Source organism: Aquipseudomonas alcaligenes (assembly GCF_003205495.1).
GTDB lineage: Bacteria > Pseudomonadota > Gammaproteobacteria > Pseudomonadales > Pseudomonadaceae > Aquipseudomonas > Aquipseudomonas alcaligenes_B.
In genome coordinates this window covers 1-115343 of sequence record NZ_QJRX01000007.1, presented here as the reverse complement: position 1 = coordinate 115343, position 115343 = coordinate 1, and the positions used below count along the sequence as shown (strand labels likewise).

Annotated in this window: 91 protein-coding genes, 1 other RNA gene and 1 pseudogene (1 of these 93 running past the window's edge); 43 read left to right on the top strand and 50 right to left on the bottom strand. The window is 66.4% G+C overall.

The window, feature by feature from the left end; all coding sequences use genetic code 11:
* The 5 genes from DMO17_RS14140 to DMO17_RS14120 all read right to left on the bottom strand — a co-directional run.
* Positions 1-506, bottom strand: the 5' portion of a protein-coding gene (locus DMO17_RS14140) for a gamma-carboxygeranoyl-CoA hydratase (protein WP_110683134.1). 295 nt of this gene lie to the left of the window's left edge; 506 of the gene's 801 nt are visible here — the first part of the coding sequence; it begins with the start codon at positions 504-506; its stop codon lies off the left edge, out of view.
* A 145-nt stretch (positions 507-651) separates the two neighbouring features.
* Complete coding sequence (locus DMO17_RS14135) at positions 652-2259, bottom strand: carboxyl transferase domain-containing protein (RefSeq protein WP_110683133.1); 1608 nt, start codon at positions 2257-2259, stop codon at positions 652-654.
* Positions 2260-2394: 135 nt separating this feature from the next.
* Positions 2395-3558, bottom strand: a complete 1164-nt coding sequence (locus DMO17_RS14130; RefSeq protein WP_110683132.1) for an isovaleryl-CoA dehydrogenase — start codon at positions 3556-3558, stop codon at positions 2395-2397.
* Positions 3559-3605: 47 nt separating this feature from the next.
* Positions 3606-3986 carry a MerR family transcriptional regulator gene (locus tag DMO17_RS14125; protein WP_110683131.1) on the bottom strand — a complete coding sequence of 127 codons (381 nt, stop codon included), beginning with the start codon at positions 3984-3986 and terminating at the stop codon, positions 3606-3608.
* A 145-nt stretch (positions 3987-4131) separates the two neighbouring features.
* On the bottom strand, positions 4132-5073 hold the full coding sequence (locus DMO17_RS14120; RefSeq protein WP_110683130.1) for a LysR family transcriptional regulator: 942 nt from the start codon (positions 5071-5073) through the stop codon (positions 4132-4134).
* Between the two features lie 131 nt (positions 5074-5204).
* On the opposite strand from DMO17_RS14120, the gene DMO17_RS14115 reads away from it, so the two are divergent.
* Positions 5205-6434, top strand: a complete 1230-nt coding sequence (locus DMO17_RS14115; RefSeq protein ID WP_110683129.1) for an acyl-CoA dehydrogenase — start codon at positions 5205-5207, stop codon at positions 6432-6434.
* A 186-nt stretch (positions 6435-6620) separates the two neighbouring features.
* Here the strand turns inward: DMO17_RS14115 and DMO17_RS14110 are convergent, their stop codons facing one another.
* The 4 genes from DMO17_RS14110 to xthA form a co-directional block, all read right to left on the bottom strand.
* The gene (locus tag DMO17_RS14110) at positions 6621-6800 is read right to left on the bottom strand and encodes a hypothetical protein (protein WP_309146487.1); all 180 of its coding nucleotides are present in this window, start codon (positions 6798-6800) and stop codon (positions 6621-6623) included.
* Positions 6800-7789, bottom strand: a complete 990-nt coding sequence (locus tag DMO17_RS14105; RefSeq protein ID WP_110683127.1) for a TerC family protein — start codon at positions 7787-7789, stop codon at positions 6800-6802. The genes DMO17_RS14110 and DMO17_RS14105 overlap by 1 nt, the downstream gene beginning before the upstream one ends.
* A gap of 158 nt (positions 7790-7947) precedes the next feature.
* Positions 7948-9315 (bottom strand): substrate-binding domain-containing protein, encoded by a 1368-nt coding sequence (locus tag DMO17_RS14100; protein ID WP_110683126.1) that lies wholly within the window; start codon positions 9313-9315, stop codon positions 7948-7950.
* An 87-nt stretch (positions 9316-9402) separates the two neighbouring features.
* Positions 9403-10215 (bottom strand): exodeoxyribonuclease III, encoded by an 813-nt coding sequence (xthA, locus tag DMO17_RS14095; RefSeq protein WP_110683125.1) that lies wholly within the window; start codon positions 10213-10215, stop codon positions 9403-9405.
* 133 nt (positions 10216-10348) lie between these two features.
* On the opposite strand from xthA, the gene DMO17_RS14090 reads away from it, so the two are divergent.
* The 6 genes from DMO17_RS14090 (at position 10349) to DMO17_RS14065 (ending at position 20594) form a co-directional block, all read left to right on the top strand.
* Positions 10349-10990 (top strand): GNAT family N-acetyltransferase, encoded by a 642-nt coding sequence (locus DMO17_RS14090; protein ID WP_110683124.1) that lies wholly within the window; start codon positions 10349-10351, stop codon positions 10988-10990.
* Between the two features lie 82 nt (positions 10991-11072).
* Positions 11073-11573, top strand: coding sequence for a thiol peroxidase (tpx, locus tag DMO17_RS14085; protein ID WP_110683123.1), 501 nt, complete (start codon positions 11073-11075; stop codon positions 11571-11573).
* Between the two features lie 171 nt (positions 11574-11744).
* Positions 11745-12947, top strand: coding sequence for an MdtA/MuxA family multidrug efflux RND transporter periplasmic adaptor subunit (locus DMO17_RS14080; protein WP_110683122.1), 1203 nt, complete (start codon positions 11745-11747; stop codon positions 12945-12947).
* Positions 12944-16042, top strand: a complete 3099-nt coding sequence (locus DMO17_RS14075) for an MdtB/MuxB family multidrug efflux RND transporter permease subunit (protein ID WP_110683121.1) — start codon at positions 12944-12946, stop codon at positions 16040-16042. Before DMO17_RS14080 ends, DMO17_RS14075 begins: the two co-directional genes overlap by 4 nt.
* Positions 16039-19146 carry an efflux RND transporter permease subunit gene (locus DMO17_RS14070; protein WP_110683120.1) on the top strand — a complete coding sequence of 1036 codons (3108 nt, stop codon included), beginning with the start codon at positions 16039-16041 and terminating at the stop codon, positions 19144-19146. The genes DMO17_RS14075 and DMO17_RS14070 overlap by 4 nt, the downstream gene beginning before the upstream one ends.
* Positions 19143-20594: an efflux transporter outer membrane subunit gene (locus DMO17_RS14065; protein ID WP_110683119.1), complete on the top strand. Its 1452-nt coding sequence runs from the start codon at positions 19143-19145 to the stop codon at positions 20592-20594. The genes DMO17_RS14070 and DMO17_RS14065 overlap by 4 nt, the downstream gene beginning before the upstream one ends.
* Position 20595: 1 nt before the next feature.
* Here the strand turns inward: DMO17_RS14065 and DMO17_RS14060 are convergent, their stop codons facing one another.
* The 5 genes from DMO17_RS14060 to DMO17_RS14040 all read right to left on the bottom strand — a co-directional run bounded on the left by DMO17_RS14060 (position 20596) and on the right by DMO17_RS14040 (position 28088).
* Complete coding sequence (locus tag DMO17_RS14060; protein ID WP_110683118.1) at positions 20596-21045, bottom strand: YybH family protein; 450 nt, start codon at positions 21043-21045, stop codon at positions 20596-20598.
* 149 nt (positions 21046-21194) lie between these two features.
* Complete coding sequence (locus DMO17_RS14055; protein WP_110683117.1) at positions 21195-22583, bottom strand: efflux transporter outer membrane subunit; 1389 nt, start codon at positions 22581-22583, stop codon at positions 21195-21197.
* The gene (locus tag DMO17_RS14050) at positions 22580-25759 is read right to left on the bottom strand and encodes an efflux RND transporter permease subunit (RefSeq protein WP_110683116.1); all 3180 of its coding nucleotides are present in this window, start codon (positions 25757-25759) and stop codon (positions 22580-22582) included. Before DMO17_RS14050 ends, DMO17_RS14055 begins: the two co-directional genes overlap by 4 nt.
* An 11-nt stretch (positions 25760-25770) precedes the next feature.
* Positions 25771-27012: a multidrug efflux RND transporter periplasmic adaptor subunit MexE gene (mexE, locus tag DMO17_RS14045; RefSeq protein ID WP_110683115.1), complete on the bottom strand. Its 1242-nt coding sequence runs from the start codon at positions 27010-27012 to the stop codon at positions 25771-25773.
* Positions 27013-27170: 158 nt separating this feature from the next.
* Positions 27171-28088: a LysR family transcriptional regulator gene (locus DMO17_RS14040; RefSeq protein ID WP_110683114.1), complete on the bottom strand. Its 918-nt coding sequence runs from the start codon at positions 28086-28088 to the stop codon at positions 27171-27173.
* Between the two features lie 185 nt (positions 28089-28273).
* Between DMO17_RS14040 and DMO17_RS14035 the strand changes: the two genes are divergently transcribed.
* From DMO17_RS14035 to fhuF, 11 genes are all read left to right on the top strand, one after another.
* Positions 28274-29296, top strand: coding sequence for a zinc-dependent alcohol dehydrogenase family protein (locus DMO17_RS14035; protein WP_110683113.1), 1023 nt, complete (start codon positions 28274-28276; stop codon positions 29294-29296).
* A gap of 174 nt (positions 29297-29470) precedes the next feature.
* Positions 29471-29995, top strand: coding sequence for a sigma-70 family RNA polymerase sigma factor (locus tag DMO17_RS14030; protein ID WP_258371551.1), 525 nt, complete (start codon positions 29471-29473; stop codon positions 29993-29995).
* Between the two features lie 22 nt (positions 29996-30017).
* Positions 30018-31688 carry a multidrug ABC transporter permease/ATP-binding protein gene (locus DMO17_RS14025; protein WP_110683111.1) on the top strand — a complete coding sequence of 557 codons (1671 nt, stop codon included), beginning with the start codon at positions 30018-30020 and terminating at the stop codon, positions 31686-31688.
* 124 nt (positions 31689-31812) lie between these two features.
* Positions 31813-32016 (top strand): MbtH family protein, encoded by a 204-nt coding sequence (locus DMO17_RS14020; protein ID WP_061904411.1) that lies wholly within the window; start codon positions 31813-31815, stop codon positions 32014-32016.
* The gene (locus tag DMO17_RS14015) at positions 32016-32741 is read left to right on the top strand and encodes a thioesterase II family protein (protein WP_110683110.1); all 726 of its coding nucleotides are present in this window, start codon (positions 32016-32018) and stop codon (positions 32739-32741) included. Before DMO17_RS14020 ends, DMO17_RS14015 begins: the two co-directional genes overlap by 1 nt.
* A 23-nt stretch (positions 32742-32764) precedes the next feature.
* Positions 32765-43552, top strand: coding sequence for a non-ribosomal peptide synthetase (locus DMO17_RS14010; RefSeq protein ID WP_110683109.1), 10788 nt, complete (start codon positions 32765-32767; stop codon positions 43550-43552).
* On the top strand, positions 43549-48933 hold the full coding sequence (locus DMO17_RS14005) for a non-ribosomal peptide synthetase (RefSeq protein ID WP_220034078.1): 5385 nt from the start codon (positions 43549-43551) through the stop codon (positions 48931-48933). The genes DMO17_RS14010 and DMO17_RS14005 overlap by 4 nt, the downstream gene beginning before the upstream one ends.
* Before the next feature lie 113 nt (positions 48934-49046).
* Complete coding sequence (locus DMO17_RS14000) at positions 49047-51230, top strand: TonB-dependent siderophore receptor (RefSeq protein ID WP_110683108.1); 2184 nt, start codon at positions 49047-49049, stop codon at positions 51228-51230.
* Positions 51220-52218 carry a GNAT family N-acetyltransferase gene (locus tag DMO17_RS13995; RefSeq protein ID WP_110683107.1) on the top strand — a complete coding sequence of 333 codons (999 nt, stop codon included), beginning with the start codon at positions 51220-51222 and terminating at the stop codon, positions 52216-52218. The genes DMO17_RS14000 and DMO17_RS13995 overlap by 11 nt, the downstream gene beginning before the upstream one ends.
* A gap of 116 nt (positions 52219-52334) precedes the next feature.
* Entirely contained in the window at positions 52335-53630 is a 1296-nt protein-coding gene (locus DMO17_RS13990; protein WP_110683106.1) for a lysine N(6)-hydroxylase/L-ornithine N(5)-oxygenase family protein, read from the top strand.
* A 16-nt stretch (positions 53631-53646) separates the two neighbouring features.
* Complete coding sequence (gene fhuF / locus DMO17_RS13985) at positions 53647-54396, top strand: siderophore-iron reductase FhuF (protein ID WP_110683105.1); 750 nt, start codon at positions 53647-53649, stop codon at positions 54394-54396.
* Between the two features lie 109 nt (positions 54397-54505).
* Here the strand turns inward: fhuF and fhuB are convergent, their stop codons facing one another.
* The 3 genes from fhuB to DMO17_RS13970 are packed head-to-tail and all read right to left on the bottom strand — an operon-like array spanning position 54506 to position 58142.
* Positions 54506-56521, bottom strand: coding sequence for a Fe(3+)-hydroxamate ABC transporter permease FhuB (gene fhuB, locus DMO17_RS13980; protein ID WP_110683104.1), 2016 nt, complete (start codon positions 56519-56521; stop codon positions 54506-54508).
* Entirely contained in the window at positions 56518-57375 is an 858-nt protein-coding gene (locus tag DMO17_RS13975; RefSeq protein ID WP_110683103.1) for an ABC transporter substrate-binding protein, read from the bottom strand. Before DMO17_RS13975 ends, fhuB begins: the two co-directional genes overlap by 4 nt.
* Entirely contained in the window at positions 57375-58142 is a 768-nt protein-coding gene (locus tag DMO17_RS13970; protein ID WP_110683102.1) for an ATP-binding cassette domain-containing protein, read from the bottom strand. The genes DMO17_RS13975 and DMO17_RS13970 overlap by 1 nt, the downstream gene beginning before the upstream one ends.
* Before the next feature lie 732 nt (positions 58143-58874).
* On the opposite strand from DMO17_RS13970, the gene DMO17_RS13960 reads away from it, so the two are divergent.
* A complete protein-coding gene (locus tag DMO17_RS13960) occupies positions 58875-61127 on the top strand; it encodes a heavy metal translocating P-type ATPase (RefSeq protein ID WP_110683100.1) in 2253 nt (750 codons plus the stop codon).
* 25 nt (positions 61128-61152) lie between these two features.
* Here the strand turns inward: DMO17_RS13960 and DMO17_RS13955 are convergent, their stop codons facing one another.
* Positions 61153-62355, bottom strand: a complete 1203-nt coding sequence (locus DMO17_RS13955; RefSeq protein ID WP_181418789.1) for a PilT/PilU family type 4a pilus ATPase — start codon at positions 62353-62355, stop codon at positions 61153-61155.
* 145 nt (positions 62356-62500) lie between these two features.
* Between DMO17_RS13955 and DMO17_RS13950 the strand changes: the two genes are divergently transcribed.
* Both DMO17_RS13950 and DMO17_RS13945 read left to right on the top strand, forming a co-directional pair.
* Entirely contained in the window at positions 62501-62779 is a 279-nt protein-coding gene (locus DMO17_RS13950) for a peptidylprolyl isomerase (RefSeq protein ID WP_110683099.1), read from the top strand.
* 103 nt (positions 62780-62882) lie between these two features.
* Complete coding sequence (locus DMO17_RS13945; RefSeq protein ID WP_110683098.1) at positions 62883-64469, top strand: ABC-F family ATPase; 1587 nt, start codon at positions 62883-62885, stop codon at positions 64467-64469.
* Between the two features lie 54 nt (positions 64470-64523).
* Here DMO17_RS13945 and DMO17_RS13940 read toward each other — a convergent pair whose 3' ends face one another.
* A complete protein-coding gene (locus tag DMO17_RS13940) occupies positions 64524-65030 on the bottom strand; it encodes a DUF1993 domain-containing protein (protein WP_110683097.1) in 507 nt (168 codons plus the stop codon).
* 76 nt (positions 65031-65106) lie between these two features.
* Between DMO17_RS13940 and DMO17_RS13935 the strand changes: the two genes are divergently transcribed.
* On the top strand, positions 65107-65445 hold the full coding sequence (locus DMO17_RS13935) for an MmcQ/YjbR family DNA-binding protein (protein WP_110683096.1): 339 nt from the start codon (positions 65107-65109) through the stop codon (positions 65443-65445).
* Here DMO17_RS13935 and DMO17_RS13930 read toward each other — a convergent pair.
* Together DMO17_RS13930 and DMO17_RS13925 are read right to left on the bottom strand one after the other, a co-directional pair.
* Positions 65442-66113, bottom strand: a complete 672-nt coding sequence (locus DMO17_RS13930) for a DUF1294 domain-containing protein (RefSeq protein ID WP_181418788.1) — start codon at positions 66111-66113, stop codon at positions 65442-65444. The two genes, DMO17_RS13935 and DMO17_RS13930, sit on opposite strands and share 4 nt — an antisense overlap.
* An 8-nt stretch (positions 66114-66121) precedes the next feature.
* A complete protein-coding gene (locus tag DMO17_RS13925; protein WP_110683094.1) occupies positions 66122-66955 on the bottom strand; it encodes an undecaprenyl-diphosphate phosphatase in 834 nt (277 codons plus the stop codon).
* Positions 66956-67153: 198 nt separating this feature from the next.
* On the opposite strand from DMO17_RS13925, the gene DMO17_RS13920 reads away from it, so the two are divergent.
* From DMO17_RS13920 to DMO17_RS13885, 8 genes are all read left to right on the top strand, one after another.
* On the top strand, positions 67154-68785 hold the full coding sequence (locus tag DMO17_RS13920; protein WP_110683093.1) for a methyl-accepting chemotaxis protein: 1632 nt from the start codon (positions 67154-67156) through the stop codon (positions 68783-68785).
* A gap of 7 nt (positions 68786-68792) precedes the next feature.
* Positions 68793-69407, top strand: coding sequence for a hypothetical protein (locus tag DMO17_RS13915; RefSeq protein WP_110683092.1), 615 nt, complete (start codon positions 68793-68795; stop codon positions 69405-69407).
* A 336-nt stretch (positions 69408-69743) separates the two neighbouring features.
* Positions 69744-70193, top strand: coding sequence for a hypothetical protein (locus DMO17_RS19575; RefSeq protein WP_146224921.1), 450 nt, complete (start codon positions 69744-69746; stop codon positions 70191-70193).
* Positions 70193-70768 carry an adhesin gene (locus DMO17_RS13905; protein ID WP_110683090.1) on the top strand — a complete coding sequence of 192 codons (576 nt, stop codon included), beginning with the start codon at positions 70193-70195 and terminating at the stop codon, positions 70766-70768. Before DMO17_RS19575 ends, DMO17_RS13905 begins: the two co-directional genes overlap by 1 nt.
* Before the next feature lie 50 nt (positions 70769-70818).
* Positions 70819-71724 (top strand): hypothetical protein, encoded by a 906-nt coding sequence (locus DMO17_RS13900; RefSeq protein ID WP_110683089.1) that lies wholly within the window; start codon positions 70819-70821, stop codon positions 71722-71724.
* 49 nt (positions 71725-71773) lie between these two features.
* The gene (locus tag DMO17_RS13895) at positions 71774-72460 is read left to right on the top strand and encodes a C39 family peptidase (RefSeq protein WP_110683088.1); all 687 of its coding nucleotides are present in this window, start codon (positions 71774-71776) and stop codon (positions 72458-72460) included.
* Positions 72461-72504: 44 nt separating this feature from the next.
* A complete protein-coding gene (locus tag DMO17_RS13890; protein WP_110683087.1) occupies positions 72505-73218 on the top strand; it encodes a hypothetical protein in 714 nt (237 codons plus the stop codon).
* 35 nt (positions 73219-73253) lie between these two features.
* Entirely contained in the window at positions 73254-74489 is a 1236-nt protein-coding gene (locus DMO17_RS13885) for a coiled-coil domain-containing protein (protein ID WP_110683086.1), read from the top strand.
* An 11-nt stretch (positions 74490-74500) separates the two neighbouring features.
* On the opposite strand, the gene DMO17_RS13880 is transcribed toward DMO17_RS13885, so the two are convergent.
* Positions 74501-75832 carry a sigma-54 dependent transcriptional regulator gene (locus DMO17_RS13880; protein WP_110683085.1) on the bottom strand — a complete coding sequence of 444 codons (1332 nt, stop codon included), beginning with the start codon at positions 75830-75832 and terminating at the stop codon, positions 74501-74503.
* Positions 75833-76064: 232 nt separating this feature from the next.
* Here DMO17_RS13880 and DMO17_RS13875 point away from each other — a divergent pair, with 232 nt between their 5' ends.
* Both DMO17_RS13875 and DMO17_RS13870 read left to right on the top strand, forming a co-directional pair.
* Positions 76065-77945, top strand: coding sequence for a di-heme-cytochrome C peroxidase (locus tag DMO17_RS13875; RefSeq protein WP_110683084.1), 1881 nt, complete (start codon positions 76065-76067; stop codon positions 77943-77945).
* 12 nt (positions 77946-77957) lie between these two features.
* Positions 77958-79103, top strand: a complete 1146-nt coding sequence (locus tag DMO17_RS13870; protein WP_110683083.1) for a catalase family protein — start codon at positions 77958-77960, stop codon at positions 79101-79103.
* A 33-nt stretch (positions 79104-79136) separates the two neighbouring features.
* Here DMO17_RS13870 and DMO17_RS13865 read toward each other — a convergent pair whose 3' ends face one another.
* The 6 genes from DMO17_RS13865 to aroC form a co-directional block, all read right to left on the bottom strand.
* Positions 79137-79457 (bottom strand): hypothetical protein, encoded by a 321-nt coding sequence (locus DMO17_RS13865; protein ID WP_258371550.1) that lies wholly within the window; start codon positions 79455-79457, stop codon positions 79137-79139.
* A gap of 79 nt (positions 79458-79536) precedes the next feature.
* Entirely contained in the window at positions 79537-80220 is a 684-nt protein-coding gene (mtnC, locus tag DMO17_RS13860) for an acireductone synthase (protein ID WP_110683081.1), read from the bottom strand.
* A 61-nt stretch (positions 80221-80281) separates the two neighbouring features.
* Positions 80282-80827, bottom strand: a complete 546-nt coding sequence (locus DMO17_RS13855; RefSeq protein WP_110683080.1) for a 1,2-dihydroxy-3-keto-5-methylthiopentene dioxygenase — start codon at positions 80825-80827, stop codon at positions 80282-80284.
* Between the two features lie 10 nt (positions 80828-80837).
* Entirely contained in the window at positions 80838-81449 is a 612-nt protein-coding gene (locus DMO17_RS13850) for a methylthioribulose 1-phosphate dehydratase (protein ID WP_110683079.1), read from the bottom strand.
* Complete coding sequence (locus DMO17_RS13845; RefSeq protein ID WP_110683078.1) at positions 81446-82600, bottom strand: MFS transporter; 1155 nt, start codon at positions 82598-82600, stop codon at positions 81446-81448. The genes DMO17_RS13850 and DMO17_RS13845 overlap by 4 nt, the downstream gene beginning before the upstream one ends.
* A complete protein-coding gene (gene aroC / locus DMO17_RS13840; protein WP_110683077.1) occupies positions 82597-83688 on the bottom strand; it encodes a chorismate synthase in 1092 nt (363 codons plus the stop codon). The genes DMO17_RS13845 and aroC overlap by 4 nt, the downstream gene beginning before the upstream one ends.
* Positions 83689-83857: 169 nt before the next feature.
* Between aroC and DMO17_RS13835 the strand changes: the two genes are divergently transcribed.
* Entirely contained in the window at positions 83858-84640 is a 783-nt protein-coding gene (locus DMO17_RS13835; protein WP_110683076.1) for a hypothetical protein, read from the top strand.
* Positions 84641-84727: 87 nt separating this feature from the next.
* On the opposite strand, the gene prmB is transcribed toward DMO17_RS13835, so the two are convergent.
* Positions 84728-85693, bottom strand: a complete 966-nt coding sequence (gene prmB / locus DMO17_RS13830) for a 50S ribosomal protein L3 N(5)-glutamine methyltransferase (RefSeq protein WP_375538019.1) — start codon at positions 85691-85693, stop codon at positions 84728-84730.
* 95 nt (positions 85694-85788) lie between these two features.
* Here prmB and DMO17_RS13825 point away from each other — a divergent pair, with 95 nt between their 5' ends.
* The 3 genes from DMO17_RS13825 to DMO17_RS13815 all read left to right on the top strand — a co-directional run bounded on the left by DMO17_RS13825 (position 85789) and on the right by DMO17_RS13815 (position 87382).
* Entirely contained in the window at positions 85789-86382 is a 594-nt protein-coding gene (locus DMO17_RS13825; RefSeq protein WP_110683074.1) for a cysteine hydrolase family protein, read from the top strand.
* Between the two features lie 75 nt (positions 86383-86457).
* Complete coding sequence (locus tag DMO17_RS13820) at positions 86458-86787, top strand: hypothetical protein (RefSeq protein ID WP_110683073.1); 330 nt, start codon at positions 86458-86460, stop codon at positions 86785-86787.
* A gap of 34 nt (positions 86788-86821) precedes the next feature.
* Positions 86822-87382 carry a Smr/MutS family protein gene (locus DMO17_RS13815; protein ID WP_110683072.1) on the top strand — a complete coding sequence of 187 codons (561 nt, stop codon included), beginning with the start codon at positions 86822-86824 and terminating at the stop codon, positions 87380-87382.
* On the opposite strand, the gene DMO17_RS13810 is transcribed toward DMO17_RS13815, so the two are convergent.
* Positions 87383-87931 carry a carboxymuconolactone decarboxylase family protein gene (locus tag DMO17_RS13810; protein ID WP_110683071.1) on the bottom strand — a complete coding sequence of 183 codons (549 nt, stop codon included), beginning with the start codon at positions 87929-87931 and terminating at the stop codon, positions 87383-87385.
* Between the two features lie 79 nt (positions 87932-88010).
* Here DMO17_RS13810 and DMO17_RS13805 point away from each other — a divergent pair, with 79 nt between their 5' ends.
* Both DMO17_RS13805 and folE read left to right on the top strand, forming a co-directional pair.
* A complete protein-coding gene (locus DMO17_RS13805; RefSeq protein ID WP_110683070.1) occupies positions 88011-88352 on the top strand; it encodes a winged helix-turn-helix transcriptional regulator in 342 nt (113 codons plus the stop codon).
* Positions 88353-88439: 87 nt separating this feature from the next.
* Positions 88440-88985, top strand: a complete 546-nt coding sequence (gene folE / locus DMO17_RS13800; protein ID WP_110683069.1) for a GTP cyclohydrolase I FolE — start codon at positions 88440-88442, stop codon at positions 88983-88985.
* A 54-nt stretch (positions 88986-89039) separates the two neighbouring features.
* Here the strand turns inward: folE and DMO17_RS13795 are convergent, their stop codons facing one another.
* On the bottom strand, positions 89040-89381 hold the full coding sequence (locus DMO17_RS13795) for a YggL 50S ribosome-binding family protein (protein ID WP_110683068.1): 342 nt from the start codon (positions 89379-89381) through the stop codon (positions 89040-89042).
* A gap of 175 nt (positions 89382-89556) precedes the next feature.
* Between DMO17_RS13795 and dacB the strand changes: the two genes are divergently transcribed.
* Positions 89557-90990: a D-alanyl-D-alanine carboxypeptidase/D-alanyl-D-alanine endopeptidase gene (dacB, locus tag DMO17_RS13790; protein WP_110683067.1), complete on the top strand. Its 1434-nt coding sequence runs from the start codon at positions 89557-89559 to the stop codon at positions 90988-90990.
* A 6-nt stretch (positions 90991-90996) separates the two neighbouring features.
* Here dacB and DMO17_RS13785 read toward each other — a convergent pair whose 3' ends face one another.
* Entirely contained in the window at positions 90997-93414 is a 2418-nt protein-coding gene (locus DMO17_RS13785; protein WP_110683066.1) for a diguanylate cyclase, read from the bottom strand.
* Between the two features lie 76 nt (positions 93415-93490).
* Positions 93491-95674, bottom strand: a complete 2184-nt coding sequence (gene rlmKL, locus DMO17_RS13780) for a bifunctional 23S rRNA (guanine(2069)-N(7))-methyltransferase RlmK/23S rRNA (guanine(2445)-N(2))-methyltransferase RlmL (protein ID WP_110683065.1) — start codon at positions 95672-95674, stop codon at positions 93491-93493.
* 405 nt (positions 95675-96079) lie between these two features.
* Between rlmKL and rmf the strand changes: the two genes are divergently transcribed.
* Positions 96080-96295: a ribosome modulation factor gene (gene rmf, locus DMO17_RS13775; protein ID WP_110683064.1), complete on the top strand. Its 216-nt coding sequence runs from the start codon at positions 96080-96082 to the stop codon at positions 96293-96295.
* A gap of 99 nt (positions 96296-96394) precedes the next feature.
* On the opposite strand, the gene DMO17_RS13770 is transcribed toward rmf, so the two are convergent.
* Complete coding sequence (locus DMO17_RS13770; RefSeq protein ID WP_110683063.1) at positions 96395-97420, bottom strand: quinone-dependent dihydroorotate dehydrogenase; 1026 nt, start codon at positions 97418-97420, stop codon at positions 96395-96397.
* Between the two features lie 110 nt (positions 97421-97530).
* On the bottom strand, positions 97531-97752 hold the full coding sequence (locus DMO17_RS13765; RefSeq protein WP_110683314.1) for a DUF2835 domain-containing protein: 222 nt from the start codon (positions 97750-97752) through the stop codon (positions 97531-97533).
* A 134-nt stretch (positions 97753-97886) separates the two neighbouring features.
* Between DMO17_RS13765 and DMO17_RS13760 the strand changes: the two genes are divergently transcribed.
* A complete protein-coding gene (locus DMO17_RS13760; RefSeq protein WP_110683062.1) occupies positions 97887-98777 on the top strand; it encodes a DUF6685 family protein in 891 nt (296 codons plus the stop codon).
* 51 nt (positions 98778-98828) lie between these two features.
* On the opposite strand, the gene DMO17_RS13755 is transcribed toward DMO17_RS13760, so the two are convergent.
* The 4 genes from DMO17_RS13755 to DMO17_RS13740 all read right to left on the bottom strand — a co-directional run bounded on the left by DMO17_RS13755 (position 98829) and on the right by DMO17_RS13740 (position 102569).
* Positions 98829-99185 carry a ribonuclease E inhibitor RraB gene (locus DMO17_RS13755; RefSeq protein ID WP_110683061.1) on the bottom strand — a complete coding sequence of 119 codons (357 nt, stop codon included), beginning with the start codon at positions 99183-99185 and terminating at the stop codon, positions 98829-98831.
* A 243-nt stretch (positions 99186-99428) separates the two neighbouring features.
* Complete coding sequence (locus DMO17_RS13750) at positions 99429-100190, bottom strand: SDR family oxidoreductase (protein ID WP_110683060.1); 762 nt, start codon at positions 100188-100190, stop codon at positions 99429-99431.
* Positions 100187-101113, bottom strand: a complete 927-nt coding sequence (locus DMO17_RS13745; RefSeq protein WP_110683059.1) for an alpha/beta hydrolase — start codon at positions 101111-101113, stop codon at positions 100187-100189. Before DMO17_RS13745 ends, DMO17_RS13750 begins: the two co-directional genes overlap by 4 nt.
* Positions 101097-102569 carry a flavin-containing monooxygenase gene (locus tag DMO17_RS13740; protein ID WP_110683058.1) on the bottom strand — a complete coding sequence of 491 codons (1473 nt, stop codon included), beginning with the start codon at positions 102567-102569 and terminating at the stop codon, positions 101097-101099. The genes DMO17_RS13745 and DMO17_RS13740 overlap by 17 nt, the downstream gene beginning before the upstream one ends.
* Positions 102570-102672: 103 nt before the next feature.
* Between DMO17_RS13740 and DMO17_RS13735 the strand changes: the two genes are divergently transcribed.
* Complete coding sequence (locus DMO17_RS13735) at positions 102673-103680, top strand: AraC family transcriptional regulator (RefSeq protein WP_110683057.1); 1008 nt, start codon at positions 102673-102675, stop codon at positions 103678-103680.
* Between the two features lie 5 nt (positions 103681-103685).
* On the opposite strand, the gene DMO17_RS13730 is transcribed toward DMO17_RS13735, so the two are convergent.
* From DMO17_RS13730 to DMO17_RS20215, 3 genes are all read right to left on the bottom strand, one after another.
* Positions 103686-105752 (bottom strand): LTA synthase family protein, encoded by a 2067-nt coding sequence (locus DMO17_RS13730; RefSeq protein ID WP_110683056.1) that lies wholly within the window; start codon positions 105750-105752, stop codon positions 103686-103688.
* Positions 105753-105915: 163 nt separating this feature from the next.
* An RNA gene (gene ffs / locus DMO17_RS13725) (signal recognition particle sRNA small type) lies at positions 105916-106012 on the bottom strand.
* Between the two features lie 129 nt (positions 106013-106141).
* On the bottom strand, positions 106142-107776 hold the full coding sequence (locus tag DMO17_RS20215) for a methyl-accepting chemotaxis protein (protein WP_110683055.1): 1635 nt from the start codon (positions 107774-107776) through the stop codon (positions 106142-106144).
* Positions 107777-107976: 200 nt separating this feature from the next.
* Here DMO17_RS20215 and DMO17_RS13715 point away from each other — a divergent pair, with 200 nt between their 5' ends.
* Positions 107977-108264 (top strand): HU family DNA-binding protein, encoded by a 288-nt coding sequence (locus tag DMO17_RS13715; RefSeq protein ID WP_110683054.1) that lies wholly within the window; start codon positions 107977-107979, stop codon positions 108262-108264.
* A 12-nt stretch (positions 108265-108276) separates the two neighbouring features.
* Here the strand turns inward: DMO17_RS13715 and DMO17_RS13710 are convergent, their stop codons facing one another.
* The 8 genes and pseudogenes from DMO17_RS13710 to DMO17_RS13675 all read right to left on the bottom strand — a co-directional run.
* Positions 108277-109311, bottom strand: a complete 1035-nt coding sequence (locus tag DMO17_RS13710) for a tetratricopeptide repeat protein (RefSeq protein ID WP_110683053.1) — start codon at positions 109309-109311, stop codon at positions 108277-108279.
* Position 109312: 1 nt separating this feature from the next.
* On the bottom strand, positions 109313-110284 hold the full coding sequence (locus DMO17_RS13705) for a type II secretion system F family protein (RefSeq protein ID WP_110683052.1): 972 nt from the start codon (positions 110282-110284) through the stop codon (positions 109313-109315).
* Between the two features lie 8 nt (positions 110285-110292).
* Positions 110293-111279 (bottom strand): type II secretion system F family protein, encoded by a 987-nt coding sequence (locus tag DMO17_RS13700; protein WP_110683051.1) that lies wholly within the window; start codon positions 111277-111279, stop codon positions 110293-110295.
* Complete coding sequence (locus tag DMO17_RS13695) at positions 111276-112703, bottom strand: CpaF family protein (protein WP_110683050.1); 1428 nt, start codon at positions 112701-112703, stop codon at positions 111276-111278. Before DMO17_RS13695 ends, DMO17_RS13700 begins: the two co-directional genes overlap by 4 nt.
* Positions 112704-112706: 3 nt before the next feature.
* A complete protein-coding gene (locus tag DMO17_RS13690) occupies positions 112707-113906 on the bottom strand; it encodes an AAA family ATPase (protein ID WP_110683049.1) in 1200 nt (399 codons plus the stop codon).
* Positions 113900-114400: a TadE/TadG family type IV pilus assembly protein gene (locus DMO17_RS13685; RefSeq protein WP_375538018.1), complete on the bottom strand. Its 501-nt coding sequence runs from the start codon at positions 114398-114400 to the stop codon at positions 113900-113902. Before DMO17_RS13685 ends, DMO17_RS13690 begins: the two co-directional genes overlap by 7 nt.
* On the bottom strand, positions 114400-114870 hold the full coding sequence (locus DMO17_RS13680; RefSeq protein ID WP_258371549.1) for a TadE family protein: 471 nt from the start codon (positions 114868-114870) through the stop codon (positions 114400-114402). The genes DMO17_RS13685 and DMO17_RS13680 overlap by 1 nt, the downstream gene beginning before the upstream one ends.
* Positions 114871-114879: 9 nt before the next feature.
* Positions 114880-115343 (bottom strand): annotated as a pseudogene (locus DMO17_RS13675) (pilus assembly protein); the annotation flags it as partial.

Sequence of the window (115343 nt, the reverse complement as noted above, 5' to 3'; positions counted from 1 at the left end):
TCGGCGGTCAGCGCGTAGCGGCGTGCGGCACGCTCGCCGAGGGCCTGGACCACGAAGGGGCTGATCACCGCTGGGGCCAGGCCGATGCGCACTTCGGACAGGCTGAACAGCGCGTCGTCCGTGCCGATGGCCATATCGCAACAGCTGACCAGGCCCACCGCACCGCCGAAGGCCGCGCCCTGGACCACGGCCAGGGTCGGGATCTTCAGGGCGTTGAGGTTGTACATCAGCTCGGCCAGCTCGCGGGCGTCATTGAGGTTGGCGTTGTAGTCGAGCTTGGCCGAGGCCTGCATCCAGGCCAGGTCGGCGCCGGCGGAGAAGTGCCTGCCACGGCCGCGCAGCAGCAGGAAGCGCAGGGTCTTGTCAGCGGCGATCAAGTCGAGGGCGAGGATCAGCTCGCGGATCATTTCGGCGTTGAACGCGTTGTTCTTGTCCGGACGGTTAAGCCACAGGGTGGCGAAGCCGCGCGGGTCTTTTTCCAGCTGTACGGTGGTGAAGTCGGTCATAGCGGCTCCAGGTATTCTGCTGTTGCTCCCTCGCCCCCTGCTGCATAAACAGGTGCAGGGAGAGGGTTTGGGAGAGGGTGGCTGTGGCAGCGCTTCTTCTCTCTCCCCCGGCCCCTCTCCCGCAAGCGGGAGAGGGGAGTTGATGTCACATCCGGAACACGCCGAACTGGGTCGGCTCGATGGGCGCATTGAGGCTGGCGGACAGGGCCAGGCCGAGCACGTCGCGGGTCTGCGCCGGGTCGATCACGCCGTCGTCCCACAGGCGGGCGCTGGAGTAGTAGGCGTGGGCCTGCTGTTCGTACTGGGCGACGATGGGCTGCTTGATGCGCGCTTCCTCCTCGTCGCTGAACGGGTGGCCGGCGCGGGCGGCCTGCTCGCGCTTGACCTGCACCAGCACGCCGGCGGCCTGCTCGGCACCCATCACGCCGATCCGCGCGTTGGGCCACATCCACAGGAAGCGCGGATCGTAGGCGCGGCCGCACATGCCGTAGTTACCGGCGCCGAAGCTGCCACCGATGATCACGGTGAATTTCGGCACCCTGGCGCAGGCCACGGCGGTGACCAGCTTGGCGCCGTGCTTGGCGATGCCGCCTTCCTCGTACTTCTTGCCGACCATGAAGCCGGTGATGTTCTGCAGGAACAGCAGCGGGATGCCGCGCTGGCAGGCCAGTTCGATGAAGTGCGCGCCTTTCTGCGCAGCCTCGGCGAACAGGATGCCGTTATTCGCCAGGATCGCCACCGGGTAGCCATGGATATGGGCAAAGCCGCAGACCAGGGTGGTGCCGAACAACGCCTTGAACTCATCGAATTCACTGCCGTCGACCACCCGCGCGATCACTTCGCGCACATCGAAGGGCTGTTTGGCGTCGGCTGGGATCACTCCGTACAGCTCCTCGCTGCTGTACAGCGGGGCGAGCGGGGCGCGGGTCTGTAGCTGGCCGAGCTTGCGCCAGTTGAGGTTGGCGATGCAGCGCCGGGCGATGGCCAGGGCGTGCTCGTCGTCATCGGCGTAATGGTCGGCCACGCCGCTGGTCTTGCAGTGCACATCGGCACCGCCCAGTTCTTCGGCCGTCACGACCTCACCGGTGGCGGCCTTCACCAGCGGCGGGCCGGCCAGGAAGATGGTGGCCTGGTTGCGCACCATGATGGTCTCGTCGCTCATCGCCGGCACATAGGCGCCGCCGGCGGTGCAGGAGCCCATCACGACTGCAATTTGGGGAATCCCAATCGCGCTCATATTGGCCTGGTTGAAGAAGATGCGGCCGAAGTGCTCGCGGTCGGGGAACACTTCTTCCTGGCGTGGAAGGTTGGCGCCGCCGGAGTCCACCAGGTAGATGCACGGCAGGCGGTTCTGCTGGGCGATGGTCTGCGCGCGCAGGTGCTTCTTCACGGTCAGCGGGTAGTAGCTGCCGCCTTTCACCGTGGCGTCGTTGGCGATGATCATGCACTCGACGCCTTCCACCCGGCCGATGCCGGCGACCACGCCGGCGGCCGGCACGTCCTCGCCGTACACCTCATGGGCAGCCAGCTGGCCGACTTCGAGGAAGGGCGAACCGAGGTCCAGCAGGCGGTTGATGCGCTCGCGCGGCAGCAGCTTGCCGCGCGAGGTGTGGCGCTCCTGGGCCTTGGCGCCGCCGCCCTCGTGGACGCGGGCGAGCAGGGCACGCAGGTCGTTGACCTGGGCGAGCATGGCCGCCTGGTTGGCGGCGAACTCCGGCGAACGGGTGTTGATCTGGGTATGCAGGATGGCCATCTGGCGCGCTCCGATTTTGCTTTTATCTCCCCTCTGCCCGCTTGCGGGAGAGGGGCCGGGGGAGAGGGTGGTGCAGGCCGCTCCGGCCCTCTCCCTAACCCTCTCCCACAAGTGGGAGAGGGGACTGTCCGTGCCTTACTTGGTCTCGTTGAACAGCTCGCGGCCGATCAGCATGCGGCGGATCTCGCTGGTGCCGGCGCCGATCTCGTAGAGCTTGGCGTCACGCAGCAGGCGGCCGGCCGGGTACTCGTTGGTGTAGCCGTTGCCGCCGAGCAGCTGGATGGTGTCCAGGGCCATCTTGGTGGCCATCTCGGCGGTGTAGAGGATCACCGCGGCGGCGTCCTTGCGCGATTCCTCGCCGCGGTCGCAGGCCTTGGCCACGTTGTACAGGTAGGACTTGGAGGCGTTCATGCCGGCGTACATGTCGGCCAGCTTGCCCTGCACCAGCTGGAACTCGCCGATCGACTGCTTGAACTGCTGGCGCTCGTGCACGTAGGGCAGCACCACGTCCATGCAGGCGCTCATGATCCCGGTCGGGCCGCCGGAGAGCACGGTGCGCTCGTAGTCCAGGCCGCTCATCAGCACGCGCACGCCGGCACCCTCGGCGCCGAGGATGTTCTCCTCCGGCACTTCGCAGTCCTCGAACACCAGCTCGCAGGTGTTGGAGCCGCGCATGCCCAGCTTGTCCAGCTTCTGGTGGCGGGAGAAGCCCTTGTAGTCGCGTTCGACGATGAAGGCGGTCATGCCGCGCGAGCCGGCGTTGATGTCGGTCTTGGCGTAGATCACGTAGGTGTGGGCGTCCGGGCCGTTGGTGATCCACATCTTGTTGCCGTTGAGCACGTAGCGGTCGCCGCGCTTCTCGGCGCGCAGCTTCATCGACACCACGTCGGAGCCGGCGTTGGGCTCGCTCATGGCCAGGGCGCCGATATGTTCGCCGGAGCACAGCTTGGGCAGGTATTTCTGCTTTTGCGCCTCGGTGCCGTTCTTGCGGATCTGGTTCACGCACAGGTTGGAGTGGGCGCCGTAGGACAGGCCGACCGAGGCGCTGGCGCGGCTGATCTCTTCCATTGCCACCACGTGGGCCAGGTAGCCCATGTTGGTGCCGCCGTACTCCTCTTCGACTGTCATGCCGAGCAGGCCCATGTCACCGAACTTGCGCCACATGTCCATGGGGAACTCGTTGTCGCGGTCGATCTGCGCCGCACGCGGGGCCAGCTCGGCCTGGGCGAACTGGTAGACCGCGTCGCGGAGCATGTCGATGGTCTCGCCGAGACCGAAGTTGAGGGTCGGGTAGCTCATGGTTCCACCTGTGATTGTCTTTGTTAGGTTTGGTAGATAAGTGCCTGTCAGGCTTGAGTTTGTTCGAGCGCTGCGAGGCAGCGCTCCTCGGCCGTGTCGAGCTCCAGTTGCATCTGCCGGATGTCCAGCAACTGCTGTTCGAGCTGGGCGCGGCGCTCGGCGATCTTGCTCATGAAGGTCTCCAGCTGCAGGCGGTTGCCGCCGGCCGGGTCGTACAGTTCGATCAGTTCCTTGCATTCGGCCAGGGAGAAGCCGATGCGCTTGCCGCGCAGGATCAGCTTGAGGGTGACCTTGTCCTTGGCGCTGTAGACCCGCTCCTGGCCGCGCCGTTCGGGGGCCAGCATGCCCTGTTCCTCGTAGAAGCGGATGGCGCGGGTGGTGATGTCCAGCTCGCGGGCCAGGTCGGAGATGCTGTAGTTGGCGGCCATGGGCAACCCTGGGAAGTCTGCTTTACGTTAACGTAAGGCAGGTTGACGTTAACGTCAACGTCAGGTGCAAGGCCGGCGACACTGGGACTGGCAGGCATAAAAAAGCCCCGCAGGTGCGAGGCTTATGATTCAGTAGCTTAGCGCATCAAGCTGAAGTCTTTGCTTCACTCTCGGCACGTTTTTCCTGGACGCCGATCTGCTGCGCCAGCTCGATCAGTTGTTCGCGCATCCAGCGGTTGGCCGGGTCCTGGTCGGTGCTTTCGTGCCAGTACAGGTGGGTTTCCAGGGCCGGCACGTCGCTGACCGGCAGCGCCGCGAAGTGCAGGCCGTGGCGGCGGGCGAAGCGTTCCGGCACGGTCATCAGCATGTCGGTGGCCTGCAGCACGCTGGAGGCCATCAGGTAGTGCTGCGAACGCAGGGCGACCTTGCGCTGCAGGCCCATCTTGCCCAGCGACAGGTCGATGTAGCCGAGGCCGCTGCGGCGGCTGGAGATCTGGATATGCGCCTGCGACAGGTACTCGTCCAGGCTCAGCTTGTCCTTGGCCAGCGGGTGGCCGGGGCGCATGGCGCACACGTAGCGGTCTTCCATCAGCTTGACGTGGCGCACCTGCGGGTCGGTGTTGAGCGGGGCATCGACGGCGAAGTCCAGGCGGCCGGCGGCCAGCTCCTTGGTGGTTTCGCGGCGCTTGGCCTGGAAGCTCTCGATCTGCACCGCCGGGGCCAGCCGGCGCAGGCGCTGGAACAGCGGCGGCAGGAGGATCTGCTCGGAGAGGTCGGTCATGCTGATGCGGTAGGTCTTGCTCGCCTGCTTGGCATCGAAGGTGCGGCTCTCCTGCACCGACACGCGCAGCAGCTGCAGGGCGTTGCGCACCGGGCCGATGATGTTCTGCGCCATCGGCGTGGGCACCATGCCCTGGGCGGTGCGCACGAACAGCGGGTCGTTGAAGGTCTCGCGCAGGCGGGCCAGGGCGTTGGACACGGCCGGCTGGGTGATGCCGACGATCTGCCCGGCGCGGGTCAGGTTGGCCTCGGTGTAGATGGCATCGAAGACGATGAAGAGGTTGAGGTCTACCTTGTTCAGATTCATGGTCTTCTCCGTGCTTCAAGCCTTATCTCATATTGCTTATGAATGTTGATAAGGCAGGAAAATAGCTTAGATAAATCGTGGGTGCTGTTCTAGCATCATTCCACATCGAAGCCAACCACCAAGGTGTCCCCATGGATTTCGCCTATTCCCCCAAGGTTCAGGAACTGCGTGAGCGCGTCACCGCGTTCATGGAAGCCTATGTCTACCCGGCCGAAGCCGTGTTCGAAGAGCAGGTCAACCAGGGCGACCGCTGGCAGCCGACCGCGATCATGGAGGAGCTGAAAGCCAAGGCCAAGGCTGAGGGGCTGTGGAACCTGTTCCTGCCGGAATCCGAGTACGGCGCCGGCCTGACCAACATGGAATACGCGCCGCTGGCCGAGATCATGGGCCGTTCGCTGATCGGCGCCGAGCCGTTCAACTGCTCCGCGCCGGACACCGGCAACATGGAGACCCTGGTGCGCTACGCCAGCGAGGCGCAGAAGAAGCAGTGGCTGGAGCCGCTGCTGTCCGGCGAGATCCGCTCCGCCTTCGCCATGACCGAGCCGGGCGTGGCCTCCTCGGACGCCACCAACATGCAGGCCAACGCCGTGCGCGACGGCGACGAGTGGGTGATCAACGGCCGCAAGTGGTGGACTTCCGGCGCCTGCGATCCGCGCTGCAAGATCATGATCTTCATGGGCCTGACCAACCCGGACGCGCCGCGCCACCAGCAGCACTCGATGATCCTGGTGCCGAGCGACACCCCCGGGGTGAAGATCGTCCGCCCGCTGCCGGTGTTCGGCTACGACGACGCTCCGCACGGCCACGCCGAGGTGGTGTTCGAGAACGTCCGCGTGCCTTATGAGAACGTGCTGCTCGGTGAGGGTCGCGGCTTCGAGATCGCCCAGGGCCGCCTCGGCCCAGGCCGCATCCACCACTGCATGCGCTCCATCGGCATGGCCGAGCGCGCGCTGGAGCTGATGTGCAAGCGTGCCGTCAGCCGCACCGCCTTCGGCAAGCCGCTGGCGCGCCTGGGCGGCAACATCGACCACATCGCCAACTCGCGCATCGAGATCAACCAGGCCCGCCTGCTGACCCTGAATGCCGCCTACATGATGGACACCGTGGGCAACAAGGTGGCCGCCAGCGAGATCGCCCAGATCAAGGTGGTGGCGCCCAACGTCGCGCTCAACGTGATCGACCGCGCCATCCAGATCCACGGCGGCGCCGGCGTCTCCAATGACTTCCCGCTGGCCTACTGGTACGCCATGCAGCGCACCCTGCGCCTGGCCGACGGCCCGGACGAGGTGCACCGTGCCGCCATCGGCAAGTACGAAGTGGGCAAGTACGTGCCGCGTGACATGATGAAAGCCAGCCGCTGACCGCGATGGCAATGCACGAGGCCCGCATCTGCGGGCCTCGTCGTTTCTGGCTAATCGGATGCAGACTGCCCCCTCTCCCCTCGGGGAGAGGGCCGGGGAGAGGGGGCTTGGTCGGATTGCGGATTCTTACCCTCTCCCCCAGCCCCTCTCCCGTAAACGGGAGAGGGGAGCCGCGCTGCGTTCGTTTCAGCCTTCCTTGCCGTCCTCGGCCAGGCTCTTCTGGTTCAGCCAGCCCAGGCGCAAATGCAGCTGGGCGGCGAAGGTGCGCGCCGCCAGTTCCTCATGAAAGGTCAGGCTGCGCCGGCCCATCTGCACCTGCCAGAGTATCCGGCCCTTGCGTTCCAGCCTGTCGATCCGCACTTCCATCAGGACTCCTGCTCGTGGCGATTGCGAGTTCTCAGTAGCGACAGCAGCACGCCGCCGGCCAGCAGGCCGAAGGTTACGCCAAGGGAGAGCAGGGCGGGAATCTTGCCGATGAAACCGTGCAGGAAAATCTTGCCGCCGATGAACACCAGTACCAGCGCCAGGGCGTACTTCAGGTAGACGAAGCGGTGCATCAGCGCGGCCAGGGCGAAGTACAGCGAGCGCAGGCCGAGGATGGCGAAGATGTTCGAGGTGTAGACGATGAACGGGTCCTGGGTGATGGCGAACACCGCCGGCACGCTGTCCACGGCGAACACCAGGTCGGCCAGCTCGATCAGCACCAGGGCGAGGAACAGCGGTGTCGCGTAGAGCAGATGATGCGTGGCGCCTTCCGGGCGCTTGCGCACGAAGAAGCGCCCCTCGTGCAGTTCATCGGTCACCCGGATATGCCGGCGCAGGAAACGCAGCAGGGGATTCTGCGCCAGGTCCGGGTGCTGCTCCTCGCGGCTGAACAGCATCTTCACCCCGGTGAACAGCAGGAAGGCGCCAAACACGTAGAGAATCCAGTCGAACCGCTGCACCAGCGCCGTGCCCAGGCCAATCATGATGGCGCGCAGCACGATGACCCCGATGATGCCCCAGAACAGCACCCGGTGCTGGTAGCGCCGGGGTATGCCGAAGAAGCCGAAGATCATCGCCATGACGAACACGTTGTCCATCGACAGCGACTGCTCCACCAGCAGGCCGGTGTAGAACTCCAGGGCACTCTGCGCGCCCAGCTCGTGCCAGACCCACAGGCCGAACAGCACGCCGACGCTGAAGTAGCCGCTGTACAGCAGCAGGCTCTCGCGCATCTCGATCTCGTGCTGGTCGCGATGGAGGATGCCGAGATCGAGTACCAGCAGGGCGATGACGATGCCGAGGAAGCTCAGCCACAGCCAGGTGGCCGTGCCGAGCATGGGGGTGTTGAGGAAGTCGAGTAGCTGATCCATGGGCCCCTCCGTCGCCGCCTGATCGACAGTGACTCCGACATCGCGGCGTGGGCGCGCCGCCAGAGGGGCCCGGCGTCACTGATGGCCGCATGCCGGCTCTGGCGAGCGGTGGCCATCAGGGTCAAGGCTAGTGCCAGTCGCCGCAGGCGGCAAATGGCTCAGTACACCCAGACTTCCACCCGGCGGTTCTTCATGCGGCCCTCGTCGCCGCTGTTGGCCGCCACCGGCATCTGCTCGCCGAGGCCGGTGATCTCGCGGAAGATCACGCCGCCCTTGGACAGGTCGCGGCGCACGGCCATGGCCCGCAGCTTGGACAGCAGGGCGGCGCGCGCCGGGTCGTTCTTCGGGTCGCCGAAGCCGACCAGCACGGCCTTCTGGCGCAGCTTGTCGTTGGCCTTGAGGTACTCCAGCACCCGCGCCACGTCGCGCCGGGCCTTGTTGTCCAGCTCGGCGCTGCCTTCCTGGAAGCGGAAGTTGACCGACAGGCGCTTGGCCTCGCTGGCCAGCCTGCGGTAGTCGGCCGGCATGCCGGCGCTGGGCTCGACCTCGACCGCCTGCACGGTCTGCGGGATGAAGCCGCTCTGCTCGACGATGGCCTGGCCGGCGGGGCTGTGGGCGAACTGCACCAGGGCATTGACCCACTCGTTGGCCGTGCCCGGCGGGTTGTACAGGAACAGGCGTCGCGACAGCGGGTAGTCCTCGGTGGCGATCAGCGTGGTGCTGGGCAGCATCGGCTGTGACTGGCCGTCGGCGATGGCCAGCGGCTTGCTCTGGCGCACGTAGGGCAGGCCGATGAAGCCGATGCCGTCCGGGTCCTGGCTGACCTGGTCGGACAGCTGAGTGCTCGATTCGAAACGCTGGGCGCCGGCTGCCAGGCTCTTGCCATGGGCGGCCAGGACCAGCTCCTTGAAGGTGTCGAAGGTGCCGGACTTGTCGTCGCGGGCATACAGGCGAATGGCGCTGGGCTGGCCGCCCAGGGCGCTCCAGTCCCTGATCTCGCCGGCGAACACGGCGGCCAGCTGCTCGGTGGTCAGCGCCTGCACCGGGTTGCGCGGGTGGACGATGATGGCCAGGCCGTCGATGGCGATCACCTGTTCGGCGTCCATGCCGCGCATGTCGCCGAGTGGCTGCAGGCTGGCGGCCTCGGCATCCTTGATCGGGCGCGAGGAAGCGGCCAGGTCGGCGCTGCCGTCCTGCAGGGCGACGAAGCCGGTGCCCGAGCCGTGCGCGGCCACCAGGCTCTGCAGGGGGCGGCCCAGCTTGTCCTCGGCGAGCACCAGCTGCTCGTTCTCCGCCGCCCCGGGGGCGATGCGCACATTGCTCAGGCCCTGGCTCTGGTAGAGGCCGCCGATCAGCGCCGGGCCCAGCTTGGCGCCTATGGTGTTGGAGCCCTGCAGGCGCAGCAGGGTGGTGGCTTCGGCGGCGAATACCGACCAGGGCAGGGCATAGCAGATGAAACCGAGCAGGAGCCAGCCATAGGCATGGCTCCAGGAGTGCCGTTCGGAGACGGGCAGGTCGCGCGACATGTGGCAGACACCTTGTGCTAGAGGGCTTTGCGGGTGCCGCGCAGATTAAGTCGGAATGATTTCAGGCAGGTTACAGCGGGCCCGGCTTCAGTTCAGCTCCAGCCAGATCGGCGCATGGTCGGAGGGTTTCTCCATGCCGCGCAGCTCGTAGTCGATGCCGCCGTCCTTGAAGCGCGCCTGCAGCGGCGTGCTGGCGAGGATCACGTCGATGCGCAGGCCGCGCTTGGGGTCGTCCTCGAAACCGCGGCTGCGGTAGTCGAACCAGCTGAAGCGATCATTCACCTGCGGATGCAGCTGGCGGAAGCTGTCCACCAGCCCCCAGCCCTTGAGCCGGGCCAGCCATTCGCGCTCCTCGGGCAGGAAGCTGCACTTGCCGGTCTTCAGCCAGCGCTTGCGGTTTTCCTCGCCGATGCCGATGTCGCAGTCCTCGGGGCTGATATTGATGTCGCCCATCACCACCAGGGCCTGCTGCGGCGTGAAGCGGGTTTCCAGCAGGCTCTGCAGGTCCTCGTAGAAGCGCTGCTTGCCGGGGAACTTGGTCGGGTGGTCGCGGCTCTCGCCCTGCGGGAAGTAGCCGTTCATTACCGTCACCGGGTTGCCCTGCTTGTCGATGAAGGTGCCGTAGATGAAGCGCCGCTGGGCATCTTCCACGTCGCCGGGGAAGCCCTTGTGCAGCTCCAGCGGAGCCTCGCGCGAAAGCAGGGCGACACCGTAGTGGCCCTTCTGGCCGTGGTAGTGCACGTGGTAGCCGAGCTGGCGGATCTCGTCTTCCGGGAACTGCTCGTCGGCCACCTTGGTTTCCTGCAGGCCGATCACGTCTGGCTGGTGCTTGTCGATCAGCGCCTGCAGCTGGTGGGGACGGGCGCGCAGGCCGTTGATATTGAAGGAAACGATCTTCATGGAAAGCTACCGGCGGAAGAAAAGGCCGATGCTAGCCCAGCACCGGGGCGGCGGCCAGCGCCTGGCAGGTCCGCAGTGCCGGTGCTAACGTGGCAGCTGGCCCGCAAAACCTACAACAACCGAGGTCAGCCCGATGCCCCATCGTACCGCCGAAGTTCGCTTGCTCGACCATGGCTACGTCCGCGAGGCACGCTCGCTGCTGTACCACGCCTATCGCCACGACCCGACCTTCGCCTACCTGTTCGAGAGCGAGCGGCCCGGCTTCGACCAGCGCGTGCGCGCCACCGTGCGCGAGCTGGTGCAGCAGCATTTCACCGAAGAACTGCCGGCCATCGGCCTGCTGATCGAGGAGCGCCTGGTCGGCATCGCTCTGATCGCCCCGCCGGTGCGCCGGCTGGACATCACCGAGAGCTGGGGCTGGCGCCTGCGCATGCTGATGACCACCGGCTTCCGCTGCACCAAACGCTACCTGGAATACCACGACGCGGTCCTCGCCTGCCTGCCGCCTGGGCCCTACCACGTGCTGCCGCTGCTCGGCGTGCACCCGCAGTTCCAGGGCCAGCACCTCGGTGAGCAACTGCTCGGTGCCCTGCACGACTGGTGCGCCGAGGATGCCGGCTCGCAGGGCGTGGTGCTCGATACCGGCAACCCGCACTACCTGGAGTTCTACAAGCGCCAGGGCTACCAGGAGATCGGCGAAGTGGCCGTTGGGCCGATCCGCGAGCACGTGTTCTTCCACCCCAATCCACAGCCTTTGCAGCAGGCCAGCGCCTAGCCGGGTTGCCGGCGGCCTTGCGCCTGTTCAGACTGCAGGTGTTTCGCCGGACAACCCGGCTTCACCACAAGGAAAACATCCCATGGCTCAAGTAACCCTCAAGGGCAACCCGGTTCAGGTCGACGGCCAGCTGCCGCAGGTCGGCCAGCAGGCCCCGGCGTTCAGCCTGGTCGGCAAGGACCTGTCCGATGTAACCCTGGCCAGCCTGGCCGGCAAGCGCAAGGTGCTGAACATCTTCCCGAGCATCGACACCCCGACCTGCGCCACCTCGGTGCGCAAGTTCAACGCCGAGGCCAGCGCGCTGCCCAACACCGTGGTGCTGTGCATCTCCGCCGACCTGCCGTTCGCCCAGGCGCGCTTCTGCGGGGCCGAGGGCCTGGACAAGGTGATCAACCTGTCGACCATGCGTGGCGCCAGCTTCCTCAAGGACTACGGCGTGGCCATCGCCAGTGGCCCGCTGGTCGGCGTCGCCGCCCGCGCCGTGGTGGTGCTGGACGAGCAGGGCAAGGTGCTGCACAGCGAGCTGGTCGGCGAGATCGCCGACGAGCCGAACTACGCCGCCGCCCTGGCCGCGCTGAAGTAAGGCGCGCCTGCGCTGCCGACGGCCTGCCTTGTGCAGGCCGTTTTTATTGGCGAGCGGCTAAATTCCTAACGTCTTGTTACGTCAAACTAGGGTAAATAGGCGGTAAAGACCCTTTGCCTGGTTGCTGGGAGTACTTATCGTTCATCCTCCCCAGGCAAGTGATTCCGCACCATGTCCGATTTTCCCTCCGCTTCGCGCTTCTCACGTCCCTGGCTGGTCGGCTCCGCCGTGCTGCTCGGCGGCCTGCTGCTCTGGTGGCTGCTGCCCGCTGGCGACAGCCCGGAACAAGAGAAGCCAGAGGGGCCCTGGGATGGCCCGACGCCGGTGCGCCTGACCGAGGTCGGCCAGGGCGACTTCCACGTCGAGCTCAAGGCCCTGGGTACCGTCACTGCCCTGAATACCGTCAACGTGCGCCCGCGCGTGGATGGCCAGCTGGTCAAGGTGCTGTTCGAGGAGGGCCAGCTGGTCAAGGCCGGCGACCTGCTGGCGCAGATCGATCCGCGCCCCTACCGGGTGGCGCTGCAGCAGGCCGAGGGCGCGCTGGCGCAGAGCCAGGCGCAGCTCAGGAACGCCGAAGTCGACCTGGCCCGCTACCAGGGCCTGTACGCCGAAGACAGCATCGCCAAGCAGACCCTGGACACCCAGGCAGCACTGGTCGGCCAGTACCGCGGCACGGTCAAGAGCAACCAGGCGGCGGTGGCCGAGGCGCGCCTGAACCTGGACTTCACCGAGGTCCGCGCGCCCATCTCCGGGCGCCTGGGCCTGCGCCAGGTGGATGTCGGTAACCTGGTCGGCAGCGGCGACACCACACCGCTGGTGGTGATCACCCAGGTCGAGCCGATCGCGGTCAATTTCACCCTGCCGGAAAAGGACCTGCCGCCAGTGCTGGCCAGGGTGCGCCAGGAGCAGCGCCTGGCGGTGCAGGCCTGGGACCGTGGCGAGCAGCAGCTGCTCGCCGAAGGCGTGCTGCACAGCCTGGACAACCAGATCGACGTGGCCACCGGCACGGTCAAGCTCAAGGCGCGCTTCGCCAATGCCGGCGAAGGCCTGTTTCCCAACCAGTTCGTCAACGTGCGCCTGCGCGTGGAGACCCGCCGGCAGGCCACCCTGATCCCCTCGGCCGCCGTGCAGTACGGCGCGCGTGGCACCTTCGTGTTCGTCGTCGGCCAGGATGACAAGGTGCAGCTGCGCGATGTGCGCATCGCCGCCAGCGACGGCGCTACCAGCCTGGTGGAAGAGGGCGTCAAGGTCGGCGAGCGCCTGGTGCTGGAAGGCACCGACAGGCTCAAGGACGGCAGCGAGGTGGAAGTGATCGGCGAGCCCGGCGCCCTCGCCCAGCCGCAGGGCCAGGCCGCGCAGAAGCAGGGCGCATGAACGTCTCGCGCCTGTTCATCCTGCGCCCGGTCGCCACCACGCTGCTGATGGTGGCGATCTTCCTCACCGGCCTGATCGCCTACCGCCTGCTGCCGGTCTCGGCGCTGCCGGAGGTGGACTACCCGACCATCCGCGTGCTCACCCTGTATCCGGGCGCCAGCCCGCAGGTGATGACCAGTTCGGTGACCGCGCCGCTGGAGCGCCAGTTCGGTCAGATGCCGGGCTTGAAGCAGATGTCGTCGGCCAGCTCCGGCGGCGCCTCGGTGATCACCCTGCGCTTCTCCCTCGAGGTGGACCTGGAAGTGGCCGAGCAGGAGGTGCAGGCGGCCATCAACGCGGCCAGCAACCTGTTGCCGGACGACCTGCCGGCGCCGCCGGTGTACAACAAGGTCAACCCGGCCGACACCCCGGTGCTGACCCTGGCGATCAGTTCGCCGACCCTGCCGCTGACCGAGGTGCACGACCTGGTCGACACGCGCATGGCGCAGAAGATCGCGCAGATCGCCGGCGTCGGCCTGGTCAGCCTGGCCGGCGGCCAGCGCCCGGCGGTGCGCATCAAGGTCGATCCCGAGGCCCTGGCCAGCCATGGCCTGAGCTTCGCCGACGTGCGCCAGCTGATCGCCGCGCAGAACGTCAACCAGCCCAAGGGCAACTTCGACGGCCCGACCCGTGTCTCCCAGCTGGATGCCAACGACCAGCTCAAGTCGGCCGTGGAATACCTCGACCTGATCCTCAAGTACGAGAACGGCGCGGCGCTGCGCCTGCGCGATGTGGCCACGGTGGTCGACGGCGCCGAGAACGAGCGCCTGGCGGCCTGGGCCGACCGCAACGAGACGGTGCTGCTGACCATTCAGCGCCAGCCCGGTGCCAACGTCATCGAGGTGGTCGACCGCGTGCAGGCGCTGCTGCCGCAGATCACCGCAGCGCTGCCGGCCAGCCTGGAGGTCAAGGTGCTCACCGATCGCACCCAGACGATCCGCGCGGCGGTGCGCGACGTGCAGTTCGAGCTGGTGCTGGCCATCGCCCTGGTGGTGCTGGTGACCTTCCTGTTCCTGCGCAAGGTCTCGGCCACCGTGATTCCCTCAATCGCCGTGCCGCTGTCGCTGATCGGCACCTTCGCGGTGATGTACCTAGCCGGTTTCTCCATCAACAACCTGACGCTGATGGCCCTGACCATAGCCACCGGCTTCGTGGTGGACGACGCCATCGTCATGCTGGAGAACATCGCCCGCCACCTGGAGGAGGGCGAGACGCCGCTGAATGCCGCGCTCAAGGGCGCCCGGCAGATCGGCTTCACCCTGATCTCGCTGACCTTCTCGCTGATCGCGGTGCTGATCCCGCTGCTGTTCATGGCCGATGTCGTCGGGCGCCTGTTCCGCGAGTTCGCCATCACCCTGGCGGTGGCCATCCTGATTTCCCTGGTGGTGTCGCTGACCCTGACGCCGATGATGTGCGCGCGCCTGCTCAAGGCCGAGAAGGACCAGCAGCAGGGGCGTTTCTACCGCTCGGCGGGCGCCCTGATCGACGGCCTGATCGCGCGCTACGCCGTGGGCCTGACCTGGACCCTGCGCCACCAGGGCCTGACCCTGCTGGTAGCCATCGGCACCCTGGCGCTCACCGTGCTGCTCTACCTGGCCGTGCCCAAGGGCTTCTTCCCGGTGCAGGACACCGGGGTGATCCAGGGCATCTCCGAGGCGCCGCAGTCGATTTCCTTCAGGGCCATGAGCGAGCGCCAGCAGCGCCTGGCCGAAGTGATCCTGCGCGACCCGGACGTGGTCAGCCTGTCGTCCTACATCGGCGTGGACGGCGACAACCCGACGCTGAACAGCGGGCGCCTGCTGATCAACCTCAGGCCGCATGCCGAGCGTGACGTCAGCGCCAGCGAAGTGATCGAGCGCCTGCGCCCCGAGCTGGCCAGGGTGCCGGGTATCACCCTGTACCTGCAGCCGGTGCAGGACCTGTCGATCGAGGACCGGGTCAGCCGTACCCAGTTCCAGTTCAGCCTGGAGTCGCCGGACGGCGCGCTGCTGGAGGAGTGGACGCCCAGGCTGCTCGCCGCGCTGGGCGAGCAGGCGGAGCTGCGTGACGTCGCCAGCGATCTGCAGAACCGCGGCCTGCAGGTTTTCCTCGAGATCGACCGCGACGCCGCCTCGCGCCTGGGCGTGAGCGTGTCCAGCATCGACGATGCACTGTACGACGCCTTCGGCCAGCGGCAGATCTCCACCATCTTCACCCAGGCCAGCCAGTACCGCGTGGTGCTGGAGAGCGAAGGCGCAGGTGAGCTGGGCCCGCAGGCCTTGCAGCGCATCCATGTGGCCACCGCCAGTGGCGGCCAGGTGCCGCTGGCCGCGCTGGCCCGCGTCACGCAGCGCCCGGCCAGCCTGCTGGTCAACCATATCGGCCAGTTCCCGGCGGTCACCGTGTCGTTCAACCTGGCGCCGGGCGTGGCCCTGGGCGAGGCGGTGGCGGCGATCGAACAGGTCAAGCAGGAGATCGGCCTGCCGGCCGGCATCCAGACCCAGTTCCAGGGCGCCGCCGAGGCCTTCCGCGCCTCGCTGAGTTCGACCCTGCTGCTGATCCTGGCGGCCATCGTCACCATGTACATCGTGCTGGGCGTGCTCTACGAGAGCTATATCCACCCGATCACCATTCTCTCCACGCTTCCCTCGGCCGGGGTCGGCGCATTGTTGGCGCTGCTGCTGACCGGCAACGACCTGGGCCTGATCGCGGTGATCGGCATCATCCTGCTGATCGGCATCGTCAAGAAGAACGCCATCATGATGATCGACTTCGCCCTGGAGGCGGAGCGCCAGCAGGGCATGGCGCCTGAGGCGGCCATTTACCAGGCTGCGCTGCTGCGTTTTAGGCCGATCCTGATGACTACCCTGGCCGCGCTGTTCGGCGCCATCCCGCTGATGCTGGCCTCGGGCTCCGGCGCCGAGCTGCGCCAGCCGCTGGGCCTGGTGATGGTCGGCGGCCTGCTGCTGTCCCAGGTACTGACACTGTTCACCACGCCGGTGATCTACCTGGCCTTCGACCGTCTCTCCCGGCGCCTGCTCGGCCGCAGCGCCTCGGGGGTGGTGCTGGCGCCATGAACCTCTCCGCGCCCTTTATCGGCCGCCCGGTGGCGACCCTGCTGCTGAGCCTGGCCATCCTGCTGCTCGGCGCGGTGAGTTTCCGCCTGCTGTCGGTGGCGCCGCTGCCGAACATGGATTTCCCGGCCATAGTGGTCGACGCCAGCCTGCCCGGCGCCAGCCCGCAGACCATGGCCTCCAGCGTGGCCACGCCACTGGAGCGCTCGCTCGGCACCATCGCCGGCATCAGCGAGATGACCAGCCGCAGCAGCCAGGGCAACACGCGCATCATCATCCTGTTCAACATCGGCCGCGACGTCGAGGCGGCCGCGCGCGAGGTGCAGGCGGCCATCAACGCGGCACGCAACCTGCTGCCCAGCGGCATGCGGCGCATGCCGACCTACCGCAAGTTCAACCCCTCGCAGGCGCCGATCATGGTGCTGTCGCTGACCTCGCCGCAGCTGGATAAGAGCCAGCTGTACGACCTGGCCTCCACGGTGATCGCGCAAAAACTGGCGCAGGTGCAGGGCGTGGGGCAGATCCAGATCGGCGGCAGCTCGCTGCCGGCCGTGCGCGTGGAGCTGGAGCCACGCCTGCTCGACCAGTACGGCATCGCCCTCGACGAGGTGCGCAGCGCCATCGCCAGCGCCAATGTCGACCGCCCCAAGGGCGACGTGGCCGATGCCGAGCGGCAGTGGCAGATCCAGGCCAACGACCAGCTGGAGCGCGCCGCCCAGTACCAGGACCTGATCATCCGCTACCAGAACAGCGCCGCCGTACGCCTGGCCGACGTGGCCACGGTGCGCGACTCGGTGGAGAACCGCTACAACAGCGGCTTCTACAACGACCGGCAGGCGGTGCTGCTGGTGGTCAACCGCCAGCCGGGCGCCAACATCATCGAGACCATCGAAGGCATCCGTGCCGAGCTGCCGGCCCTGCAGGCGGTGATTCCGGCCAGCGCCGAGCTGGAAGTGGCGATGGACCGCTCGCCGGTGATCCGCGCCACCCTGCACGAGGCCGAGCGCACCCTGCTGATCGCCGTGGGCCTGGTGATCCTGGTGGTGTTCCTGTTTCTCGGGCGCTGGCGCGCCTCGCTGATCCCGGCGCTGGCGGTGCCGGTGTCGCTGGTCGGCACCTTCGCCGTGATGTACCTGCTGGACTTCTCGCTGAACAACCTGTCGCTGATGGCGCTGATCATCGCCACCGGCTTGGTGGTGGACGACGCCATCGTCGTGCTGGAGAACATCTCGCGGCACATCGAGGCCGGCGAGAAGCCGCTGGCGGCGGCCTACAAGGGCGCCCAGGAGGTCGGCTTCACCCTGCTGTCGATGAACCTGTCGCTGGTCGCGGTGTTCCTCTCCATCCTGTTCATGGGCGGCATCGTCGGCAATTTGTTCCGCGAGTTCTCCATCACCCTGACGGTGGCGATCCTGATTTCCATGCTGGTGTCGCTGACCCTGACGCCGATGCTCTGCGCGCGCTGGCTCAAGGCCGAGATCCAGGAGCGCGCGCCCGGGCGCCTGGCCCGCCTCGGCGCGCGGGCGCAGGAACGCCTGCTGGCCTTCTACGGGCGCAGCCTGGACTGGGCCCTGCGCCATGCGCGGCTGACCCTGTTCAGCCTGCTGGCGACCATCGGCCTCAACGTCTACCTGTTCGTCGAGGTGCCCAAGACCTTCATGCCGCAGCAGGATACCGGCCAGCTGATCGGTTTCGTGCGCGGCGACGACGGCCTGTCCTTCCAGGTCATGCAGCCGAAGATGGAGGCCTTCCGCCGCGGCCTGCTGGAGGACCCGGCGATCCACAGCGTGGCCGGCTTCATCGGCGGCGAGAGCGGTATCAACAACGCCTTCCTGGTGATCCGCCTGAAGCCCATCGGCGAACGCGAGCAGTCGGCCCAGCAGGTGATCGACCGGCTGCGCGAGAACCTACCCAAGGTGCCCGGGGCACGGCTGATGCTGATGGCCGACCAGGACCTGCAGTTCGGCGGGCGCCAGGGACGCAGCTCGGAGAACGAATACGTGCTGCTGGCCAGCGAGCTGGAACTGCTCCGCCAGTGGCTGCCCAGGGTGCGCGACGCGCTGGCGGCACTGCCCGAACTGACCGATATCGATGCCAACGAAGGCGAGGGCGCCCAGCAGATCAGCCTGGTGATCGATCGCGTCACCGCGCAGCGCCTGGGCGTGGACATGGCAATGATCAGCAGCGTGCTGAACAACGCCTTCAGCCAGCGGCAGATCTCCACCATCTACGACACCCTGAACCAGTACAGCGTGGTGATGGAGATCAATCCGAAGTACGCCCAGTATCCCGAGGCGCTGGACCAGATCCAGGTGATCGGCGCCGATGGCGCGCGCGTGCCGCTGTCCAGCTTCGCCCGCTGGGAGCGCAGTCTGGAGGAGGACCGGGTCAACCACCAGGGCCAGTTCGCCGCCGAGAACATCGGTTACTCGCTGGCCCCCGAGGTGACCCAGGAGCAGGCCAACGCGGCGATCCGCCGGGCGGTGGCCGAGGTCGGCCTGCCCACCGAGGTGCAGGGCCTGCTCGGCGGTACCGGCGGAGCCTTCGAGAAGGAGGCCAAGGGCCAGCCGATCATGATCCTCACCGCGCTGCTGGTGGTGTACATCGTCCTCGGCATCCTCTACGAGAGCTACATCCACCCGCTGACCATCCTCTCCACGCTGCCCTCGGCCGGGGTCGGCGCGCTGCTGGCGATCCTGCTGACCGGTGGCGAGTTCAGCCTGATCTCGCTGCTCGGCCTGTTCCTGCTGATCGGCGTGGTGAAGAAGAACGCCATCCTGATGATCGACCTGGCCCTGGAACTGGAGCGTAGCGAGCAGCTCAGCCCGCAGGAGTCGATCCGCCGCGCCTGCCTGCTGCGCTTTAGGCCGATCCTGATGACCACCCTGGCGGCCATGCTCGGCGCGCTGCCGCTGCTGCTCGGCCAGGCCGAGGGCGCCGAGATGCGCCAGCCGCTGGGCCTGGCCATCGTCGGCGGGCTGATCCTCAGCCAGATCCTCACCCTCTACACCACCCCGGTGGTCTACCTGTACCTCGACCGCCTGCGCCACCGGGTCAACCGCTGGCGCGGCGTACGCAGCGACGCCGCCCTGGAAACTCCGCTATGAAACCTGCCTTGCTCCGCATTTCCCTCTTGCTGCTCGCCCTGCTGGCGGCCGGCTGTGCCGTCGGCCCGGACTACCGGCGCCCGGACAGCGCCGCCGCGGCACAGTTCAAGCAGGCCGCCGGCTGGAAGGCCGCGGCGCCGGCCGACACCGCGCTGCGCGGCGACTGGTGGAAGCTGTATGGCGACGCCGAGCTGGACGCGCTGGTCGAGCGCCTCAACGCCAACAACCAGAGCCTGGCCAGTGCCGAGGCCCAGTACCGCCAGGCCCGCGCCCTGGCGCGCGGGGCGCGCGCGGCCTTCTTCCCGACCCTGGGCCTGAACACCGGCGTGACCCGCGCCGGGCAGGGCGGCGGCGACAGCACCATCGGCACCAGCGGCGGGGTCAGCGTCAGCGGCGCCAACGCCTCGCAGGTGTCCAAGACCTACGAGACCAGCCTGGGCGTGAGCTGGGAGCTGGACCTGTGGGGCAAGCTGCGCCGCCAGCTGGAGGCGGAGAACGCCGGCCTTGACGCCAGCGCCGCCGACCTGGCCGCCGTGCGCCTCAGCCAGCAGTCCGAGCTGGTGCAGAACTACCTGCAGCTGCGCGTGCTGGACCGGCAGAAGCACCTGCTCGACGAGACGGTGGCAGCCTACAAGCAGGCCTATCGCATCGCCGAGAACCAGTACCGGGCCGGCATAGTGCCGAAGTCCGACGTGACCCAGGCGCTGACCCAGCTCAAGGGCACCGAGGCCGAGGCGGTGGACCTGGAATACCAGCGCGCGCAGCTGGAGCACGCGATCGCCGTGCTGGTCGGCGTGGCGCCGTCAGCGTTCGAACTGGCGGTGCGCGACGAGGTGCCGGCGCTGCCTGCGGTGCCGGTCAGCCTGCCGTCGACCCTGCTCGAACGGCGCCCGGACGTTGCCGCCGCCGAGCGCCGGGTGATGGCCGCCAACGCCGAGATCGGCGTGGCCGAGGCTGCCTACTATCCGCAGCTGAGCCTGTCGGCCAGTGGCGGTTACCGCAGCGGTGGACTGGACGACTGGATCAGCTCGCCCAACCGCTTCTGGTCCATCGGACCGGCCTTCGCCATGACCCTGTTCGATGGCGGCCTGATCCGCTCGCAGGTCGAGCAGGCCGAGGCCAGCTACGACCAGACGGTGGCCGACTACCGGCAGACGGTGTTGGAAAGCTTCCGCGAGGTGGAGGACTACCTGGTGCAGCTGGCGGTGCTGGAGCGCGAGGCGCTGGTGCAGCAGGAGGCACTGGACGCCGCCCGCGAGTCGCTGCGGCTTATCCTCAACCAGTACAAGGCCGGCACCGTGGAGTTCACCGACGTGGTCAGCGTGCAGGCCAGCGCGCTGACCAACGAACGCACCCGCCTGACCCTGCAGGGCAGCCGCCTGACCGCCAGCGTGCAGCTGATCGCGGCGCTGGGCGGCGGCTGGCAGGGCGTGCCGGACGGCGAGTGACTCAGGGCTTGATGGTCGCCTCGATGCGGGTGATCTTCGGCTGCCCGTCGATCAGGCGCAGGCTGGCGACTTCCTGCATGCCGGTACTCATCTCGTGGCCGCCCATCGACAGGGTTTCCCGGGTGGTATCGGTGACCGTGGCACTCTGGCCGTCCTCGGCAATCTCGATCGATTCGATGTCCACCTCCATGCGGTAGCTGTCCAGCCCGCTCCAGCCCTGCTTGAGCAGCTGGCGGTACTGGGTCGCGTCCAGCTCCAGGCTGCCCTTGGGCGCGGAGATGTGGATGCGCACGTCCTCGCTCATATGCGCCAGGGTGGCCTCGATGTCGCGCTGCGTGGCCGCCGCGGTCATGTCAGCGTAAAGCGCGCGGATATTGGCTTCGGTCAGGGCCGGTTCGGCGTGGACCAGCGGGGCGAACAGGCAGAGCAGGGACAGCGCGAGCTTTTTCATCGACCTTCCTTGAATTGTCGCCTCCGAACTGAAGGCATGCCGCGATCCTAACCCGGCCGGAGCTGGTAAAAAAATCCCCACGGCCAGGAGCTGGACCGCGGGGACAAGGGTTGGCCGACAAAGGGCGGTGTCGGCCCAGGAGGTAGGGTTCAGGCGCTGGGCTGCCAGCCGCCGCCGAGCGCCTTGTAGATGGCGACTATGCCGCGGTACAGCTCGATCTCGGCCTGGGCCTGGGCATCCTCGGCGGCCAGGCGCTCGCGCTCGGCATCGAGCAGCACCAGGAAATCCTCGGTGCCCTCGCGGTAGCGCACCGCCGCCTGCTCGGCCGCGGCGCGGCTGGCCTCGACCTGGCGCACCAGTGAGACCAGGCGCTGCTGGCGCTTGGCGTAATCGCTGAAGGCGTTCTCCGACTCTTCCAGGGCCAGCAGCACCTGCTGCTCGTAGCTGGCCAGGGCGCCGTCGGCGTCGGCCTCGGCGCCGCGCAGGCGGGCGCGCACGCTGCCCAGGTCGAAGGCCGCCCAGCTGATGGTCGGCGCCACGCCCCAGGCATTGGCCGCCGCCGCACCCAGTTGCGAGCCGCGTCCGGCAGTAAAGCCGAGGAAGCCGGAGAGACTGACCCGCGGGAACAGGTCGGCGGTGGCCACGCCGACATTGGCGGTGGCCGCGGCCAGCTGGCGCTCGGCGACGCGCACGTCCGGACGGCGGCGCAGCAGCTCGGCGGGATCGCCGATCGGCAGTGCCTTGGCGATCACCGGCAGGGGCCGGGGCGAGAGGTCGACACTCAGCTGTTCCGGGCGCTGGCCGAGCAGGGTGGCGATACGGTGACGGGCACGCGCTTCCTCGGCCTGCAGCTGCGGCAGGCTGGCCTCGGTGGCGGCCAGGCGCGCATCGGCACGCAGCACGTCCAGCTCGCTGCCGATGCCGGCGTCGCGCAGCTGTTCGGTGAGGGCGCGCGACTGGCTTTGGTTCTTCAGATTGTCGCGGGCGATGCGTTCGCGCAGCTGCGCGCCGCGCAGGTTGCCGTAGGCGTCCACCAGCTCGGCGATCAGGCTCACCTGCAGCTGGTACAGCTCGGCCTCGGCGGCCTCGCTCTGCGCCTCGCTGGTCTCGATGCTGCGCTGGATGCGGCCGAACAGGTCGAGCTCCCAGGCCATGTCCAGGCCCAGGTCGTAGCGCTCCTGGCGGATGCGCTGCTCGCTGGTCGGCGGCTGCTGGGCCTTGCCGAACTCGCCGCTGGCGCGGCTGGTGATCACCGGCAGCTGGTCGTTGCCGACATCGTCACGGATGGCCCGGGCCGCGCGCAGGCGGGCGAAGGCCACACGCAGCTCGCGGTTTTCCTTGAGCGACTGCTGGACCAGCTGGCTCAGGGTCGGGTCGTCGAACTGCTGCCACCAGGCCGCCTCGAAGTCGGTGCGGTCGTAGTCGCCGGCCTCCAGGGCCTCGATGCGCGCCGGCGCGGTGTCCGGCGCCCGGTAGTCCGGGCCGACGGCACAGGCACTGACGGCGAGGGCGAGCAGGGCGGGAATCAACGGCTTCATGCATGCACCTCCTGCAGGCGAGCGGCTTTCTTCGCTTCGCGTTTCTCCACGAAGGCGCGGATCAGCACGTAGAACACCGGGGTCAGCAGCAGGCCGAAGAAGGTCACGCCGATCATCCCGCTGAACACCGCCACGCCCATGGCATGGCGCATCTCGGCGCCGGCACCGCTGGAGAGCACCAGGGGCACCACGCCCATGATGAAGGCGATGGAGGTCATCAGGATCGGGCGCAGACGCAGGCGGCAGGCCTCCAGCACCGCGCTGATGCGATCCAGACCTTCCTCCTGCTTCTCCTTGGCGAACTCGACGATGAGGATGGCGTTCTTGCACGCCAGGCCCACCAATACGATCAGGCCGATCTGGGTGAACACGTTGTTGTCACCGCCGGCCAGGATCACCCCGGTGATGGCGGAGAACAGCACGGTCGGCACGATCAGGATCACCGCCAGCGGCAGGCTCCAGCTCTCGTACTGGGCGGCCAGCACCAGGAAGGCCAGCAGCACGCAGAGCGGGAAGATGAAGATCGCGGTGTTGCCGGCGAGGATCTGCTGGTAGGTCAGCTCGGTCCACTCGTAGGTCATGCCGTTGGGCAGCTCTTCGTCGAGCAGCTTGGCAATCGCCGCCTCGGCCTGGCCGGAGCTGTAGCCGGGGGCTGCCGCACCGTTGATCTCGGCGGTGAGGAAGCCGTTGTAGTGCATCACCCGGTCCGGGCCCGAGGCACTGTCGACCTTGACGAAGGTGGACAGCGGGATCATCTCGCCACGGTTGTTGCGCACCTTGAGCTGACCGATCTGCTCGGGTTCCAGGCGGAACTGCTGATCGGCCTGGACGTTGACCTGGTAGGTGCGGCCGAAGCGGTTGAAGTCGTTGGCATACAGCGAGCCCAGGTACACCTGCATGGTGTCGAAGATGTCACTGATGGCCACGCCGTGAGTCTTGGCCTTCTCGCGATCGATGTTGGCATCGATCTGCGGCACGTTGACCTGGTAGCTGGTGAACACCGACATGGGGTTCAGCTCCGGCAACTGGCGCGCCTTGTTGAGGATGTTCTGGGTCTGCGCGTACAGCTCCTCGTAGCCCAGACTGCCGCGATCCTGGATCTGCAGGCGGAAGCCACCGATGGTGCCGAGGCCCTGCACGGGCGGCGGCGGGAAGATGGCGATGTAGGCGTCCTGGATCTCGGCGAACTGGGCGTTCAGCTCGGCGGCGATGGCGTTGGCCGACAGCGACGGATCACTGCGCTCGTCGAACGGCCTGAGCGGGGTGAAGACGATGCCGCTGTTCGGGCTGTTGGTGAAGCCGTTGATCGACAGGCCTGGGAAGGCCACGGTGTTCTCCACGCCCGGGTGCTTGCCGGCGATCTCCGACATGCGCTTGATCACCGCCTCGGTACGGTCGAGGGTGGCGGCGTCCGGCAGCTGGGCGAAGGCCACCAGGTACTGCTTGTCCTGCTGCGGCACGAAACCGGTCGGGGTGCTGGAGAAGCCCAGGTAGCCGAGCACCAGCAGGCCGCCGTAGACCAGCAGGGCGATCGAACTGCCGCGCAGCACGCGCTTCACGGTGCCGACGTAGCCATGGCTGGCGCGGTCGAAGAAGCGGTTGAACGGGTTGAACAGCCAGCCACCGAACAACTTGTCGAGCACGCGGGAGAAGCGGTCCTTCGGCGCGTGGTGATCCTTCAGCAGCACGGCGGCCAGGGCCGGCGACAGGGTCAGCGAGTTGAACGCCGAGATCACCGTGGAGATGGCGATGGTCAGCGCGAACTGCTGGTAGAACTGCCCGGTAAGGCCGGAGATGAAGGCGGTCGGCACGAAAACGGCGCAAAGAACGAGCGCTGTGGCGACGATCGGCCCGGTCACTTCCTTCATGGCCTGGCGGGTAGCTTCCACCGGCGACTTGCCGAGGCCGATGTTCCTCTCGACGTTCTCCACCACCACGATGGCGTCGTCCACCACGATGCCGATGGCCAGCACCAGGCCGAACAGCGACAGGGCGTTGAGCGAGAAGCCGAACAGGTGCATCACCGCGAAGGTACCGATCAGCGACACCGGCACGGCGGCCAGCGGGATGATCGAGGCGCGCCAGGTCTGCAGGAACAGCACCACCACCAGCACCACCAGCACGATGGCTTCGAGCAGGGTGTGCACCACCGCCTCGATGGAGCCGCGGACGAAGATGGTCGGATCGTAGACGATCTCGTAGTCCACGCCCTGCGGGAAGCTCTGCTTCAGCTCGGCCATGCGCGCGCGCACCGAGTCGGAGATCTCGATGGCATTCGAGCCGGGGCGCTGGAACACCGGGATGGCCACGGCCGGCTGGTTGTTCAGCAGCGAGCGCAGCGCGTACTGGCTGGAACCCAGTTCGATGCGCGCGATGTCCTTGAGGCGGGTGATCTCGCCGTCGTCGCCGGCGCGGATGATGATGTTCTCGAACTCTTCCTCGCTGACCAGGCGGCCCTGGGTGTTGATCGACAGCTGGAAGCTGTTGCCGGCGTCCGAGGGCGGCGCGCCGAGGGCACCGGCGGCGACCTGGCGGTTCTGCTCGCGGATCGCGGCGACCACATCCGAGGCGGTGAGGTTGCGCGAGGCCACCTTGTTCGGGTCGAGCCACACGCGCAGCGAGTAGTTGCCCATGCCGAACAGCTGCACGTCACCCACGCCATCCAGGCGCGCCAGCTCGTCCTTGACGTTGAGCGCGGCGTAGTTGGACAGGTAGAGCATGTCGTAGCGCTGATCCGGCGAGGTCAGGTGCACCACCATGGTCAGGTCCGGGGAGGCCTTGTCCACGGTCACGCCGAGGCGCTGCACCTCGGTGGGCAGGGTCGGCATGGTGCGGGTCACGCGGTTCTGCACCTGTACCTGGGCGTTGTCCAGGTCGGTGCCGAGGGCGAAGGTGATGGTCAGGGTCAGCTTGCCGTCGGCGGTGGACTGCGACGACATGTAGAGCATGCCCTCCACGCCGGTGATGGCCTGCTCCAGCGGCGAGGCGACGGTCTCGCCGATCACCTTGGGGTTGGCGCCGGGGAAGTTGGCGCGTACGACCACTGTGGGCGGCACCACTTCCGGGTATTCGCTGATCGGCAGCTGGAACAGCGAGATCGCTCCGGCGATTAGCACCAGCAGGGACAGCACGGCGGCGAAGATCGGCCGCTTGATGAAGAACTGGGAGAAGTTCATGGCGTTCTACCTCAGCCGCGCGGCGCGTTGCTGGACTTGGCGTGCTGTTCGGCCACGCGCGGGGCGTCGCGGCCGTCCACGGCCTGGCGCAGGCGCGCCAGCTGGGCGAGGGTGGCCTCGTCGGCCATCGGCACGGCCTGCGGATCGACGGTGGCGCCGGGCATGGCGCGCTGCAGGCCGTTGACCACGATCTTCTCGCCCTTGGCCAGGCCCTGACGGACGATGCGCAGGCCTTCCAGCTTCGGGCCCAGCTCGATGGCGCGGTACTGCACGGCGTTGTCCTTGTCGAGGACCAGGACGAACTTCTTGCCCAGATCGGTACCGACCGCTTCGTCCTTGATCAGCGCGGCCGGGTAGGTGCCGCTGCCGACCAGCTTGAGGCGAGCGTAGAGACCGGGGGTGAAGCGGCCGTCGCGGTTGTCGAACACGGCGCGGCCGCGGATGGTGCCGGTGCGCGGATTGACCTGGTTGTCGAGGAAGTCCAGCTGGCCCTCGTGCGGGTGGCCGGTTTCGCTGGACAGGCCGAGGTACACCGGGCTGGCGCCACGGGCATCGCTGCCGGCCTGGCGGGCCAGTTCGACGTACTTGAGGAACACGCGCTCGTCGGCGTCGAAGTAGGCGTAGACCTTGTCGGTGGAAACCACGGTGGTCAGCAGCGACTGGCCGGCGCCGACCAGGTTGCCCTCGGTGATCTCGGCGCGGCTAACGCGGCCGTCGATCGGCGAGGTGATGCGGGTGAAGCTGAGGTTGAGCAGCGCGTTGTCCAGCTCGGCCTGGGTCGCGGCGACCGCGGCCTGGGCCTCGGTGGCGGCGCTGGCGCGGGCATCGGCCAGTTCGGCGGAGATGGCGTTGCTCTGGCGCAGGCGCTCACCACGACGGGCCTCGTTGGCGGCACGGGTCTGGCTGGCGCGGGCCTGCTGCAGCTGGGCCTGCAGGCGCTTGACCTCGGCCTGGAACGGGCGCGGGTCGATCTGGAACAGCAGGTCGCCTTTCTTCACCAGGCTGCCTTCGTCGAAGGCCACCTTGTCGATATAGCCGGAGACGCGTGGCCGCACCTCGACCGACTCGGGCGCCTCCAGGCGGCCGGTGAACTCGTCCCATTCGTTGATCGGCTGCTCGATCACTTCGGCGACGCTGACCTTGGCGGCCGGCATCTGCTGGCTCACTTCCTCGCCCTTGCCGCAGGCACTCAGCAGCAGGGCCGCGGCAACGGCCAGGGGCAGGCGCCAGGAGAGATTGAATGACTGTTCCATGTTTGACTCCGCCAGTCGGATTTGTGGATGGGCGGAGTCTGCGCGGCGGAGTTTGAAGGCACGAATCGAACCATCCGAAGATGACTATCACGCGGAATGATGATTCATTCGTTCGCGTTGATAGTTGAGGCAGCGCCCGTGCCAGAGCGCCACCTGGGTCAGTTGAGGCTGTCCGGATCGCCGCAGAACATCTGGATGCGCGAGCGCAGCCAGCGCTCGGCCGGGTCGTTGTCCTGGGCGCCACGCCAGGCCATGTGCAGCTCGAAGGTGCGTGAGGGCAGCGGCAGATCCTCGGCACGCAAGCCGCCGGCGGCGGTGAGGGCAGCGGCGGTGTAGTCCGGTACGGTGGCGACTATGTCGGTGCCGGCCAGCAGGGTGCCGAGACCGTTGAACTGGGGTACCGCCAGGACCACCCGGCGCTTGCGCTCAAGCTTCTCCAGTTCCTCGTCGATGAAGCCGGTGAGGTCGCCGGCGAAGGACACCAGGGCGTGCGGGCGGGCACAGAAGTCATCCAGGCTGATCGCCCCGGGCACGCTGTCGGCACGCAGCAGCTTGGGTTTGCTGCGGCGCAGTACCTTGCGCTTGGCGTTGGCCGGCAGCTCCTCGGTGTAGCCGACGCCCACCGAGATCTCCCCGGAGGCCAGCAGCCCCGGCATCAACAGGTAGTTGGCGCGGCGCACCACCAGCACCACGCCGGGCGCCTCGGCGCGTAGGCGGCGTAGCAGCGGCGGCAACAGGGCGAACTCGACGTCATCGGACAGGCCGATACGAAATACCTGGCTGCTGGTGGCCGGGTCGAAATCGGTGGCGCGGCTGACGGCGGTGGAGATGGAGTCCAGCGCCGGGGAGAGCAGTGCGAAAATTTCGTTGGCCCGCGCGGTGGGTTCCATGCTGCGCCCGGTACGCACGAACAGCGGATCATCGAACAGGCTGCGCAGGCGGGCGAGGGCGGCGCTGATCGCCGGCTGGCCGAGGAACAGCTTCTCCGCCGCGCGTGTCACGCTGCGCTCGTGCATCAGCGTCTCGAACACGATCAGCAGGTTCAGGTCGACACGGCGCAGGTCGTTGCGGTTCATGTTCAGCTTCCATCCGGGAATCCGTGAAAGGTGCGGGTGCGGCGCGCCGGCGTCAAGCCCGGCGCTGAACCGGAAGCGCTGGCGGATCATCGCTATTTATGGTGACTATCGATAGTGGCGGGTAGTCTTGCCGGAAAAGCCCGTATAGAGTCCGTGGCCATAGAGATATGAAGGCGAGGTGTGTGATGTCCCGCATGATCCGTTTCCACCAGTTCGGCGATGCCAGCGTGCTGCGTCTGGAGGATGTGCCGACCCCGAAACCGGGGCACGACGAGGTGCTGGTGCGCACCCAGGCGCTCGGCGTGGGCTGGCGCGACGTGCTGTGGCGGCAGAACCTGGCGCCTGACCAGGCCGCGCAGCTGCCCGCTGGCGTGGGTTTCGAGCTGTCCGGGGTGGTCGAGGCCGTCGGTGCCGGCGTCGAGGATCTCGCCCCCGGCATGGCGGTCGCCAGCTTCCCGTCCTTCAGCCCCAACCAGTATCCGGCCTGGGGCGATCTGGTGCTGATGCCGCGCCGTGCCCTGGCCCGTTATCCGGATGTGCTCAGCCCGGCCGAAGCCGCCGTGCACTACTCACCCTACATGCTGGCGTACTTTGCCCTGGTCGAGCTGGCCGATGTGCAGCCGGGGCAGCGCGTGCTGATCACCGAGGCGGCCCACTGCCTGGCACCGCAGGCGGTACAGATGGCCAAGGCGCTGGGCGCCGTGGTGATCGCCGCCACCAGCGAGGGCGATACCCGGGCCTATCTACGCGAACTGGGTGCCGACAAGGTGATCGATACCGAGGAGCAGGACCTGGTGCTGGAGGTGGAGCGCTTCACCGATGGCAAAGGCGTGGAGGTGGTGCTGGACCAGTGCGCCGGGCCGCAGATGAAGCTGCTCGGCGATGTCGCGGCGACCCGCGGCAAGCTGATCCTCTACGGCGTCAACGGCGGCAACGACGCGGCGTTCCCGGCCTGCGCGGCGTTCAAGAAGCACCTGCAGTTCTTCCGCCATTGCGTATTGGACTTCACCGGCCAGCCCGAACTGGGTCTGGAACGCGACGAAGCGGCGGTGCAGCGTGCCCTGCAGCGGATCAACCAGATGACCGCCGACCGCCTGCTCAAGCCGAGTATCGCCAAGTCGTTTGCCTTCGAGGACTTCGTCGAAGCCAACCGTTTCATGGAAACCTGTCCAGCCGGTGGGCGGGTGGTGATGACGCTCGACACCTGACGCCAGGTGCCTGATTCTGCAAGACGCCGCCTCAGGGCGGCGTTTTCTTTTGCGCGGAGAATGTGAGTACAGGCTTGTATTGATAAATATTATCATTAAGATGCGCATCACGTTGCAGCCGAGGACAGGCCAATGGGGTCGTATCGCAGCTTGGGAGAACAGGGTACAGCCGCCTTGCGGCTGGCCGCGAAAATCCATCAACGGGCTCTGGAGAGCCTGTATGCCGAGCATCGACGCACCCTGACAGACGCCGCCCAAGGCGTACTCGGCTGTCGCGCACGTGCCGAAGACGTGGTGCACGACGCCTTCCTCAAGCTGTGGGAGAGCGGCGAGCGCCACGCCATCGAGGACCCGCTGCGCTACCTGTTCCGCATGGTGCGCAACCTGGCCATCGACCGCCTGCGTCGGCAGAACCTGGAGGGCCGCTACAGTGCCGACGAGGAGCTGCTCGACGAGCTGCCCGCACCGCAGTCCGGCCCCGAGCAGCGCGCCATCGGCCAGCTGGAATGGCAGCGTCTGCAGCACGCACTGGGCGAGTTGCCCGAGCGTACCCGTACCGTATTCACCATGAGCCAGCTGGAAGGCTACAGCCAGCGCGAGGTAGCCAGCCATCTCAGCGCCTCGCCAACCCTGGTGCATTTCCTCCTGCGTGACGCCCTGAGTCACTGCCGCAGCCGCCTCGAACCCGAGGCAGCCTGATTTCCGCCGTTCTGGACCCGCCATGAAACTGCTCAAGCTGCTGTTCCGCGACAACCGCCTGCCGCTCTCCGGCATCATTCTGCTCAGCCTTTGCAGTGCGATGCTCAGCGTTGGCGTGATCGCTTTCATCAACCTCAAGCTGATCCGCATCGACGGCGCGCTGGCGACCACGCTACTGAGCTTCCTCGGCCTGCTGGCGGCGCTGCTGTTGTGTTCTGGGGCAGGGCAGGTGGCCCTGCACACCCTCGGCCACCGCTTCGTCTACGGTCTGCGCCGCAGCCTGGTGCGGCGGGTGCTGGACACCGATATCGAGCGCCTGGAGCAGATCGGCGGCGCTCGCATCCTCGCCAGCCTGTCCAGTGACATCCGCAACATCACCATCGCCTTCGTCTACCTGCCGGAGCTGACCTACGGCCTGATTCTCAGCATCGCCGCCTTCACCTACCTGGCCTGGCTGTCGCCAGCGCTGTTCGCTGTCACCGCTGGCTGGCTGGGCCTGACTTTGCTGGTGGGCTGGTTCTTCGTCGGCAAGGTCAATCATCACATCCGCCTGCTGCGCGAGGCCGAGGACCATCTGTATCAGGACTACCAGGCGATCATCGACGGCCGCAAGGAACTGGCGCTCAACCGTGACCGCGCGCGGCTGCTGTATGACGAGGAGTTCGACCGCGACGCCCGCGCCTACCGCGACAACGTCACCCGCGCCGACATCTTCAATGGCCTGGCCGGCAACTGGGCCAACGCCATGGTGCTGGGCAGCATCGGCCTGGTGTTCTTCTGCGCCAGCGGCCTGGGTTGGGCCTCGGCTGAGGTGGCGGCGACCTTCGCCCTGACCGTGCTGTTCCTGCGCGCGCCGATGGTTGCCTCCGTAGCCGCGCTGCCCAGCCTGCTGGCCGCGCGTATCTCGCTGGACAAGCTGGAGACCCTGGAACTGGCCCCGGAAACCGCCGAGATCGCGGCGGTCGAAAGCCTTGGCGAGTGGCAGAGCCTGCAGCTGGCCGGCGTCGAATACCGCTATCCGGGCGAGGGCGACGAGGCCGGCTTTGATGTCGGCCCCGTCGACCTGGAACTGCGCCGCGGCGAGCTGGTGTTCCTGGTCGGCGGCAACGGCAGCGGCAAGTCGACCCTGGCGCGCCTGCTCACCGGCCTGCATCGCCCGGCCGCGGGCGAGATCCGCCTGGACGGCCGCGTGGTGCAGCCGCATGAGTGGCAGGCCTATCGCCAGCTGTTCGCCAGCGTCTACACCGATTTCCACTTGTTCGCCCGCCTGCTCGGCCCGGCCGGTGCCGAGGTCGAGGAGTCGCTGGTCGGGCAGTGGCTGGAACGTCTGCGCCTGCGCCACAAGGTGCGTTTCGCCAACGGGCGGCTGGCCGACACGCGCTTCTCCCAGGGCCAGCGCAAGCGCCTGGCGCTGATGCTGGCGATGCTGGAAGGGCGCGACATCCTGATTCTCGACGAATGGGCCGCCGACCAGGACCCGCTGTTCCGTCGCCTGTTCTACCGCGAGCTGCTGCCGCAACTGAAGGCCGCCGGCAAGACCATCCTCGCCATCACCCATGACGACCACTACTTCGACCAGGCCGACCGTCTGCTGAAGATGGATGGCGGTCGCCTCAGCGAGCTCACCGGCGAAGCCCGCGACCGTGCCACCCAGGACGCGGTGCGCGAGATCGGCGGCTCGATCCCCGCATAGCTGTTGATACCTCTGCCCCGGACGCGGGGCAGGGCACTGTCATGTCCGCGCAATCGAATTAAATGAAAATTATTCGCAGCTTCGTGCGTCTTTAAAGCGTGCCACTTTCAACGAGGGATACCCCATGAGCCTGGACAACCCGCAGACCACCTTCCTGGTCGTGGTCAACGATGAGCAGCAGTACGCCATCTGGCCGGCCTACAAGGCCGTGCCGGCCGGCTGGAAGGAAGACGGCGTGCGCGGCGACAAGGCGACCTGCCTAGCGCACATCGCCAGCGTCTGGACCGACATGCGTCCGCGCAGCCTGCGCGAGGCCATGGACGCCTAATGCAGCTGTTCTGCCTGGCTCATGCCGGCGCCAGCGCCATGCCCTATGCACGCTGGCGCAAGCGCCTGCCGCGTTGGCTGGAAGTCTGCCCGCTGGAGTTGCCAGGTCGCGGCGCCCGCGAGGGTGAGCCGCTGTGCCAGGACCTGCCGGCGCTGCTGGCCGACCTGAGGCAAGCCTGGTCGCGCGAATGCAGTGGTCCGTACCTGCTGTGGGGCCACAGCCTGGGCGCCATGCTCGCCTTCGAGCTGGCCCAGGTGCTGATCGCCGAGGGACATGAGGCGCCGCTGGCGCTGTTCGCCTCGGCTTCGCGGGCGCCCTCGCGACGCCTGCAGGCGCCGCGCATGACCACGCGCAGCGACGGCGAACTGTTCGCCGGCCTCGATGGCTTCGCCCGCCTGCCGCGCGAGCTGCTGGCCGACCCGCTGTTCCGCCGCGAACTGTTGCCCGTACTGCGCAGCGACTTTGCCCTGGCCGAGAGCTACCGCTACCAGCGCCGCGCCCCCTTGCCCTGTGCCCTACACGTGCTCGGTGCGCGCCGCGACTGCCTGAGCGAGGACGACCTGCGCGCCTGGCGCCGCGAGACCCGCGGCCCCTTCACCCTGGAATGGCTGGATGGCGATCACGCCTACCTGCGCCCCCAGGAAGACGAACTGCTGTCCCTGATCGAATTCCATGCCTCGCGCCTGCTGCGGCGCGAGGCGGCCGGCATGCCACTGGGCGCCTAGGCCACTCTTTGCGAGGTGCTGTGATGAACGCGCAAGTCCCGTCGAACATTGCTCTGGAATGGGCGCCGCTGTCCTTCGCCCAGCAGCGGCTGTGGTTCTTCAGCCGTCTGGAAAGCGGCAGCAGCGCCTACAACATCGGCGGGCTGCTGCGTTTCGAGGGGGCGCTGGAGCTGGACAGCCTGCGTCATGGGCTGGATCAGGTCTACGCTCGCCATGCGGCGCTACGCACCGTATTCCGCGAGCAGGACGGCCTGGCCCAGCAGGCCGTGTTGCCGGCAGGCCCGATGCCGCTGGAGATCATCGACCTGTCGCAGAGCAGCGAGTGCGTCGAGGCGTTGGCGCGCGCTTTCATCGAGACCGACTACGACCTGACCCGCGGTCCGCTGGTGCGCTGCGCCCTCTATCGCCTGGGCGACAACAGTCATGCGTTGGCCGTGGGCATGCACCACATCATCTCCGACGCCTGGTCGGTGCGGGTGATGGTCGAGGAGGTGGGCGAGTTCTACCGCGCCCGCCAGCAGAACCGCCAGCCGTTCATGCCCCCGCAGCCGCTGCAATACAGCGAGTATGCCGTGGGCCAGCGCGAGTGGCTGAACAGCGAGGCGGGCGCCCGGCAAATGGCCTTCTGGCGCGAGCGCCTGGGCAGCGAGCAGCCGGCGCTGAGCCTGACGCCGGACTTCCCGCACGAAGCCCAGGCCGCGCGCCGTGCCGCCTACCGCAAGCTGCAGGTGGAGCCGGCCCTGGTGGCACGGCTCAGCGAGCTGGCCAAGGCTAATGGCGCGACCCTGTTCACCGTGCTGCTGGCGGCCCTGCAGCTGCAGCTGGCGCGCCTGTCCGGCCAGCGCGATGTGCGTATCGGCGTGCCAGTGGCCGGCCGTGCCAAGGGCTTCGAACGCCTGCTCGGTTTCTTCGTCAACACCCTGGTGCTCAAGGCCGAGCCGCGCCCCGAGCTGTCGGTGGCCGATTGGCTGGAGCAGACCCGCGCTGGCCTGAAAGAGGCCCAGGCCCATCAGGAAATGCCCTTCGAGCGCCTTGTGGAAGAGCTCGCGCCGAGCCGCAGCCTCGGCCAGCAGCCACTGTTCCAGGTGGCCTTCAACTACCGGCGCCAGCACCCGCTGGCGGCCAACTGGCTGCCGGGCATCGAGACCGTGCTGGACGAAGTGCCGTCCAGCCAGATTCCCTTCGACCTGGCCCTGGACGCGGTGCGCGACAAGGGTGACCAGCTGTCGATCAACTTCGCCTACGCCGCCGAGCTGTTCGCCGAGAGCAGCATCGAACGTCTGATCGGCGGCTTCCTTGAGGTGCTCGACGGCTTCGCTACCTCGCCGCAGGCCGCGCTGGGCGAGCTGGAGCTGGTCAGCACCGGCGAACGCCGTCTGCTGGCCGAGTGGAACATACCGCGCCAGGCCTTCGATGCCGCGCGCCTGCTGCCCGAACTGATCGCCGAGCAGGCACGTCTGCGCCCCGAGGCCATCGCCCTGGTGCATGGTGCCGAGCGTATTTCGTTCTCCGAACTGGAGGACCGCGCCAATCGCCTGGCCCAGTTGCTGGCCGCCCGTGGCGTGCGTCCGGAGTCGCGCGTCGGCGTCTCGCTGCAGCGCGGCAACACGATGATCGTGGCCATGCTGGCGGTGCTGAAGGCCGGTGGCGCCTTTGTGCCGCTCGATCCGGATTACCCGCGTGAACGTTTGAGCTATATGGTCGAGGACTCAGGTCTGAAGTGGCTGATCACCTCGTCCGATATGGCCGAGCGCCTGCCGCTGTCTTCGGCGGTTGAACCGCTGTATCTGGATCAGCTGGATCTATCCGCCTTCGCGGCTTCCACTCCTGCGGTGCCGCTGCATCCGCTGAATCTGGCCTACCTGATCTACACCTCCGGCTCCACCGGCCAGCCGAAAGGCGTGGCGGTGAATCATCTCGGCCTGAGCATGCATGTGCAGACCATCGGCCAGCGCTATGGCATGACCCCGGACGACGTGGAGCTGCATTTCGCCTCGATCAGCTTCGACGGCGCCCTGGAGCGCTGGACCGTGCCGCTGGCTTTTGGCAGTCGTCTGGTGATTCGTGACCAGGAACTGTGGGGCGCGGAAAAAACCTGCCAGGTGATCGCCGACGAAGGCGTGACCATCTCCTGCCTGCCGCCGAGCTATGCCCAGCAGCTGCTGGATTGGGTGGAAAGCCAGAACCTCAAGCTACCGGTGCGCTCCTGGACCCTTGGTGGCGAAGCCTTTACCCGCGAAACCTACGAGCGTCTGCAGCGCGTCCTTGAACCCAAACGCATCATCAACGGCTACGGTCCGACCGAGACGGTGGTGACCCCGCTGATCTGGGAAGCCTTCCCCGGCGATAGCTTCGAGGCCGCCTATGCGCCCATCGGCAATCCGGTGGGCCCGCGCAGCCTGTATGTACTGGATGCCGAGCTGAACCTGCTGCCCATCGGCGTGGCTGGGGAGCTGTATATCGGTGGAGAAGTCGGCCTGGCTCGCGGTTACTTCCAGCGTCCCGAGCTGACCGCCGAACGCTTCCTGCCCGATCCGTTTGGCCAGGCAGGGGAGCGCATGTACCGCACCGGCGATCTGGTGCGCTGGCGTGCGGATGGCACCCTGGATTACCTCGGTCGCGTCGATCATCAGGTGAAGATTCGCGGCTTCCGTATCGAACTGGGCGAGATCGAGAGCCAGCTGCTGGCCCTGGACGGAGTGCAGGAGGCGGCGGTGATCGCCCGTGAGACGCCGACCGGCAAGCAGTTGGTGGGCTATGTGGTCGCTCGCGACAATCTCGACACCAATGCTTTGCGTAGCGAACTGGCCAGGGTGCTGCCGGACTATATGGTCCCCGCGCAGATCATCGCCCTGGCCAAACTGCCACTGACCCCGGCCGGCAAGCTGGACCGCGCCGCGCTGCCGGAGCCGACCTGGCAGAGCCAGGACTACGAGGCCCCGCAAACCGACAATGAGCGCATCCTCGCCACCATCTGGACCGAGGTCCTCGGAGTGGAGCGGGTAGGGCGGCAGGACCACTTTTTCGAGCTGGGTGGCGACTCCATCGTCGCGTTGCAGGTCGTCAGTCGCGCCCGCCAGCAGGGCCTGGGTCTGACACCCAAGGATCTGTTCCAGCAGCAGACCCTGACCCAACTGGCCGGCGTTGCCCGCAGCGTCGCCGCGCCGCTGGCCGAGCAGGGGCCGGTGACCGGCGTTGCACCGCTGCTGCCGATCCAGTCCCGGCTACTGCAGCGCGAGGGCCTGGCCCCGTGCAACCAGTACCTGCTGCTGGAGCTGGCCGAGCCGCTGTCGGCTGCCCAGCTGGAGCAGGCGCTGCAAGCCCTGGTTCGGCACCATGATGCCCTGCGTCTGCGCTTCGAGCAGCGCGATGGTCAGTGGCAGCAGGTACATGCAGCCGAAGTGGTGGGGCCTCTGCTGCAACGGGTCGAACTGGCCGCTGGCGAAGATCCGCAACCGTACTATGACGCCGCTCAGCGCAGCATTGATCCAGCCAGCGGCTCACACCTGCGCGGTCTGTACCTGACCCAGCCAGACCAGGCCGACCGCCTGCTGCTGTCCATCCACCATCTGGTGGTCGATGGCGTGTCCTGGCGCGTGCTGCTGGAAGACCTGCAGCGCGCCTGTCTGCAACTGGCCAGCGGCCTGGCGGTGCAGCTGCCGAGCAAGACCAGTCCCTTCAAGATCTGGGGCGAGCGCCTGGCCGGCTGGAATGTGGACGCACAGCTGCCGTACTGGCAGGCCCAGCAGGCCGCTGGCGGCGAACTGCCGCTGCTGAGCAGCGATGCGGGTAGCGAAGGCACTCGCCAGCGTCTGGAGCTGAGCCTGGACGCCGGCTTTACCCGCGAGCTGCTGCAGGCCGGCCAACGCGCCTATCGCCTGCGCGCCGACGAGTTGCTGCTGACCGCTCTGAGTCGCGTGCTATGCAGCTGGAGCGAGCAGCCGGTGCTGACCGTACACCTGGAGAGCCATGGCCGCGCGCCGCTGTTCGAGGATATCGACCTGTCGCGCAGCGTCGGCTGGTTTACCAGCCTCTACCCCGTGCGCCTGCAACCGGAGGCCGAGTTGGCCGCCAGCCTCAAGGCGATCAAGGAGCAGCTGCGCGCCGTGCCCAACTTGGGACTGGGCTTTGGTCTACTGGCCCAACAAGGTCAATTGACCGAGCGCGCGCCGCAACTGCTGTTCAACTACCTGGGCCAGTTCGACCAGGGCGAGGGCGGATTGCGCCTGCGCGAAGGCGGTCTATGGCGCGAAGCCGATGCGCCCATGGACGCAGCATTGGTCATCAACGCCGAGCAGCGTGGCGGTGCCCTGCAGCTGTACATCGACTTCAACCCGGCGCAGCTGGCGCGCACCACCCTGGAGGGGGTGGTCACTCGCCTGCAGGATGAGCTGCGCGCCATCGCCCAGCACTGCGCCAAGGCCCAACCATTGCTGACCCCCAGCGACGTGCCGCTGGCCGGTCTGAGCCAGATCGAGCTGGATGCACTGGCCGGCGTGGAAGATATCCACCCGCTGTCGCCGCTGCAGCAGGGCCTGCTGTTCCACAGCCAGCTGGAAGGTGCCGGCAGCTACGTCAGCCAGCTGCTGCTGCCGTTCACCGGCCTCGATCCGCTGCGCCTGCAAAGCGCCTGGCGCCAGGTGCTGGTGCGGCATGGCGTGCTGCGTAGCCGCTTCCTGCTGGGCGAGCGCCCGCTGCAACTGGTGCAGGCCGAGGTCGAGCTGGACTGGCAGGATCTCGACTGGCGCGGTGTCGCCGATTTCGAGGCGCAGCTGCAGGCCTTCTGCAGCGCCGAGCGTGAGCGCGGCTTTACCCTCGACCAGGCGCCGCTGCTGCGTCTGGCTCTGATCCAGCGTGGCGCCGGCGACTTCGTGCTGGTCTGGACCCTGCACCACCTGCTGCTGGACGGCTGGAGCAACGGCCTGCTGTTCGCCGAGGTGCTGGCCATCTATCACGGTGACCGCCTGCCGGCGCCAGGCGGCCAGTTCCGTGACTATATCCACTGGCTCGACGGTCAGGATGCGGCTGCCGAGCAGGCCTTCTGGCGTGAACAGCTGGCACCGCTGGAGGGCGCCACCCGCATCGCCGGCTGCCTGCCGTGCCGTGCGCCGGAACAGGGCCATGCCCGTCATCCGCTGCCGCTCGATAGCGCCACCGAACAACGGATTCGCGGTTTCGCCCAACGTCACGGCCTGACCCTCAATACCCTGGTGCAAGCCGCCTGGGCCTTGCTGCTGGCGCGCCTGACCGGCAAGCGCAGCCTGTGCTTCGGCGCCACCGTGGCCGGTCGCCCGACCGAGCTGGCCGGCAGCGAGCAGATGCTTGGCCTGTTTATCAACAGCCTGCCCGTCGCCGTGCAACTGCCGGCCGAGCAGCCGCTAGGCGACTGGCTGGCCGCGCTGCAGGTGCAGAATCTGCAGCTGCGCGAGCACGAGCACAGCCCGCTGCACGATATCCAGCGCTGGGTCGGCAGCGCCGGCGAGGCGCTGTTCGACAGCCTGCTGGTGTTCGAGAACTATCCGCTGGGCGAGGCACTCAAGCAGGCCGAGCGTGGCGAGCTGCGTTTGGGCATGCCACAAAGCCACGAGTTCACCCATTACCCGATGACCCTGGCCGTGCTGCCGGGCAGCCGCCTGGAGCTGCTGCTGGCCTACGACCGTGCGCATTTCGACGCCGACGGCATCGCCCAGGTCGAGGCGCTGCTGCGCCAGGCCCTGGATCAGGTGTGTGGCGATCCGGCGCGGACGCTGGGCAGCCTGCAGCTGAGTTCCGCCGATGAGCAGGCACGTCTGGCCGAGTGGAACACTCCGCGCCAGGCCTTCGATTCCGCACGCCTGCTGCCCGCGCTGATCGCCGAACAGGCGCGCCTGCGCCCGGAGGCCATCGCCCTGGTGCATGGCGACGAGCGCCTATCTTTCGCCGAGTTGGAGGCACGCGCCAATCGCCTGGCCAATCTGCTGGTTTCCCACGGCGTGCAGCCTGAGTCCCGCGTCGGCGTGTCGCTGGAGCGTGGGAATGCGATGATCGTCGCCATGCTGGCGGTGCTGAAATCCGGTGGAGCCTTTGTGCCGCTCGATCCGGACTATCCGCGCGAGCGCCTCGGTTACATGGTCGAGGACTCGGGCCTGCAGTGGCTGATCACCAGCTCCGATCTGGCCGAGCGCCTGCCGCTGGGCGAGGGCGTCGAGCCGCTGTATCTGGATCAGCTGGATCTGTCTGCGTTTGATTCGTCAGCGCCTGCGGCACAGCTGCATCCGCTGAATCTGGCCTACCTGATCTACACCTCCGGCTCCACCGGCCAGCCCAAGGGTGTGGCGGTGAACCACCTCGGCCTGAGCATGCATGTGCAGACCATCGGCCAGCGCTATGGCATGACCCCGGACGACGTGGAGCTGCATTTCGCCTCGATCAGCTTCGATGGCGCCCTGGAGCGCTGGACCGTGCCGCTGGCCTTCGGCAGCCGTCTGGTGATCCGTGACCAGGAACTGTGGAGCGCGGAGAAGACCTGCCAGGTGATCGCCGACGAAGGCGTAACCATCTCCTGTCTGCCGCCCAGCTATGCCCAGCAGCTGCTGGACTGGGTGGAAAGCCAGAACCTGAAACTGCCGGTGCGCTCATGGACCCTGGGCGGGGAAGCCTTTACCCGCGAAACCTACGAGCGTCTGCAGCGCGTCCTTGAACCCAAACGCATCATCAACGGCTACGGTCCGACCGAGACCGTGGTGACCCCGCTGATCTGGGAAGCCTATCCCGGTGACAGTTTCGAAGCCGCCTACGCCCCCATCGGCAATCCGGTCGGCCCGCGCAGCCTGTATGTGCTGGATGCCGAGCTGAACCTGCTACCCATCGGCGTGGCCGGCGAGTTGTATATCGGTGGCGAAGTGGGTCTGGCTCGCGGTTACTTCCAGCGTCCGGAACTGACCGCCGAGCGCTTCCTGCCCGACCCGTTCGGCGCCGCCGGTGAGCGCATGTACCGCACTGGCGACCTGGTGCGCTGGCGCGAGGACGGTACCCTGGATTACCTGGGTCGCGTCGACCACCAGGTGAAGATCCGTGGCTTCCGTATCGAACTGGGCGAGATCGAGAGCCAGCTGTTGGCACTCGATGGCGTGCAGGAGGCGGCGGTGATCGCTCGTGAGACGCCGACCGGCAAGCAGCTGGTGGGCTATGTCGTCGCCCGCGACAACACTGATACCAATGCTCTACGCAGCGAGCTGGCCAAAGTCCTGCCGGACTATATGGTCCCCGCGCAGATCATCGCCCTGACCAAACTGCCGCTGACCCCGGCCGGCAAGCTGGACCGCGCCGCGCTGCCGGAGCCGACCTGGCAGAGCCAGGACTACGAGGCCCCGCAAACCCACAATGAGCGCATCCTCGCCACCATCTGGGCCGAAGTGCTGGGTGTGGAGCGGGTAGGGCGGCAGGATCACTTCTTCGAGCTGGGCGGTGATTCCATCGTCGCGCTCAAGGTGGTCAGCCGCATCCGCCAGCAGGGCCTGCAGTTGCCGCTCAAGGCTCTGTTCGAGCAGAGCCGCCTGGCCGACTGTGCGGCTTCCCTGCAACGCGAAGCCGCCGATGCACCGGTGCTGCGCGCGCTGCCGCGAGGCGGCGACCTGCCGCTGTCGCATGCCCAGCAGCGCCTGTGGTTCCTCAACCGTCTGGACCCGAGCAACGGCGCCTACCATATGCCTGCAGGCCTCGACCTGCAGGGCCGCCTGGATCGCCAGGCGCTGCAGGCCGCTTTCGACCAGCTGGAAGCGCGCCATGAGGCGCTGCGTACGCGCTTTGTCGAGGTGGGTGGCGAGGCGCGCCAGCGCATCCTGGCGCCGCAGGGCCAGCGCATCGACTGGTTCGACCTGCGTGAACTGCCGGCCAGTGAGCGTGAAATCGAGGCGCGCGATTATGCGCAGAAGCTGCTCACGCGCCCGTTCAACCTGGCTTCCGAGCCGCTCCTGCGGGTCAGCGTGCTGCGCCTGGCCGATCAGGAGTACCGCCTGCTGCTGGTCCAGCACCATATCGTCTCCGATGGCTGGTCGATGCAGCGTTTCATCGGCGAGTTCGCCGCCGCCTACGCGGCGTTCGCCGAGGGCCGTACCGCGCAGTTCGCGCTGCTGCCGCTGCAGTACGCGGACTATGCCCAGTGGCAGCGCGACTGGCTGAAGTCCAGCGAGGCCACGCGCCAACTGGATTACTGGAAGGCGCGCCTGGGTGAACACCAGCCGCTGCTGGAACTGCCGACCGACCATCCGCGCCCGGCTCAGGGCGCGCGCCAGGGCCTGCGTTGGTGCTTCGAGCTGTCGCCGTTGCTCACCGCACAGCTGCGTGCCCTGGCTCAGCGCGAAGGCAGCACGCTGTTCAGCCTGCTGCTGGCAGCCTGGCAGACCTTGCTGCACCGCTACAGCGGCCAGGAAGATATCCGCGTCGGCGTACCGGTGGCCGGGCGTAGCCTGGCGGAAATGGACGGCGTGCTCGGTTGTTTCATCAACACCCTGGTGCTGCGCGGCGAGCCGGCCGGGCTGAAACCTTTCCGCGAACTGCTCGGCGAACTGGCCCAGGCCAGCCGTGATGCCCTGGCCAACCAGGAATTGCCCTTCGACCAGTTGGTGGAAGCCCTGCAACCGACGCGCAGCCTGAGCCATCACCCGCTGTTCCAGGTGGCATTCAACCACCAGCAGGTGGACTTCAGCGCCCTCGGCAACCTGCCGGGCCTGCGCGTGCAACCGCATGACCCGGGCGCCGCCGGCGCGCAGTTCGACCTGGCGCTGGATACCGAGGAGGCGGCCGACGGCAGCCTCAGCGGTTTCGTCAGCTACGCCGCCGAGCTGTTCGAGGCGCGCACCATCGCCCGCCTGGCACGGCATTTCGTACGCCTGCTGGAAGGCATCTGCGCCGACCCGAGTCAGCCCATCGGCCTGCTGCCGTTGCTCGAGGAAGACGAGCAGGCGCAGCTCGCCACCTGGAACGACACGGCCAAGGACTACGGGCCGCAGGTTTTCCTCAGCGAGCGCATCAGCCAGCAGGCCGCGCGCACGCCGCAGGCGCCAGCCCTGGTGTTCGGCGAGCAAACGCTGAGCTACGCCGAGCTGGAGGCACGTATCAACCAATTGGCCAACCGCCTGCGCAGCCTCGGCGTGCAGCGCGGCAGCCTGGTCGGTATCAGCCTGGAGCGCTCGCTGGAGCTGGTGATCGGCCTGCATGCCATCGTTCGTGCCGGCGGCGCCTATGTGCCGCTCGACCCGGAATATCCGCTGGAACGCCTGGCCTATCTACTGGAGGATTCCGGCGTCGACCTACTGTTGTCGCACAGCGCGCTGGTCGAGCGCCTGCCGCTGCCGGCCGGGCTCAAGGCCCTGGGCCTGGATCGCGAAGACTGCAGTGCCGAGCCGCTCACGCCGCCGGCAGTCAGTTTGCAGGGCAACGATCTGGCCTACGTCATCTACACCTCCGGCTCCACCGGCAAGCCCAAGGGCGCCGGCAACAGCCACGAGGCCCTGGCCAACCGCATTCTGTGGATGCAGGAGGCCTATCAGCTGGGCGCTGGCGACGTGGTGCTGCAGAAGACCCCGTTCAGCTTCGACGTCTCGGTATGGGAGTTCTTCTGGCCGCTGGTCACCGGCGCCTGCCTGGCCGTTGCCGCGCCGGGCGACCACCGCGACCCGCAGAAGCTGGTGGAGCTTATCCAGCGCCACAAGGTCAGTACGCTGCACTTCGTGCCCTCCATGCTGCAGGCTTTCCTCCTGCACCCGGACGTGGAGCAGTGCCAGAGCCTGACCCGCGTCATCTGCAGCGGCGAGGCGCTGCCGGCGGAGCTGCAGGTGCGGACCTTCCAGCGCCTGCCTCAGGCTGGCCTGTACAACCTGTACGGCCCGACCGAGGCAGCCATCGACGTCAGTCACTGGACCTGCGTAGAGGAAGGGCGCCACGCCGTGCCAATCGGCCGGCCGATCGCCAACCTGCGCCTGCATATCCTCGATGCCCAGCTCAACCCGGTGCCGCAGGGCGTGCCCGGCGAGCTGTACATCGCCGGCATCGGCCTGGCGCGCGGCTACCACCGCCGTCCGGAACTGACCGCCGAGCGCTTCCTGCCCGATCCGTTCAGCAGCGAGGGCGGACGCATGTACCGCACCGGCGACCTGGTGCGCTGGCGTGCCGACGGCGCCATCGACTACCTGGGGCGCATCGACCATCAGGTGAAGATCCGCGGCTTCCGCGTCGAACTGGGCGAGATCGAAGCCCAGCTCGGTGCCCAGCCGGGCGTCGCCGAGGCCGTGGTGGTGGCCCGCGACAGCCAGATCGGCAAGCAGCTGGTCGGCTATCTGGTGGCCGATCCTCTGCCGGTGGATGAGACCGCCTGGCTGGCCGGCATCAAGGCGGCATTGAAGAGCGAGCTGCCCGAGCACATGGTGCCCTCGATCCTGATGCGCCTGGAGCGCATGCCGCTGTCGCCCAACGGCAAGCTGGAGCGCCGTGCGCTGCCCGAGCCGGTTTGGCAGGCGCGGGTTTACCGGGCGCCACAGAGCGAACGGGAGATCGCCCTGGCGGCTATCTGGCAGGAAGTGCTGGAAGTGGCCCAGGTCGGCCTCGACGACAACTTCTTCGAACTCGGCGGGCATTCACTGCTGGCTACCCAGGCCGTGGCCCTGCTGCGCCAGCGTCTGGGGCTGGAACTGCCGCTGCGCGCCTTCTTCGAGGCGGAGAACCTGGCGGCCCTGGCCGCCAACCTCGATGGTCAGGCCCCGGCCGCTGCCGAGGAAGAAGACCAAGACCTGCGCGATATGGCCGCGCTGCTCGACGAACTGGAGGCCCTGTGACCGCGCCTATCGACAAGGCCGCCCTGGCGCGGCGTTTCCTCGCCTTAGGGCCAGCAGAACAGAAGCGTTTCCTCGAACTGCTGGCCAGCAAGGGCATCCGCTTCGACCGTCTGCCGCTGGTGCCGGCGCCGCGTGGCGAACATCTGCCAGCTTCGCATGCCCAGCAGCGCCTGTGGCTGGTGGCACAGCTGGAGCCGGACAGCAGTGCCTACCACATGGTTGGCGCCTTCGCCCTGGAGGGTGAGTTGGATCGTGCCGCGCTGCTGGCGGCTCTGGAGCTGATTGTCGAGCGCCACGAGGCGCTGCGCACGCGTTTCTACGAGCACGCTGGCCAGCTATGCCAGCGTATCGACCCGCCAGGCCCGCTGGCCCTGGAGGAGCGCGACCTGCGCGGCGAGACCGAGGCCGTGCAGGCCCTGGCCGATGCCCATGCGGCGCGCGCCTTCGACCTGGTCGAGGGGCCGCTGCTGCGCGTGCAGCTGCTGCGTCTGGACGAGCAACGCTGGCGCTTGCAGATCGTCTGTCACCACATCGTCTCCGACGGCTGGTCGATCGGCGTGTTCGCTGAGGAGCTGGGCCGCGCATATGCCGCGCTGCGCCAGGGGCAGGCGCCGCAGCTGGCCGAGCTGCCGATCCAATACGCCGATTACGCCCAGTGGCAGCGCGCCTGGCTGGAGGCCGGCGAACGCGAACGCCAGCTCGGCTACTGGCGCGAGCGTCTGGGTAGCGAGCAGCCGGTGCTGGCCTTGCCCTACAAGCTGGACGCCTCCAGCCAGCGCCATGCCGCGCGCCAGGCTGTCGCGGTGCCGCCAGCCCTGGCCGAGCGCCTGCGCCAACTGGCCCAGGGCGAGGGCGCGACCCTGTTCATGCTGTTGCTGGCCGCCTTCCAGCTGCTCTTGGCGCGCTACAGCAACCAGCGCGATATCCGCGTCGGCGTGCCGGTAGCCAACCGCCAGCGTGCCGAGACCGCGCCGCTGGTGGGCTTCTTCGTCAATACCCAGGTGCTGCGCGCCGAGTTCGATGTCGGCCTGAGTTTCCGTCAGCTGCTGGCCGAAGTGCGCCGTCACGCGTTGGACGCCCAGGACCAGCAGGACCTGCCGTTCGACCAGCTGGTGGAAGCCCTGGCGCCCGAGCGCAGCCTGGGCCAGACGCCGCTGTTCCAGGTGCTGTTCAACCACCAGAAGCGCGACCTCGGCGCCTTGCAGCTACCCGGCCTGCGCCTGGAACCGCTGGCCCAGGGGGTACCGCACGCACTGTTCGACCTGGCGCTGGACAGCCTGGAAGACAGCGCCGGCCAGCTGCGCCTGACCCTGACCTGGGCCCGCGAGCGGCTGGACGATGGGCAGATGCAGCAGATGACCACGCACTTGCTGGGCCTGCTGGAGCAGGTCAGTGCCGCACCGGATCAGCCTTTGGTGCGTCTGGAGGTGCTGGATGGTCAGGATCAGTTACAACTGGCCGAGTGGAACATGTCGCGGCAGAGCTTCGATGCTTCGCGCCTGTTGCCTGAATTGATCGCCGAGCAGGCGCGTCTGCGCCCCGAAGCCATCGCCCTGGTGCATGGCAGCGAGCGAATTTCCTTTGCCGAGCTGGAGTCTCGCTCCAACCAACTGGCCAATCTGCTGGTTTCCCACGGCGTGCAGCCGGAGTCGCGTGTCGGTGTTTCGCTGGAGCGTGGCAATGCGATGATCGTGGCGATGCTGGCGGTGCTGAAATCCGGTGGTGCTTTTGTGCCGCTCGATCCGGACTATCCGCGTGAGCGCCTCAACTACATGGTCGAGGATTCGGGGCTGAAGTGGCTGATCACTTCCTCCGACTTGGCCGAGCGCCTGCCTTTGGGTGAGGGTGTCGAGCCGCTGTATCTGGATCAGCTGGATCTGTCTGCGTTTGATTCGTCAGCGCCTGCGGTACGGCTCCATCCGCTGAATCTGGCCTATCTGATCTACACCTCCGGCTCCACCGGCCAGCCCAAAGGCGTGGCGGTGAACCATCTCGGCCTGAGCATGCATGTGCAGACCATCGGCCAGCGCTACGGCATGACGCCGGACGATGTGGAGCTGCACTTCGCCTCGATCAGCTTCGACGGCGCCTTGGAGCGCTGGACCGTGCCGCTGGCCTTCGGCAGCCGCCTGGTGATTCGCGACCAGGAACTGTGGAGCGCGGAAAAGACCTGCCAGGTCATTGCCGACGAAGGCGTGACCATCTCCTGCCTGCCGCCCAGCTATGCCCAGCAGCTACTGGATTGGGTCGAATCGCAAGGCCTGAAACTGCCGGTCCGCTCCTGGACCCTGGGCGGCGAAGCCTTTACCCGCGAAACCTACGAGCGCCTGCAGAAGGTGCTGCAGCCGCAACGCATCATCAACGGCTACGGCCCGACCGAGACGGTGGTCACTCCACTGATCTGGGAAGCCTATCCGGGTGACAGTTTCGAGGCGGCCTATGCCCCCATCGGCAATCCGGTCGGCCCGCGCAGCCTGTATGTGCTGGATGCCGAGCTCAACCTGCTGCCCATCGGCGTGGCCGGCGAGCTGTATATCGGTGGAGAAGTCGGCCTGGCTCGCGGTTACTTCCAGCGTCCCGAACTGACGGCCGAACGCTTCCTGCCCGATCCGTTTGGTGCAGCCGGCGAGCGTATGTACCGCACTGGCGACCTGGTGCGCTGGCGTGCGGACGGCACCCTGGATTACCTGGGCCGCGTCGACCATCAGGTGAAGATCCGTGGCTTCCGCATCGAGCTGGGCGAGATCGAGAGCCAGCTGCTGGCCCTGGACGGCGTGCAGGAGGCGGCGGTCATTGCCCGCGAGACGCCGACCGGTAAACAGCTGGTGGGCTATGTCGTCGCCCGCGACAACACTGATACCAATGCTCTACGCAGCGAGCTGGCCAAGATCCTGCCGGACTATATGGTCCCCGCGCAGATCATCGCCCTGGCCAAACTGCCACTGACCCCAGCCGGCAAGCTGGACCGCGCCGCGCTGCCGGAGCCGACCTGGCAGAGCCAGGACTACGAGGCCCCGCAGACCGACAAAGAGCGCATCCTTGCCGCCATCTGGGCCGAGGTATTGGGCGTGGAACGGGTAGGGCGTCAGGATCACTTCTTCGAGCTGGGCGGTGATTCCATCGTCGCCCTGCAGGTGGTCAGCCGCGTGCGCCAACAGGGGCTGCAGCTGGCGCCGCGCGAGCTGTTCCGGTTCCCCCGCCTGGCCGAGCTGGCCCAGACCACCCGCGCTGCCGGTGAGGAAATCGCGCAGGCGCCGGTCACCGGCGAACTGCCGCTGGCGCCGATCCAGGCGCATTTCTTCGCCATGAATCAAGCGGAGCCAGCGCACTGGAACCAGGCGCTGAATCTGGAGCTGCTGCGTCCGCTAGATCCGATCCTGCTGGAGCAGGCGCTGCAGGCGCTGCAGGCGCATCACGATGGATTGCGCCTGCGTTTCGAGCAGCGCGACGGTCGCTGGACCCAGCACTACGGCGAGATACAAGCCGATCAGCCGCTGCTCTGGCAGCGCGAAGCGGCTGACGACGCGCTGGCCGAAGCGCTGTACAACGAGGCGCAGCGCAGCCTGGACCTGGCCCGAGGGCCACTGCTGCGCGGCCTGTACCTGCGTCAGGCGGGCAAGGCGGACCGCCTGTTGCTCGCCGTCCATCACCTGGTGGTGGACGGGGTGTCCTGGCGCATCCTGCTGGAAGACCTGTTGGCAGCCTATCGCCAGCTGGAAGCAGGGCAGACCGTGCGCCTGCCGGGCAAGAGCTTGTCCTACAAAGGCTGGAGCGAATCCCTGCAGCAGTGGGCGCGCGGCGAGGCGGCGCAGGTCGAGCTGGATGCCTGGTGCAGCCGCCTGAGCGGCCCGGCGCTGGCACTGCCACGCGAACTCGACGGCATCAGCGCCAGCCATGGCGACAAGCGCGAAGTGCGCCTGGCCCTGGATGCTGGCGAGACCAAGCGCCTGCTGCAGGCTCCGGCGCAGCTGGGCGTGCGTATCGACGCGTTGTTGCTCGCCGCGCTGACGCGCACCCTGTGCCGCTGGAGTGGCCAGGCTGGGCTGCGGGTCAACCTCGAAGGCCACGGGCGCGAGGCGCTGGCCGGCGAGCTGGACCTGTCGCGTACGGTCGGCTGGTTCACCAGCCTGTATCCGCTGCAGCTGCCGCACCTGGATGATCCGCAGCTGCAACTGCAGCGTGTGCAGCAGCATCTGCAGCAGGTCGAGCATGGTGGCCAGGGCTATGGCGTGCTGCGTTGGTTAGGCGATGCGCAAGCACAGGCTTCTCTTGCCGAGCTGCCGAGCGCCGAAGTGATCTTTAACTATCTCGGCCAGTATCAGGCCGGCGCGGCGGCGGACTGGTTCCGCCCGGCCGCGGGCGGTGGCACGGCGGTGGCGGCGGACAACCCGCTGGCCGCGCGCCTGGCGGTCAATGGCCAGGTGTTCGACGGCCAGTTGCAGCTGTCCTGGGAGTATGCGGCCAATCAGTACCACAGCGAGACCATCGAATCCCTGGCTGCGGACTATCGCCGGGAGCTGCTTGGCCTGCTGGAGCTGGCCCGCGGCCGGGCCGTGCAGGGTCCGTCGCCGCTGCTGCGCCTGACCCGCCAACAGGCAGATGCAGCCCCGCTGTTCTGCCCACACCCGGTCACCGGCCGGGTTACCGGCTACCAGCCGCTGGCGGCGCGCCTGGACAGCGTGCGCGAAGTCTTCGGCCTGCAGTGCCGCAGCTTCCTCGACCCGAGCTGGCGTGATGCCTCGCTGGGCGAGATGGCCGATGCCTACCTGGCCGCGCTGCTCCAGCAGCAGCCCCAGGGGCCATACCGGCTGGTCGGTTGGTCGCTGGGCGGCAGCCTGGCCCTGGAGCTGGCGGCACGTCTGGAAGCACGGGGGGCGGAGGTGGCGTTCCTCGGCCTGCTCGACTGCTATGTGCCGGGCACCGAGATCGCCGGCGACGACGCCCGTCATCCTCAGGCCCGAGCCAAGCTGGTCGAGCATCTGCAGCTGTTGGCGCCGGAGCTGCCGGCCGCGGCCTGGGATGGCCTGTTCGAACGGCTGTTGCCGCTGGAGCCGCTGGACTGGCCGCAGGTCGCCAATACCTGGTTCGCAGGCCAGGCGCTGGACGGCATGACCCGCCAGAGCCTGGAGGAACTGCTGTTCGCCTGGGCGCTGGAGCAGCATATGCGCCGTCTGTGCACGGGCTACCGCCTGCCGCAGGTGAAGGTACGCCCGCACTGCTGGTGGGCGGCGCAGCCGGTCGGGCGCGCGGCGCTGCTGGAGCGTGCCCTGGAGCAGGTGCAGGGCAGGGCGGCCAGCCATCGCCTGGTGGACACCGATCACCAGGGCATTGTCCGCCATCCGCAGGTGCTGGCCGAGCTGGTGGAGCTACTGGGTAACTAGAGAAAGAGACGAAATGTCAGCTGAAGGTAAATTTTTCCTTGGCTGCTTCGTCTAGTAGAGGCGATTCATATAAATGCGAATCCTTCTAATTTAATTTCATTGGGGAGTAGTGGATGAAACAGTCGTCGAAGGTGCCCTTCGCAAAAGCCCGCCTGCCATTGGCCATGGCCTGCGCCCTGGGCGCTTTCAGCCTGGTTGCCCAGGCTGAGGAACCGGTCCAGCAGGCCGTGGAACTCGACACGCTGAACATCAGTGGCGAACTGGACAGCCCGGTCGGCGAGGACCAGGGTTATGTGGCCAAGAACAGCCGCAGCGCTACCAAGATCAACACTCCCCTGAACGAAACCCCGCGTTCGGTCTCGGTCGTTACCGAAGAGCAGATGAAGGACCGCAACGTCCAGACCATCAGCGAGGCGCTGCGTTATTCGGGCGGCGTACAGGCCGGCTTCTACGGTGAGGACAACAAGCAGGACTGGTTCATCATTCGTGGCTTCAAGCAGGCCAACAACGGCCTGTTCATGGACGGCTCGCGCATCTACTCCAGTGCCTTCTACAGCTGGCAGATCGACCCCTACATGCTCGAGCGCATCGAAGTGCTCAAGGGGGCGGCCTCGGTGCTCTATGGCCAGACCCCGCCCGGCGGCCTGATCAACCTGCAGAGCAAGCGCCCGAATGCCGATGCGCGCAACGAAGTTGGCGTGCAGTACGGCAGCTACAACCGCAAGCAGGTCAACCTGGACGTTGGTGGCAAGCTGGACGAAGAGGGCGATGTGCTTTACCGCATGGTGGCACTGAGTCGCGACACCGGTACCCAGGTCGATGATGTGGATGCCGCGCGCATCCTGCTGGCACCCTCGATGACCCTCAACTTCAACGACGATACCTCGCTGACCCTGCTGGCCAGCGTGCAGAAGGATCGCTCCGATCCCCAACTGCAGTTCCTGCCGCCCAGCGGCACCATCAGCTCTAATCCCAATGGCAAAATCGACACCGACACCGCCGTCGGTGATCCTAGCTATGAAACCTTCGAGCGTGACCAGTACACCTTGGGTTACGAGCTGAACCACCGGATCAACGACAACTGGGACTTCCAGCAGAACCTGCGCTACGGGCATATGGATCTCGAGCTGCGCCAGCTGTTCTATTTCTTCAACGTCACCGATAGCCTCATCGCACGCGGCCTGACTTACAACGACGGCAACGCCAGTAACTTGTCGGTGGACAATCGTCTACTTGGCAACTGGTTTGGCGATCGCTGGGAGAACACCCTGCTGTTGGGCTACGACTATCAGCAGCTCAAGATCAATGATCGTAGCCCCAACGGCTACCCGACTGCTCCAACCATCCCTCTTCTGGACATCTTCAACCCCCACAGCAAGGGTACCTTCATGGGGATGATTCCCGTCGGCTATGAGCAGCCAATTGGCAACTTTGCTCTAGAAGACAAGGATACTCGTGCCGACCAGAACGGCATCTATGTTCAAGAGCAGTTCAAGTACGACAACTGGGTGTTCTTGCTCGGCGGCCGCTACGATAACTCACGCACTGACTTCGATAACAAGACTACAGGCGTCAGCCATAACGTCCGTGATGACAACTTCACCTGGAGTGGTGGTGTCGCCTATGTCATGGATAATGGCCTGACCCCCTATATCAGCTACTCCGAGTTCTTCCTGCCGGTCACTGACCTGAATCGTGTTACTGGGAAGCCTTTCGAGCCACAAGAAGGTGACCAAAAAGAAATCGGTATCAAGTATCAGCCTGAAGGCTTGGATGCCATGTTCACCGCAGCGGTATTCGAGCTGACCCAAGAAAATGTCACCAAGAATCGTGGAGTAGTTCCGACTCAATTGGGCGAAGTGCAAAGCCGCGGTATCGAACTTGAAGCACAGGCCAACGTTACCGAGAACATCAGTTTGGTGGCCAGCTACACCAAGCTCGACCCGGAAACCACCCAAAGCACAATCGAAGTGGAAGAAGGCAAGAAGCCAGCCAACGTCGCCGACGAGATGGCCTCGCTGTGGGGCAAGTACCAGTTCATCGGTGGCGCACTCGACGGTCTGGAATTCGGTGCCGGCGTACGCCATACCAGCTCCAGCTATGGCGACAACACCGAGACCCTGGAAGTGCCGTCTTACACTCTGCTGGACGCCATGGTTGGCTACCGCATCCAGGATGTACGCCTGCAGCTCACCGCCAGCAACCTGACCGACAAAGAGTACGTCACCGCGTGTGACTACTACTGCTGGTACGGCAACCGTCGCAACGTCATCGCCAGTGTCAGCTATGAGTTCTGATCGTCTGGCTCACCTTCCGCTGCCCGATGGGCGGCGGCTGGTCGGCCGCGACGACGGTGCCAGCCTGGCCCTGCATCTGGACGAGCGTGCGCTGCTGCGCGCGCGCCGCCAGGGCAGGCTGATGGTGCCGCTGGAGCTGGCAGTCGAAGAGCAGGCCGAAGCCCTGTGGGCACTGGCCTACTGGTGCTTAGCCAACGACACCCAGCTGCAGGCCGTGTGCCTGCAGCTGGACTCGGTCGACCCGGCCCTGCTGGCCAGTGGTCTGCTGGTGGGTGAGGGGGCCGATCTGCGTATCGAACGTGGGTCGTTCTGGCAGCTGCCGAGGCCCTTCCTGCGCACTGCCGGCAGTGCCGGCTACCCGCAGCAGATGGTCATGCACCCGACGGGCCGCCGTCACCCACGCCGCGCCCCCAAGCCGGCGGGCGAGGTCTATCGGCGTTTCGATGCCACGCTGGGCGCCTGGATATCCCTGCGCACCCTGGACATCGACGAGGACCTGGAGCGCTTCAATCGCTGGCAGAACACTGCTCGCGTGGCGGCGTTCTGGCAGGAAGAGGGCGATCTCACCAAGCATCGCCGCTACCTGGAGGAACTGGCCGTTGACCCACGCGTGCTGACGCTGATCGGCTGCTTCGACGACCAGCCCTTCGCCTACTACGAGGCCTATTGGGCCAAGGAAGACCGTATCGCGCCCTTCTTCGATGTGGACGACTACGACCGCGGCATCCATATGCTGGTGGGCGAGGAGAGCCATAGGGGCCCGCACAAGGTGGCCAGCTGGCTGAGTGCGCTGACCCACTATCTGTTCCTCGACGATCCGCGTACCCAGCGCGTGGTTGCCGAACCTCGCGCGGACAACGCCCGGATGATCGGTCACATGCAGGCACAGGGGTACCACAAGGCCAAGGAATTCGATTTCCCGCACAAGCGCGCGGCACTCATGGTGCAGTCCCGCGAGGTGTTCTTCGAACGCTGCCGCTTGGCATGACTACAAGATGAGCCGCGCCCGAGCGCGGCCGTGTACTGATGAGGTTGGGCGAGGCGAGCGCCTCCTGGGCTGACTTGGCCTTCACATGAACCATCCGCAGAGGATCGGGGCCTGACATGAGCATAGAAACACTGGAATACGATGTGATCGGGCTGGGCTTCGGCCCTGCCAACCTGGCCATTGCCGTGGCCCTGGAAGAAGACCGCCGGGTGCGTGAACACGGCCTGCGCTACTGCTTCCTGGAGAAGAAGCCGGCCTTCGAATGGCACGGCGGCATGCTGCTGGACGACAGCCGCATGCAGATTTCCTTCCTCAAGGACCTGGCCACGCTGCGCAACCCCTCCAGCCGCTACACCTTCGTCAATTACCTGCACCAGAAGCGCCGTCTGGAGGCCTTCATCAACATCAGCACCTTTACGCCGTCGCGCCTGGAGTACAACGACTACCTGAGCTGGGCTGCCAGCCACTTCGCCGAACGGGTGCACTACGGCGAGGAAGTCATAGGCGTCGAGCCGGTGCTGGACGGCGGCGAAGTAAGCCGGGTCAAGGTGATCTCACGCCTGGCCGATGGCCGCACCCGTGCGCGCATCACCCGTAACCTTGTGGTCAGCATCGGCGGCGAACCGGCGGTGCCGGAGCTGTTCCGTACACTGCGCGAGGATGGCCGTGTCATCCATTCGGCCCAGTATCTGGAGCGGATCCAGGGCATCGCCGAGCCGCGCCGCATCGCCGTGATCGGTTCCGGGCAGAGCGCGGCGGAGATCTTCAGCGACCTGTGCGGGCGTTATCCCAATGCCGAAGTGTCCATGGTCATGCGCAGTCAGGCCATGCGTCCGGCCGATGACAGCCCCTTCGTCAACGAGATCTTCGATCCGGCGTATACCGACGTGGTCTACGGCCAGGCGCCGGAAGAGCGCGAGGCCTTCATCCAGGCCAACGCCCAGACCAACTACTCGGTGGTCAACCTGGATCTGATCGAGAGCATCTACCATCGCCTGTACCAGCAGAAGGTCACCGGCCATGCGCCGCACAGCCTGCTGACCCAGCGCAGCATCGAGGCAGTCGAGGCGGGCGCCGAGGGCGTTCGCCTGACCCTGCAGGGCCCGGAGGGCCGAGAAGATCGCCTGTTCGACGCAGTGGTCATGGCCACCGGTTATCGCCGAGACGGCTACAAGCGCCTGCTGGCCGGGCTGCAGGCGCATCTCGGCGAAGGCGTCGGGCGCGACTACCGCCTGTGCTGCCCGCCGCAGATGAGCGCCGGTATCTACCTGCAGGGCTGCTGCGAGTCCAGCCACGGCCTGAGCGATACCCTGCTGTCGGTACTGGCGATACGTTCGCAGGAAGTGGTCGACGCTTTGCTGGATAATCGCCGCCAGCGCCACACACAGGGAGTTACCAGCGCATGTGCCTGACCCAGGCGGGGGGCCGATGATCCCGGCCATTGCCCCGCTGTTCCAAGGGCCCTTTGCCCATTACCGCGATGTATTGACCCTTGCGGATGACCCACGCCCGGCACTGTCCGGGCGTGAGTTCGTCAGCTCCCTGCGTCTGGAAGAGCAGATGCTGCGCTTCGCTCCGGAGCATGCCGAGGGCGACCGCCGCGCGCTGCTGTCGCTGTGGTCGAAGTACTATTTCCTGCGCCTGATCCCGCCAGTGCTGGCCGCCGGCCTGATCCTCAACTGGCGACTGCCACTGGCGTTCGACGAGATCCAGGTGGTGGTCGGTGCCGACGGCCTGCCCGAGGCCTTCAAGCTGCCGCATGCCGGTGAGCGCTGGGCTGCGGCGCCAGCCAACGGTTTCGAGCGCTTTTCCGGCCTGCTGGACGACAATCTGCTGCCCTTCATCGACGGCCTGCGCGCCCATCGCAAGATTGCTGCGCGGGTGCTGTGGAGCAACGCCGGCAACTACTTCGAGTGGTTCATGTCGACGCTCGGCGGCCTGCCGTTCCCCAAACCGATGCTGGCCCAGGGTTTCGAGATACTGGAAAGCAAGCTGCGCCCGGATGGCAGCCGCAACCCGCTGTTCGAGCCGGTCAGCTATGTGCCGCAGGGCGAAGGCTGCGCACCCTGGCGCCAGCGCAAGCTGTGCTGCATCCGTAACGAGCTGGGCATGGCGATGTGCGACAACTGTCCGCTGCTGGAAGAGCCGCCGGCGGAAGGTGTGGCCGTACTGGATTGATCGGGTACGCGAGTTAAAACGTAGCCCGGATACAATCCGGGATGCAGGCGGCTCGGTTCCCGGATTGCATCCGGGCTACAGATATCGGGCGCGATAGCGCCCGGTGTCCTCAGCGCCGATACAGGCACAGCATGAAGTAGGCGCCACCCAGCAGGGAGGCCAGCAAGCCAGCCGGCAACTGCGCGGGGAACAGCAGGGTGCGCCCCAGCCAGTCCGCCGCCACCATCACCAGCGCACCGAGCAGCGCTGCACCGAGCAATTGCGGTACGGCGCGGGCCAGGCCAAGCAGGCGGGCCAGGTGCGGTGCCAGCAGGCCGATGAAGCTCAGCGGCCCGACGATCAGCGTGGCGCCGGCGGTCAGCAGTGCCGCCAGCAGAAGCAGCACCAGACGTCCGCGCCCCAGCGGCACACCCAGCGCGCGTGGCGTACCTTCGCCCAGCGGCAGCAGTTCCAGCCAGCGGCCGAAGGGCAGGGCAGCGGCCAGCAGGACCAGGCTGCAGACCAGCACCCAGAGCGCCATCTGCGGACCGACGAAATAGGTGGAGCCGGACATCCAGCTGAGCAGGTTCTGCCCGCGCGGGTCGCCGCCGGCCAGCAGGATCACCTGCAGGGCATCGAACAGCGCGGTGATGCTGATGCCGATCAGCAGCACCTTCTCCGGGGCGAAGCCGGAGCGACGCGACAGGCCCAGCAGCAGGAGCAGGGTCAGGCCGGCACCCAGCCCACCCAGCGCCAGCTGCGCCAGCGGGCCGGAGTAGGGCAGCAGGAACAGCAGGGCGATCAGCCCCAACGCGGCGCCGGCACTGATGCCGAGCACCTCGGGGCTGGACATGGGGTTGCCGGTCAGGCGCTGGATCATGCAGCCGGCCAGCGCCAGCATGCAGCCGGCAGCGGCGGCGGCCATCACCCGCGGCCAGCGCCAGTCGAGCAGCGCGGCATCGCCGAGGCTCCAGCTCCAGCCCTCCAGCCCGCGCCCCAGGCCCAGCGCCAGGACGATGCCGACGGCCAATGCCAGCAGCAGTGGCAGCAGGCGCCGGGCCGGGAAAGGATGGCGAGCGAAGCTGTGCTCGGCATTGCTCTGTGGCTGGCCGCCGGCCAGGTGCAGGCGCGGCAGCAGCCAGAGCAGCAGCGGCGCGCCGAGAAGAGCCGTGGCAGCGCCTGTCGGCACCAGCTCGGCCAGGTTGCCTGCCAGGCGCTGGATACCCAGGTCGGTGACGCACAGCAGCAGGCCACCGAGCAGTGGCGCCCAGACCAGGCGCTGGGCAAAGCTGCGCGCGCCGAGTAGGCGCACCAGGGCCGGCGCGGCCAGGCCAATGAAGCCGATCACACCGACCACGCTGACCACGCAGGCGGCCAAGTACACGGACAGGGTCAGGCTGACGATGCGCAGGAAACGCAGCGGCACGCCCAGGCTCTTCACCCCACTGTCGTCCAGTTCCAGCAGGGCCAGCGGGCGCAGCAGCGGCAGCAGGAGCAGCAGGCCGACGGCCAGGCGTGGCAACAGGAACTGCACGCCGCCCCAGCTGTTCTGACTGAGCGAACCGGAGCCCCAGATAAATACGGCATTGAGATCCTGCTGCTGGACCAGCATCAGGGTCACGTTCAGTGCGCTCAGGTAGAGGGTCACCACCAGGCCGGCGAGGATCAGCGTCAGCGGTGCCAGGGCACGGCGCCAGGCCAGGGCGAACACCAGCAGGGACGCCAGACCGCCACCAGCAAGGGCCACCCATTCGCGGCCGTAGTCCAGCGCCCAGGGCGCCCACAGCGTGGCGACTAGCAGGCCGAGCTGGGCGCCGCTGGATACGCCCAGAGTGGTCGGCGAGGCCAGCGGGTTACGCAACACCTGCTGCATCAGGGTCCCGGCCAGGGCCAGCACGGCGCCGCAGAGCAGGGCCATGCACAGGCGCGGCAGCCAGCTGAAATGCAGGATCAGCTGCGCCATATCGCCCTCGGCAGGACGAGCCATGGCCGCCAGCCACTCGCCAAGGGGCAGGCGTCGGCCGAGATCGCTCAGCGCCAGGCCGAGGGACAGCAGCAACAGCAAGCCACACAGCCAGCCAGGGTGGCGGGAGAAGCCGAAGCGCGCACGGGTAGGCAGCGGCCCCTGGGCCAGCAGGTCGGTCATGGCGCGATCTCCGGCGCCAGGCGCGCCTCCAGCAGGTTGGCAAAACGCTCGGCGGCCATCAGGCCGTTGAAACTCCATACCGGCGGCAGGCCATACAGGCGCTGCTCGCGCACGGCCGGCAACTGCTGCCACAGGGCGTTGGCTGCCAGGCCCTCGGCGGTGCCGGGCGGCATTGGCTCCAGGTAGAGCAGGGCGGCGCCGGGTTCTTCGGCCAGGCGCTCGATGCCCTGCTGGCTGAAGCCCCAGTAGTTGGTCGGGCCGCTCCAGGCGTTGCGCAGGCCGACGCGATCCAGCACGCCCTGGTAGATGCTCTGCTTGCCGAACAGGCGCACATGACGTTCGTCGAGGAAGGTCAGCACATAGAAAGGCGGCAATGCCCGCGAGGCCAGGTGCTCCTTGACCCGCGCCATAGTGGCGTCGATGCGCGCGATCATCGCCTCACCCTGCGCCTCACGGCCGAGCAACTCGGCCAGCTCGCGGGTCACCCGCTGGGCGCCGACGTAGGCCTCAGCTTCCGGCGTATAGATGGCCAGCATATGCACCGGCGCGATGCGCTCCAGCTGCGGCCGGCTGGCGGCGAACTGCGGGGTGATCAGGATCATGTCGGGCTTGAGCTGGCTGAGCAGCTCCAGGTTCGGCTCTACCCGCAGGCCCAGATCGGCCACCGAAGTCGGCAGCTCGGGCGCCTGCACCCAGCGTCGATAGCCTTCGGTCTGGGCCACGGCGATGGGCGTCACCCCCAGGCCCAGCAGGGTTTCGGTCAGGCCCCAGTCGATCACCGCGATGCGCGGCTGATGGGCATCGGCCTGGGCCAGGCCCGCCAGCAGGGCGAGCACACAGAGCAGCCAGCGCATCAGACCACCACGGCGATGGGTTGCTGGCCCTGCGGATGGCTGAGCACCTGCATGGGCAGGCCGTAGATGGCCTCCAGATTGCTGTCGGTCATCAGTTCGGCCGGGCTGCCATCCAGCAGCAGGCGACCGCTGTGCAAGGCGATCAGACGGTCGCAGTAGCGCGCGGCCATATTGATGTCGTGCAGCACCACGATGACGCTCAGGCCGAGCTGCTGGCTGAGTCTGTGCACCAGGCCCAGCACGTCGACCTGATGGGCGATGTCCAGCGCCGAGGTCGGCTCGTCCAGCAGCAGGTAGCGGCTGTTCTGCGCCAGCAGCATGGCTAGCCACACACGCTGGCGTTCACCGCCGGACAGGCTGTCGACCATGCGCTCGGCGAAGCGCGCGGTGTCGGTGAGTTCCATGGCCTCACGCACCTTGGCGTGGTCTTCGGAGCCGAAGCGGCCGAGCAGGCCATGCCAGGGGTAGCGACCGAAGCCGACCAACTCGCGCACCGTCAGGCTTTCGGCAGCCGGCAGCTGCTGCGGCAGGTAGGCAACCTGGCGGGCGAAGTCACGGTCCTTCCATTCATCCAGCGGCTTGTCGTCCAGCAGCACGCGGCCGGCAGTGGCCGGCTGCTGGCGCGCCAGCATCTTCAACAGGGTGGATTTTCCGGAACCGTTGTGGCCGATCAGACCGACCATCTGGCCCTGGGGGATGTCGAGCGACAACGGTTGCAGAAGAGTGCGCTCCGCCAGGCTGAAGCTGACTGCATCGAGTCGGAACATAAACAATCCTTGGCATCCGAGCAGGCCGGCGACTTTATATAAAATGATAATTTACTGCAAACAGGATTGATTAGCCTTCATCCCCGATGCCGAGAATGTGGGGGGAGGTAGCTCTCACCCGGAGCCAGTGACGCCGAGTGCGAGCATAGGGGGACAGCGCAATATCCCGTGCTTGTGTTTTGCAGCAGGATCAACGTCAGTCGGTCACCATCAGGCAGTTCGTTCTGTTACTGGCATTGCTGCCGACCATACTTTTGTGGGCCTTGTTCGCGCCTGAGAGCTTCCGTCACCACACGACCCTAAATCGCCGCCTGGATCTTATCCGCGAGCAGGCTGAGGCCCGTAAGGCGCTACGGCAGCGCATGCTCGTAGCTGCGCATACCAGCAGCTTCCCTCCGCCGATCTGAGCCAAAGATTCGCATAATGTATATTATGTTAAATAATATAATTGGATGAATACCTGCAACGCCCTCAGGTCCATCCCTGCCACTTCAGACTCGCACTGCCGTAATCAATACCCGCATGCACACAACGAGGAAATCTCCAGGCCACGATCCGGTTCGTCGCGCTGTTGGAAAACCTCTGCCGCACGTCGATGCTCTGCCAGCTAAAGTTCTCCCAGGACGCTTGAGAGAAGCCTTCCGTCGCCTGCGCTGGCAGCAAGGTGCAGGCGAAACACCTCAGCACTTTTAGGCAGGAGCCATCCTGAATATCTCGCGTAGCAGGAATGACATGCTGTTACCCGGAGCCGCGCTGCTGGTGTTGGCTGTTGGTCTGGTCTTGAGCGCTTTGGGGCATGGCCAGCTCGCCGCCACCCTCTGGAATGGTAGCGCCCTGCTGGCTGCTGTTCTGCTGCTGGTGGAGATCCTGGCCCGCTTGCGCCGCAGAGAAATCGGTGTCGATCTCATCGCCTTGCTGGCCATCGCAACCGCCGTACTATTCGGCCAGGCCCTCGTTGCAGCTCTGGTTGCCTTGATGCTGGCCAGTGGTCGCGCTCTGGAGAGCTACAGCGGGCGCCGCGCCGAGCACGAGTTACGCCGCCTGATCGACCGCGCCCCGCGCATGGCCTGGCGCTATCGCGACAGCGAACTGGAACAGGTGCCTGTTGAGCACATCCAGGCTGGTGATCGCTTGCTGGTACGTCTGGGGGAAATGGTGCCTGTGGACGGCGTGGTGCTCGATAATTCGGTCACTCTGGATGAGTCGGCACTGACCGGCGAGCCGCTACCGGTTCGTCGTGAGCCCGGCGACACCCTGCGCAGTGGCGCGCTGAATGCCGGTACGCCGTTCGAGATGCGGGCCAGCCACCCGGCCACCCAGAGCACCTATGCCGCCATAGTGCGGATGGTAGAGGCCGCACGCCTGTCGCGCGCACCTTTCGTGCGCCTGGCAGATCGCTATGCCCTGCTGCTGATCCCCGTCACGCTGGCCCTGGCCGGCATAGCCTGGCTGATCAGTGGCGACCCGCTGCGCGTGCTGGCGGTACTGGTGGTGGCCACCCCCTGCCCGCTTATTCTGGCCGTACCTATCGCAATCATGTCCGGCATTTCGCGCTGCGCGCACCGCGGTATCCTCATCAAGGATGGCGCCACGCTGGAAGCACTGGCGCGTGCCAGGCGGCTTTTCCTCGACAAGACCGGCACCCTGACGATGGGGCACGTCAGTGTACTTGCCGTAGAGAGTGCAGGCAGCCACTCGCGGGAACAGCTGCTGCGCCTCGCCGCCTCACTGGCCCAGTCTTCGCCGCACCTGGTAGCCCAGGCCATAGTCGAGACTGCCCAGGCCCACGGGCTGAGCCTGGAGCGCGCCCAGGAGGTGCGCGAGCAACCCGGAGCCGGCCTGTGCGGGGTGGTAGCCGGGCATGCGGTGATGCTCGGCGGTCATGACTATGTCGCCGCTGCCACCACTGCTCTGCCCTGGAGCGAAGGTATGTTGCGCCGCATGGCATACGAGGTGGCTGGCGGTAGTTTCATCGCCATCGATGGCGTGATGGCCGGTGCCGTGCTGTTCTCCGACCGCCTGCGCCTGGAGTCCCCGCGGGCCCTGCGTTTGTTGCGCCAGGCAGGTATACGGCACATCGTCATGCTCACCGGCGATCGCGCGGATGCAGCCCAGGCGATTGGCATGGCTGTGGGTGTCGATGAGATTCATGCAGGCCTCTCCCCCGCCGGCAAGGTCGCAGCCATTGGCCAAGGGCGGGGCGAGGGCACCAGTCTGATGGTCGGCGACGGCATCAATGACGCCCCTGCCCTTGCCGCGGCCGATGTCGGGATTGCCCTGGGCGCCGGCGGTACCAGTGCCTCTTCCGAAGCGGCCGGCGTAGTGCTGCTGGTCGACCGCCTGGACCGGGTCGCCGAAGCCCTGCGAATCGCCCGACGCTCCCGAGCCATCGCGGTGCAGGGCGTGCTGGTGGGGATGGGATTGTCGTTGCTGGCCATGCTGCTGGCCGTGGCGGGATACCTGCCGGCGCTGGCCGGGGCGGTCGTCCAGGAAGCCATCGACCTGGCAGTCATCGGCAATGCGCTGCGTGCGCTTGGTGCGGGATGGCGGGAGCGAGCAACCCCAAGGCTCGCGGGCGATTGGATAGACAGCCTGCGTGAGGAGCATGCCGCCCTCCTACCCTTGCTCGAACGGCTGCGCACGGCCGCCGAGGGGCTTGATGACGCTCCACCGGCGCAGGCCCGGGAGGAGTTGGCCGGCCTTATTGAAGCGCTAAAGAGCCAGCTGGTTCCCCATGAACAAGCCGACGAGGACAGCCTCTACCCGCAATTGTCTCGGCGTTTGCCAGGCGAAGACCCGCTCGCAGCCCTGAGCCATACCCATCGGGAGATATTCCGCCTGGTGCACCTGCTGGAGCAAATGAACGCGGCCCCTGCCGGGAGCTCGCTGGAGGAAATCCAGCGTCTGCTGCTGCGCCTGGACACCCTGCTGAGCCTGCATTTCGCCCAGGAGGACGAGCTCTACCACAGTCTCGACAGTCGCTGAGGAGCCCTGGGCGCATCTCGCCCGATCAGATGCCGGGTCGACCGGGATCTTCCGGCGGGTTTTCCTCTTCGATCTCCTCGAGCTTGAGCTCCATCGCCCAGTTGGCTGCGGCGGCAGGCTTGGCCTCGGGAGCCGCTGCGGGCGCCGGAGCCGACTGGCTGGCCGGGTTGTCCTTGTAGAGTTTCAGCTTGAGGCGGACGTTGTTCGCCGAGTCGGCATTCTTCACCGCCTCCTCCTCGTCGATGGCGCCCTCGTGGACCAGGTCGATCAGCGCCATGTCGAAGGTCTGCATGCCGAGGTTCTTCGACTTCTCCATGATCTCCTTGATCTCGGAAAATTCGTTGCGCTTGATCAGGTCGCGGATCGTCGGCGTGCCCAGCAGTACTTCCACCGCCGCACGGCGTTTGCCGTCCAGGGTCTTGACCAGGCGCTGCGAGACGAAGGCGCGCAGGTTGTTGCCCAGGTCATTGAGCAGCTGTGGGCGACGCTCCTCGGGGAAGAAGTTGATGATGCGATCCAGCGCCTGGTTGGCGTTGTTGGCGTGCAGGGTGGAAATGGCCAGGTGGCCGGTGTCGGCGAAGGCCAGGGCGTGCTCCATGGTCTCGCGGTCGCGGATCTCGCCGATCAGGATCACGTCCGGCGCCTGGCGCAGGGTGTTCTTCAGCGCGGCATGGAAGCTGCGGGTGTCGACCCCGACTTCGCGCTGGTTGATGATCGATTTCTTGTGCCGGTGCACATACTCCACCGGGTCCTCGATGGTGATGATGTGGCCGCCGCTGTTGCGGTTGCGGTAGTCGATCAGCGCCGCCAGCGAGGTCGACTTGCCCGAGCCGGTGCCGCCGACGAACAGCACCAGGCCGCGCTTCTCCATCACCGTCTTGAGCAGTACCTCGGGCAGCTTGAGGTCCTCGAACTTGGGAATCTCCATCTTGATGTTGCGCGCGACGATGGACACCTCGTTGCGCTGCTTGAAGATGTTGATGCGGAAGCGACCGACGTTGGGCACCGAGATGGCCAGGTTCATCTCCAGCTCCTTGTCGAACTCGGCGCGCTGCTCGGCATCCATCACGCCATTGGCGATAGCGGCCACATCCCCCGGCTTGAGCGGCTCCTGGCTGAGGGGCTTGAGCACCCCGTTGAACTTGGCGCAGGGCGGCGCCCCGGTGGACAGGTAGAGGTCGGACCCGTCCTGGCTGGACAGGATTTTCAGCATTGCGGTGAGGTCCATGGGGCGCGGTTCCATCTAGGTGGAATAGACAAGTTAGGCCAAGTCGGCCCGGGTTTCCGGTCGAGCGAGGCCTGAAAAATGACGCCATTCTGATGGCGCGAGGAATGCTGGCACAATAGTCGCTCCGCAAAATGAGGAACCCGTCATGCCCAAGGCGATGGCCCGCCACATTCTGGTGAAGACCGAGGCCGAAGCGGCCGCCCTGAAGAAACGCATCGCCGCCGGCGAGGCCTTCGACGTGCTGGCCAAGAAGTACTCGACCTGCCCCTCCGGCAAGCGCGGCGGCGACCTCGGCGAGGTCCGCCCGGGGCAGATGGTGCGGGCGGTGGATCAGGTGATCTTCAAGAAGGCGCTACGCGAAGTGCACGGACCGGTGAAGAGCCAGTTCGGCTTCCATCTGATCCAGGTGTTCTACCGCGAGTGACGGCTGCAGCACCGCCCGACCGATCACGGCTGCCGAGCCGACGGGAAACCGCTACAATCGCGCCCTTTTGCGCGCAAGCGCCCGCCTCTTCAGGAATACCTCCGTGATCTCCACCGCCAACATCACCATGCAGTTCGGCGCCAAGCCGCTGTTCGAGAACGTTTCCGTCAAGTTCGGCAACGGCAACCGCTACGGCCTGATCGGAGCCAACGGTTGCGGCAAGTCGACCTTCATGAAGATCCTCGGCGGCGACCTGGAACCCTCCGCCGGCCAGGTGATGCTCGAACCCAACGTGCGCCTGGGCAAGCTGCGCCAGGATCAGTTCGCCTACGAGCAGTTCAGCGTGATCGACACCGTGATCATGGGTCACGCGGAGCTGTACAAGGTCAAGGCCGAGCGCGACCGCATCTATTCGCTGCCGGAGATGAGCGAAGAAGACGGCATGAAGGTGGGCGAGCTGGAAGGCGAGTTCGCCGAGATGGACGGCTACACCGCCGAATCCCGCGCCGGCGAGCTGCTGCTGGGCCTCGGCATTCCGCTGGAGCAGCACTTCGGCCCGATGAGCGAAGTGGCGCCGGGCTGGAAGCTGCGCGTGCTGCTGGCCCAGGCGCTGTTCGCCGATCCGGACGTGCTGCTGCTCGACGAGCCGACCAACCACCTGGACATCAACACCATCCGCTGGCTGGAAAACATCCTCACGGCGCGTAACAGCACCATGATCATCATTTCCCACGACCGCCACTTCCTGAACTCGGTCTGCACCCACATGGCGGACCTGGACTACGGCGAGCTGCGCCTGTTCCCCGGCAACTACGACGAGTACATGACCGCCGCGACCCAGGCCCGCGAGCGCCTGCTGTCCGACAACGCCAAGAAGAAGGCACAGATCGCCGAGCTGCAGACCTTCGTCAGCCGCTTCTCGGCCAACGCCTCCAAGGCCAAGCAGGCCACCAGCCGCGCCAAGCAGATCGACAAGATCCAGCTGGAGGAGGTCAAGCCGTCCAGCCGCGTCAGCCCATTCATCCGCTTCGACCAGAACAAGAAGTTGCACCGCCAGGCCGTGACCATCGAGAAGCTGTCCAAGGCCTTCGACGACAAGGTGCTGTTCAAGAACTTCAGTTTCCAGGTCGAGGCCGGCGAGCGCGTGGCCATCATCGGTCCCAACGGTATCGGCAAGACCACCCTGCTGCGCACCCTGGTCGGCGAGCTGCAACCGGATGCCGGTGAGGTGAAATGGACCGACAGCGCCGAGGTGGGCTACTACGCCCAGGACCATGCCCACGACTTCGAGGCCGACGACAGCCTGTTCGAATGGATGGGCCAGTGGACCACCGGCGAGCAGAACATCCGCGCGGCCCTGGGCCGCATGCTGTTCTCTTCCGACGAGATCCAGAAGTCGGTCAAGGTGCTCTCCGGCGGCGAGCAGGGGCGCATGCTGTTCGGCAAGCTGGCCTGCCAGAAGCCCAACGTGCTGGTGATGGACGAACCGACCAACCACCTGGACATGGAATCCATCGAGGCGCTCAACCTGGCGCTGGAGAACTACCCGGGCACACTGATCTTCGTCAGCCACGACCGCGAGTTCGTCAGCTCCCTGGCCACCCGCATCATCGAGCTGTCGGATAACGGCGTGACTGACTTCAGCGGCAGTTACGACGACTATCTGCGCAGCCAGGGCGTGATCGTCTGACGCCGGCGCCGCCACGAAAAAGCCCCGCCAGTGCGGGGCTTTTCATATCCGGGCTCAGACGCGGCCCAGGAAGTCCATCTTGCCGATGTCCAGGCCGTTGTGGCGCAGGATGGCGTAGGCGGTAGTGATATGGAAATAGAAGTTGGGCAGGACGAAGTGCAGCAGGTAGTCCTCGCCCTGGAACTTCATTTCGGCGCCGGGGAACTTGAGCACCACCTCGCGCCCTTCCCCGCTGTCGATCTGCGCCGGCGTCAGGCCCTTGATGAACTCAAGGGTCTTGGCGATACGCGCCTGCAGCTCGGCGAAGCTGCTTTCGGTGTCCGGGAAGCTGGGAATGTCCACCCCGGCCAGGCGCGCCGCACAGCCCTTGGCCGCGTCGCTGGCGATCTGCACCTGGCGGGTCAGCGGGTGCATGTCCGGCGCCAGACGGGCATTCAGCAGTACCGCCGGGTCGATCTTCTTCGCCGCGGCGTAGGCTTCGGCCTTGTCGAGAATGGCCGACAGGTTGCCGAACATGCGCACGAAGACGGGAACGGAGGCCTGGTAGAGGGACAGCGACATGACAAACTCCTTGGCAGTGAAAGAATCGGGACTCTGCTAGGTTAGCCGCATCAACCCACAGGGAGGTGAACTAAAGATGACTCCGCAACAGGTCGCCGACTTCTGCCTGCAACTGCCGGGCGCCCGCGAGGACTACAAGTGGGGCGGCGTGCGGGTGTTCTCGGTGGCCGGCAACAAGATGTTCGCCCTGCTCAGCGAAGGCCTGGCGTTCAAGGTGGCGCCGGAGCTGTTCCTCGGCATGGTCGACCGCCCGGGCATCCGCCCTGCCCCCTACCTGGCCCGCGCCCACTGGGTGAGCATGGCCGAACCCTTCCCGCTGGGCGACGCCGAGCTGCGCGAACTGCTGGCACGCTCGCACCAGCTGGTGGTGCGCAGGCTGCCGAAGATTCGCCAGGCGGGGTTGCTGCTCGACTAGAACGGCAGCAGGTGGCCCAGGTAGCGGCCGCCCAGGGCCAGGCGGTCGAGCCAGAAGGCCTGGTGCAGCGCGACGATGGCCCAGAACACCAGCTGGAAGGAGACCTTGCGCGTCTTGTGGCGAAACACCTGTTGCGCCACCAGCGCGCCGGGCCAGCCTCCGGCCAGCTCGGCGATGTGCAGGCTGTTCTCCGGGGTGCGCCAGCGGCCCTTCTGCGCCGACTGCTTGTCCAACCAGTACTGGCAGAAGCTGAACAGGCTGAGCAGCGCATAGGCCAGCGCTACCCAGAATATGCCCTGGCCGAGCAGCGCCAGGCTGCCCCAGGCCGGCAGAACAGCCAGCGCTGCCAGTATCAGTAGCTTTGCGGGCAGATTGTGAATGCCTGAACCCTCGCTCCGGCGCCTGCCGGGTGCGTCTGCTGCCGGCACAGGCTTGCGCCGGATCGCCGGGCGGTCGAGGCTGAGCCCGACATGGCGCATGTGCTGCGCGCGCAGGCGTCCCTGGCTGTCCGGCGCGGCGACATAGAGCACCGCATCGCCGACCTTGGGGCGGCTATCCCCGCGCATGGCGGAGATGTGCACGAACACCTGCGCGCCATCACCCTCGGCCTGGATGAAACCGAAGCCCTTGGCATCGTTCCAGCTCCTGAGTGTGCCGCGTCGCTCCATGCCTTCCATCAGTGCGCCTGGGCGCTACTCCAATCGATCAGGCCGAACTGCCAGGTGGCCAGGATCAGCAGGCCGAAGCCGATGCGATACCAGGCGAAAACGGCGTAACTGTGATTGGCGATGAACTTGAGCAGTGCGCGCACGGCGATCATGGCGAAGATGAAGGACACCACGAAGCCCAGGGCGAACACCGGCAGGTCGCCGGGCTGGAACAGCTCGCGGTACTTGTAGCCGGAGTAGACGGCGGCACCGACCATGGTCGGCATGGCCAGGAAGAAGGAGAACTCGGTGGCGGCACGGCGCGACAGGCCGAACAGCAAGCCGCCGATGATGGTCGAGGCCGAACGCGAGGTGCCGGGGATCATCGCCAGGCACTGGGCGAGGCCGATTTTCAGCGCCTCCTTCCAGGTCATGTCGTCGACTTCCTCGACCGTGATCTCGTGCTTGCGCCGCTCGGCCCAGAGCATTACCAGGCCACCGACCACCAGGGCCGTGGCCACGGTGACGGCGTTGAACAGGAAGTCATGGATGAGGTCGGCGAAGGCCACGCCGATCACCACAGCCGGCAGGAAGGCAATCAGCAGGTTGGCGGTGAAGCGCTGTGCCTGGCGCTGACGCGGCACATTGAATACCACCTCGAGCACCTTGCGCCGGTACTCCCAGACCACCGCCAGAATGGCGCCGAGCTGGATGATGATGTTGAAGGCCTTGGCCCGGTCGCCGCCGAAGCCGATCAGGTCGGCGACTATGATCTGGTGTCCGGTACTGGAGATCGGCAGGAACTCGGTGAGCCCCTCGACCACGCCAAGAATCAGTGCCTGCAGGGCGGTCCACAAATCCATGAATACCTCTGGGCTAAGCCTTTGCCTGGGCTTGCCGATATCAAAGCAAGGGCCCGAGCGGGCCGACAAAATAGCCGCGCATGCTAACAGAAGACAAACGTCACCGCTGCCGGGCCTACGCCTAATTGCACAACTTCTAAACTGCCTGTTAGCTCAGCGCGAACCATCCGCATAACAAGAACCTGGAGTTGCCCTTCGATGAACAGTCTGCGCAACCTGCCCATCAGCCGCCGCCTGTGGCTGATCCTGTTGTCCTCCGTGGTCATGCTGCTGGCCCTGGCCGGCCTGATGCTGCAGCAGATCCATGGCGACCTATACCAGGCCAAGGCCCTGAAGACGCGCCATGTGGTGGAAAGCACCCTGGGCATCCTCAAGCATTTCCATGGACTGGAAAGCGCCGGCATGGCCCGCGACGAGGCGCAGAAGCAGGCGATGGAGCTGATTCGCGGGCTGCGCTATGACCAGGACGACTATTTCTGGATCAACGACCTCACGCCGGTGATGGTCATGCACCCGACCAACCCCAAGCTCGAAGGGCAGAATCTCTCGGGCAACAAGGACCCCGACGGCAAGTTTTTGTTCAACGAGATGGTCGCACTGGCGAAGAAAGATGGATCGGGCCAGGTCGACTACCGCTGGCCCAAGCCGGGCTCGGACGAGCCAGTGCCGAAGATTTCCTACGTCGAGCTGTTCCAGCCCTGGGGCTGGATCCTCGGTTCCGGCATCTATGTCGATGACGTGCAGGGCGAGTTCCGCGCCCAGGCCATGCGTGCGCTGGGCATCCTGCTGGTGGTCACCCTGCTGCTGGCCGGCCTGGTGATCCTGATCACCCGCAGCATCGCCCGCCCGCTGGACGAGGCGGTCGGCGCCATGGCCAATATCGCGAGTGGCGAAGCCGACCTGACCCGCAGCCTAGACCACAGCGGGCGCGATGAACTGGCCTCGCTCGGCGAGCACTTCAACGCCTTCACCGGCAAGCTGCGCGGGGTCATCGGCCAGTCGCTGCAGGCCGCCGGCGCACTGGATCAGGCGTCGCAGTCGCTCGGCCAGATCGCCGGCAGCGCGCAGCAGCACAGCCAGCAGCAGTCGCAGCAGATGGAATTGGTAGCGACCGCCATCAACGAGGTGTCCTATGCCGTGCAGGACGTGGCGAAGAACGCCGAGCATGCCGCCAGCGAGGTGCGCCAGGCCGAGCAGCAGGCGCTGCAGGGCCAGCAGAACATCGACAGCAGCCTGCGCCAGATCGACCAGTTGTCGGAAACCATCAACCAGGCCGTCGAGGTAATCCAGAGCCTGGCCCAGGAAAGCACCCAGATCGGCAGCGTGCTGGAAGTGATCCGCTCGATCGCCGAGCAGACCAACCTGCTGGCGCTGAACGCCGCCATCGAGGCCGCTCGGGCCGGCGAGCAGGGCCGCGGCTTCGCCGTGGTGGCCGACGAGGTGCGCCTGCTGGCCCAGCGCACCCAGCAGTCCACCGCGGAGATCCACAGCATGATCGAACGCCTGCAGGGCAACTCGGAGGCGGCGGTCAAGGTCATCCACGCCAGCAGCCAGGCTTCCCAGCTGACTGTCGAGCAGGCACGCCAGGCCGGCGAGAGCCTGGGGCAGATCGCCGCCTCGCTGCGCAACCTGACGGGCTTGAATGCTTCGATCGCCAGTGCCACGCTGCAACAGTCGCATGTGGTGGAAGACATCAACCACAACGTCACCCAGGCGGCCTCGCTGGCGCATGAGAACGCGCTGGCGGCGGACCAGTCCAGTGAGGCCAGTCAGCACCTCGGTCAGCTGGCCGGTCAGTTGAACCGTCTATTGGGCCAGTTCCGCGTATGAGGTGTGAATGAGCAGCATGGAGCATCAGGAGGTCAACCTCGGCCAGCAGCAGAACCAGGACCTGATCTGGGATCTGGACAGCATCGCCCGGCGCGAGCTGGCCGAACGCTTCATCAAGCTGTTCGAGAACCGCCTGTGCGTGTACTCCGAGTCGACGCGCCAGCTCTACACCAACTACAACCTGCACTTCCCCACCGATTACGGGCGCAAGATGGTGGTGCTGCCCAACCCCTACGCGTTCCATGACACGCTGCATGGCATCGACCCGGTGGCAGTGCGCAAGACTGGCCTGTGCGTGCTGCCCGGCGTCGTTCTGGGCAAGCCAGGGCTGCTGCTGACTACGCAGATGAAGGACGGCGGCCCGGCGCCCAAGACCATGCCATTCAAGCCGGCACTGGCGCAGATCATCAGCAACCAGAAGAAGATCGGCGACGTGTTCCTGCCGATCCTGATGAAGGGCGACCTGCGCGAGTTCGACCAGAGCATGCCCTACATTCACCTGCACCGCCTGCAGGTGCAGCGCCTGACCCGGCTGTCGTCGTTCGAACGGGACGACATCCAGCACACCATCACCCGCAAGCTGCTGATGCTCTATCGCCAGGCCGACAGCCTGGGTTGCTGATCCTCCCGGCCTCGCCGGGAGGTCTCCTGTCTCAATACCGATACGGTTTGCTCCTGTCCGCCACGTGGACAGGCGGGATTGCGCTTCCTGTATCAGAGCCGAAACAGGCTCCCGGCAAAGCGTCATGAAGCCTTGTTTCAGCACGCCCGGGCAGTGATTGCGGCACCGGCTCCAGGGTACCCGAGTGTTTCATCGCTGAAGCAGCGACAAGTTGCCTGCCATCCCCAATACCCCATAAGAGCATGATTTAAAAAGATTTTCTCGAACAGGCACGAATTCTGCCAGATCTGCGCCGTTGCTGGATGCACGATGCAAATATCGAGAAGGCTATCGATCATGAGACTCAAGCTGGACGAATTACCCAGGCTGATGTTCGTCACCTGTGTACTGGCTGCAACCTCCCTCCCCCTCATCCCCCAGGCGGGCGCCGGCGAAATACTGATCCTTCGCGATGTACCTTCCCGCGTGACCACCCGTGAGGGGCCGGGACAGGCAGCCCCGGTCACCGTCGACATCTCACCCGATCAACACGTGCAGCGCACCATAGGCCCCATCGAGCCACTGGGTGATGCCGATTTCGCCCGGGTATCAGGCGGCGTTGGCAATGCCCTGCGCATGGACACCAGCCTGCGCGGCCTGCATGGCGGGGGCGAGCTGCGCGGCTTCGGCGGCCTGCACACCAACCAGCCCAGGCATGGTGGCGGCGCCGTGCAGAATGTCGGCGGGCAGATCAACCGCAGCATCCAGCAGAGCCTCAAGCCGCTGCACAACATTGGAGGCCGCTGATGATTCGCCTAACCATTGCCGGCGCCCTGCTGGCCAGCGCTTGCGGCCTCCAGGCCGCCGAACAACAAGCCCGTATCGAGGCCAGCGGCCAGGAATACAGCGGCAGTCTGAGCGTCAATCAGGCGGCCGGCGACTTCAATCAGCAGGTCAACGGCCGCACCCTGGCCATCGGCGGCAATGCCCAGGCTCTCCACCGGCAGGCCCTGCAACAGGCAACGAGCGACCTGCAGAGAGCCAGCGCCCGTATCGATGGTGCAGCGTTCTCTGGCGGCAACGGCGTGCTGGGTGTCAACCAAGCCGCCGGCAGCGGCAACCAGAGCATCAACAGCCTGATCTTACAGATGGGTGTCGGCGTAGCGCCGCAGGCACTCGACGATTTCGCCTTGGCGCAGTCCGTCGCCCAGGCGCAAGTGCACTCGGGGGCAGTGGCAGCCACTCCCAATGCCAGTCGCAGCGTTCATCTGGACGATGGCGCCTTCGCCGGCAGCAAGGGTGTGGTGCAGCTGAACCAGAGTGCCGGCGTTGGCAACCAAGCGATAAACAACGTCGGCATCCGGGTCATGTCGGTTCCCTGAACCCGGTACTTTGGCTTCAAACCAATCTGGCACAGCGTAAGGAGACACCCATGAAATCGCAGTTCGCACTCAAACCCCTGGCTTTTCTGGTCGCCGCAGCCCTCGCCTCGCCGGTGATGGCGTTCGATTTCGGTACAGACACCAGTGCCAAGGTGGAGATCAACGATACCCAGGAAAGCATCGACAACTATGTCAACAACCTGGGCACCCCCAATGATGCCCTGTTGGAGGAAGCCGCGCACAACTCCACCGGCAACCTGGGTGCCAACGTCGCCGCCGGCGACAACAACCAGCAGGCCAACAACGTGGCCGTGGCCAATACCGAGGCCGGCGATGAAGCCTTCGTCTTCGCCACCATCGATGTATCCCAGACCGGCCGCTGGAACGACGTGGTCAATATCGGTAACGACAACAATGCCACCCTGGAGAACGCGCTCTATGAGCTCAGCGGGGTCGCCGGTGCCAACGTCGCCGCGGGAGCCAACAACCAGCAGAAGAACGACCTGGCCATGGCCAATGGCGAAAGCAAGTTCGGCGCCGAGAGCAGTTACGCCAAGGCCTATGTGGATGTCTCCCAGTACAGCACCAGCAACGATGCTTACAACCTCGGCAGCGACAACAAGGCGGTGCTGAACGATGCAGTCAACGACATCAGTGGCGTGGTCGGCGCCAACGTCGCCGCCGGCAGCGGCAACCAGCAGAGCAACGCGGTGGCCGTGACCAACGCACCGGGCAGTGCGGTGGCCGACAACGACACCCTGCAAAGCTCCACCGGCAATGTCACGCTCAACTCCCCGCTCCTGCTACTCGCCGGCCCGCTGACCACCAACGATGCCAGCCTGACCAATGCCCTGGTGGGCATCAGCGGTCATGCCGGGGTCAACGTGGCCGCCGGCACCGGAAACCAGCAGGCCAACAGCCTGGTGATCTCCAACGGCTACAGCATGGGCGAATAGCCCTCGGGCCTCCGGTTTCAGCCGGAGGCCACTTCTTCCGGAGCCCGACATGTTGTTCCGTGATCTATTGCTGGTGTGCCTCGCGCTGCTGCCAGTCGCCACGCAGGCCGCACGCCTGCCGATTCCCGGCCTGGCCGGCGGCAACTTCTTCACCAAAGAAGTGGAGAGCATCCAGGAACGGCGCTTTCGTGACCTGATTCGCCAGCGTACCGACTACAGCTGCGGAGCCGCCGCCCTGGCCACCCTGCTTCGCGAAGCCTACCGACTGGACGTGGACGAGATGGCCGTGATCGAAGGCATGCTCGAGGTCGCCGATCTGCAACTGGTGGAGCGCCAGGGCTTCTCCATGCTGGACATGAAGAACTACCTGCAGACCGAAGGTTTCCGGGCCAAGGGCTATCGCCTACAGGCCAACATGCTGGCCAGCGTCAAGGTGCCGACCATAGTCCTGGTCGAGATTCGTGGCTTCAAGCATTTCGTGGTGATGCAGAAGGCCACCGACCAGTGGGTGTACATCGGCGACCCGGCACTCGGCCATCGGCGGCTGACGCTGGATGAATTCACCCAGGGCTGGAACGGCATCGTCTTCGCCGTCATCGGGCCCGGTTATGACCGCCATAACAGCCTGCTCTCCCCGCCGCAACCGCTGACGGCACGCGACCGGGTGAACGGCTTCAACCCGATTCAGGATTCCGAGCTGATCGAGTTCGGCTTCAGCCACAGCGATTTCTTCTGAGCCGGCTCGCCACTCGACGCATGGAGGTCGAGATGAGAACCCCAATGACACTGCTCCTGCCGCTGGCCCTCGTGGTCAGCCTGCCGGCGGTCGCGGAAAACCTGTTCCACGCGGTGGAAGTGCCGGAACATGAACTGGCCGAGATGCGCGGCCGTTACGCCCTGCCCAATGGCATCGTCAGCTTCGGCGTGGTGATGCAGTCACAGTGGAATGGTCCGCAGGGCCAGTTGGCCGCCAAGGTCGGCCTGCAATTCCGGCACAACTCCGCGTTACCGGTGCTCAACGTCGACCTGCAGGAGTCCGGCCAGGGGCAGGCTCCCGCAGGCCTGGGGCAGGTCAGTGGTGGCAACGGACTCAACAGCGCCCAGGGTGTGGTGCAGAGCGTGCGTATCGCTGGCGATGGCAACCGGGGCCTGAACGATGTGCAGATCAACATCCTGCGTGGCGGCCAGGCCGGGGAGCCCGGCACGGGCAGCGGCGCGCTGAACCAGAGCGTCGAGGGCGCCCTTGGGCGCGCCGAAGTGATCGCCAAGAACGGTGGCCTGCAGATCAGCATCGATGCCGGGAGCCTGGGGCGCACCCAGCACAGCATCGGCAGCGGCGGCATCAGGCAGAACACCGCGATCAGCGGCCAGCAGCAGGTCGTGAACAATCTGGCCGCCCTGCAGGTTGTCCTCAGGGAGCGCGGCGCTACCGACAGCATGGCCCTGCAGGGTGTAATGGCTCAGCTGCGCGGCCTGCGTGGCAACGGTTTCTGATCTAGGCTTTGTCCTTTCAGCACAGGGAAGTCGTCATGCACAGTCCATTGCCCCGCCTGATCGTCTGCCTCGGCAGCCTTGTCCTGAGTGCCCCGTTGCTGGCCGACGAGGCGGCATTGCGTGCCGAGCTGGACGACCTCAAGCAGCGTTATGAGGCCCAGCAGAACGCCCTGATGATTCTCGAGCGGCGCCTACGCCAGCTGGAGGCCAGCAGTCAGCCGCGCCAGTCGGTTGCTGCGACTACCCCGGGCAGCGGGCAGCGCAGCTCCGCGTCGACTCCGTCTTATGGCAGCCAGCAGCGTGAAAGCAGCCGCCCGGCGCAGAGCGTGGCGGCGGTCTACGACGAGGCCAGTGGCTTCTTCGGTGAGGGCGCCTTCAGCCTGGAGCCGAGCATCACTTACACCCACTACGACACCCGTCAGCTGTTCCTCAACGGCTTCCTGGCCCTGGACGCCATCTTCCTCGGCGACATCGGCATCGACCAGATCAACTCCGACCTGTTCACCTTCGACCTGGCCGCCCGTTACAACTGGCGCGACCGCTGGCAGTTCGAAGTCAACGTACCCATGATCTATCGCGAATCCAGCTACGAGTCCGCCGGCGCCGGCGGCTCCTCCACCACAGTCTCGGAAACCAGCGTCAGCTCGGATGCGATGCTCGGCGATATCGGCTTCGGCATCTCCTACAAGCTGGTCGACGAGGCACCCGGCGTTCCGGACGTGGTCACCAGCCTGCGCGTCCGCGCACCCACCGGCAAGGAGCCCTACGGCATCAAGCTGCGCGAGGATCCGGCCAACGACAACCTGGCAACGCCGGAGGAGCTGCCCAGCGGCAACGGTGTATGGTCGCTGACGCCCGGCATTTCCCTGGTAAAGACGGTGGACCCGGCCGTGCTGTTCGCCAACTTTTCCTACACCTACAACTTCAAGGAGAGTTTTTCCGACATCAGCTCCCAGGAAGGCGTGAAACAACCCGGCGACGTCAAGCTGGGCAACTATTTCCAGTACGGCCTGGGCATGGCCTTCGCCCTCAACGAGCGCATGAGCCTGTCGACCTCCTTCACCCACCTGGTCAGCCAGAAGAGCAAGATCCGCGCGGACGGCGAGTCCTGGCAGTCGATCATCGGCAGCGACGCCAACGCGGCCTATTTCAACCTCGGCATGACCTTCGCTGCCAGCGACGAACTGACCATAGTGCCCAACCTGGCCATCGGCCTGACACCGGACGCCCCCGACTTCAGTTTCAGCCTGAAATTCCCCTACTACTTCTGAGATCCGTACCGTCAACGCATCTGGTGCTTGTGCAGCAGCCGGTAGAAAGTCGGTCGGGAGATACCCAGGGCCCGTGCGGCCTGGCTCATGTTGTCGGCGTGCCGCGTCAGTACGTCGTTCAGCGCCTGCTGCTCGGCGCGGCAGATGTACTCGTCCAGGGTGCCCAGCAGGCTGCCCCCCGCAGCCGGGCTCTCCAGCCCAAGGTCACAGGCCTCGATCTGCCGCCCCTCGGCCAGCACCATGCCGCGCCGCATGCGATTGGCCAGCTCACGCACATTGCCCGGCCAGGGATGTTCGAGCAGCGCCTGCAGCGCCTCCTCGCTGAGGTTACGCGGGCGCCGGCCTATTTCTACCGCATAGCGCCGGGCGAAATATTCGGCCAGGCAACGGATGTCCACGCTTCGCTCGCGCAATGGCGTGGTCTGCACCTGGAGGACGTTGAGCCGGTAGTACAGGTCTTCGCGAAAGCGTCCCTGGCGGATCGCCGCCTCCAGATCGATATGGGTGGCGGTCAGCACGCGTACATTGACCGAGATCGGCTTGCTGCTGCCGACCCGCTCGATCTGCATCTCCTGCAGGAAGCGCAACAGGTTGGCCTGCAATTCCAGGGGAAGATCGCCGATTTCGTCAAGGAACAGGGTGCCGCCATCGGCCGACTCGATGCGCCCGATCTTGCGTTGGTGGGCCCCGGTGAACGCCCCCTTCTCGTGACCGAACATCTCCGACTGGATCAGGTGTTCGGGAATGGCCCCGCAGTTGACCGCGACGAAAGGCGCGCTTGCCCGCCGCGACAACCGATGCAGGGTATGCGCGACCAGCTCCTTGCCGGTGCCGCTCTCGCCGCGAATCAGTACAGGAGCCTCGGTCGGCGCCAGCTTGCCGAGCAGGCGGCGCAGCTCGCGCATGCTGCGGCTGTTGCCGAGCAGTTCATGATCATGTTCATCGCTGCCCTTGCTGACCTTGCCACGTAGGCGTGCCATGCCAAAAGCACGGCCCAGGGCGATGCTGACCCGCTCCAGGTCGAACGGCAGGGTGTGGAAGTCGAAGAACCACTCGCCGATGAAATTGCCGACCTCGGGTTGCCGCAGCGCATCCTGGCTGAGCACGGCAATCCACTCCGTACCGCTCTGGCTGATCAGTTCCTTGAGGCTCTCCGGGCGTTCCAGGTGCGGCGGTCGCAGGCGGATCAGCCCCACATCGCAGCTGGCCTCGGCGGCATCGGCCAATCCGCAGCTGTGCACCATCCAGCCGCTGGCCTGCAGGCGTGGCAGCAGCTTTTCGCATTCATCACAGGGATCGACTACCAACAAACGCCGTGGCGTCGCAGCCAGGGCCTGCAACATAACCCTTCCTTGGCGCCAATTTTTTGAAAATCCAATAAAAACAATTATTTGGCGCAAACAAGCTAAAGCTAGCAAGTTTGCCAGGCTGACTAGGAATGAATATTTATAAGAACATAGTCATTCAATCTCATCCAGTTGGGCTCAGTTCGAAGTGATATGGCCGCTTGCCATCGTCCGCGCGGATTGGCATAAACGTACCCCATAACAAAATCGCCACACGGATGTTGATGTCATGCGAATCCTGCGCCGCGCTTTCGCTCTGATCCTGTTGCTTATCCTCGGCGCCCTCGCGGTCGTCCTCTACTACATCGCCAATCCCAACCTGCCGGTATTCGACAGGCCGCAGCAGGTGCACTACCTCGACCAGTGGAGCGAGCAGGCCCGCCAGACCTACTACTACACCCCCCAGGGCACCACGGTGAAAGGCCTCCACTACGTCTGGTTCACCGCCTTGGAGATGCCTTTCTCGCGCGACAAGTTCGCCCGCACCGACCACTTGGCACGCTTCGGTTTTCTCACCGACCCACAGCAAATGGCCAGCGAGTTGAACCCCGGCAACCTGCCGGTGGGCTTCGCCCGCCACCAAGACGACGAGACCGGCACCCAGTACCTCGACATCAGCTGCGCCGCCTGCCACACCGGCGAGCTGCGCTACCAGGGCCAGGCCATCCGCATCGATGGTGGCGCCGCCCTGCACTCGCTGGCTTCCACGGTGCCCACGCTCAAGGGCGGCGGCTTCGGCCAGGCGCTGGGCATGAGCATGCTGTTCACCTACTACAACCCGGTGAAGTTCAACCGCTTCGCCCGTGAAGTGCTGGGCGACAACTACGACAGCGGCAAGCAGCAGCTGCGCCAGGACTTCAAGGCCGTGCTCGACCGCCTGCTGGATACCGCGATGAACGACTGGCACCGCGGCCTCTACCCCACCGAGGAAGGCTTCGGCCGCACCGACGCCTTCGGCCGCATCGCCAACAGCGTGTTCGGCGATGCCATAGACCCGAGCAACTACCGGGTGGCCAACGCCCCGGTCAGCTACCCGCAGGTGTGGGACATCTGGAAATTCGACTGGGTGCAGTGGAACGGCTCGGCCATGCAGCCGATGGCGCGCAACATCGGCGAGGCGCTGGGGGTTGGCGCCACCCTGCACCTGTTCGACGAGAACGGCGAGCCGATGACGCACGACGAGCGCTATCCTTCCAGCGTGCGCCTGCGCGACCTCTACACCCTGGAAGAGACGCTCAAGCAGCTCAAGCCGCCGACCTGGCCGGAACAGGTGCTGGGCAAGGTCGATCTCAAGCTGGCCAGCCAGGGCCGTGCCCTGTTCGCCGAGAACTGCGCCTACTGCCACGCCCCCGACCCGGTGCCGCGCGACAAGCGCCTGGCCCCGGCGCGCGACCCGGAATGGCACCTGCGCATCGTGCCGACCCGCATCATCGGTACCGACCCGACCACCGCCGACAATATCGCCGACCACCGCTTCGATATCCGCAAGCTGGGCTGGCAGAAGGACGAGCTGGCCAAGCTGGATGTCAGGCTGTTCGGCTCCAGCCTCGAGGAAGTCGATTTCGCCAGCATCTCCAGCGCCAAGGGCCTGGCCTATGTCACCGCCTATGTGGAAGACCGCGCCTACCGCGATGCTGGCATCCAGCCGCGCGAGCGCTGGCGCATGGACGGCTACGGCCTGGCCATCGGCGTACAGGAGAAGCGCGGCTACAAGGCACGCCCGCTGCACGGCATCTGGGCCACCCCACCGTTCCTGCACAACGGCTCGGTGCCCAACCTGTTCCAGCTGCTGTCGCCGGTGGTCGAACGCGATACCCGCTTCTGGGTCGGCAACTTCGAGTACGACCCCAAGCGCGCCGGCTTCCTCACCGGCCAGTTCGAGGGCGGCTTCCTGTTCGATACCCGCATCACCGGCAACAGCAACCGCGGCCACGAATTCCGCGACGGCTGCCGCAACGAGGGGGTGATCGGACGCTTCCTGGAACCCGAAGAGCGCTATGCGCTGATCGAGTACCTCAAGGTGATGGGCGACGAGAAGCTGGAAAACCAGCTGCAGCCCGCCGAGAGCCGCGCCTGGACGCCGGGCCCCAACTGCCAGAACAACAACTAAGGAAGGCCCGCCATGCTCAAAGGTTTCTGGCTCTGGCTCGGTCGCGTGCTGGGTAAACTGCTGTCGATCCTGCTGCTGGTCGGCCTGGCCGGCTGGGGCATCGGCGAGGCCTACTACGCCTGGAAATTCTCCGGCCCGGTATCCACCGAGGAAGAAATCCCCAAGGACGAGGCGGCCCTGACCCAGGGCATCATCGAGGACGCCATCCGCATCGTCGAACAACACCGCGACAACACCCGCGTGCTACGCGACGCCCACGCCAAGGCCCACGGCTGTGTGAAGGCGCAGCTGACCGTACTGCCGGACCTGGCGCCGGAGCTGCGCCATGGCGTGTTGGCCGAGCCGGGCAAGACCTGGCAGGCCTGGATGCGCCTGTCCAACGGCAACGCCTACCCGCAGTTCGACAGTGCCCGCGACGCCCGCGGCATGGCCATCAAGCTGCTCGACGTACCCGGCGAGAAGCTGCTGAGCAGCAAGGCCACGGCCGGTAACCAGGACTTCGTGATGTTCAACAACTCGGTGTTCTTCGTCCGTGACGTGGCCGAGTACAAGCAGAACTTCGCCGCCCAGGCCGACGGCCACAAGGTGCTGGCCTTCTTCCCCAGCTGGGACCCGCGCAGCTGGGAAATCCGCCACCTGATCATTGCCATGAAGACCCTGGCACCGGCGCCGGACAGCCCGGTCAGCGCCACCTACAACTCGATCGCCCCCTTCAAGCTCGGCCCGCACAACATCAAGTACCGGGTGATCCCCGATCCGCAGAGCTGTCCGCCCTACCAGTTGCCGGAGCAGAACACCAAGCTGCCCAACTTCCTGCGCAACGCCCTGTACCAGCAGCTGTCGCTGGACCGGGTACCGGCCTGCTTCGCCCTGCAGGTGCAACGGCAGAATGCCGCGCACTACATGCCCATCGAGGACACCAGCGTGGAGTGGAGCGAGGACATCTCGCCGTTCGAGACAGTGGCGACCGTGCGCGTGGAGCCGCAGGACTTCGACACCCGCGAGCAGAACCTGGCCTGCGACAACCTGTCCTTCAACCCCTGGCATGCGCTGCCGGAACACCGCCCCATCGGTGGCATCAATCGCCTGCGCAAGGCGGTCTACGAGGCCGTCAGCGTCTACCGCCACCAGCGCAACGCCGCGCCGCAGGCGCACTGAAACGCCAAGGCCGCCTCAGGGCGGCCTTGTTGTTTAGCCCCGGCAGTGCAGGATCTGTTCGCGCCAGCGCCACTCGCAGGCCGCCAGCCCACCGACAAACAGCGCTTCGCCGACCAGGTGGATCTGCGCGAACAGCGACGCAGCCCCGGCGAACTGCACCGCCATGACCACGCAGGCGCCCGCCCACAGGGCATTGCCGGCAACCAGCCCGTACAGCAGCAGACGCGGGCGCTTGCCGCGTAGCGCCAGGGTGAAGGAATAACTGGCGTAGAGCAGGTTTGTCACGCCGATGAACAGCAGCAACCCGCGTGGCAGGCGATAGACCTCGCTCAGCCATGGGCCGAGCAACAGCATGAGCACACCCGCCGTGGCCGCTGCGGCACAATCGACCCAAAGCAGATGACGGGCTGCGCGCATGGCATAGCCCCCGAGGCTACAGGCGATCCAGATCGATCACCGCGAAGCTGGCCACCGTGTCATGCCCGGCCAGGCGACCGCCCTCGCGGGCCAGGCCGATGGTCTGCAGGCCGGCCTGCTGGGCGGCGTCCAGCTCCTGGACGATGTCGGAGAGGAACAGGATATCCTCGCCCGGCAGGCCGATGGCCGCGGCGATGGTGCGGTACGACTCGACCTCGCGCTTGGGGCCGCTGGTGGTATCGAAATAGCCGCTGAACAGCCCGCTCAGGTCGCCGGCCTCGGAGCAGCCGAAAATCAGCTTCTGCGCCTGTACCGAGCCGGAGGAATAGACGTACAGCGCATAGCCAGCCTGATGCCAGCGCTTGAGCGCTTCCACCGCATCCGGGTAGACATGGCCCTTGAGCTGGCCGCTGGCGTAGCCCTGCTGCCAGACCATGCCCTGCAGCGCCTTGAGCGGCGTGGCCTTGCGATCCTCGGCGAGCCATTGCAGGAGGATCTCGATGACCCGGATCAGGTCTGCCCCGCCCTCGCCGCTCTCGGCCCGCACGGCGTCCAGTTGCGCGGCCACGGCAGGCTCCTCGGCGTGATCGAGGATGAACTGCGGCAGGTGCCGGGCGGCATAGGGGAACAGCACGTCGAAGACGAAGCTCACCGCGCTGGTGGTGCCTTCGATATCGGTGAGGATGGCTTTGATCGGCATGGAGACTCCAGGGATGTGGGCGGCGCCCCCTCTCCCATTCATGGGAGAGGGGTGAGGAGCTTCAGTCTTCCAGACGCGGAAAACGACTGGCGATATCGTCGCCGGTGAAGTTGGCCACCCAGCCTTCCGGGTTGTTGAACAGGCGGATGGCGACGAAGTGCGGGAACTCGCCCATGTCGAACCAGTGGCGGGTGCCGGCCGGCACCGAGATCAGGTCGTTCTTCTCGCACAGCACGGCGTACACATAGTCGTCGATGTGCAGGCTGAACAGGCCACGGCCGGCGACGAAGAAACGCACTTCGTCCTCGCCATGGCGGTGCTCGTCGAGGAACTTGGCGCGCAGCTCGTCCTTCTGCGGGTGGTCCTTGTTCAGGCTGACCACGTCGACGGTGACATAGCCCTGCTCGGCCATCAGCTTGTCGATCTGCGGGCGGTAGGCGGCGATCACCTCGTCCTGTGCAGCGCCCGGCTGGATCGGCACACTGGCCTGCCAGCGCTCGAAGCGCACACCGACCTCGGCCAGGGTGGCGGCGATGTCCTCGAGGTGGGTCAGCACCTTGTTCGGCACGTCCGGGTTGGACTGGTGGTAGACGGTCAGGCTGCTCATGGCATCTCCTTTAGCGCTGCAGGGCGCGTACTTTCAGTTCGCACTCGAACAGGAATTCGAAGGCCTCGACCTGGCGCAGGCAGTCAGCCATGGTCGCGCCCCAGGTGTACAGGCCGTGGCCGCGGATTAGGTAGCCGACGCAATCGGGGTGCGCGTCCAGCCAGGGCTGCACCTTGGCCGCCAGGCGGACGATGTCCTGGTCGTTGTCGAAGATCGGCACCAGCACCTGGCAGTCGTGGGTGGAAACGCCGGCGAAGGCCTTCTGCAGCTCGTAGTCGGCGAACACCAGCGAGTCGGCCAGGGTCAGGCGCGACAGCACGGTGGCGTTCACCGAGTGGGTGTGCAGCACGGCGCCGATCGCCGGCTGCCAGCGGTACAGCTGGGTGTGCAGCAGGGTCTCTGCCGAGGGTTTCTTGCCCGCTTCCAGGCTGTTGCCGTCGAGGTCGGTGGCCAGCACGTCGTCCTCGCCCAGCTGGCCCTTGTGCTTGCCGGAGACGGTCAGCAGCGCCTGGTCGGCGCTCAGGCGCGCGGAATAGTTGCTGCTGGTGGCCGGCGACCAGCCACGGCCATACAGGAATTGCCCGGCCTCGATGATCTGCCGGGTCAGTTGTTCACGGTTCATGCCCGCTCCTCGTGCAAACGCAGTGCAATGATAATGGCCGCCGCCAGGGCGACCAAGCTGGCAATGGCGAAGGTCCAGGCCGCGCCCAGACTCTCCCAGCTGTAGCCGGCGTACAGCGCGCCGAGGGCGCCACCGGTGCCGGCCAGTGCCGCGTACAGCGCCTGGCCCTGGCCCTGCTGGTTGGGCCCGAAGCTGCGCTGGACGAAATGGATGGCCGCCGCATGGAAGCTGCCGAAAGTGGCGGCATGCAGCAGCTGGGCGAACAGCAGCACACCCAGGTGGTCGGCCAGGTTGCCCAGCAGCAGCCAGCGCAGCGCCGCCAGCAGGAAACTGGCCGCCAGCACCCAGCGCACCGAGAAGCGCGTGAGGATGCGCGCCATGAACAGGAAAAGCACGATCTCCGCCACGACGCCCAGCGCCCACATCTGGCCGATGAAGCCACGCTCGTAGCCGAGCCGCTCCAGGTGCAGGGTCAGGAAGGTGTAGTACGGGCCGTGCGACAGCTGCATCAACGCAACGCAGAGGAAGAACGCCGGCACGCCCGGGCGCAGCAGCTGAGCAAGGAAACCGCCCTCGCCGCCCTGCCCGGCCCGCGCCTGCGGCACCGCGTTGGGCACCCACAGGCTGCCGAGCAGGATGCCGGCGAGGATCAGCACCACCATCGCCGGGAACAGCCCGGGGCTGAAGCGCTCGAACAGCTCGCCGAGGCCGATCACCGCGACGATGAAGCCGATCGAACCCCACAGGCGGACCTGCGAGTAGCGCGCCGTCTGCTCGCGCAGATGGGCCAGGGTGATCACCTCGAACTGCGGCAGCACGGCGTGCCAGAAGAAGGCGTGCAGCGCCATCACCAGGGCCAGCCAGGCGTAGCTCTGGGCGACGAAGATCAGGGCGAAGCTGAGCAGCGTGCACAGCGCGCCGAAACGCACGATGCGCAGGCGCTGGCCGCTGCGGTCGCCCAGCCAGCCCCACAGGTTGGGTGCCAGGCAGCGCATCAGCATGGGAATGGCCACCAGCTCGCCGATGCGCGCCGGGGCAAAGCCCAGGTGCTGGAAGTAAAGCGGCAGGAAGGGCGCCGTGGCGCCCAGCATGGCGAAGTAGAAGAAGTAGAACGCGGACAGCCGCCAGTACGGCAGCGGCTGGGCGGTCACAGCTGGCCGAGCACCGGGGTGTTGACCCGCACGTCGGCGTTCTGCGCACGGTGGCGCAGCAGGTGGTCGAGCAGCACGATGGCCATCATCGCCTCGGCGATGGGCGTGGCGCGGATGCCGACGCAGGGATCGTGGCGGCCCTTGGTGATCACGTCCACCGGGTTGCCGTCGACGTCGATCGAGCGACCGGGGGTGGTGATGCTGGAGGTCGGCTTGAGCGCCAGGTGGGCGACGATCGGCTGGCCGCTGGAGATGCCGCCGAGGATGCCGCCGGCGTTGTTGCTGAGGAAGCCCTCGGGGGTCAGCTCGTCGCGGTGCTCGGTGCCGCGCTGGGCCACGCAGGCGAAGCCGGCGCCGATTTCCACGCCCTTGACCGCGTTGATGCTCATCAGCGCGTGGGCCAGATCCGCGTCCAGGCGGTCGAAGATCGGCTCGCCCAGGCCCGGCATCACGCCCTCGGCGACCACGGTGATCTTGGCGCCCACCGAATCCTGGTCGCGGCGCAGCTGGTCCATGTAGGCCTCAAGTGCAGGCACCTTGTCCGGGTCGGGACTGAAGAAGGCGTTCTGCTCGACGCTGTCCCAGGTCTTGAACGGGATCTCGATCGGGCCGAGCTGGCTCATGTAGCCGCGCACCTGGATGCCCAGGCCAGCCAGTACCTTCTTGGCGATGGCGCCGGCGGCCACGCGCATGGCGGTTTCGCGTGCCGAGCTGCGGCCACCGCCGCGGTAGTCGCGGATGCCGTACTTGTGGTGGTAGGTGTAGTCGGCGTGGGCCGGGCGGAACAGGTCCTTGATCGCCGAGTAGTCCTTGGACTTCTGGTCGGTATTGCGGATCAGCAGGCCGATCGGACAACCGGTGGTCTTGCCCTCGAACACCCCGGAGAGGATTTCGACGACGTCGTCTTCCTGGCGCTGGGTGGTGTGGCGGCTGGTGCCAGGCTTGCGGCGGTCGAGGTCGCGCTGCATGTCTTCCAGGGACAGCTCGATGCCCGGCGGGCAACCGTCGACGATGGCGACCAGGGCCGGGCCGTGGCTTTCGCCAGCGGTGGTGACGGTGAACAGCTTGCCGTAGGTGTTGCCGGACATGCAGGGCGCTCCGCGAAATCTGCCTCGAACAAAGGTCGGCGAGTATACCGCCGGCGCCCGGTCAGTTCACCTGCGAAACGGGCACGATAGCGGCAAATGGCAGTTGGCCAGCCTGCAGTGGCGGCGAAACTTGCCGATAATGCCTGTACGCATGCCCAAGGACGCCGCGATGAGCGATACCGACGCCCAACACCCCGAAGAACAGACCGAGCAGGCTCCGCCGCCGCATCCCTGGGAAAGCCTGGAGGCGGAGCACTTCCAGCTGCTGCGCCTGGCGCCCCTGCCCGCCGACCGCCACACCGGCCTGCGCCCGTTGCGTTTCGTCAAGCTCGGCCGGGTCGAGCGGCACAGCAACGAGCAGAGCCTGCTGCGGCTGACGGTGGATGTCCCGGGCCAACGCCTGCGCCGTGAACAGAACCTGCTCGAAGTGTGGGCCGACCATCGCAGCCGCGAGGTACGTTTCGGTGCCGACAAAGGTTTGCAGATCGAGCCTCTCAACCGTGGGCTGGGCCGTTTCCTGCTGGCCCAGGGCATCGCCTGGGCGCGCCAGCGCTGGGGCAGTTACACGGTCGAGGGCGGGGCGCTGGCGGTGAAGGACGTGCTCAGCGAGGACGCCCGCCTACGCCGCGACCACTTCCTGCGCATCCAGGGTTTCGAGGTCAACTACCAGGACCTGGCGCAGCTCAAGGCCAGCTACAGCGCGGCGCGGGTCAGCGTGCTGAATCCGCAGTGGAACCAGGAACGGGTGCAGCCCATCGATCTGCTCGACTGTGGCGCGATGCTGCAACAGGCCGATCAGACGCTGCACGAACAGCAGGTGAAGATGACCAAGCTGGAACGCCGCATCGAGGCGTTGAAGCGCGAGGATAGCGGGCTGCGCTTCACCATCGCCTGCCTGGTGGCCCTGGCACTGTTCCAGGCTGGGCTGCTGATCTGGATCGCTACGCGCTGACCCGCCCTGAGCAATAAGCCTCCCGGAAGGGGGCAGCCTCTCGCCCATGTGGCCCGGATGCATCCGGGCTACGGGGGCGAACCGCACTCAGCCTTTGACCCGCGAACGGAACAGCTTCTGGTACTCGCGGCACTGCGCCGCCGCCAGCAGGAACACGCCGTGGCCGCCCTGCTCGAACTCCAGCCAGGTGAAGTCCACTTCCGGATAGAGCGCCTCGACGTGCACCTGGCTGTTGCCCACCTCGACGATCAGCAGACCTTTCTCGGTCAGGTGGTCGGCGGCCTCGGCCAGCATGCGCCGCACCAGGTCCAGGCCGTCGTCGCCGCAGGCCAGGCCCAGCTCCGGCTCGTGGTGGTACTCGGCCGGCATGTCGGCGAAGTCCTCGGCGTCCACGTAGGGCGGGTTGGAGACGATCAGGTCGAAACGCTGCCCCGGCAGGCCGGCGAAACCGTCGCCCTGCACGGTGTAGACCCGCTCTTCCAGGCCGTGGCGCTCGATGTTCTGGTTGGCCACTTCGAGCGCATCGAAGGACAGGTCGCCGAGCACCACCTCCGCGTCGGGGAAGGCGTAGGCACAGGCGATGCCGATGCAGCCGGAGCCGGTGCACAGGTCGAGGATGCGTGCCGGCGTCGCCGGCAGCCAGGGCTCGAACTGACTGCCGATCAGCTCGGCGATGGGTGAGCGCGGCACCAGCACGCGCTCGTCGACGATGAAGGGCAAGCCGCAGAACCAGGCCTCGCCGAGCAGGTAGGCGGTGGGCACGCGCTCCTCGACACGGCGACGGATCAGCTCCAGCAGGTGCTGCTGCTCGTCCTCTTCCAGGCGGCAGTCCAGGTAGGCATCGGCGATCTCGAACGGCAGGTGCAGGGCGCCCAGTACCAGTTGGCGGGCGTCGTCCCAGGCATTGTCGGTGCCGTGGCCGAAGAACAGGCCGGCTTCGTGGAAACGGCTGACGGCCCAGCGGATGTGATCGCGCACGCTGCGCAGGCGGGATGGATACACGGTTCTGACCTCGAGAAAACGATGCGCGATTCTAGCAGGCCAAGCCCCCATGCAGTCCCATCAGCTGGTTGGCAATCGGCGACGGAGGTTCACAGATCGGATCAGGAAGCAGAGAATAGACGCATCGCCGTCATAGGAGCCCGACCATGTCCGACCCGAAAACCCTGTTCCAGCTGCTCGGACGCGGTTATGCCCCGGCCACCCTTGGCAAGGCCACGCTGGTGGTGATCGACGCCCAGGAGGAGTACCGCAGCGGTACCCTGCAGCTGCCGGATATCGAGGCGGCCATCGGCGAGATCGCCACCCTGCTCAAGGCCGCGCGTTCGCTAGGTGCACCGGTGTTGCACGTGCGTCACCTCGGCATCCCCGGTGGCCTGCTCGACCCCCAGGGGCCACGCGGGCGCTTCATCGAGGGGCTGGAGCCGCAGCCGGGCGAGGCCCTGGTGGAAAAGCGCCTGCCCAACGCCTTCGCCGGCACCGATCTGCATGAGCGCCTGCAGCAGCTCGGCCATCTGGATCTGATCATCTGCGGCTTCATGACCCACTCCAGCGTCAGCACCACGGTGCGCGCCGCCAAGGACTACGGCTACCGCTGCACCCTGGTGGACGCCGCCTGCGCCACCCGCGACCTGCCGTACCAGAACGAGCTGATTCCCGCCCGCGACCTGCACCGCATGACCCTGGCCGCCCTGGCCGACAACTACGCCATGGTGGTGCCGCAGGCCCAGGCCCTGATCTAGGACGAACACGGCCGCCGACCGGAACCCTCGCCGCAACGACCGGTCATAGCGCCGATAACCGAAGAGGAAATCGGCATGAAGTTGTCCGACCATGGTTTCGATGCCCGGCGCCTGCGCCCACGCGGTCCAGGCTGTTGGCGCTGGCGCTTTCTCGGCGCCCTTGCCGCGCTGTTCGCCGCCTTCGGCGTGCTGCTCGGCATGGCCGGCGCGGCCACCCTGCTTGGCCGCCCACCCGCCCTAGGCCCGCTCAACGACAGCCTCGGCGCGGCCATCGTCCTGCTGCTGTGCGGCCTGTTCCTGCTGTGGGGCGGCATCAACGTCTGGCGGCGTTGCCGGCGACGCATGCGTCGCCAATACGGTAACGAGCTGAGCCTGTCGCCCCGGCTGCTGAAAAAACGTGACTGAAGCCGGTAAACTCGCCTCTTCCGTGGAGGCTTTCATGCAAGACGACGATTTTTCCCTGTTCCAGTCCGCCGTGCGCGGGGTCAAGCCGATCAGCCACGATCGTGCCGACACCGGCAAGCCTCGCGCCGACCGCCAGCGCATCAGCACCCTGCGCCAGGCGGCGACGGTGAAGAGCGAGGCAGTCAAGGTCGATGGCCTGTCCGACCAGTTCGTCATCGACGTCGGTGCCGAGGATGAACTCTACTGGGCCCGCGATGGCGTGCAGGATGGCCAGATGCGCAAGCTCAAGGCCGGCCAAGTGGCCTTCGAGGGCAGCCTGGACCTGCACGGCATGAGCGTGGAGAAGGCCCGCGAGACACTCTGGGACTTTTTCGCCGAGGCCGCGCGCATGGAAGTGCGCTGCGTGCGCGTGACCCACGGCAAGGCGGCGCGCATGGACGGCAAGCGACCGATGATCAAGAGCCACGTCAACACCTGGCTGCGCCAGCACCCGCAGGTGCTGGGCTTCACCTCCTGCCTGCCCAGGCACGGCGGTACCGGTGCGGTGTACGTGCTGCTCAAGCGCACCATGCTGGATGGTCGCGACGACTACTGATCAGGCGGGAAAGCGCGGCGCGTACTCCTCGCGCTCCACCCGCAGGCCGTTCACCACGAAGGACACCGCATGGTAGAAGCCGACCAGCAGCAGGCACTCGATCAGCTGCTGCTCGCTGAAATGCTCGGCCAGGCGCTGCCACAGCGTGTCATCGAGGGAGGCGCTGGCATGCAGGCTGTCCGCCAGGGCCAAGAGCGCCTGTTCCGCCGGGCTCCACAGCGCCGGGTCGATGGACTTGCGGCAGGTATCGGCGATCTGCGCGGCCGTGAAGCCGGCCTTGCCGGCGAACCCCGCCACATGCACACCCCACTCGTATTCCGCGCCACACAGCACGGTGGCGCGCAGGATCAGCAGCTCGCGCTCGCGCAGTTGGATGCTGCCACGGTCCAGCAGGCCGCCGGCAAGCATGCGCTGCAGCACGCGTGGGTTGTGCGCCATGCTGCGGAACAGCTTGAGCGGCGGCATGCCGGGCGGCATGACGCGGTCGAAGGCGGCCTGGATATCGGCGTCGTAAGGCGGTTTCAGCGGTTGCACGCGGGGCTGGTTCACGGGCTGGGCTCCTGTCATGCTACGAAATAAGTAGCATGCCGAAACTACTCCGCTACTAAAAAAGAAGCAAGGAGACGTGATGAGCTTTCCCCACCCCGGCGACCCGGTGCGCGGCTCGGCCAGCGGTCGGCCGATCATGGCCCTGCTCGACCTGCTCGGGCGGCGCTGGAGTCTGCGCGTGCTGTGGGAACTGCAGCAGGCGCCAGCCAGCTTCCGCGACCTGCAGGCGCGCTGCGCGGGAGTCTCGCCCTCGGTACTCAACACCCGCCTGGGTGAATTGCGCGAGGCCCGCCTGCTGGAAAACGGCGAGCACGGCTACCAGCTCTCGCCCCTTGGCCAGGAGCTGGTGCAACGCTGCCTGCCGCTGGCGCAATGGGCCGAGGACTGGGCCACGCAACTGCCGCCGCGGCCGGAAAAGTAGGCCGCGCTGGCGCACTCCGCCCTTGCCAGGGGCACGACCGCGCCCTACCCTGCGCCCCTGTGCATGACCACCCCCACAGGAAGACCCATGTCCCTGGAACAGCAATACACCGCGATCCTCGGCCAGCTCGGCGAGGACGTGACCCGCGAAGGCCTGCTGGATACTCCGAAGCGCGCCGCCAAAGCCATGCAGTACCTGTGCCGTGGCTACCAGCAGACGCTGGAGGAAGTCACCAACGGCGCCCTGTTCAGCTCCGACAACAGCGAGATGGTGCTGGTGAAGAACATCGAGCTGTACTCGCTGTGCGAGCACCACCTGCTGCCCTTCATCGGCAAGGCCCACGTGGCCTACATCCCCAACGGCAAGGTGCTGGGCCTGTCCAAGGTGGCGCGTATCGTCGACATGTACGCCCGCCGCCTGCAGATCCAGGAGAACCTCAGCCGGCAGATCGCCGAAGCGATCCAGCAGGTCACCGGCGCCCTGGGTGTGGCCGTGGTGATCGAGGCCCAGCACATGTGCATGATGATGCGGGGCGTGGAGAAGCAGAACTCGTCCATGGTCACCTCGGTGATGCTCGGCGAATTCCGCGACAACGCCGCCACCCGCAGCGAGTTCCTCAGCCTGATTGGCTGAATCGCGCGCATAAAAAAGCCGTTACCCGTGGGTAACGGCTTTTTTGTTGCCGATTCAGGCCTGGTTGATCGGATTCTCCGGATACCAGACATCCATCAGCGGGCTCAGGTTGAACTCGGTCAGTTCCTTGCGCCCTTTCAGCCAGGCTTCCAGCTGGGTACGCTGCTCTTCGCTGACCGAGCCACGCTTGGCCAGGCAGACGAAACCGTAGTCTTCGCCGCCGACATAACCCAGGCCGTTGCCATCGATGGCATCGCGCAGGAACTGCTCGACAAACTGGTCGGCCTCGGCCTCGGTCAGCCCCTCGCGGAAGCTCAGGGTCAGCTCGCAGCCCAGTTCCTGGAATTCGTCGACGCACAGTTTCTTGCGCAGGCGGCGGGAACGGTTGGTGGCCATAAAAACTCCTAGATACTCGATGAAATAACGGGCGGCACTCTAGCAGGTTGCCGCGCCGGCTGCCCGCCCGATCAGAAAAAAGCCCGCCCGGACGCTGCCATCGCGCCCGGTTCGGGCATAATGCGCGGCAAATCCGCACCTCTCTTCTCGCCCCTTTCGACCTGGGCCCGTGCCAATGATCAGAACGCTTCGCCACTTCGTCTTCGCTTCGCTTCTACTGCCCACCGCCCTGCCCCTCTCCGCCGCCCAGGTCAGCAGCGTGCTGCCGGCCAAGGTCCAGCAGTCGCTCAAGGCCAACAAGATTTCCCCCAACAGCCTGTCGGTGGTGGCCCTGCCGCTGGACGGCGCCGGCAATGGCATCGTCTACAACGCCGATGTCTCGGTGAACCCCGCCTCGACCATGAAGCTGGTCACCACCTACGCTGCCCTCGAGCTGCTCGGCCCCACCCACCAGTGGCGTACCGAGTTCTACGGTGACGGCCCGCTGAAGAACGGCGTACTGCATGGCAACCTCTACCTCAAGGGTGGCGGCGACCCCAAGCTGAACATGGAGAAGCTCTGGCTGATGATGCGCGACCTGCGCGCCAATGGCGTGCAGCAGATCAGCGGCGACCTGGTGCTGGACCGCAGCCACTTCAACCAGCCGCAGCTGCCCAGTTTCAATGACGATGGCGGCGACCCGAACAAGCCCTTCCTGGTCGGTCCCGACTCGCTGCTGGTCAACCTCAAGGCCGTGCGCATGATCACCCGCACCTCCGGCGGCAAGGTCAGCGTGATGATGGAGCCGCCGCTGACCAACGTGCGCATCGACAACAAGGTCAAGGCCCTCGGCGCCGCCAAGTGCCCGGCCTGGCCGGACGTGCGCTACAACCCGGTGGCCCAGTACGACGGCACCACCCTGGTGGTCACCGGCAAGCTGCCCGAGGGCTGCAGTGCCCAGAGCTACCTGGCCCTGCTCGACCATCCCTCTTACGCCGCCGGAGCCGTGCGCGCCATCTGGCAGGAATTGGGCGGCAGCATCCTCGGCAAGGATCGGGTCGGTGACGTGCCGAAGAACGCCAAGCTGCTGGCGCGGACCTTCTCCCCGGACCTGGTGGAGGTGATCCGCGACATCAACAAGTACAGCAACAACACCATGGCCCAGCAGCTGTTCCTCAGCCTCGGCGCCCAGTTCCGCGACCGTGCCGACAGCGACGACGCCAAGGCCGCGCAGCGGGCGATCCGCGCCTGGCTGGCACGCAAGGGCATCACCGCGCCGCATCTGGTGATCGAGAATGGCTCCGGCCTGTCGCGCGCCGAGCGGGTCAGTGCGCGGGAGCTGGCCGGCATGCTGCAGGCCGCCTGGCACAGCCCCTATGCCGCCGAGTTCATCGCCTCGATGCCGCTGGTGGGCATGGACGGCACCATGCGCAAGCGCCTCAAGCGTACTGGCATGGAAGGCCAGGCCCATATCAAGACCGGCACCCTGAACAACGTCCGCGCCATCGCCGGCTTCACCCGCACCGCCAAGGGCAAGAACTGGGTGGTGGTGGCCATTCTCAACGACCAGCGCCCCTGGGGCGCCTCGGCGATCCTCGATCAGGTGCTGCTGGACATCTACCGGCGCTGAGCCTGTTCAGGGCAGCCGTTCGACACGGTCGCGCCCGTTCTGCTTGGCCTGGTACACCGCCATGTCGACCCGCCGCAGCATGGCGTCACTGCTCTCGCCCGCCTGCCAGGCCGTCACGCCGAAGCTGGCGGTGACCTGGCCGACCTCTCCCAACGGCGCCTCGCGCATAATCTGCCACAGCGCCTTGGCCAGCTGGTCGGCCTGCTCCGGAGCCGTGCCGGGCGACAGCACGATGAACTCCTCGCCGCCCAGGCGACAGAGCAGGTCGATGCTGCGCAGGCGCTGACGAATGCGCGCGCAGACTTCCTTGAGCACCAGATCGCCGCTCTGGTGGCCGAAGCGGTCATTGATCAGCTTGAAGTGGTCGATATCCAGCATCACCACCGACAGGCTGCCGACATAGCGGCGGGCGCGGGCGATCTCCATCTCCAGGCGTTCCTGGAAAAAGCGCCGGTTGTAGGCGCCGGTCAACGCATCGGTGATCGACAGGGCGCGCAGCTCCTGCTCCACCAGCTTGGGCCCGGTGATGTCGCTGAGATAGCCGTGCCACAGCACGCTGCCATCGCCGAGGCGCTCCGGCGTGGCTTCGCCGCGCAGCCAGCGCAGGCCCTGGCGTGGCAGCAGCACACGGTACTCCTCGCGCCAGGGCTGCAGCAGCTCTGCGGAAGCCTGGATGCTGCGTCGCAGTGCTTCGATATCCTCGGGGTGAATACGCCCGAACACGGCCGAGGCATCCTGGCGCAGTGTCTCCGGCTCCAGTTCGTAGATATTGCGGATGCCGGCACTGGCGAAAGGGAAACAGGTGCTGCCATCCGGGCGCAGCTGGTACTGGTAGATGGCCCCGGGCACATTGGCGGTGAGCTTCTCCAGCAGCAGGTCGCGGGCCTCCAGGGCCTGGCGGCTGAGCTTGGCCTCGGTGATGTCGATGGCGATGCCCAGGTAGCCCACCAGCTCGCCCTGATTGCCACGGATGCCGGTGACGATCAGGTTGACCAGCAAGCGGCGGCCGTCGCGGCGCACATAGGTCCACTCGTGCTGGTCATAGGCCTGAGCGCCGCCGGTGTCGGCGATGAACACCTCGAAGCCGCTGACCGGCCGGCCCAGCCGCAGGCTCAGTTCCTGGCCTCGCCTGAGCACTTCCTCTGGCAGATGGATAAGCAGCGGCGAGTGCCGGCCCACCACCTCCCCGGCCGAGTAGCCGAGCATGCGCTCGGCACCGACGTTGAAGGTACGTATGGTGCCGTCCAGGTCGGTGGCGATCACCGCCACCTGGGTCGCCGCATCCAGCACGCCGCGCAGCTGGCCATTGACCCGCGCCAGCTCGGCCTCGCGCTGACGCAGCGCAGCCGTCTGCTCGCGCACCAGAGCATGGGCGCGCTGGCGCTGGCTGACCAGAACGAACAGCAGTACCGCCATCAGCAGGCTGAGCAGCAGTCCGGCGCCCAGTACCACGGTCAATACCGGTGTGCTGTTGACCTGCAGGAAGGCTTCGGTCGGGCGAATGATCAGCGCGTAGCTGCGATCGGCCAGGTGCAGCTCCCGGCGTAACTGCAGCGTGCTGCCGGTTGCCGCGATGGCCGAGCGATACTGCAGCTTGCGCCCGGGCAGGGGGCTGGTTTCCAGCAGCTCCAGGCTGAGGTTGCGGGCGCTCTCCGCACTCTCCTGCTCGCGCAGCAACTGGCGGATGCTGAACGCCGCCAGGATGTAACCGCGCAGCGCCGTCCGTGGCCGGGCACTGGCGTCGCCCGGCGTGGGACCGCGGTAGATGGCTGCGGCCAGCAGAAGGCCGTCGCTGTCGCCGGCCCGGGTGCCGATGAACTCGATGACGCCTGAAGCCGCCATATCGGCGCTACGCCGGGCCCGTTCCAGGGTGTCGCGCCGGCTGTCCAGTGCGGCAAGATCGAGTCCCAGTACCGATGCGCTGCCGCCCTGGTCGGTTTCCACGAAACGCAGGGGAAAGTACTGCTCGCGCAGGGCTGCGGGTACCAGCTCGCCAGAGCTGTTGAGGTCGCGGATCGAATAATCCGTCAGGCCTTCGGCGCGGGCCGCGCGCTCGAAACCCTGGCGCTCGGCTTGCATCACGCGCGGCAACCAGGCGTAGGAGAAGGCTCGTGGCAGTAAACCGGCGACATAGCCGGAGAACTCGCGGCTGGTGACCAGCTGGGTATTGGTGAAGAAGCGGCGCAGGCCGTCGAGGTCGGCCATGTGCGCGGCAAAGCTGTTTTGCATGGCCGTGGCGCGTTCGCTGGCCGCCCAGTGGAAGCGCTGCTCCAGCTGCCCCTGGTAGAAATGGCCGACGGCCCTGGCCAGCCCTGCGGTCAGCAGCAACCCACCCAGGCAGACGGTACCGGACAGCAGCCAGGCCACCAGGTTGTTGCGCAGCAGGTCCCGGCCGCTGGGCGGGACAGTGGGCAATGCCGCCATGCAGACTCGCTTTCGAAGGCGGACATCCCTGTCATGCGACTGCCACTCGGGCAGGTGGTGTCATATTGCCTTTATGCTAGCTCGCCACGAAGCGCCAGGCACGGTGAATCTTTGGATTGCGGGCGAAGTCCTGATCGAGGGTCTGGGCGCTGATCTCCTCCACCGCATAGCGCTCGGCTAGGCCCGGGTCGAGCTGGAACTTGCGGAAGTTGTTGGAGAAGTACAGAACGCCGCCCTTGCCCAGACGGGCCATGGCCAGGTCGAGCAGGCGTACATGGTCGCGCTGCACATCGAACACCCCTTCCATGCGCTTGGAGTTGGAGAAGGTCGGCGGGTCGATGAAGATCAGGTCGTACTCGCCGCGATCGGCTTCCAGCCAGGCCATCACGTCGCCCTGCTCCAGGCGCTGCTTGTCGGAGAAGCCATTGAGCGACAGGTTGCGCCGCGCCCAGTCCAGGTAGGTCTTCGACAGGTCGACGCTGGTGGTGCTGCGCGCGCCGCCCTTGGCCGCGTGCACGGTGGCCGTGGCGGTGTAGCAGAACAGATTGAGGAAGCGCTTGCCGGCCGCCTCCTGCTGGATGCGCAGGCGCAGCGGGCGATGATCGAGGAACAGGCCGGTGTCGAGGTAGTCGGTGAGGTTGACCAGCAGGCGCACACCACCTTCGCTGACTTCCATGAACTGGCCCTGACTGGCCTGGCGCTCATACTGCTTGCTGCCACTCTGCCGTTCGCGGCGCTTGATCACCACCTTGTCGGGCGAAATGCCTAGCGCCACCGGGATCGCCGCCAGGGCGTCGAGCAGGCGCGCCTGGGCCTTGTCCGGGTCGATGGAGCGTGGCGGCGCATATTCCTGCACGTGCACCCAGTCGCGGTACAGGTCGACGGCCAGGGCGTACTCGGGCATGTCGGCGTCGTACAGGCGATAACACTCGATACCGGCCTTCTTCGCCCACTTGCCGAGGCTCTTGAGGTTCTTCTGCAGGCGGTTGGCGAACATCTGTCCGCCCTCGGACAGGCGCGCCGGCTCGCTGGCCACCGGGGCAGCGCCCTCTTCGCCCTGGCGCCGTTCGCCGCGTTCACCGGTGACGAACTGCTCGGGCAGCACCTTGAACAGCAGCAGCTTGCACGGCAGCGCGCCGTTCCAGAAGGCGTACTGCTTGTGGCTGCGCAGGCCCATGCGCTTGCCCAGCTCCGGCGCGCCGGTGAACACCGCTGCCTCCCAGTTCAGGCAGCTCTGGCGCAGGCGCTCGCCGAGGTTCTGGTAGAGGTAGAGCAGGCTCGCCTCGTCGCCCAGGCGCTCGCCGTAGGGCGGGTTGCAGACGATCAGGCCGGTCTGATTCTTGTCCGGGCGCGGCTCGAAGGTGGCCAGCTCGCCCTGGTACAGCTTGACCCACTCGCCCAGCCCGGCGCGCTCGATGTTGTTGCGCGCCGGCGTTATCAGCCGCGGATCGGCTTCGTAGCCGCGGATCCACAGCGGCGGCTTGGCCAGGCCGGCGGTGGCGCGCTGCTCGGCTTCGGCGTGCAGCTTCTTCCAGATTGCCGGCACATGGCCCAGCCAGTTGGAGAAGCCCCAGCGCTCGCGACGCAGGTTCGGCGCCATATCGGTGGCCATCATCGCCGCCTCGACCAGGAAGGTGCCGACCCCGCACATCGGGTCGGCCAGGGCGCCACCCGCAGCAGCAATACGCGGCCAGCCGGCGCGGATCAGGATGGCGGCAGCCAGGTTCTCCTTGAGCGGCGCGGCGCCCTGCTGCAGGCGGTAGCCACGCTGGTGCAGGCTGTGCCCGGACAGGTCCAGCGACAGCACGGCCTCGCCGCGATCCAGGCGCAGATGAATGCGCAGGTGCGGGTTGATCTTGTCGATCGACGGTCGCGTGCCATCGGCGGTGCGCAGCTTGTCGACGATCGCATCCTTGACCTTCAGCGCACCGAAGTGGGTGTTGTCGATGCCCGAGCCATTGCCGCTGAACTCCACGGCCAGGGTGCCGGAAGGCTCCATGTGTTCGGCCCAGTCCACGGCCAGCACGTCCTGGTACAGGGACTCGGCATCCACCACCGGGAAACGCCGCAGCACCAGCAGCACGCGGTTGGCCAGGCGCGACCACAGGCACAGGCGATAACCCACCTCGATGGGCGCGAAGCCACGCACGGCGGCAGTCTGCTCGCGCACTTCCTCCAGCCCCAGGCCGGCGGCCTCCTCGGCCAACAGGCTTTCCAGGCTCTTGGGGCAGGTCAGGATCAGTTCGTAGCGGTCAGACATGGGCTATCCAGTAATTCAGTGCGGCCCGCGGGCCAAGATATGCGACGCGCGGTCGCATGGCGACCCTTCGTCGGAATGAACCGGCCTCGCAGACGAGAGCGGTTCGCAATGGTACAAGGCCTTCGTTCGGTACGAGGAAGCCCGTATTTCGCGGCTCGACGCACCAGTGGCAATCGCCACAAGCCACCAGCTTATGGCTCCTGCCCTATTCGCGTTACGCCCTTATGACAAAACGATCATTCACAGGGTGGAACGCATTCGTTAGAAATCAACTCAGGCCGGTACCGCAATGGTACTGGCAGGTGGCTCGCCACGCCGGCAGCGAGCCCCGCTGGCAGAACATTTCTGCCCGGTCCCACCAAGGGGCCAACGGGACATAACAGTCAACAGTGAGGGCAACACCCGATGAGAAGACTTAAGCGTGATCCGTTGGAACGAGCTTTCTTGCGCGGCTATCAGCACGGCGTTCATGGTAAATCCCGCGATATGTGTCCTTTCACCCACCCCACTACCCGTCAAGCCTGGATCAATGGCTGGCGCGAGGGCCGCGGTGACAACTGGGACGGACTGACCGGCGCCGCCGGCATCCACAGACTCAACGAACTTCACGCTGTCGGCTGAATCAGGATCACCCCGACTTCACCAGACCGTCCCATCCGGACGGCGGGCGAGAGCCCAAGGGCCCCTCAGGGGCCCTTTTTATTGCCGGTTAAAAGCCCCTCAGGATCTCGGCAGCGCGGCGATCGCATCCACCGCCTCGCGGATCAGCGCCGGCCCTTTGTAGATGAAGCCGGAGTAGATCTGCACCAGGCTGGCGCCGGCGGCGATCTTCTCGGCCGCATGCGCACCCTCGGTGATGCCGCCCACGGCGATGATCGGCAGGCGGCCCTTCAGCTCGCCGGCCAGCACCCGCACGGTATGGGTGCTCTTGTCGCGCACCGGCGCGCCGGACAGACCGCCGGCCTCGCTACCGAACGGCAGGTTCTCCACGCCCTCGCGGCCGAGGGTGGTGTTGGTGGCGATCACTGCGTCCATGCCGGTCTCCACCAGCGCCTGGGCCACCTGCACGGTTTCCTCGTCGCTCATGTCGGGCGCGATCTTGATCGCCAGCGGCACACGCTTGCCATGCTCCACGGCCAGGTCTTCCTGGCGCTGGCGCAGGGCCTCGAGCAGCTGCTTGAGCTGGTCGCCGAACTGCAGGCTGCGCAGACCAGGAGTATTCGGCGAGCTGACATTGACGGTGACATAGCTGGCGTGGGCGTAGACCTTGTCCAGGCCGATCAGGTAATCATCCACCGCGCGCTCGACCGGGGTATCGAAGTTCTTGCCGATGTTGATGCCCAGCACGCCCTTGTACTTGGCCGCCCGCACCCGCGCCAGCAGGTGCTCGACGCCGTGGTTGTTGAAGCCCATGCGGTTGATGATGGCGGTCGCTTCCGGCAGGCGGAACAGGCGCGGCTTGGGGTTGCCCGGCTGCGGACGCGGGGTCACGGTGCCGATCTCGACAAAGCCGAAGCCCAGCTGGGCGAAGCCGTCGATGGCATCGCCGTTCTTGTCCAGGCCGGCGGCCAGGCCCACGGGGTTGGGAAAGTGCAGGCCCATCACGGTCACCGGCAACTGGCTTGGCGCCTTGCACAGCAGGCCGTTGAGGCCCATGCGACCGCCGGCACCGATCAGGTCGATAGACAGCTCATGGGAGGTTTCGGGGGCGAGACGGAACAGCAGCGCGCGGGCCAGGTCGTACATGGGCGGGTCGGCTCGGAATAAGGGTTTCAGTGGGAAGCAGGACGCGATTATAGCCGCCGGCACTAGCCTCCGGCGAGGCAAGGGAGTAATAAGGAGTATCGTTCGGGCGCTTATCGCAACTGACGCAGGTCGAGCAGTTCACCGGCCGCGCTGAATTCCAGCTCGAACACGCCATGAATGCCGTCGTGGCGCAGGAATGGACGCAGGTGATGGGCCGGCAAGCTGACCTTGCGGCCGTCGCGGCTGTACAGCAGAACCCGATTGGCGCGCCCCTGGTAAACAGCCAGGAAGCGCTCCGCAGGCAAGGCGATATCCAGCACCAGGCTGGGCATGGAGGCACCCTCGAAATGGACGGCATCATTCTGCCACAGGCTCGCGCCGAAACGATTCAGGCTCATCCGGATAGTGCGCAGCGCCGGCGGCTCTGCCACACTGGCACAGTAGTACCAGGAGCCTCCTGCGGGTCATGAGTCTGTCCGACACCTCCTCCATCGCCTCTCGCCTCTCCGCCCTGGCCCAGCGCCTGGGTCTGAGCGGCCGTGTGCCGCGCCTGGTGTTCGAGCGTGCCCGCCATCTGCAGCTGCCGTTCCAGCCGTTGCCGGTGCCGGCGGCCAGCCTCTGGTGGGCGGCCGGGCCGCCGCTGCAGCGTCTGGTGGACCTGCCGCGCGATGCGCTGTCCGGCCCGGTGCAGGAGGACAAGGCCGCCGCCCGCGCCGTACTGATGGGGGTGGTCGAGCGCGAGGTGTTGCACCTGGATGACTTCGATCTGCGCCGCATCGATGGCCTGTGCAGCCCGCCGCCGAGCCTGGATGACCGCTTGGCCAGCTTCGAGGAACTGGCGGCCAGCCCCTTGGGCCGCGGCGTCCGCATCATCAGCTACAAGGACTTTCTCAAGACCATCAGCCAGGCCATGCCGCGCTTCCTCGCCGCCCAAGCGGTCGAAGTGCGCCAGGCCAGCTGGTACGGCGAGCGGCTGTTCTGGGCCGGCGAACAGCAGGGCGAAGCCTTCGCCTGCGCCATCGCCTACGCCCGCCTGCGCGGCCTGGAAGTGACCCTGCCGGCCGAACTGACGCGCTACCGCCTCAGCGCCAGCGGGCTGGGCGAATTGCGCCGGCGCTACCACATGCTGGCCATGCCGGTGCAGGCCTGGAGCGAACCGGCCTTCATGAGCCTGCTGCTCAATCACGGCCTGCCCTATGCTCGCCTGTCACTGCTGCGCTACGCCGATGCCCCGGAGTTCCTGCTGCTACCCAAGAATTCGGCGGAGGCCAATGCCCTGGGCGAAGGTCTGCGCCTGGCAGGTGCCCCGGACGTGATCGGTTATCTGGACGCGCTGCATCAGCGCACCACGGGCTGAGCCAAGGAAAAGGATGGGATCGGCCAGCCCCGCAGGGCTGGCCGGCTTTGCTCAGACCCTGCTGCCGGCCTGAACGTCGAGACGCACTTCCTGAGTCACCCCCCAGCCATCCAGCACACCGCCCAGGGGTATCACCAGGGCCTCCAGATCCTGCTCGAAGTCGCCGATGCCGGCATGGGTGGCATACATCACCTTGCTGACCTGCAGGTGCCAGGCGCCATCCTCACGCACGCAGACCTGTGCATTGAGGGATTCACCGCGAAACTGCCTTGCCGCCTGTCTGGCCCGGTCCTCATCCGGGAAAATGGCGTAGAACTCGATGGGATGAACCCGGGCAAAATCGAAACCACCCTCTTTCATGCGGCGCAGAACACTACTGCTGACATCATCTTGGAAGGTTGTGCTCATGTAACGACCTCCTCTCAGGCGATGGATAGACCGCAACCGCCAGGAATCCGACGGCACCGCGACACCTTAGGGTGTCGCACGATAGCCAGGCAAGCGCTGCCTGGCCTTGCATGCGCGGACCTCAAGCCCGCAGGCGGCCGGCCAGGCGCACGCCCGTCGATTCCGCCACCTCTTCAGGGTAGCGTCTGCGCCGGCAGACTGCTGGCACACCGACCATTGGCCAGGGCTTCGGCGACGGGTGGCTCAGTCGCGGCTGAGCCAGCCCATCAACAGGCGGTTGATCGAGGGCGGTGACACCTGGCCGGCGGCATACATCAGGCGGAACAGCCAATGCAGGGGCCGGTGCACCCGGGGCCGCGCGGCCTGCTGCCACACCACCCGGGCGATGTCTTCGGCCGCCAGCCGGACACCCAGGCGACGCAGAGCCGGCGGCTCGAAGCCCTGCCGCGTCACCATCGGTGTGCGCACGAATGGCGGCATCAGGTCGCCGACATGGATGCCGTGGCGCCGCCACTCCAGCTCCAGGGCCTCGGTCAGACCGCGCACGGCGAACTTGGACGCCGAGTAGCTGACCATGTGCGGCGTGCCATAGAGACCCGAAGCCGAGCTCATGTTGATCACCTGAGCGCGCGGGGTGCCCTTTAGGTAGGGAAAGGCCGCATGGGTGACCTGCAGCAGGCCGAGCACGTTGATCTGCAGGATGCGCGCGTGCTCCTCGAGGCCGATCTCCTCGAAATGGCCGAAGCGCAGCACCCCGGCGGAATTGAACAGCAGGCGCAGGCGACCACCGTGAGCGGCGCAGAAGTCCCGCAAGGCCTCGCGCACCGCCCCGGCATCGGTCACGTCCAGCTCGGCGTGCCAGGCCCCGCCCAGTTCCGCGGCCAGTTCGGCCAGGGCCTGGTGTTCGATATCGAGCAGGCCGACGCTCCAGCCGCGCGCATGGAACAGCCGCGCGGTGGCGGCGCCGATGCCGGAAGCGGCGCCAGTGATCAGGATGTTGTTCATCGGCAGCCCCTCTCCCCGAGAAATTCGGCGACCCGCCGCAGCGCCAGCTTGGCGACGTCGAGCAGGCCGCAGTTGATCTGGAACACATGCCACTGCCCGGGGTAGACCTCCAGCTGCAGGTCCAGACCGGCGCACTCGCGCAACCGCAGGCTGTGCTGCAACAGGTGCTCATCCTCGCCGACCTGCACCAGCAGCGGCGGCAGGCCATGCAGGTCGGCGAACAGCGGCGACAGCAGCGGGTCGCGCCGGTCCACCCCGGGCGGGCAATAGGCGTCTATCCCCTGGCGCAGCCAGGCCGCGGTGATCAGCGGATCGCCGGCCGGCGGCTCGTGCCAGGTTCCGCCGCCGAGGTCGCTGAGCGGCGACAGGCACACCAGCGCCGCCGGCTGTGGCAGGCCCAGTTGGCGCAGGCGCAGGGCGCAGTTGAGGGTCAGGTTGCCGCCGGCCGAATCGCCAGCGATGACGATGCGCTCGGCCGGCTGCCCCTGCGCCAGCAGCGCCCGGTAGGCCGCCAGCGCATCGTCGGAGGCGGCCGGCCAGGGATGCTCCGGCGCCAGCCGGTAATCCAGGGCGCAGACCCGCAGCCCGCCCAAGCGGGCCAGCGCGCTGGTGATCGCCCGGTGGGTCTGCGGCGAGCCGACCATGAAGGCACCACCGTGCAGGTAGAGCAGCACCCAGCCGTTATCGCGCGCGGCCGTGAGCCATTCGCAGGGCACGCCGCCGAGCCGGGCCGGCTCGATGCGTACGCCGCGGGCTGGCGGCGCCAGCCGCGTGGCCAGGCGCAGCACACGCCGCTGCAGCGACGGCGCCAGGCGTGGATGCAGGCCCGTGCGAAACACCAGCCGAGTGCTGCCGCGCAGCACGCCGCTGAGCAGGCGCTGCCCCAGGCCTGGCGGACTTGGTAGCTCAACGGACCTGGTCATAGTCGCTCCACTGTGGCCGCCGGGTGTGGCGGCGGTAGCTGAAGGTGAAGCCCGACCAGTTGTTGGTGTGCTTACCGGCGGCGTTCTTGTACCAGCTGGTACACCCCTGCTCCCAGACCGAGTGCTCGATGTCGTGCTGCACCTGGCGGTTCCAGGCCTCCTGCGCCGGCTGGCGCACGTCCAGGTAGCGCACGCCCTGCTCCAGCCTGGCCAGGCACTGCAACACATGGGGATACTGGCTTTCGAGCATGTAGATGATCGAGTTGTGCCCCAGGTTGGTGTTCGGCCCGTAGAGGATGAACAGATTGGGGAAGCCGCTGACGCTGATGCCCTTGTAAGCCTCGGCGCCATCCTTCCAGGCCTGGCTCAGCTCGCGGCCGCCGAGGCCGCGGATGCGCATGGGGGCGAGGAAGTCGCTCGCGGCGAAGCCGGTGCCGTAGATCAGCACATCCACCGCACGCTCCTGGCCATCGGCCGTGACTATGCCGTGCTCGGTCACTTCGCGGATCGCCTCGCCCACCACCTCCACCTGCGGCTGCACCAGCGCCGGGTAGTAGTCGTTGCTGATCAGGATGCGCTTGCAGCCCAGCGGATAGTCCGGCGTCAGCCTGGCGCGCAGCACCGGGTCGGCCACCTCGCGGGCGAGGTGGCGGAGGAACTGCCGGCGATAGGGCTTCATCAGCCAGGGCAGCAGGAAGAAGGCCACGCCACGCACTTCGTGATGGAGGTACTGCAGGGCGCGGTCAAGCTTCTGCGTCCAGGGCCAGCGCTGCATCAGGGCCAGCTCCAGGCGGCTGTAGGCACGGTCCGGCTTGGGCAGCACGTAGGCCGGAGTGCGCTGGAACAGGTGCAGGCGCGCCACCTTGGGCACTATCTGCGGCACGAACTGGATGGCGCTGGCGCCGGTGCCGATCACCGCCACGCGCTTGCCGGCAAGGTCGATGTCATGGCGCCAGCGGGCCGAGTGGAAACTCGCCCCGGCAAAACGCTCCAGCCCGGCAATGCGCGGGTAGAGCGGCCGGTTGAGCTGGCCGCAGGCGCTGACCAGGGCCCGCGCGCGGAAGGTCGCGCCATCGGTGGTGGTCACCCGCCACAGGGCGGCGCGCTCGTCGAACTCGGCCTCGGCCACCTCGCTGTTGCAGCGAATGCGCGACGCCAGGCCGTGGCGCTCGATGCACTGGCGCACATAGGCATGGATCTCCGCCTGCGGCGCATAACGCCGGGTCCAGTCGGTCTTCGGTTCGAAGGAAAAGGAATACAGGTGCGAGGGCACGTCGCAGGCCGCGCCGGGATAGTCGTTGTCGCGCCAGGTGCCGCCCGGGGCAGCGGCTTTTTCCAGAATCAGGAAGTCGTCCTGCCCCTGCTGGCGCAGGCGCATGGCCAGGCCAAGGCCGGCGAAGCCGGAACCGATGATCAGCACGCGGCTGAACGCCTGCTCGGGAGTCTCGTTATCCATTGTTATCTCCATGAGCCTTGGTACTCGGCGCCATGCTAAGCATTGCCCGCGTGCAGGTTTATGGCATAGTCGGCCACAAAATTGTGAGCTTAGGCCAAGAATCATGCCACTCCCCCGCCGCAGCGCCATCAGCGTCCAGCTCATCAGCCAGTACGGCTTGGATCTGGGCCTGCCCCTGGACATCTGCCTGCAGGACACCGGCCTGGACTGGGCCCTGCTCGCCGACCCGGGCGCGGAGATCGCCGCCGAGCAGGAGCTGCAGCTGGCGCGCAACCTGGTTCGGGCCTGCGATGATCGCCCTGGACTGGGCCTGAAACTGGGCCGCCGCTATCGGCTCAACAGCTATGGCATCTGGGGCTTCGCCCTGCTGTCCAGCCCGACCTTCCGGGATGCCGCCAGCCTGGGCCTGCGCTACCTGGACCTGACCTACGCCTTCCACGGCATGCGCGTGGAGGAAAGCGGCGACGAGGTCAACCTGTGGCTGGACGATGCACAGGTCCCGCTGCAGCTGCGGCGCTTCCTGCTGGAGCGCGACCTGGCGGGCATGCTGCAAGTGCTGCGCGAGCTGTTCGGCGGCGACCCGCCCCTGCTGCGGGTTGAACTGCGCCTGCCGGCCCCCAGCGACACCGAGCCCTACCGCGAGGAACTAGGCCTGCTGCCGCTGTTCGGCCAGGCGCACAACCGCATCGCCTTTCCCCGCCAGCTGCTCGACCTGCCACTGGCGGGTGCCAACCCGCAGGCAGTGCGGCTGTGCGAGGAGCAGTGCCAGCGCCTGCTGGCCAGGCGCAACCAGCGCAGCGGGCTGGCCGGGCGTATCCGCGGCCTGCTTCTGGAGCGCCCGGGGCGACTGCCGGACATGGAGCAGGTGGCGAGCAGCCTGCACATGAGCTCGCGCACCCTGCGCCGTCGCCTGGAAGCGGAGGGTTGCCACTTCCGCCAGCTGCTCGACGAGGTACGCCAGGCCCTGGCCGAGGAGTTGCTGGCCACCGGCGGCCTGACCCTGGAGGAAATCGCCGAGCGCCTGGGCTATGGCGAAGTGTCCAACTTCATCCATGCCTTCAAGCGCTGGAAAGGCAAGGCGCCCCGCCAGTTCCAGCGCGAATCAGGCTGACGGCCTCAGTCGCTGCGACGGGCCGCCAAATCGACGCCGTCACTGACGCCGGCGGTGTTGGCCAGCAGGCTGCCGGTCGCGACCTGCAGGAAAGCCTCGAGACGCCGCTGCAGCATCTCCTGGCGCGGATCGCCCTGCACAAGTTCGACCCTGCGCGCGTCGAGCTGGTAACGGTAGAGCTTGGCCGGCAGGCCCTTGGGTTGCACCAGAATGCTGTCGCCGTTGACGATCGCCACCGTCTGGTCACTACCGGACGGTTTGATCACGCCGATGCCCTGATCACCCTCCGGCAGGTTGAGCAGGTCGCGCCCCCAGCACTGCTGACGGGTCGTGCCACCGAGGCGGCCCATGATGGTCGGCACCACGTCGACCTGGGTACCGACGGTGTCGCGACGCTCGCCGAAGCGTTCCTGGATGCCGGGGGCGATCAACAGCAGGGGCACGTTGAAGCGGAACAGATCCAGCTCGGTGAGCTGCTCCGGGCTACCGAAACCGTGGTCGCCGACGATGACGAACAGGGTGTCGCGGTAATAGGGCGACTTCCGCGCCTGCTCGAAGAAGCGGCCCAGCGCCCAGTCGGAATAGCGCATGGCGGTGAGGTGCTGGTTGTGCGAGCCATGCTCGGTCACCTGCGCTACCGGCAACTGCTCGGGCAGGGCGTAGGGTGTGTGGTTGGAGAGGGTCTGCAGCAGCGCGTAGAAGGGCTTGTCCGGGTCGAGCTTAGCCAGCTCCTCGGCGGCCCGATCGAACATATCCTGGTCGGATACGCCCCAGGTCGGGTCGATGAACACCGGATCGACGAAATCCTCGCGGCCGATGAAGTTGCGCATGCCCTGGTTACCGAAGAAACCGGACTGGTTGTCCCACTGGAAATTGCCGTTGTAGACGTACAGGTCGTCATAGCCCCGGGTGCTGAGCTGCTGCGGCAAGCCGGAGAAACGGTGGCTCCCCTCGGGAGTGCGCATCAGGTACTCGAAACCCGGCAGATTGGGGAAGCAGGCCATGGTGGCGAACATGCCCTGGTGGGTATGGGTGCCGTTGGAGAAGAAACGGGTGAACAGCAGTCCTTCCCGGCTCAGGCGGTCGAAGTTGGGCGTGATGCCCGCATCGCTGCCCAGCGCCCCGACCCAGCGACCGGCGAAGCTCTCCATCAGGATCACCACCACATGCTTGATCGGCAGGGTCCCGGCGGCCGGCGGACTGAAGTCGCGACGCACCGCCGCGCTCTCGACATCCACCAGGCGCTCATGCGAGCCGACCAGCATCTCGCGTACCACCTGCAAAGCCTCGGCCTCGGGCAGCGTGGCCTTCCAGGCATTGTCGCGATGGCTGGAGAAGCTGTTCTCGGCAGCGTCGGCCAGGGTCAGAACGCCATTGAGGCCCAGGTGGTTGGCAAACATGGAATCGGTGGTGAAGGCGTCGCCCCAGCGCAGTGGCGGCCCCTGCTTGAGGGTGCCGCGCCCGGCGATCACCGCCAGCACCAGGCAGAGGGCAAAGACGCCCGTGCGCCAGGGCCAGGACAGCGGCGCAATGGGCCGGCTCGGCCGGCTCACCTGCGCCAGCCAGTGGAACAGCAGGCCCAGGGCCAGGCTGCCGAGTACCCAGGCCAGCAGGTAGCGCACCACTGGGAAACCATGCCAGAGCATGCTCGAGACGGTGCCCAGATCTTCTTCCAGGTACTGGAACACCAGGCCGTTCAGGCGCTGGTGGAACTCCCGGTAGAAGTCCAGCTCGGCCACCCCGAGCAACAGCGCCAGGCTGGCCACCAGACTCAGCCAGAGCACCTGGGCCCGGCGTGCGGCCATAGCTCGGGGGCTGAGCAAGGCCAGCAACAGGGGGGCACAGGCAATCACCACGACGCGGATGTCGAAGCGCAGGCCGTTGCCGAAGGCTTCCAGCAGGTCGGCGGTCGTGGCCTCGCCGATCTGCTCGGCGTTGTACCAGAGCAGAGCCAGGCGCAGCAGCGAAAACAGCAGCATCAGCAGCAGCATGCTGCCAAGGGTGAAAATCAGATGGTGACGGACACTGCTGAGCGGAAGCTGCGGGGTCGCCGGTTGAACCACTGAATGCATGGCTAATGGAGTCCGTTGGGAAGGCAGGTGACCCGGCAAAGACCTGCCGTGATGGCATTAGTTCAATGCTGGCCGGCGCCGACGGTTTCGCGCATGCACACAAAGACACGCCCCGCAGAGGCGGAACGAGCTGGGGGGATACTAAGGGGAAGATTGGAGGCGGCCCCACCAGCCACACCCCGGCACACGATGTTCCCGCTATGGCTGCTTCCTTCCGGACCTGACCAGGTTGACGGGTAATCGTTGCGGGGGGACCGATGGGACCACCATAACGCAGCCCGTCGAGCGACGGGCCGCGCCATTGTACTGGCTGAATGCAAAGTTACAAGCGCTTCAACCACTTAGAACGGGCAGCACACATCCGGCGTGCCGATCGGCAGCCATGGCGGTCAGACGCGGAAGCGGCCGACCAGCTGCGCCAGCCCGTGGGACAGTTCGGACAGCCGGGCACTGGCCTGGGTGCTCTGCTCCGAGGTCTGCGCCGCCTCGTTGGACAGGTCGCGGATATCGCTGATGTTGCGCGCAATCTCCTCGGTCACGCTGCTCTGCTGCTCGCAGGCGCTGGCAATCTGCGCTGCCATGTCGTTGATCCGGGCCACCGAGTCACCGGTGGCGGACAACGCACCGTCCACCCCGGCGGCGCGCTCGACACTGTCGCGGGCCTTCTCGCTGCCGGAATGCATGGCCTTGACCGCATTCTGCACGCCAGCCTGTAAGCGCTCGATCATCTGCTGGATATCCTTGGTCGAGTCCTGGGTACGGGCGGCCAGCGCTCGCACCTCGTCGGCCACCACGGCGAAGCCCCTGCCCTGCTCGCCGGCGCGCGCCGCCTCGATGGCGGCGTTGAGCGCCAGCAGGTTGGTCTGTTCGGCGATGCCCTTGATCACCGCCAGCACGGCGCCGATGTTGGCCGTTTCCTGTTCCAGGGTCTGGATGGTGTCCGATGCACTCTCCACTTCATGGGCCAGCTGGCGAATGGCGTGGATGGTGGCGCCCACCACCTGGGCGCCTTCGCGCGACTGCACTTCGGCGCTGCGGGCGGCATCGGCGGCATTCTGGGCGTTGCGCGCCACCTCATGCACGGCCGTGCTCATCTCGGTGGCGGCAGTGCTGACCTGATCCACGGCGAGGTGCTCGTGGCTAATCAGGCGGTCGTTGGCTGCGGCCATGCTGGCCAGGGTCTCGGCCGAGGTAGCAACCTCCCCCGTCACCCGCCCCACTTCACGAATCAGTGGCTGCAGCTTGTCGAGGAAGCGATTGAAGGCATCGCTGAGCTTGCCCAGTTCATCGCGCGACAGGACTTCCAGACGCACCCGCAGGTCACCATCACCCTCGGCGATCTGCTCGATACGATGCAGCAGGTTGTGCAGGGGGCGGGTCACCAGCACCGGGAAGCCGAGCACCAGCACGGCGCAGACCAGTAGACCGACGAGGGTGATGCCGCCCTGTTGCCAGCTGAGGTCGTCGCCCAGGGCGATGGCCTTCAGACCTTCGGCGTTGGCTTCGCTGTCTTCCAGCTCGCCGAGCTTGTCGATGGCATCGCGCATGGCTTCGAACTGCGCCTCGCTGTCACCGTAACTCAGCGCGGAGGCGGCCGTCGGATCGCTCGCCGCCAACTCCAGTACCCGGCTGGAGGTCGCCTTCCACTGGGCGTAGCCGCTGTCGAACTTGGCGACCAGCGCCAGTGCCTCGGCCCCCGGCTGCATCTCGGCATACTTGTGCACGCGGTCGTAGGCCTGCTGCAGGTTTTCCGCATGGGCGGCGCGCAGCGCCTCGGCATGAGCGCTGGCACCTTCGTCAAGCAAGCTGCGCTCGGCGACGAAGCCCTGGTAAAGATCACGGTCGGCATTCAGCAGCAGGCTGATGGCGGGCAGGTAGCGATTGGTCAGGCGGGTGCTGGAGTCGGCGACCTGGCCGATGCCCTGCACGCTCAGGGCGCCCATGAGCACCAGCAATACGGCGAGCAGCAGAATCGGCAGAGCCATCTTCCAGCGGAATCCAAGATCGGCGAATAGGCGCAACATGGTGGCCTCCAGGAGGTCGGTGGTGCTGTTGTTGTGCCACTAAGCATAGACTCTGCCCGCATGCCCGCCGCTCGTGCACTCTGGCCGGTTCACTGAAGCGGACTCCACGGCACCGAGTGCAGAAGTACCCGGGCATGCACAGGGTGACTACGGGCAATTTGTGCTAGCTTGCCCGCCGAATCCACCTCGCGGAGCCCTCCATGGCCATCACCAAAGACCAGCTGATTTCCGACCTCGCCGAAGCCACCGACCTGCAGAAGACCGACGTACGCGCCCTGCTCGATCAACTCGGTGAAATAGTCGCGGACGCTCTGGAAAACGATGGGGAAATCACCCTGCCGGGTATCGGCAAGCTCAAGGTCAACGAACGCCCTGCCCGCACCGGGCGCAACCCGGCTACTGGCAAGGCGATCCAGATCGCTGCCAAGAAGGCGGTCAAGCTGGTGGCAGCCAAGGCGCTGACCGACAGCCTCAACGCCAGCAACTGAGGCCGTTTGCGCTCAGGGCGCTGCCTTGAGCGCTTCGCTCGGCACCACGGCGAAGGCCTCGACCTCGTCGACGGTGTCCTGCCCGATGCCACGCTGGCGCAGACGACGAATCTGCTCGATGCGCTGCAGGTTCTCCCAGGCCATCTCGTAGTGCGAAGGGGACTGGTCGATGGCGCTGCGGAAGAACTGCTCGGCCTCATCCAGCTTGCCTTCGATCATGCAGATGTAGCCCACATCGTTGCTGGCGGCTGCACGACTCTCGACCCGTTCGAAGCTGGATAGCGCCTCCTCGTAGCGTCCCATCCGTGCCAACAGCAGGCCATAGTTGCGCCACAGCGGCTCGTAACGGCCATCGAAACCAAGACCTCTTCTGTACTGTGCCTCGGCCTCGCTCCACTGTCCGGCCAGGTAGTAGGAGTAGCCCTGGCTGTTCGCGACCAGCGGCGAGCGCGGTTCGATCTGCTGGGCCAGTCGATAGAATTCTCCGGCCCGGGAGAAATCGTTATCCAGGTCAGCCAGCACCCCCAGGCCGTTGTAAAGCTTGAGCGGTGACTTGCTATCGACCTTGAGGCCGCTCGGTTCACTCGAGGCTGAGCCGCCCAGGCGGCGCTGGTCCATCTCCAGGGCCTTGCCCAGCATCTCCTTGGCGCTGTCGGCGCGGCGCAGGGCCAACTGCAGCAAGCCCATTTCCGTCAGCGCTGAAAGGTTGCCTGGTTGGCTCTGCAGCACATCGGCAAAGGCCAGCTCGGCCAAATGGCTATTGCCGCGCTCACGGTGGATGCGGCCAACCCAGACCATGGCCTCGTACTGCTCGGGATCGAGTTCGATGGCGCGCAGGTACTGGTACAGCGCCTGATCCAGAGCTCCCCCCTGATAGGCAATGGCCGCCATGCGCATGGCCTGATCTGGCGAGCTGGCCTGCTCCCGTACCTGATACAGCACGGAATTCTGGCCGTTGAAGATCGAGCGGTCGGTGCCGAGCTCGGGCATGCTCTGACAGCCGGCCAGAACGAGCGACAAGGCGAGCAACGAAAGATTCCTGTTCATGTCATAGCTTCCCGAAAGTCCTGAGGATCCCGACGATCACGGGGCCGATTGCAACGAGGAAGAAACTGGGCCAGAGGCAGAGCACCAGAGGAAAGATCAGCTTGGTCCCGACCTTGGCAGCCTGTTCCTCCGCCGCCTGGGTACGACGGTCGCGGAATTCCTCCGCATAAACCCGCAGGGTGTCGGCAACGCTGGTGCCAAAGCGGATGCTCTGGGCCAGCAGGCTGACCAGCCCCTGTACATCATCCAGACCGGTACGCTCGGCCAGATGCTTGAGTGCCTGGGTGTTGGGTATCCCGGCACGAATCTCGGCATTCACCATGGCCAGCTCCTCGGCCAGTTCGGGTTGGCTGACCAGCATCTCCTCGGCCACCCGCTCCATCGCCTGGGGCAGGGACAAGCCCGACTCGACGCAGACCACCATCAGGTCCAGCGCATCGGGAAATGCGACCCGCAGGCGCCGCATGCGCCCTTCCTTGCGCTTGTCGACGTAGATGGCCGGCAGCAGCCAGCCGACGCCAACAGCCGTGGCAACCAGCATGATGCCGACATTCAGGGAGAGCTCGGGTACCAGGGGCAGGGTCAGCAGCGAGGCGATCAGCAGCAGTACCGGCAACAGCAGACGAATAGCCCAGTAGACCTGGGGTGCCGAACCGGAGCGATAGCCGGCATGGGTGAGCAGCTGGCGGGTCGGCGAGTTGTTGCGGGCCTCGTCGCTGGCAAAGCGCTGCCCGACCTGCTCCAGCAGGAGTTGCAGGTTGCTCGGCGCGGCATAGGTGCCGGCTGCGCCATGCCCGTGCCCGCGCTTGATCATGCCCAAGCGCCGCTGTACCGGGTCCTGCAGGCCAAACAGGAGCAACACCAGAGTCGCCACCAGCAGGACCACGCTGAGAGAAATGCCCCCGACGAACAGCAGCCGGGCAATTTCCTCGTTGCCGACCATGCGGTTGATCAGAGCCAGCAGGTAATCCATGGCGCCTCCTACACATCGAGCCGGATGATCCGGCGAATCCAGAAGATGCCCAGCAACATGGCACCAAAGGCCGCCATCACCAGCTTCTGGCCGAATTCATCCTTGACCAGCAGCGGCATGTACTCCGGGGTGGTCGCGGCAATCCCGGCGGCCAGCACGAAGGGAATCGCCACCAGCACCCAGGCCGACATGCGCCCCTCCGCCGACAGGGTCTTGACCTTACGCTGGAAGCGGAACCGCGCGCGAATGAGGCCGCTGATGCGCTCCAGCACTTCGGTGAGGTTGCCGCCGCTCTCGCGGTGGATGAGGATGGTGGTCACCAGCATCATCACCGTCATGCTCGGCATGCGTTCCAGCAGCCCGAGCATGGCGCGGCGCACATCATTACCGTAGTTGATGTCGGCGAAAGTCAGGCCGAATTCGTGAGCCACCGGCCCCTTGTGCTCCTCGGCCACCAGGCGCAGGGTCTCGTTGAATGGGTGGCCGGCGCGCAGGGCCCGGCACATCGCGTCGAGGGCATCGGGCAGCCCCGCCTCGAAATCGGCAAAGCGCTTGGCGCGGTCGCTGCCGATCTTGATGAAGGGCACGCAGCCAGCCAGCAGAGCCAAGACCAGGGCCGCCCACCACAACTTGAGCAGCAGCCAGGCGGCGACACCGACCAGCACGACCAGCGCCAGCGCCAGCAGCATCACCCGGTAGGCGCGATAGTCGTGCCCGGACTGCTCGATCATCTGCGCCAGACGCTCGCACCAGGGCAGCTGCTCCAGCGCGGCCTCCAGCGGGGAGAGGCGTTTTAGGTACTTCTGCCGCAGCACCGTCTGCATGTTCGGCAGATGGTTGGCCGTCTCCAGCAGGTGCAGGCGCGAGCGGATGCGCTTGCGCATCTTGCCCGCCTCGCCGAACACCGGCACCACCAGCCCCTGGCTGAGCAGGAACACGGCCGCGAAGACCATGCCGAGGAAGGCCAGGATCATCTCGCTGGGAATCTGGTTCATGACTGCATCGCCTCCATCCAGTCCGGACGGAACAGGCTCAGCGGCAACTCGATGCCACGCTTGGCCAGCACGTCGCGGAAGGCCGGCACCATGCCGGTGGGACGATACTCGCCGAGCACTTCACCATGTTCGCCAAGGCCGCGCCGTTCGAAGGTGAAGATCTCGGTCATGGTGACGATCTCCCCTTCCATGCCGTTGATCTCCTGCACGCTCACCAGGCGGCGCTTGCCATCTTCCTGGCGTTCCAGCTGGATGACCACGTCGATGGCCGAGGCAATCTGCTGGCGCATGGCCTTGATCGGGAACGTGGCACCGGTCATCGACACCATGTTCTCGATCCGCCCCAGCGCATCGCGCGGGGTATTGGCGTGGATGGTGGTCAGCGAACCGTCGTGGCCGGTGTTCATCGCCGTGAGCATGTCCAGGGCCTCGGCACCACGCACCTCGCCAATGACGATGCGGTCCGGGCGCATGCGCAGGCTGTTGCGCACCAGCTCACGCTGGTTCACTTCGCCGCGGCCCTCGATGTTCGGCGGGCGGGTTTCCAGACGCACCACATGCGGCTGCTGCAGCTGCAGCTCGGCCGAATCCTCGATGGTTACGATGCGCTCGTTGTCCGGGATGAAACTGGACAGCACGTTGAGCATGGTGGTCTTGCCGGTACCGGTACCACCGGACACCAGCACGTTGAGGCGACCGCGCACGATGGCCTTGAGCATCAGGGCGATACCCGGGGTGATGGTGCCCATCTGGATCAGGCTCTCGGCGTTGAGCAGGTCCACGGCGAAACGACGGATGGACATGCTCGGTCCATCGATGGCCAGCGGCGGGATGATGGCATTGACCCGCGAGCCATCCTTCAGGCGCGCATCCACCAGCGGCGAGGACTCGTCGATGCGCCGGCCCAGGCTGGAAACGATACGGTCGATGATATTGAGCAGGTGCTGGTCATCGCGGAAGCGCACGTCGGTGCGTTGCAGCTTGCCGAAGCGCTCGACGTAGACCGAGGCGTGCCCGTTGACCAGGATGTCCGACACGCTGTGGTCGGCCAGCAGCGGTTCCAGCGGTCCCAGGCCGAGCACCTCGTCGCCGATCTGCTTGATGATCAGCTGCCGGCTGCTGGTCGATACCGGCGCCGAATGTTCATCCAGCAGGCGCTGGCAGATATCGCGGATCTGCCGGGCCGCCTCGGCGGGCTCCAGCGAGTCCAGCAGTGACAGGTCCATGACCTTGAGCAGCTGCTGGTAGATCTTCTCGCGCCACTCGGTTTCCACCTGATTGAGCTGGGTACGGGTTTCATAGACTTCCGAGGGTACGGAAACCTCCCAGCTCATCACGCTGGGGGGCGCCGGCTCTGTGGACGCGACGCCGTCCTTGGTCTTGCCACTCTGCTGGCGCAGTCGATTACGAAAGTCGCTGAGCATGACTCACCCCCTGAACAGGCGGCTGAAGGTACGTTTGAACAATCCCTGTTCGCCGGCCTCGGTACCGGCCAACTCCTGCTTCAGGCTGCGCAGGGCGAGGGTAATGGGCGCACGCGGGGCATGCAGCTCGAGCGGTATGCCGCTGTTCTGGCTTTCGCTGACGGCGGCGAAGTCGTTCGGCAGCTTCTGCAGATCGGGGCAATGCAGGGCGTCATCGATATCCTGCAGGGTGATCGGCGCGGTCTTGCTGTAGCGGTTGACTACCACATGCAGGCGGTTGCTCTGCACGCCCAGGTCGTTGCGCAGTATCTGCAGCAACCGGCTGGCATCCTTCAGGTGGCTGAGGCTCTGCTGCAGCAGGATGTAGCAGTGATCGGCCTGCTCCAGGGTGATGCCCGTCAGATGGTCGATCTGCCGCGGCAGGTCCACCACGACCCAGTCGTAGCTGGCGCGGGCCAACTGGAGCAGGGTTTCCAGCTGTTCCAGGCGGACATCCTGGGCCAGGCACAGATCACTGGAGCGCCCACCCAGAACATGCAGGGTCGGGCTGAAGTGGCTGCAGAAACCGCGCAGGGCCACGCTGTCGAGCCCCTCCACCTGCTGCATGACTTCCACGTGGCTGTGCGTAGGAGCGATGTCCAGGCTGTGCGCCACGCTGCCGAACTGCAGGTCGAGATCCAGCAGCAAGGTGCTGGCGCCGGTCGCGCTGAGCTGGTGCGCCAGGTTGCAGGCGAACATGGTCGCTCCCGAGCCGCCCTTGGCATTCATCACCGCCACCAGCTTGCCACCAGCACCGGTGCTCACATGGCTCTCGCGCAGCATGCGCTGCAGGGCGCCCAGCAGTTCAGCCTCTACCACCGCGTCGGAGAGGAAGTCGCGGGCGCCGGCCTGCATCGCCATGCGCATCCCCTCGCGCTCCTCCAGCGGGCCGCAGACCAACAGCGGCGGGCGCTCACTGAGCGGCCGCTGCAGCAGGGCCTCCAGCTCGTCACGCCACAGATGACTGACCCAGAGCAGGAGGAAGTCCGGCAACTCGTCGAGACCATAGAGCGGATCGGTATGCCCATTGCTGACCAGGCGTGTGCTGACCTGCAGCCCCGGAATGCGCTGGCTGATCTCCTGCAGTTGATTGAGCGCGCGGGCATCGCGGCTGCTGATCAGCAGCCGCGGGCCGCTGCGAGAGGCACTGGATGGGTTCAGCATGGCGTGATCTCCGGAGTCACCCCATTCTCGGCATGGCGCCCGAGGCTTTCGCGCGGCAGGGTTGCCCGGAAGCTGGGCAGGGTGATCTGGGTGCCGAGCAAGGGGATCAACAGGTCAAAGGTGAAGTTGTCCACCCGCAACTGAACGTAGCGGATGGCACGGAAACCGTTACTGCCGGAAGTGTCGCTGGGCGCGGCGACGACCGCTCCGTTGATGTCCAGATAGGTCAGCGTCAGATCGGCGGTATCCAGATTGGCAATCAGGCCGCTGGCGCCGGTTTCATCCGCGGCGTTGAAAATGGCCCGGCGCAGGATGATCGGGTCGCTGATATCGCACACCGCTGCCAGGCGCGCGCCACGCCGTACCGTCTCGTTCAGGGTGTTGACGGTGAAGTACAGGCGCCCCATCTCGATCACACCGAACAGCAGGGTAAACAGCAACACTCCGACGATGGCGAACTCGACCACGTAGATGCCCTGCATGCGACGTTTCATCACAGTGCCCTCATCACGACCGTCGAGTTGAGCTCGACGGCGAGTGGCACATCGTTGCCGAAGAGCGATGGCAGCACGCTGCCGATCACCGGCTGGAAATCGTAGGAAAGCTGCACCTCGATGTAACGCGCATCGCTGGCGGAGGGGCGCACCTGTACATCATCGGGCGTGAGTCCCGGCACCACGGCAGAAAAGCCCGCGGTGGTGGATGGCACCCCGTATACGGCGACATTCTTGATTTCCGTCTGCAAGCTGGTGCTCAGGTCGAGCCTACCCAGGGTGGCATTCCAGACCTTGCTCGCGGCATAGCGGCCGGCATCCCGGCTGGCCTGCAGCAGATTGTTGTAGTGGAACAGCATGCGGCCGAACTCGGCGACGCCCAGTAGCAGGAGCACCAGCAATGGCAAGGCGATGGCGAACTCGACCATCGCCATGCCCTGCTGCCCTCTCTTGCCCGCCGCGCGATTCATTCGGCCACCTCAGGAGTCGATGCTGGGGACGGCGATGCCGTCGATGTAGGTCTTGTACAGCTGGATGATCTGCGGACCGTTCTCGTCAGCAGGGGTCGGCCCCGGCACCCCGTCGCTCGAGCACATTTCGACGAACTGGCCGAAGATTTGTGACTCGTTGCCCTTCTGGTCCGCTGGCTGCAGCACGAAGAAGCAGCCGAACCCCAGTACCGGAATCTGGCTGGTACCGGAGTCGGTTCCCGTACAGGGCCCGCCTATCACCACCCGCAGGATGCGCCGACCGGCCACGCCATCATCCTCGCAGCCCCCGCCGCCACTGGCGCAGGAGTTCGCGGCATCCAGCCAGTCGTTGTAGTCGAACAGTGCCTGGCCGCCTGCGGTTATGTTGCCGTCAGCGTCGGCCACGGCCGGGACGGAGGAGCCGCCACCATTGCCCCCTCCCTGTCCACCACCATTGCCGCCACCTTGACCAC

Coding starts and splice junctions, on each gene's coding strand:
- DMO17_RS13785 (WP_110683066.1), bottom strand. CDS start 93,414: ATGGCGGCATTGCCCACTGTCCCGCCCAGCGGCCGGGACCTGCTGCGC.
- DMO17_RS20215 (WP_110683055.1), bottom strand. CDS start 107,776: ATGTTGCGCCTATTCGCCGATCTTGGATTCCGCTGGAAGATGGCTCTG.
- DMO17_RS13805 (WP_110683070.1), top strand. CDS start 88,011: ATGAGCTTTCCCCACCCCGGCGACCCGGTGCGCGGCTCGGCCAGCGGT.
- tpx (WP_110683123.1), top strand. CDS start 11,073: ATGGCTCAAGTAACCCTCAAGGGCAACCCGGTTCAGGTCGACGGCCAG.
- DMO17_RS14060 (WP_110683118.1), bottom strand. CDS start 21,045: ATGAAAAAGCTCGCGCTGTCCCTGCTCTGCCTGTTCGCCCCGCTGGTC.
- DMO17_RS13755 (WP_110683061.1), bottom strand. CDS start 99,185: ATGAGCACAACCTTCCAAGATGATGTCAGCAGTAGTGTTCTGCGCCGC.
- DMO17_RS13955 (WP_181418789.1), bottom strand. CDS start 62,355: ATGGACCTCACCGCAATGCTGAAAATCCTGTCCAGCCAGGACGGGTCC.
- DMO17_RS13825 (WP_110683074.1), top strand. CDS start 85,789: ATGTCCGACCCGAAAACCCTGTTCCAGCTGCTCGGACGCGGTTATGCC.
- DMO17_RS14100 (WP_110683126.1), bottom strand. CDS start 9,315: ATGTCGCGCGACCTGCCCGTCTCCGAACGGCACTCCTGGAGCCATGCC.
- DMO17_RS13750 (WP_110683060.1), bottom strand. CDS start 100,190: ATGAACAACATCCTGATCACTGGCGCCGCTTCCGGCATCGGCGCCGCC.
- DMO17_RS13920 (WP_110683093.1), top strand. CDS start 67,154: ATGAACAGTCTGCGCAACCTGCCCATCAGCCGCCGCCTGTGGCTGATC.
- DMO17_RS13870 (WP_110683083.1), top strand. CDS start 77,958: ATGCTCAAAGGTTTCTGGCTCTGGCTCGGTCGCGTGCTGGGTAAACTG.
- DMO17_RS13685 (WP_375538018.1), bottom strand. CDS start 114,400: ATGAAACGTCGCATGCAGGGCATCTACGTGGTCGAGTTCGCCATCGTC.
- DMO17_RS13715 (WP_110683054.1), top strand. CDS start 107,977: ATGGCCATCACCAAAGACCAGCTGATTTCCGACCTCGCCGAAGCCACC.
- DMO17_RS13990 (WP_110683106.1), top strand. CDS start 52,335: ATGAGCATAGAAACACTGGAATACGATGTGATCGGGCTGGGCTTCGGC.
- mtnC (WP_110683081.1), bottom strand. CDS start 80,220: ATGCCGATCAAAGCCATCCTCACCGATATCGAAGGCACCACCAGCGCG.
- DMO17_RS14040 (WP_110683114.1), bottom strand. CDS start 28,088: ATGAACCGCAACGACCTGCGCCGTGTCGACCTGAACCTGCTGATCGTG.
- DMO17_RS14065 (WP_110683119.1), top strand. CDS start 19,143: ATGAAACCTGCCTTGCTCCGCATTTCCCTCTTGCTGCTCGCCCTGCTG.
- DMO17_RS14125 (WP_110683131.1), bottom strand. CDS start 3,986: ATGGCCGCCAACTACAGCATCTCCGACCTGGCCCGCGAGCTGGACATC.
- DMO17_RS13690 (WP_110683049.1), bottom strand. CDS start 113,906: ATGCTGAACCCATCCAGTGCCTCTCGCAGCGGCCCGCGGCTGCTGATC.
- DMO17_RS14000 (WP_110683108.1), top strand. CDS start 49,047: ATGAAACAGTCGTCGAAGGTGCCCTTCGCAAAAGCCCGCCTGCCATTG.
- DMO17_RS14015 (WP_110683110.1), top strand. CDS start 32,016: ATGCAGCTGTTCTGCCTGGCTCATGCCGGCGCCAGCGCCATGCCCTAT.
- DMO17_RS13695 (WP_110683050.1), bottom strand. CDS start 112,703: ATGCTCAGCGACTTTCGTAATCGACTGCGCCAGCAGAGTGGCAAGACC.
- DMO17_RS14105 (WP_110683127.1), bottom strand. CDS start 7,789: ATGGATCAGCTACTCGACTTCCTCAACACCCCCATGCTCGGCACGGCC.
- DMO17_RS13820 (WP_110683073.1), top strand. CDS start 86,458: ATGAAGTTGTCCGACCATGGTTTCGATGCCCGGCGCCTGCGCCCACGC.
- DMO17_RS14115 (WP_110683129.1), top strand. CDS start 5,205: ATGGATTTCGCCTATTCCCCCAAGGTTCAGGAACTGCGTGAGCGCGTC.
- fhuF (WP_110683105.1), top strand. CDS start 53,647: ATGATCCCGGCCATTGCCCCGCTGTTCCAAGGGCCCTTTGCCCATTAC.
- DMO17_RS13710 (WP_110683053.1), bottom strand. CDS start 109,311: ATGAACAGGAATCTTTCGTTGCTCGCCTTGTCGCTCGTTCTGGCCGGC.
- DMO17_RS13995 (WP_110683107.1), top strand. CDS start 51,220: ATGAGTTCTGATCGTCTGGCTCACCTTCCGCTGCCCGATGGGCGGCGG.
- DMO17_RS14135 (WP_110683133.1), bottom strand. CDS start 2,259: ATGGCCATCCTGCATACCCAGATCAACACCCGTTCGCCGGAGTTCGCC.
- DMO17_RS14080 (WP_110683122.1), top strand. CDS start 11,745: ATGTCCGATTTTCCCTCCGCTTCGCGCTTCTCACGTCCCTGGCTGGTC.
- DMO17_RS13885 (WP_110683086.1), top strand. CDS start 73,254: ATGCACAGTCCATTGCCCCGCCTGATCGTCTGCCTCGGCAGCCTTGTC.
- DMO17_RS14070 (WP_110683120.1), top strand. CDS start 16,039: ATGAACCTCTCCGCGCCCTTTATCGGCCGCCCGGTGGCGACCCTGCTG.
- DMO17_RS13740 (WP_110683058.1), bottom strand. CDS start 102,569: ATGGATAACGAGACTCCCGAGCAGGCGTTCAGCCGCGTGCTGATCATC.
- DMO17_RS13930 (WP_181418788.1), bottom strand. CDS start 66,113: ATGGAGCGACGCGGCACACTCAGGAGCTGGAACGATGCCAAGGGCTTC.
- DMO17_RS13730 (WP_110683056.1), bottom strand. CDS start 105,752: ATGCATTCAGTGGTTCAACCGGCGACCCCGCAGCTTCCGCTCAGCAGT.
- DMO17_RS13935 (WP_110683096.1), top strand. CDS start 65,107: ATGACTCCGCAACAGGTCGCCGACTTCTGCCTGCAACTGCCGGGCGCC.
- prmB (WP_375538019.1), bottom strand. CDS start 85,693: ATGGGGGCTTGGCCTGCTAGAATCGCGCATCGTTTTCTCGAGGTCAGA.
- fhuB (WP_110683104.1), bottom strand. CDS start 56,521: ATGACCGACCTGCTGGCCCAGGGGCCGCTGCCTACCCGTGCGCGCTTC.
- DMO17_RS13770 (WP_110683063.1), bottom strand. CDS start 97,420: ATGTACGACCTGGCCCGCGCGCTGCTGTTCCGTCTCGCCCCCGAAACC.
- DMO17_RS14120 (WP_110683130.1), bottom strand. CDS start 5,073: ATGAATCTGAACAAGGTAGACCTCAACCTCTTCATCGTCTTCGATGCC.
- DMO17_RS14110 (WP_309146487.1), bottom strand. CDS start 6,800: ATGGAAGTGCGGATCGACAGGCTGGAACGCAAGGGCCGGATACTCTGG.
- DMO17_RS14090 (WP_110683124.1), top strand. CDS start 10,349: ATGCCCCATCGTACCGCCGAAGTTCGCTTGCTCGACCATGGCTACGTC.
- xthA (WP_110683125.1), bottom strand. CDS start 10,215: ATGAAGATCGTTTCCTTCAATATCAACGGCCTGCGCGCCCGTCCCCAC.
- DMO17_RS13760 (WP_110683062.1), top strand. CDS start 97,887: ATGAGTCTGTCCGACACCTCCTCCATCGCCTCTCGCCTCTCCGCCCTG.
- DMO17_RS13975 (WP_110683103.1), bottom strand. CDS start 57,375: ATGCGCTGGCTGCTCTGTGTGCTCGCCCTGCTGGCGGGCCTGGCCCAG.
- folE (WP_110683069.1), top strand. CDS start 88,440: ATGTCCCTGGAACAGCAATACACCGCGATCCTCGGCCAGCTCGGCGAG.
- DMO17_RS13875 (WP_110683084.1), top strand. CDS start 76,065: ATGCGAATCCTGCGCCGCGCTTTCGCTCTGATCCTGTTGCTTATCCTC.
- rmf (WP_110683064.1), top strand. CDS start 96,080: ATGAGAAGACTTAAGCGTGATCCGTTGGAACGAGCTTTCTTGCGCGGC.
- DMO17_RS14055 (WP_110683117.1), bottom strand. CDS start 22,583: ATGAAGCCGTTGATTCCCGCCCTGCTCGCCCTCGCCGTCAGTGCCTGT.
- DMO17_RS13950 (WP_110683099.1), top strand. CDS start 62,501: ATGCCCAAGGCGATGGCCCGCCACATTCTGGTGAAGACCGAGGCCGAA.
- DMO17_RS19575 (WP_146224921.1), top strand. CDS start 69,744: ATGAGACTCAAGCTGGACGAATTACCCAGGCTGATGTTCGTCACCTGT.
- DMO17_RS14010 (WP_110683109.1), top strand. CDS start 32,765: ATGAACGCGCAAGTCCCGTCGAACATTGCTCTGGAATGGGCGCCGCTG.
- mexE (WP_110683115.1), bottom strand. CDS start 27,012: ATGGAACAGTCATTCAATCTCTCCTGGCGCCTGCCCCTGGCCGTTGCC.
- DMO17_RS13795 (WP_110683068.1), bottom strand. CDS start 89,381: ATGGCCACCAACCGTTCCCGCCGCCTGCGCAAGAAACTGTGCGTCGAC.
- dacB (WP_110683067.1), top strand. CDS start 89,557: ATGATCAGAACGCTTCGCCACTTCGTCTTCGCTTCGCTTCTACTGCCC.
- DMO17_RS13745 (WP_110683059.1), bottom strand. CDS start 101,113: ATGACCAGGTCCGTTGAGCTACCAAGTCCGCCAGGCCTGGGGCAGCGC.
- DMO17_RS13925 (WP_110683094.1), bottom strand. CDS start 66,955: ATGGATTTGTGGACCGCCCTGCAGGCACTGATTCTTGGCGTGGTCGAG.
- DMO17_RS13700 (WP_110683051.1), bottom strand. CDS start 111,279: ATGAACCAGATTCCCAGCGAGATGATCCTGGCCTTCCTCGGCATGGTC.
- DMO17_RS13815 (WP_110683072.1), top strand. CDS start 86,822: ATGCAAGACGACGATTTTTCCCTGTTCCAGTCCGCCGTGCGCGGGGTC.
- DMO17_RS13765 (WP_110683314.1), bottom strand. CDS start 97,752: ATGCCCAGCCTGGTGCTGGATATCGCCTTGCCTGCGGAGCGCTTCCTG.
- DMO17_RS14130 (WP_110683132.1), bottom strand. CDS start 3,558: ATGAGCTACCCGACCCTCAACTTCGGTCTCGGCGAGACCATCGACATG.
- DMO17_RS14035 (WP_110683113.1), top strand. CDS start 28,274: ATGTCCCGCATGATCCGTTTCCACCAGTTCGGCGATGCCAGCGTGCTG.
- DMO17_RS13880 (WP_110683085.1), bottom strand. CDS start 75,832: ATGTTGCAGGCCCTGGCTGCGACGCCACGGCGTTTGTTGGTAGTCGAT.
- DMO17_RS13970 (WP_110683102.1), bottom strand. CDS start 58,142: ATGTTCCGACTCGATGCAGTCAGCTTCAGCCTGGCGGAGCGCACTCTT.
- DMO17_RS13855 (WP_110683080.1), bottom strand. CDS start 80,827: ATGAGCAGCCTGACCGTCTACCACCAGTCCAACCCGGACGTGCCGAAC.
- DMO17_RS13905 (WP_110683090.1), top strand. CDS start 70,193: ATGATTCGCCTAACCATTGCCGGCGCCCTGCTGGCCAGCGCTTGCGGC.
- rlmKL (WP_110683065.1), bottom strand. CDS start 95,674: ATGTCTGACCGCTACGAACTGATCCTGACCTGCCCCAAGAGCCTGGAA.
- DMO17_RS13960 (WP_110683100.1), top strand. CDS start 58,875: ATGCTGTTACCCGGAGCCGCGCTGCTGGTGTTGGCTGTTGGTCTGGTC.
- DMO17_RS13890 (WP_110683087.1), top strand. CDS start 72,505: ATGACACTGCTCCTGCCGCTGGCCCTCGTGGTCAGCCTGCCGGCGGTC.
- DMO17_RS13735 (WP_110683057.1), top strand. CDS start 102,673: ATGCCACTCCCCCGCCGCAGCGCCATCAGCGTCCAGCTCATCAGCCAG.
- DMO17_RS13850 (WP_110683079.1), bottom strand. CDS start 81,449: ATGAACCGTGAACAACTGACCCGGCAGATCATCGAGGCCGGGCAATTC.
- DMO17_RS13705 (WP_110683052.1), bottom strand. CDS start 110,284: ATGGATTACCTGCTGGCTCTGATCAACCGCATGGTCGGCAACGAGGAA.
- DMO17_RS14020 (WP_061904411.1), top strand. CDS start 31,813: ATGAGCCTGGACAACCCGCAGACCACCTTCCTGGTCGTGGTCAACGAT.
- DMO17_RS13865 (WP_258371550.1), bottom strand. CDS start 79,457: ATGCTGTTGCTCGGCCCATGGCTGAGCGAGGTCTATCGCCTGCCACGC.
- DMO17_RS13940 (WP_110683097.1), bottom strand. CDS start 65,030: ATGTCGCTGTCCCTCTACCAGGCCTCCGTTCCCGTCTTCGTGCGCATG.
- DMO17_RS14025 (WP_110683111.1), top strand. CDS start 30,018: ATGAAACTGCTCAAGCTGCTGTTCCGCGACAACCGCCTGCCGCTCTCC.
- DMO17_RS14075 (WP_110683121.1), top strand. CDS start 12,944: ATGAACGTCTCGCGCCTGTTCATCCTGCGCCCGGTCGCCACCACGCTG.
- DMO17_RS13680 (WP_258371549.1), bottom strand. CDS start 114,870: ATGAATCGCGCGGCGGGCAAGAGAGGGCAGCAGGGCATGGCGATGGTC.
- aroC (WP_110683077.1), bottom strand. CDS start 83,688: ATGTCCGGCAACACCTACGGCAAGCTGTTCACCGTCACCACCGCTGGC.
- DMO17_RS14050 (WP_110683116.1), bottom strand. CDS start 25,759: ATGAACTTCTCCCAGTTCTTCATCAAGCGGCCGATCTTCGCCGCCGTG.
- DMO17_RS13900 (WP_110683089.1), top strand. CDS start 70,819: ATGAAATCGCAGTTCGCACTCAAACCCCTGGCTTTTCTGGTCGCCGCA.
- DMO17_RS13915 (WP_110683092.1), top strand. CDS start 68,793: ATGAGCAGCATGGAGCATCAGGAGGTCAACCTCGGCCAGCAGCAGAAC.
- DMO17_RS13835 (WP_110683076.1), top strand. CDS start 83,858: ATGAGCGATACCGACGCCCAACACCCCGAAGAACAGACCGAGCAGGCT.
- DMO17_RS13895 (WP_110683088.1), top strand. CDS start 71,774: ATGTTGTTCCGTGATCTATTGCTGGTGTGCCTCGCGCTGCTGCCAGTC.